Source organism: Terrimonas ginsenosidimutans (assembly GCF_022012415.1).
GTDB classification, from domain to species: Bacteria; Bacteroidota; Bacteroidia; order Chitinophagales; family Chitinophagaceae; genus Terrimonas_A; species Terrimonas_A ginsenosidimutans.
Genome location: NZ_JAKLTR010000006.1, coordinates 57672 through 173014, shown reverse-complemented (window position 1 = coordinate 173014; position 115343 = coordinate 57672). Strand labels below are relative to the sequence as shown.

The following is a 115343-nucleotide window of genomic DNA, read 5'->3' as shown; positions in this document are numbered from 1 at the left end:
CAGGCAGTTACTACACATTTGATCGCTGTGCGTGACTGGCATAATTCGCATCCGCACACAATGGTGCCTGCGGGAATTAATCCTGCAACAGGAAATACGCTTTCGGATCTCGACAGGCAAATGATTGTTTGTTCAAGTAAACCAAAGTCGGTTCATGATGACCTGATGGCTGTGTTAAGATCAACCCTTGATCCAGAGCAAACAGAATTATTGCTGGATAAATACACCATCGGAAAAGTTGCTTTCACCTTAAAAGGATATGAAGCAATTGTGCCTGATCTGACAGAGAAGGAAAGAACGGAGATCCTGAAAAACCTGAAACAGGCACGTGAACAGGCGATTGATTATAAGAACATGAAAGAGATCTCTGCTGTTTTTGAAATTTATAAAACGAAATGCGAACAGTATCTGAATAACAATGGGCGTAACTGGCGGCAACTTTACAAAACGTATACAGATAAGATAAAAGCCGAGAAGGCAGCAAAAGATAAACAACAGAAAGGTTAGAATAAATGGATCGATAATTTTTTAAGAAATAATGCAGGAAAGTATTTTAAAGATAATCTTCCCGGGTAAACTGGTTTTTGGAAATGGATGTATTTCCCAGCTGGCAGATGAACTATTGGCCATAAATGCCCGGAAAATATTTATTGTAACGATAGAGCCATTGACGCATGTAGTGGAAGAACTGAAATCGCGTGTAGGATCATCTGTCCAAATACAAGCTAACTATTCTATCAAGCAGGAACCATCATTTGCAGATTTTGGATCATTGATGAGAACAGCGGAGCAGCTTGATCCGGATACGGTGATCGGACTGGGAGGAGGAAGTGTACTGGATGTAGCAAAGTTGGTGGCGGCGCAACTGGGAAATGATCAGCAATTGAATGACTACGTGGGCATCGGTTTGCTTAGAGGACGTTCACGCAGATTGATCTGTGCGCCGGCAACTGCGGGAACAGGTAGCGAAGTGTCTCCCAACGCGATCCTCGTGGACCAGGATAATCAGAAAAAAGGCATCATCAGTCCTTACCTGGTTCCCGATTCTGTTTACGTTGACCCACTGCTTACGGTGAGTGTGCCAGCTTCCATTACGGCAGCAACAGGAATTGATGCACTTACCCATTGCCTGGAAGCCTATACAAATAAATTCGCTCAACCGCTGATCGATGTGTATGCTTTTGAAGGAATGCGGCTGATCGCTGCAAATATTGTGACGGCAGTGAATAATGGAAAAGATACCGAAGCACGCAAGCATGTGGCGATGGGAAGCTTGCTCGGTGGCTTTTGTCTTGGACCTGTGAATACGGCCGGTGTACATGCCTTGTCTTATCCGTTGGGAAGTATGTTTCATTTACCGCACGGGCTTTCCAATGCATTGCTGCTGCCTTACGTCATGGAATATAATATTCCCGCAGCAGCAAAAAGATATGCAGATGTTGCGGTCGCGATCGGGTGTGAACGGCAGCAGGAAGATGAAGCAACGGCTTTGGCTGGCGTGACGCGGATCCGAGAACTGATCAGAGCATGTGGGTTGCCCGCCACATTGAAAGAAGTGAATATTCCTGAAGACGCTATTGCAGTAATGGCTGCTGATGCGATGAAGATACAACGGTTGTTAAAGAATAATCCGCGGCTTATCGAAGAGAAGGATGCCATTACTATTTATAAATCTGCATTTCAATGAAACCAGCTAAAGAATACAGCGGCATTATAGTTCCAATGGTTACTCCGCTTACAGCTGACAATAAGCTGGATGAAGCGGCTGTCGAAAAACTGTTTGAACTGATGTATGCGAATAGCATCGATCCATTTATTCTGGGAACTACCGGGGAGTCAGCATCGTTGCCACTTGCAATAAAGAAAAATTACATCAGGAAGGCAGCTGAGATAAAAAAGAAGGATTCGAAACTGTACACAGGAATTTCTGCAACCGTTTTTTCAGAAAGTGTCGACCTGGCAACGTACAGTTTTGATCAAGGTGCAGATGCGGTGGCCGCAACATTGCCATCGTATTATCAATTATCTGCTTTGCAGATGAAAGATTATTTTCTGCAACTGGCTGATGCCATCAAAGCCCCCTTGATCGTATATAATATTCCGGCAACCACGCACATGAGCATACCAGTTGAGATCATAGACGAATTGAGTCATCATCCGCATATTGTTGCCGTAAAAGATTCGGAACGCAATGACGAACGACTGGAGCATTCACTATCTCTTTGGAAGAACAGATCCGATTTCAGTTACCTGCTTGGCTGGGCGGCTCGTTCAGACAAAGCATTACTGAATGGTGGAGATGGTCTTATCCCAAGCACAGGAAACTTTGCTCCGGAAATTTATAGTCGAATGCTTAAAGCGGCGAAAAAAGGGGAAGAGTCTGTCGTAAAACAAATGCAGCAACTAAGCGATGACTATGGCGCGTTATATCAAAAAGATAAAACGCTGGGTGAAAGTATTTGGGCGTTGAAAGTTTTATTACAGGAAAAAGGAATCGGTGAGCCTGTCGTAATGCCTCCGCTCACAAGTCTGGATAAGCAGGAAGCCAACAGGATTATCGGAAATCTGAAAGCCCTTCAATCAGTCTCGGTAACATAAAAACCAGATCCTGCGGGAATCCTACGCGAGACCGGAAGAAGGTTTTTCATGTATCGATTGCCTTTGCAGTAGGATAACAAAGAACCAGATAAGTTGAATCAAATGAATAAAAAACCGATCGTTGCAATTACTATGGGAGACCCGGCGAGTATCGGCCCCGAAATTGCCGCAAAAGCGATCCTGAAAAAAGAAGTACTCGATATTTGTAGACCAATTATAACCGGTGATGCAGTCGTTTTTCAGCAGATCATAGAGTTACTGAAATTTCCACTCAAAGTAAATGCAATCAGTAAAGTGGGTGAAGCTGATTTTAGTCCGGGTATTATAAATGTATTTGATCTTGGTATCACGGATATCAGCAAAGTCTCCTTTGGTAAAATCGACGCCATGGCGGGAGAAGCATCTTACCAGGCTGTTGCAAAAGCGATCGAACTGGCGATAGCGAAGGAAGTTGATGCAACCGTGACTGGCCCGATCAATAAGAAATCGATCAACGAAGCCGGTCATCATTTCGCCGGACACACTGAGATCTATGCACATTTTACCAATACAAAGAAATACGCAATGTTACTGGTGGAGGACAACATCAATGTTATCCATGTAAGTACACACGTATCACTGCGCCAGGCCTGCGATCTGGTAAAAAAGGACAGGATCATTCAGGTGATTGAATTGCTAACGGATGGTTTGAAACGCCTCGGAAAAACAAACCTAAAGATCGGTGTTGCTGGCCTGAACCCGCATGCAGGGGATAGTGGTTTATTTGGTACGGAGGACGATGAGGAAATACTTCCGGCTGTTGAAGAGGCGAAGCGAATGGGATATGATGTTGAAGGCCCCATTCCGCCAGATACGATGTTTGCTAAAGCGGCAATGGGGGCTTATGGTGGAGTAGTGGCCATGTATCACGACCAGGGGCATATTCCTTTCAAACTTGCCGGTTTCAAATGGAACGCAGAAAAACAGCAAATGGATAGTGTGAAAGGAGTGAACATTACGCTGGGGCTGCCAATCATCCGGACGTCTGTAGATCATGGTACGGCTTTCGAGATCGCAGGGAAAGGTATTGCAAGTCCTGATGCAATGGTGCTAGCAATAGAAAGCGCTGTGCAGCTTAGTCATAACCGTGGCTGAACTCTTGCCAATAATAGCTGACCGCTATTCAAGAAAATAAAAATGATTGCCGTTATTGCCGATGATTTTACGGGTGCTGCCGAGCTCGCAGGTATCAGCTTGCGCTATGGTCTGCAGGTAAAGCTTTATACTGGTATTGCTTCCTACGAAGCGTGTGATGTTTGCATTGTGTCAAGTGACAGCCGATCGATGAGCAGGGCTGACGCGCTGGAAGTTACCCGTAACATCGTTGTTGCCTTACAGGAACTGAATCCCTCATTTATTTATAAAAAGATAGATTCTGTATTAAGAGGCTATGTGTTTGATGAGATCAGTGTACAGATGCAGCTTACGGGTAAGCAGCGGGCAATCATCCTTCCGGCTAATCCTTCTTTGGGCCGGAAGATCATTTCCGGACAATATTACATTAACGAACAATTAATCACGGATACAGCTTTTGCAGATGACCCGGAGTTTCCGGTGAAGTCGGCATTGGTCAAAGAAATGATCAGTAAGGACGGTAAAGGTGTAGATGTTTTATCGAGAGGTCAGGATAAATGGAAGCAAATTATTTCAATCGCTGAAGCATCTACGATTGAAGATATGGATCATTGGGTAGGCCTTATTGAGTCAGCATGGCTTCTTGCCGGCGCCGGTGATTTTTTTGAGAGATTGCTGGCAGCCAGCTTCGCGGAACGTTTCAGTGATGATCCGGCAATCTTGTTACCGCATTTGTATGTATGTGGAACGACTGCTCAAACGAGCCAGAGGTTAGTTGAACAAATTGATCAGGGATCCGGCAATGTTATCTATCTGCACCATACGGATCTTGCGAGGGATCCTTTCTCTTTTACAGATGCTCAATTTGCCAAAATACAGGATATTGTTTATTCGGGCGGCAAACTTCTTCTCGCAGTTGGCCATACTGCCGATCTTACCCCGCAATATATACGCGAATCAATGGCAGGTGTTGTTCAGCATTTGCAGCAGCAGTTGCATTTCCGTGAGATTTTTATTGAAGGCGGCAGCACGGCTGCTGCGATCTTGAAGCGGTTACAACTTTCATCATTTGATATAGCCAATGAATCGCAGCGAGGTGTTGTAAGAATGAAAGCAGGTGATCTGTACATTACCGTAAAACCGGGCAGCTATGCGGTCCCTCAGAGCATCAAAGATCTTTATTTAACGAAGCCATATAACCAGCAATCATGAAGCAACTACATTTTATTGATTACACGATCATTTCATTGGTGTTGGGGATTACGCTGTTTTTGGGCTTTCGATTTGCAAAACGGCAGAAAAGCACGGAGAGCTTTTTTCTTTCAAAAGGTCATTTTCCTTCCTGGGCACTTGGACTGTCTTTGCTCGCGACATTGATCAGCAGCGTAACATTTCTCGGATATCCTGCGCAGGGATTTACGAGCAACTGGATCCTGCTGGTGCAGGGGCTAATGGTGCCTGTTGTGCTGGTGTTTGTTGTCTGGTTTATTGTACCGCTTTATCGCCGGGTCATCGGTCTTAGCACATACGAATATTTTGAGAAGCGCTTCGGCCTTTTTGCCCGGTACTACAGTTCGTCTTCATTTGTACTGCGCCAGTTTGCGGGCATGGGAACAGTCTTGTTTCTATTGTCTGCTGCGATAGGCAGCATCACATCGTTGAATCCGTTTGTAGTATTAGCGGTCGTTAGCCTGATCTTGATAATAGTGAATCTGAAGGGTGGCATACAGGCCGTGATCTGGCTCGATGTTTTCCAGGGATTCATGCTGTTTGCCAGCGGAATAATTTGCGTTGTGATCCTGTTGTCTACAATTGATGGAGGCTGGACTGAAACAATCAAAATTGCCTCAGCAAATGATCGGGCAGGCTTCGGCCCGTATAGTTTCGAACTTACACAATTGACTTTATTTGTCATGGTGATCAACGGGGCTTTTTATGCTGTGCAGAAATATGCAACAGATCAAACAGTAGTCCAACGATATCTGACTGCGAAAACGGATAAGTCTGCGATCAAAGCATCCTTAATGGGAATATTTCTGGCGGTACCTGTCTGGGCAATGTTTATGTTCATTGGAACTGCATTGTTTGTGTTGTATAAGCAAAAAGGGCTGCCGGAGGGAATGCGCCCTGAGGAGGTGTTCCCGCATTTTATGGTAACGCAGTTACCGGTTGGGATCATCGGATTCATACTGGCGGCATTGATCTCTGCGGCGATCTGCAGTTTGAGTGCGGACATTAATTCGCTTGCCGCGGTTGGGGTGGAGGATTATTATAAGAAGATCAGGAAGAACCGGGCGGACAAGGAATATCTTTTTGCCGGTAAGGCGATGGTCGTATTCGCCGGAATTCTTTCGGCCTGTATCGGAGCGATCTACCTGAGTGTGGGGAATGAAGGCGTGTTAGGTGTGATCTTCACGATCTATGCGATCTTCTCTGGTGGTATCGTTGGTATTTTCATGCTGGGTTTTTTGAGTAAACGCGCCAACAGGCAGGGAGTGAATATCGGCATTGTTGTCTGCATTCTTTTTACTGCATATGCATTTCTGACGTCTACGCCGGTCGGGGTAAATGATAAAAAACTGATCCTGGATCTTGGGAGGTTTAATTTCACGCATCATAAGCTGATGCTGGGAGTTTACAGTCATTTGATCGTACTGGTGATTGGATATCTTGCGAGTTTGTTTTTTCCGCCGCCGGCGATAGCGGAGAACCTGGTGTATAGCAGGTGGAAAAAGGCATCGCATTCGAATGGGAATATTACTGGCTGACTCTGGCAGGTATTGTTATATAACAATGCGGTTTGTTTTGCTCCTCCTCAAAGTAACGGATTGGATAATCATACTTTTAATATTGCGTTCATCATTCCTTAATCGACCGTTTATGATTACTTAACAATCACCTTTGACATTTGCGCCTTAATAACAACTTAAACTAACGAGGTTATGAGGATAGCAAATACCGTAACAATCTTTCTCCTGCTGCTCGTCGCCAGTCAGGCATTCGCGCAGCAAAAACTACAGGGAACTGTTACTGACCAGGTCCGGCAAAAAGGCCTTTCCGGTGTTTCAGTACAAATCAGCGGGACACAAGCCGGAACCGTTACAGATATCAACGGCCGATTTTCTTTTAATGTACCAACTGCTGCTGCATCGAAAACACTGACTATTGTTTTCACAGCCGTCGGATATCAGCCACAGGAAAGAAAGATAGAGCCATCACAACAGTCAGCCTCACTCGATATTATATTGGAAGAAGACCTGGTGAAACTGGATGAGGTAGTAGTTACCGGGCAGGGGATGAGTGTAAGCAAAAGACGCCTTTCTACCAATGTAACGTCTATTTCTGAAGCCCAACTAAGAGATCTTCCGGCAAACAGGATCGATCAGCTATTGCAATCACAGATCCCGAATGCACAATTCAAAATGTCAGCAGGGCAGGCAGGAGCAACGTCTATCGTACAAACAAGAGGGTTTAACTCTGCTTTTTCCAATTCGACTCCGATCGTATACGTTGATGGGGTTCGGGTGGATAACCTGAACACTGCGCCGGCATTGGGCATGACGCTTTCAGGCGGCATTTCACAGGGAGCTTCTACCAGCGCCCTTTCTGATATACCTGTTGAGAATATTGAAAAGATCGAATTTATCAATGGTGGTGCCGCTACCACATTATATGGATCAGATGCGGCAAACGGCGTATTGCAGATCTTCACAAAGAAAAGAGGTTCGGGTAAAGCTAACTTCCGCGCTGGCGTTGATCTCGGTCTTGAAACGCCGACCAATGATTTCCTTTATTTCAACAGAACAAAAGATCTTTTATTTGAGAACGGAGGATATCGCAAATACAGCATCGGTGCCGATGGCGGAAACAATGATTTCGGTTTCAGCATGGCGGCTGCTTATAGCAAGTCTGACGGCGTACTGATCCATAATCAAAACCAGGTGGAGAAGATCGATTTCCGGACCGGCTTTCATGCAAAACTGCTGGATCAACTCACTTACGAATCTTCCTTTACCTATAACAACCAAAATCTTCGCAGAACAAGAAATGGCAACTCCGGCGGTTATTCCGGTCTGTGGTTTGCCGAAGACGGTGCTTCAAAGATCACAGGGCCCGGCTTTAATCCTAAGCTCGACTCATTATCTGACGCCGATTTCGCGAAAGTAAAAGCATTCGTTGATTCTGCGGAAATGCTGATGAATAACACTTCAAAGGTCAATCGTTTTCAGACTTCACAGGTGCTGAAGCTGCAGCCATTGAAGAACCTCGTATTCAAAGGAACGTTTGGTGTGGACTATCGTACGCAAACGGAAGTATCTGTTGTATCGAATGCTTTCAACCGTCACATCCGCTCCAATACTACCGGTTCTTTAAGCAAGTACGACCGTAACTATCTCGGCCTGACGCTTGAACTTACCGGTCAGTATGATGCGACCGTGGGTGACTTCTCTTTCCTCACCACCGGTGGGGCGCAGCTGTTCCGCAACCAGGACCATCAGATCGCTTATATCGGGCAGGATATCCGCGATGGAGCCCTCACCGTAAACCAGGCGGCTACCCGTACAAGCAATGAGTATCTCGCAGAAGTAGTGAATTCAGGTTTGTTCCTGCAGGAGAATGTTGGTTATAAGAACCGTTATTATCTTGATCTGGGTGTGAGAGGTGATAATAACTCGGCCTTTGGTAAACTGATCGGCACACAATACTACCCAAAATTTGGGGTGTCTTACATTCTTAGCGCTGAACCATTCTTTCAGAAATGGCAGCAGAACTTTATCAAAACGGTGAAGGTTCGTGCTAACTATGGTGTGGCAGGGATCTTCCCGACCCCGTTCGCCAATGAAAGAACGATTGCCTTCACGGGTTTCAATGGCGGACAATCTGCGACGTTTGGTCAGCCGGGTAATGAAGAGCTAAAACCGGAAAAGTCTTACTCAAAAGAGATCGGTCTTGATCTTGGCCTCTGGAACAGCCGTGTATCCCTTACTGTGAACTATTTCGATAATGAAACACGCGACGCTTTGTTTGTTGTTCCTCCTGCGGCATCGACTGGTCAGACGAACACACTAAAGAATATCGGTTTGATCACCAATAAAGGATGGGAATTTTCTGCAGTAGTATCTGTGCTGGAGAACAAAGATTGGGATGTGCGTGTACGTGCTTCTGCAAATACAGTAGATAACCTCGTCGTAAGTACAGGAGGCGCTCCTTCATTCAACCTGAACGGCATGACTTCCCGTACGGTACAAACTGTAGTGAAAGAAGGGTTCCCTGTAGGTTATATCAGCGGCAACTATGGTGTATTTAAAGATGGTGTACTGGAAAGTTATACTCCGCAGCAGTTTCTCGGTTCAACCATTCCTACACTTACAGGTAGCGCCGGTCTGAATGTTCGTTATAAGAATCTGTCCATGTTTGCAAATGCAGATTACCAGCAAGGTGGCTACCTGCATAACTGGGATAAACAATTCCGGATCAACTACGGTGCTTCAACAGATGGAGTGCCGGCAGCAGAGATCGCAAAGAATGGCGCCACAAACTGGCTGAACTATTCACAGCTTTTTGTGGAGAAAAGTGATTTCATCAAGATCAGAACGGTTGGCCTGGTGTATAATTTCGACAAGAAGATCATCGGAAAACATATCAAGCAAATGTCTGTTGGTATCACTGCGGTAAATCCGCTGAACTTTACCGCTTCTTCATCTGATCCGGAAGCAGTGATGGCGGGTGGTGCACAGGGGCAGGGTTCTGCTACAACCGGCGGTCTGAATTATGCGGCTTTCTCTATGCCACGTCAATTTATCGGCACACTTAAAATTAACTTCTAACCACTCCAAATAACAGGTATGAAAAATATTTCAAAGATTCTTTGCGCTGCAGGCCTGGCCGTATTAGCCTCCTGCCAGTTGAAAGATGTTGACAATCCGAATATCACGGACGAATCATTTGTTGGAACAACGCAATCATCGTCCATCTGGCTGAACGGTATGTATCGCCAGTTAGCGCTAACGTTGAACGAGGTTGTTTCTTTTACAGAGATCACTTCGGATAATTATTACAACAACAGTTCTCTTTCCAATAAGGTATTTGACTTTCCGACTATCCTGTATTCTGATCTGGATGTTGATAACATGCAGCGTGCGATCGGCCGTCTTACGCAAATGGCGGATTATGGTTTGACCAGGATCGTACCTGCTGATGTAACCACAACAAAAGATATAAATGCTGAGATCAATTTTCTCGGTGGATATGCATGCCTGCTGAGCGGAGAGCTTTATAATGCATTGCCATTAACGGCTGCCGGACAGGTGGCATCCGCCAATGAATGTTTTCAAAAAGCGGTAGCTTATTTCAACGCGGCGATCGCACTGCAAACTGATGCGGCGAAAAAGAATGGTTATACACTGGCATTGGCGCGCGCCTATTATGGTATGGCAAATCGTACAAACGCTTTGCAGGCGGCTCAGACGATCATCGCCAATGCGCCGATGCTTTTAGTTGAAGCAAAGTTTGACGGCATTAATGGCGTTTCGAATACCATGCAGACCTATACCTTCAGCAGCTCCACCAATACTTACGCACCGCTGCCACGTCTTGATTTTCTTGACCCGAAGTATTATCACGTAGGAACAGCGAATGCAGACCAGAAATCCATCGCTATCCTTAAGGGTGAAGAAGCTTACCTGATCGCTGCCGAGGCAATGATCGGCAGCGGGCAACTCGACAATGCACGTACAACATTAAAGCAATTGATCAGCACGGTCGTGAATAATCGTCCTACCGCTTCGATAAACGGAAGCCAGGCTCAGCGAAAAGGTAACAGGAGCGATTATCCGCTGCTGGCATCTGTACAGGTAAAGTTTGATGCGAATTCTCCCGCCCGGCCTGGTTTTATTCTTGGCCGGCAGGCTGGAAATATAACCGTGCGAAGAGTTTCCGGAACATCAGTCATGGCTGCTGACCTGGATGCTGCCACTACAGAAGATGCATTATTATATCAGCTCTGCCTGATGCGCCAGGAGATCTTCATGTCCGAAGGGCGTCGCATGACAGATCTTGGGATCCGTTTCCCCATCTCCCAGGTGGAAATGCAGAATAACCCGAACGTGAAAGCAGAGCAAACGCAAGCGGTTATTCCTTCCTATATCCCGGGAAATCTCGGCATGGATAATTTTGGCTACGACCGCACCGCGGGCATCGTGACGATGAATTTCGATATGAATAGAGTTCTTGTACAGAATAAGAAAGCGGCAGGCGTATTGCCAATGCTGAAATAACTTCAACCAGAATAAAAGGCCATTGACCATTGTATGCCGGATATATAAGACCTCCGGCAGCAGTGGTCAATGGTGTTAATAAAAATAAATTGATCTGACATGAAAAATCGTTTTGTTCGTTTTGTTTATATTTTTCTGCTACTGGGCGTTTCCTCTACTATACTGGCAAATGGGAAACCATTGGATAGTCTTGCTGTTGCGGCGGGCAAGGAATTCAAAAGAATTGTTGTATTGGAGATAAAAGATAAAAAGGTTGCAGATTCATTGTGGGCTGAAGCGCAACGTTTATATACGGGGCCGACAAGATTTTATCATAACCTGGAACATATCTCCAATTTTTACGATCAGCTTACTAAATGTAAAGATCAGGTCAGCGACTGGAATGCATTGGTGATCGCCGCTGTTTATCATGATATCATTTACGGTTCAGAAGACCGTCGTGATGAAGAGCGAAGCGCTGAGCTGGCAGTTCAACGACTGACTGCTGCTGGATTTCCGGTCGCGTTTATAAAAAAGGTAGAAGCGCTTGTTCTCGCTACAAAAGCACATGCCTTGTCGGAAGATAATGACACCAATCTTTTTAATGATGCGGACATGTCTATCGTCGGACTCGACAGGGAATATTACAAAAGATATGTTGGGAATGTCCGGAAGGAATTTTCCAATTCGCCCAACTTTGATGCGGGGCGAAAACGCGTGATGCAATATTTTCTGAATATGCCGAGAATTTTCCAAACAGATTTCTTTAATAAACTCTACGAATCATCCGCGAGAGAGAATATCAAGTGGGAGATAAGTACATTGCAGTAGATGTAAATTTTCAATAGTAATTCATGAAGTATCTTTTTATAGCGATAGGATTATTGACAGGTTCAGTACAGCTTTCTGCGCAGAAAACAAAGCACGTAATATTGATCAGTGTCGACGGGTTCCGTCCTGATTTCTATCTTGATTCAACCTGGCCAGCCCCAAACATGCAATACCTGGCAAAGCTGGGTGTATCGGCCAGGGGTGTAGACGGCATATTCCCTTCTGTTACCTATCCCTCACACACAAGTATTCTTACAGGAGCTTACCCCGCAGAACATGGTATCTACTACAACACCCCGTTTCAGCCATTGGGTGCAACCGGGATCTGGAACAGTGAAACGGAATTGATCAAAACGAAAACATTGTGGACTGCTTTTAAAGAAGCAGGATTGAAAACGGCATCAGTATCCTGGCCGGTATCTGTTGGGGCTGACGTGGATTATAATATCCCTGAAGCATTCACTATCAAAAATCCGCTCGACCGAAGAGGGCCAACCAGCTTGCATGCAACGCCAAAAGGTCTTTTCGAAGAAATACAGCTGAAAGCTACCGGACAGATGGAAGCGGTTGATCTCAATATCAATCACTCAAAGATCGATGAGAATATTGGAAGGATCGGAGCTTATCTCTTCAGAACATATAAGCCCTCTTTGCTGACCATTCATCTGCCGGGTGTTGATCATGCCGAACATACTCAGGGAAGGAGTGGTCAGTTGGTTAAAGCCGCGATCGCCAATGCTGACCGTGTGATCGGTAGTATCTGGGAGACGGTTACACTTTCCGGTATGGCCGACAGCACAGCGATCATCATCACCGGTGATCATGGATTTGTGAATGTCAGCAGATCATTCTCACCGAATATCCTTCTGGTGCAGGCAGGTTTGCTGGACGCAAAAGATGGTCCCGACAGGAACTGGAAAGCGCAGTTCAATTCCGGTGGCGGTTCTGTTTTTCTTCAATTAAAAGATCCTTCAGATAAACAGACGCTTGATAAGATCGTCAACATGCTGAAAACGCAGCCGGATTCGATCAAAAGATTATTTCGTATCGTAGACCAGCAGGCATTGCGCAAAGCCGGTGCAGACCCCAATGCCGCACTGGCATTGGCTGCAATCCAGGGCGTGTCTATCAACACAAAAACAGAAGGCGCGCTTGTTTCGCCAGGAAAAGGCGGTGCGCATGGATACTTCCCTGATTTCCGGGAGATACAAACCGGCTTTATTGGATTTGGCGCAGGATTCACGAACAATAAAGTTGTTGATCACATGAAGCTTATTGATATCGCACCTGCGGTGGCGAAAATGTTGGGTGTTTCGTTTAAGCAGGGAAATCAGGAATTGAATCAGGACATTTTGATCAGATAACTCCATTCTTTCTTCTCTGTCTATTTTCTTCCCGTTATTTCATCCTGCCGGTATTTTTCCGCCGGTAAGATGCGATGACGGGAAGAGTGCTTTATAGGTAACAGGGATAATAAAGGAATTCTGCCGGCTGGACCATCTTGTTTTCATATTTCTGGATGATGTCACTAAGCCAGGCAAATTCTACCTTGCAGGTGTTTATGAATATGCAAGTTAAAAATATTTCCTCTCCTACATCAAATGGTCATTTTGTCCGGGCTAATCTGGCGGCGGTCAAAAACCGGATCGCGGCGGCAGCTCTTAGTGCCGGGCGGAATGTAAATGAGATCCGGCTTCTCCTTGCAACAAAAACTGTGTCTGCCGAATTGATCGCGGAAGCAGTTGCTTCAAGAGAAACACTGATAGGGGAGAATAAGGTGCAGGAGCTAAAACAGAAGGACTCTTTGCTATCTCCACTTGCGGTTGAAAGACATTTCATCGGCCACCTTCAAAGTAACAAGATCAAAGATATTCTGAAATATGTAAACTGTATTCAGTCAGTAGACAGACCTGATCTTATCGAAAAGCTGGATAGCCGTTTACAATTTGAAGGGCGGCAAATGGACATATTTATCCAGGTCAATACCTCTTTCGAGGAAAGTAAATTCGGTATTTCTCCCGACCATGCAATTGACCTGCTACGTATGGCAAACAGGTATGAGACCCTTAATATAAAAGGGTTGATGACCATCGGCCTTTTTGATGCCGACCCAGAAAAAGTCCGCCCGTCATTTCGCCTGCTGCAACAGATCAGTAATAACGCAGTCGATCTCGGATTGCTGAATGATCATTCGGCACTCAGCATGGGTATGAGCGGTGACCTGGAAACGGCTATCGAAGAAGGCGCTACCATCGTACGGGTTGGAACGGCTATATTTGGAAAACGGATTCACCCGGATAGTTATTACTGGAACGAACAAAAGTCAGCATGAGAGTTCATTATATACAACACGTACCCTTCGAGGGATTAGGTTTTATCGAAACCTGGCTGAAGGAGCATCAGCATACTATTACTGTTACCCGCACATGGGCACAGGAAGCTTTTCCTTCAATGACCGATTTTGATGTGCTTATAGTCCTGGGTGGTCCAATGGGAGTTTATGACGATCATCTTTATAAATGGCTGGGTGATGAAAAGAATTTCATCTTTGACTCAATCAAAGATGAGAAGCCGGTGATCGGGATTTGCCTGGGTGCCCAATTGCTGGCATGTGTACTTGGTGCAACCGTTTATACAAATAAAGTAAAGGAGATCGGTTGGTTTCCTGTTGATTTTGATGCAACATTCGCTGAATGGCTTGGAGCGCCAGTGCCAGGTAAGCTGACTGTTTTTCACTGGCACGGCGATAAGTTCGACAACCCGTATGGCGGTGTGATGCAAGCTTCTTCCGCTGCATGTAATCATCAATTATTCACGTTTGGTGACAAAATGATCGGGTTGCAGTTTCATCTGGAGGCAAATTCCAGCTCTGTTGCAGAGATGCTGAAGTATGGTGCAGCAGAATTGATCAGGGATCAGTTCATACAGGATGAGAACGAGATAGCGGAGTATCAATCTTTCGATGAGCCTAATGAGTTAATGGCGAATATTCTTCGAAAGCTTTGTACGTCTTCAAAATAAAGTAACGGTTCGTCAGTTCTGCCGGAATTATACAACACGTTGCAGTGATTGCGCATTGATTGACCGTCTGATGTTGCAGAATTTTGCCGGGAATTCTTTTTTATAGCAAACAGCTGCACACTGAATGCTATAACTATCTCTGTTCCCTTAAGCCCGGTTAGTCATCAAATCAAAAGAGTTATGTCACTATTGTCAACCTCAACAGGAGAGTTGGTGCAGGATACTGCTGCAATCAACTCAAGAACTCGATTCGCCCATATAAAAGGAAGGGATATTGCCTATCGCTCAATTGGTAAAGGCGACGCGATTATCCGTGTCAGCGATTTCGCGGAAATCTTGACGACTGGTATTCCGCATTTCTTGCTCAGTTGGGACAAAATTTCCAGGTCATCATTTTATTGCTGATCACAAATAGCCTCTTACTCTCACGAAAATATTGATCGTCATAAATTTTATTTTATGGCTCAGGATTTTTATTTCTATTTCAAAATAACACCAAAAACAAATTTGTATGAAAAAAGTATGTATGCTGGCAGGCCTGTTTGCTGCAATGGCCCTAACAGCGTTCGCAGGAGAGTATTGTGATTCCTGTCAGAAAGCTAAAGTGAAATCAAACATCAATGAAGCAGATTATAAGATTGTATCTGCCAGTGTAACCCACAACAAAAAATGGGGACAACTGGAGTTTGAGATCATTGTACAGGGAGTAGCAGGAAGAAGCGTTTCCAAACCAGCGGGTCAGATGAATGGTGCACCTGTTGACGGTTATGTATTCCCCACCAGTTTATCTTCGGAAGATATTGGTTTCAGTAAAACCGAAGGCATTGTTGCTCTCGCGTTGACAGCGCATCCTGATTTCGATGACACGCCCTTATGGGATGAAGACGGAGATGGGGACTATGGCAATGATAAGATCATCTGGCATCCGCATTGGGTAGTGCTTGTGCAGGATAAGCGTGTGCCCGGCGGTCTTTCTGTTAAAGAGTTTGATCCGAAAGATAAAACGATTGTGCTTCCGAGAACCAATCCCGGGATGCCGATGTATATGGATTCCCCGGGATTCCAGGTAGTGCAGGAGGGGAAGGCGATCAGGGTAGTAGTTCCTGATTATCGTGTTCGCTTTAAGACATCTTTCAAGTATGATGCAGTGGGTGCGTATATGCAGATCTCTACCGGCAGCGGCGGTGAACACACCGGGGATGGCAAGATGCCGATGCTGGGTGTTTATAAGGTATACAGTGTTTTATCAAAGGACCTTTCATTGCCATACCAGGTGAAGTGATCTTCATCCGTAAATTGTTTTACATACTGGAAAGCAGGCGTAGAAGGAACGCGGCGGCCGCAGCGATACGCAGCGGTCGCCGCGAACAGCCATGAGAACATGTTGTATTTCGTCGCGCTTGCCGCGTTTCGTCGCGGTCGCCGCGAACAGCCATGGGAACATGTTGTATTTCGTCGCGCTTGCCGCGTTTCGTCGCGGCCGCCGCGAACAGCCATGGGAACATGTTGTATTTCGCCTCGCCGCGTATCGTCGCGGCCGCCGCGTTCCCTCTTCGCAAATCGAACATAAGATTGAACCCAAACGCCCCGCACACCGCACCTCCCCTAAATAGTAAAATCGTACAGGAATGACCGCCGCCCCTGTACGATTTTATTATTCCTTATCACCTCCGGTAATCAATAAAAGCGCCCCATTCGCCTCTTTTCCCCGTTTTTCCTCCTTCTCCTCCTGTTAATAGGAAAATCTTCCATCAATTCAGTAAAACCTGACATTGAATCCCGATCGCCTTCATTCTAATTTAATGCTTTGATTACAAGTGCTTTTTAAGCGCTGTTTCCCCGGTGGGAAATCATTGTAACGATTGATTTTATGCAGAAGATTTGTCATGTGAAATGCCCGCTCCACGTTGGCTACCCAGCCATTCCGTATTCGTGTGTTTCTCCGACATTCAAAAGCAGTTCAGTCAGCCTAACCGGTCAATAATCCATTATTAACTGCCCATGTTTATCAAACAATATTTCGAAGAATTTGAACTGAACAGTTCGCGTACCACCAAGGGAAGAACTGTGACGGAAACTGATATCGTATTGCATGCCGGTCAGTCCGGTGATTTTTTTCCCCATCATATGGATGAAGAATGGTGCAAAACGCAACCATTCAAACATCGCATTGCTCATGGCACGCTGATCTTTACGATCGGCGTTGGCCTGACAGCTGAAGTGGTCAATGAAGTGGCGATGACTTATGGTTATGAAAAACTCCGCTTCACCCGTCCCGTTTATATTGGTGATACCATTAAAGCAACGGTTACTATTGCAGCGAAAGCTGATCATAAGAAACCGGAGTTCGGTTTGGTGACAGAGAAAGTGGAAGTGTTTAATCAGAGGCAGGAGCTGGTAATGGTTTGTGAACATTTATTGCTGGTAAGCAGGAAAGAAAAATAGTATGTCGAAAATTATTTTGAAAGGTATTACCTGGGGACATAGCAGGGGCATCACGCCACTGCTCGCCGTTTCGCAACGTTATATGGAACTGCATCCTGAAGTGGAAATTCAATGGAAGAAAAGAACGCTCCAGGAATTTGCTGATTTTCCTATAGAGAAACTTACACTCGACTATGATCTGCTGATCATAGATCACCCCTGGGTGGGTTGTGCTGCAGCAACCAATTGCGTACTGCCTCTTGATAAATATCTTGATGCGCAGTACCTGAAGGATCAGGCGGACAACTCAGTGGGGGACTCTCACTTCAGCTATAACTATGAAGGCGGGCAATGGGCACTCGCAATTGATGCTGCAACACCCGTCGCAAGCTATCGCCGCGACCTGCTGACAGACCACAACAAAAGCATTCCGCAGACCTGGGAGGAAGTGTTGGTACTAGCAAAAATGGGAAAGGTAGCTGTTCCGGCAATTCCCATTGATCTACTGATGAATTTCTATACCTTCTGTATCGCTCATGGCAAAGAGCCATTTCAAACACAGGAAGAAGTGATCGGCGAAGTAACCGGTTTGGCTGCGCTGGAGTCTATGAAAGAGTTTTATTCCCTTGTGGATAAACGTTTCTTCAAATGCAACCCTATCGCAGTGGCGGAGTTGATGAGCAACACCAATGATTACTGGTATTGTCCGTTCGCGTATTGTTATTCCAATTATTCAAGGATCGGCTATTCAAAGTATCTATTGAAATATACAGACGTGGTAAGATTTGGTAATGCACGTTTGCGTACAACGATCGGAGGAACAGGTTTGTCTGTTTCTGCTTCGGGCAAACATCCGGAAATAGCGGTGGATTTTGCAGCGAAAGCGGTTTCGAATGAATGGCAGCAAACGTTGTATGTACAGAATGGTGGTCAGCCGGGCCATAAAGCTGCCTGGCTTAATACTGATTCAAATCGCATTTCCAACGATTTCTTCAGGCAGTGTTTGCCGGTAATGGAAAATGGTTACCTGCGTCCGAGATACAATGGATATCTGCATTTTCAGGATCATGGCGGTGACCCGGTTCAGCAGTTTCTTTTAGGCGAACTGACCGCAAAGAAAACCTTGCAGCAATTAAATGAAATATACAGAAAGAGCTTTGTAACCAACGATTCAAAAATTATTGCATGATGATGGGATTACCTTTACAGGGTTTATTAGTGCTGGAGTTCAGCCAGTATCTCTCGGCTCCATCAGCAGGGTTGAGGCTGGCGGATCTTGGCGCGCGGGTTATAAAGATCGAACGCCCGGGTACCGGTGATGCAGGAAGAAAACTGGCCATCAAGAATCTTTGGGTGGATGATAGCTCTCTGCTTTTTCATACCATCAATCGAAATAAAGAAAGTATTACGGCGGATCTCAATAATGAAGAAGACCGGGCGCTGTTGCTGAAACTCATTGCAAAGTCGGATGTGGTTTTACACAACTACAGGCCCGGCGTGATGGAAAAGAAAGGGTTTGGGTATGAAGCCTTGCAGACCGTTAATCCGCGTCTCATTTATGCAGAGATCTCAGGTTATGGAAAGAAGGGGCCATGGAAGAATAAGCCCGGGCAGGATCTCTTATTGCAGTCCATCACCGGATTAACGCATACCACAGGCAACGGACAACAGGCGCCTGTTCCCTTCGGTATCGCCATCGCAGATATACTTTGCGGAGCTCAATTAGTGCAGGGAGTACTGGCTGCATTGATCCGCCGCCAGAAGACAGGCAAAGGCGCATTGATCGAGCTAAGCCTGATGGAATCGTTGCTCGATTTCCAATTTGAATTACTGACAACCTATTATACCAATGGGCAACAGCCATCACGAAGTGACCGAAATAATGGTCATCCCTTACTTGGCGCGCCGTATGGATTGTATGCAACAGCTGATGGGCACATCGCACTTGCAATGATGGACATTAGTGCACTGGCAAAAGCGATCAATTGTGAACCATTGGAGCAATACGCAAAGGATCTTGTCTTCTCCTCGCGTGATGAGATCAAAGCCACCCTGGCCAAACATCTCGTTACTCAGCCTTCTGCATATTGGTTGCAGCGTCTGCATACTGCCGGTCTTTGGGCAATGGAAGTACTGGATTGGAAACAAATGCGTGATCATGCAGGCTATAAAAGCCTTCGGATGGAACAGCAGATCAAAACGGCGAATGGAAACATTACGACTACCCGTTGCCCTATCCGGATCAACGGACAGCGTTTGTTTGCATCGGCCGCTGCACCTCAGTTGGGGGAACACAATGAGAAAGTGAAGAATGAATTATTAAATCACTAAGCACGTATGAACTTATTGCAGGATATAGTAGTAGTGGATTTCAGCCAGTTTTTATCTGGCCCGTCTGCGGCGTTACGGCTTGCCGATCTTGGTGCGCAGGTGATTAAAATCGAAAAACCTGGTACTGGAGATATCTGTCGCCAACTATATGTATCAGACGTTTTGCTGGAAGGTGAATCAACCATCTTTCATGCCATCAACCGCAACAAACAAAGCTATGCGGCGGATCTGAAAAACCCGGATGACCTCGAAAGAGTGAAACATTTACTGGCGCAGGCCGATGTGATGATCCATAATTTCAGACCCGGCGTAATGGAACGGATCGGTTTGAGCTATGAAGTAGTTAAACAGATCAACCCCGGTATTATTTATGCTGAAGTAAGCGGCTATGGCAACGAAGGTCCCTGGAAGGATCTTCCCGGACAAGACCTGTTATTGCAGGCTGTTTCAGGTCTGAGCTGGTTGAGTAATAACGACAATGAAGGCCCGACTCCAATGGGAGTGGCTGTTGTAGATATTATGGCGGGTACGCATATCGCGCAGGGAATTCTTGCAACGCTTTATCAGCGCGGAATTACCGGTGAAGGCGCACTGGTGCAGGTGAGCATGATGGAAAGTATTCTTGATTTTCAGTTTGAAGTGCTGACCTGTTATTACAACGATGGTAACGAACTACCGGTCAGGAGTGCCGTAAATAGCGCCCATGCCTATATTGCGGCGCCATACGGTATTTACCGTACAAAAGATGGGTATATTGCATTGGCAATGGGCAATATCCTGCTGCTGGGTAACCTGCTTGGATGCGAACCATTATTGCAGTTTACCGAAAGCCAGGACTGGTTCAATAAACGCGATACGATCAAAGCCATTCTTGCTGATCATCTGGTTCATCACACAACTGCACACTGGCTCGGGATACTGGAAAAAGCCGATATCTGGTGCGCAGCCGTACTGAACTATGATGAGTTGCTCCAGCAAGAGGGATATAAGGTCCTGGATATGGAAATAACAGTAAAAACCGGCAACGGCATTTCTGTTACAACTACCCGCTGCCCGATCCGTGTTGATGGTGACATACTATTATCAGGAACCGGAGCGCCTTTGCTCGGGGAACATAACGAACAGATTGAAGAACAATTCGGATTGCTCAAGGAGATGTCGCCGCGGGGATAGGCGGGGGGTAGAAGTTTAAAAGTTTAAAAGTTTAATAGTTTAATGTTGAACTACTACGATGCTGTAAACTTTTAAACATTAAAACATAAAACCTTTTTCTGCTCTCAGGCTATCAAAAAAGGTAGACACGTCGGGCATAGGTAGGGAGTTTAATAGTTCAATAGTTTAATGTTGAACTACTACGAGTCTGTAAACTCTTGAACTATTAAACTTTTAAACTATTAAACTTTTAAACTTTCTTCTCCTCTCATGCCATTGAAAACGATAGACACTCACGTTCACGTTTGGGATCTCTCTAAAGCAGATTATCCGTGGTTGAAAGGCGATACTTCATTGCTGAATCAAACCTGGGAGATCGGAGCATTGGAGACGGAACGTGTTGCTGCGGGTGTAACGGAAGGGATATTGGTTCAGGCGGCAGGTAATGAAGAAGATACTGATCATATGCTGCACGTTGCGGCAAATACTTCCTGGATCAGTGGGGTGGTGGCCTGGTTGCCATTACTTGATCCTGATGCGGTGCAACGTCAGCTGGAGGAAAAGCATCTATCCAATCCGTACTTCTGCGGAGTCCGGCATCAGATACATGATGAACCAAATAGTGAATGGCTATTGCAGGATAAGGTGATCGAAAGTTTGAAGATACTGGCGGGTTATTCCATTCCGTTTGATATCGTAGCCGTAAAAACAGCACATATCAAAACGGCGTTGGAAGTGGTTAACAGAATACCCGCCCTGAATATGGTGTTTGATCATTTAAGTCAGCCACCCATATCTTCTCAGCAACGGTTTGGGGAATGGGGTGAACTGATGAGAACAGCTGCAAAACACAAAGCATTTTCAGCAAAGATCTCCGGGTTGGGAACGGCTTCCGGCCATTTTGAAGGACGAACCAGGAAGGAGATTCAGCCATATATAGAATTTGCGATAAAGCATTTTGGGGTGGAACGATGTTTTTGTGGCGGAGATTGGCCCGTGTCTTTACTGGCAGGCGAATACAGTTCTATCTGGAAAATATATCGTGAAGTACTGGAAGAAATACTTTCAACGGAAGAACAGGAGCAGGTGCTTTATCATTCAGCGAAAAAATTTTATACAATAAAAACTCCGGTTAAAGCAGGCAATACATGGAAGTGATCAATGGCGTTTTATTGCATGCTGTCGGTGCGTCCAGTGCAGCTCTTTGTTATACTCCACAGAAAAAAGTGAGGGGATGGGCCTGGCAAACATATTGGCTGGCGCAGGCATTTGTGTGCTGGTTGTTGTTGCCTGTGATCGTCGCATTCATTACCATTCCTGAATTGATGGATGTATTGCGCGAAGCGCCTTCTGCCTCCATGCGCAGCTCTTTTTTTCTTGGAATGGCTTACGGAATAGGCGGCACAGCGTTCGGCATCGCGATCAGATATGTCGGTTTTTCACTGACCTATGCGATCTCCGTTGGTATCAGCTGCGTCTTGGGAACCTTGCTTCCTCCGATGATGAACGGAACACTGGGTGAAGTATTTCAACGTCCTGGTGCATTTCTGATGGGAACCGGCATCTTTCTCGGTGCATTCGGCATTGCCTTATGCGGCGTTGCCGGAAGAAAGAAAGAAAAAGATCTGGAAGCGCTCACCGAAACAAAAACACAGTTCTCCCTGGCGAAAGGTCTGCCGCTTTGTTTGCTGGCAGGTGTGCTTTCTGCGCTATATGGGTTTTCTATCGATCAGGGACAACCAATTGCTGAAGTCGCCGCTGCTCATGGTGCAGGACATTTCCAGGGAAACGTGATCTATCTTTTCTCAAACACCGGTGCGTTCGTTACAACAGCTTTGTATTGTTTGTACCTGCATATAAAGAACAAAACGTTTGGTGAGTATAGTAATATAAAAGAAGGGAACAGTTTTCTGCCGGCTAACTATCTCATGGCATCATTAACCGGATTACTGTGGTATGGACAATTCTTCTTTTATGGTTTGGGACATGTGCGGATGGGAAATTTCAAATTCACCAGTTGGACCATCCATATGATCATGCTTGTACTGTTCAGTTCACTGGCAGGTCTGTGGATGAAAGAATGGAAACAATGTAAAAGACCAACAATGGTAATGCTTGGGCTTGCGCTTGCCGTATTGATACTGGCGGTAATGGCATTGACCATTGCAAATTATATCGGATCAGCAGAATAATGATGACGAATCAAACGATATCATATAAACCACTACCGATACTTGTGATCGGCGCGGGCGGGATCGTAACAACCTCGCACCTGCCGGCGTATGGTTTAGCAGGTTATGCAGTGAATGGGATCTACGACCTCGATCCGAAAAAAACAGAAAGTGTAGCAAAGGAGTTTGCAATCCCTTCGGTGTATGCCAGCATCAGTGAAATGGTAGTTGCGGTACGGGAACCGGTGGTGTTTGATGTCGCAGTTCCGGCAGGCGCAATTCCTGCCATACTGGAACAACTACCGGATAATGCCAGTGTGCTGATCCAAAAACCTATGGGTGACGATCTTGCAATGGCCAAACAGATCCTTGAGATCACTCGACGCAAAAAAATGAATGCCGCGGTCAACTTCCAGCTTCGTTATGCACCCTATATACTGGAAGCAAAAAAGATGATCGCTGAAGGAGCGATCGGGGAACTGGTAGATATCGAAGTGAACGTGAACGTATACACGCCCTGGCATTTATGGGATTTCCTCTTCCAATCACCACGCGTGGAGATCTTGTATCACAGCATTCACTACATAGACCTTGTAAGAAATCTGTTGGGTAATCCCAAAACTGTTTATGCAAAAACAGTTGGCCATCCGGCGATGAAAGAACTGGCTTCTGTGCGTTCCGCGATCATCCTGGACTATGGACAGTACGAACGGGCAACGATCCTTACCAACCATTGTCATCAGTTTGGAAATAACAAACAACACTCTTATATAAAACTGGAAGGAACTGCCGGTGCGATCAGAATTGGGATGGGTGTATTACAAAATTATCCAACCGGCATACCAGATAGTTTCGAATATATTTCGCTTAAGGATAAAGATCCTGAATGGAAGAACAAAACCATTAATGGCAGTTGGTTCCCGCACGCATTTGCAGGAAGTATGGAACAGGTGATGCTGGCCGCTAATGGTAAGATCAATCAACCCGACAACTCTGTAGAAGACGCTATTCATACCATGGCCTGCGTGGAAGCCGCGTACCGGTCGAGCGATAAAGGAGGGGAGTGGCCGGTAATAAAGTAAAAAGTAAAAAGTAAAAATTCAAAAGTAAAAAGTCAAAATAGGCTTTACTATAGTTTCAAATGTTCCTGTTTTGACGAGAGATTTTTTTACTTTTTACTTTTTACTTAAAATTTTCATTCATATAGCAGTTTGACAGGCAAGTCAAATTCACAAGCAATCCCGGGGGAACGGCTCTCCGATCCCCCCTTTTATTTTTAAACGATTAGCATGTTGTTTTCTATGAAAAAGGTTTGGGCGTTTTTATTTCTGGTTATTTGCGGAGCAGAACTGCGTGCTTCAGGAGGTGAACCTGTTTTACTTGTGTATAGCAGCGAGATTTCTGCACGGGCGAAATTCGGGATAGAAAAGCTTGAATCATCTTTGAAAACTGCGGGCTTCACCGTAACATCTTCACATCAGCTGAAGAAAGTTAAAAATGGCTGGACGATAACGATCGCCGGTCTTCAGTCTCCATTATACAAAGAAGCCTTGTCCGGTAAAATAGTTACTTCACTTCAGGATCCCGGGAAAGAAGGTTTCTCGATCCAATCTTCAGGGAAATCGATCTTTATTGGCGCGTCTGACGCATCAGGTTTGTTGTACGGCTGTCTTGAGCTGACAGATCGTATAAACGATAAAAGGAACATCCCTGCTGAACTTTCCATTCAGGACAAGCCCGAAATGGTTCTCCGTGGCGCATGCATCGGTGTGCAGAAGCCTTACTACCTTCCTGGAAGAACCGTGTATGAATATCCTTACACGCCTGAAACATTTCCCTGGTTTTATGATAAGCAACATTGGATCCAGTACCTGGATTCGATGGTAACAAACCGGATGAATTCCCTCTATCTCTGGAACGGTCACCCGTTCGCATCGCTCGTTCGGGTGAAAGATTATCCGTATGCCGTGGAAGTGGATGACGCAACATTTAAAAAGAACGAAGAGATCTATCGATTCCTCACTACTGAAGCTGATAAGCGAGGCATCTGGGTGATCCAGATGTTCTACAATATTATTGTATCAAAGCCTTTTGCGGAAAAGCATAATATCAAAACACAGGAGCGTGAAAGACCTATCGTCCCGTTGATCGCTGATTACACCCGCAAATCCATTGCCGCATTCGTTGAGAAATATCCAAATGTTGGCCTGATGGTTTGCCTCGGTGAAGCAATGGAAGGGACGGGTCCTGACGATATCGAGTGGTTTACCAAAACGATCATCCCCGGCGTACAGGATGGGTTAAAAGCATTGGGTAAAAAAGAAGAACCGCCGATCGTTTTACGTGCGCATGATACGGATGCCCCTTCTGTTATGAAGGCGGCATTACCTTTATATAAGAACCTCTATACGGAAGCGAAGTTCAATGGCGAAGCACTAACAACACCGGAACCACGTGGTCAGTGGGCGGAACTTCATCAAACCCTCAGCCGTCTCGGGTCTGTGCAGATCGAAAATGTACACATCCTTGCGAACCTTGAACCATTCCGTTATGGATCGGCCGATTTCATTCAGCGGTCTGTACAGGGAATGCATCGGATCATGGGCGGGAACGGCCTGCATTTATATCCACAGGCTTCTTATTGGGATTGGCCCTATAGCGCCGACAGCGTAAAAGGACAACGTCTCCTGCAGATCGAAAGAGACTGGATCTGGTATGCAGCCTGGAGCCGGTATGCGTGGAAAGCTGATCGTTCACGTGAAAAGGAGATCATCTTCTGGAGTGATCGTCTTGCGCTGCATTTTGGTTGCAGTCCTGAGCAGGGACGACTGATCCTTCAGGCCTATGAAGAATCCGGGGAAATTGCTCCAAAGCTTCTTCGCCGTTTCGGGATCACTGACGGAAACAGGCAAACACTGACCTTGGGCATGCTGATGACACAATTGATCAATCCATTCCGCTATGGATTGTTTACGTTGCTTTACGAAGGAGAAAGCCCCGAAGGAGAAATGCTGATCCAGTATGCCGAGAAAGAATGGAAGAAACAACCACATATCGGCGAAACACCTGTGCAGATCATTCGCGAAGTGCAGGAACATGGGCAGAAATCAGTATCTGCAATTGATCTTGCAGCCATTGGTGTTACAAAGAACAAAGAAGAGTTTCAGCGTCTCAAAAATGATATGTACTGCTATCGTGCATTGGCCAAACATTTTGCACAAAAAGCCGATGCGGCATTACATGCATTAAGGTATAAGTATTCGAATGATATTGCAGACCTGGATAGATCACTGCCGCTATTGCAGCAAAGTGTCAACAGTTATAAAGAACTCGTTGAACTTACAAAAGGAACTTACCTGTATGCAAACAGCATGCAGACGCAACAAAGAAAGATCCCGATCCGTGGCGTCAATGGTACGTTTAAAACATGGGCAGAGGTATTGGTTCCATTTGAGCAGGAGCTGGCTCATTTCACCAGGTCAATTGATTCATTAAAGAAAAGTGCAGCGCTCACACCTGTTAAAGTGCAGCCGCTGCGGAATGAAGAAGTAAAGATCGCTGGCTCGCCACGCTTTTACGTGATCGACAGCCTGTCACAGGTTTTTCCGGATACCGCTTCTTCCCTCATTGATATAGCACCCGCATTAAAAGGGCTGAAAGCGATCCGGCTTTCTTCTGCTATTCAATTTGAAAACGGAACATCTGTTCAGTTTACCAATAACAAGCCGGTCAAAGTTCTTGTGGGTTATTTCAAATTCAAACAGGCTGCTTATTCCGGGCGTTCGAAATTTTTGAAGGCACCGGAACTTGAAACAAATGCAACCGCAAATGAATACGGCCAGTCGGAAGCGAAGATCACCAATGCACTTGTGGTAAAGGGCTTTCCACCGGTCAATGTTCATAGTTACAGTTTTAAACCCGGAACCAATACATTAAAACTCGAAAAAGGAGCTTGCCTGATACTCGGCTTCATCAGCGATGATCAGTTGATCAAACCTTATGATGCGGGTATCACACCGGATGGAGTGAAGACGGAGATTGACTGGTTATTCGAATAACGCGAATGAGCGCGAATGGCCGCGAATGAGCGCGAATGGTCGGGAAGAAATATGATATTCCGAATTAAAAAGGATATTGAACGCATATGAATATGAAGAAATTATTTTTTTTAGGATTGGTATTTTCTACTTTACTGGTAAATGGGCAGTCGTGGTATGATGTGACGAAATTTGGGGCGAAGAAAGACAGTAGCAAGAAAGCAACGACTGCTATTTCGAATGCGATTGCAGCTGCGGTAAAAGCTGGTGGAGGTACGGTTTATTTTCCTGCGGGAAAGTATCTGACTGGTCCTATTCATTTGAAAAGTAACATTACGGTTTATATTGATGCCGGTGCTGAGTTGCATTTCAGTGACGACTTTGATGATTACCTGCCGATGGTGGAAAGCCGGTATGAAGGGGTAGATGTAACAAGTTTTTCTCCGATGTTCTATGCATATAAAGCGGAGAACATTGCCATCAAAGGCCGCGGATTGATCAATGGACATGGTAAGAAGTGGTGGGATTTTGTGGAAGGATACAAAGCGAACCAGCCAAGATCCAAATGGCAGATCATGTTTGATAGTTTGAATAAGAACATTCTTCTGCCTGATGATCCAAAACAAATGAAACGGGGTTTTCTCCGCCCGCCATTTATTCAGCCTATGTATTGCAAAAACGTTCTGGTAGAAGGGATCACTATCATCAATTCTCCTTTCTGGACCGTTAACCCGGAGTTTTGTGAGAATGTAACGGTGAAGGGAGTTACGATCAATAATCCTCCTTCACCAAATACGGATGGCATCAATCCGGAATCTTGCAAATATGTTCATATCTCCGACTGTCATATCAGCGTAGGTGATGATTGCATCACGATCAAATCGGGAAAGGATGGACCCGGTCGCGCGAAAGCAGCGCCTGCACAGAATTATACGATCACGAACTGCACCATGCTTTCCGGTCATGGCGGTGTGGTGATCGGCAGCGAAATGAGCGGCGGTGTAAAGAATATAGTGATCTCGAATTGCGTGTTTGATGGAACAGACCGCGGTATCCGGATCAAAACAACAAGAGGTCGTGGTGGCGCTGTTGAAGATATCCGGGTGGACAATATCATCATGAAGAATATCCGTGAACAGGCATTTGTACTGGATATGGCTTATTCGAAAACAGAGCAGGAACCCGTTTCTGAACGAACGCCACAGATCAAAAATATCAGCTACAGTAATATCACAGCCTACACTAATGAAGCGTGCTTTATAAATGGTCTGGAAGAAATGGCGGTTGAGAATATCCGCTTTTCAGATGTGGTGATTTATGCGCAAAGTGGATTCGTGATACAAAAAGCAAAAGATATCTTCCTGGATAACGTAAGCATACAGGTGCAGCGCGGGCCAGCTGTTTCTGCAAAACAGACAACTGGTCTTGAATTGAATGCTTTACGAAATCCCCGGCCGGTAAATGGAACACCGGTTATTTCTTTACAGAATGTGCAGAATGCCTGGATCAGGAATACGCGTCCGGCTACCGGCACATCAACTTTCCTTCAATTACAGGGATCAGATTCGAAAGGAATCATTTTGCAGGGAAATCAATTGACGGGAATCACTGAAATTGTTAAAAAGACGGCGGATGTAAACGAACAGGCTGTACAGATCATCAATCAATGACATGTTACGAAAGATAAAACTTTTCCTTTCCCTGATTTTTGTTGCCAGCGTCTTAACCGTAAACGCGCAGGACAAGCCATTGTCTTTATGGTATACAAAGCCGGCAGAGAAATGGACAGACGCACTCCCATTAGGAAACGGACGCCTGGGTGCGATGGTTTTTGGAGGAGTGGAGAAAGAAAGGATCCAGTTCAATGAAGAAACATTGTGGACGGGCGAGCCCCGCGACTATACACGTCCGGGCGCTGCAAAGTATCTTGACACCATTCGGCAACTGATTTTCGCGGGTAAACAAAAGGAAGCGGAACAATTGGCCGGCGAAAAATTCATGGGCATGCGTTCCGATGAAGGCAATCGTGATGCGTGGATCAAAACGGTAACGTCAACCAAATTACCGGCAGGTGATCCAGCCGCACCTGGATTTAACGATGCATCATGGAAGACAATGCCGGTACCCTCCTATGAAGGTTGGGAAGCTGCTGGCTTCGAAGGTCTCGATGGCGCCATCTGGATGAGAAGAACCATCAACCTTCCTGCTGATTGGCAAAATAAAGAAGCGGTACTTGATCTGAACAGGGTCCGCGATCTGGATTATACCTATGTAAATGGAAAACTGATCGGAACAACGAACAGTACCGATCCAAGAAAGTATAACATTCCCGCCGATGTCCTGAGAGCAGGCAGGAATACAATAGCTGTGCTCGTATTGAATTTCTTTGATAAAGGCGGCATTGCCGGCTATAAGGATACTACACGACATATAGGGATCTACACAAAAGAGACAGGAGAGAAGGCAAAGCTTTCTCTCAATGGAAACTGGAAATATTACGTGGTGAATGATGATCCGCCCCCGGTGCCCCGTTATCAGGCCGACTACCAGCCATTCGGTGATCTCTGGCTCGAGTTTTCGCATAAGCCTGATGAAGGAACTTACCGGCGAAGTCTTAACATAAGCAATGCAGAAGCCGTAACGAGCTATACATCCAATGGCGTTGCCTACACAAGAAAGTATTTGGTGAGCCAGCCTGATCAGGCAATGTTTATTCAACTGGAAACAAATTCTCCTGGTCAGTTGAATTTTACCGCATCATTGTCAAGTCCGCATAAATTGTCTTCTGTAAAAACGAAAGACGGCCACACTTTATCGCTTTCGCTGAAAGTAAAGAATGGCGCTTTAAAGGGAGAGGCATTGCTTTATGTAGAATTGAAAGGCGGAACAGTACAGATAAAAGACAATAAGATAGAGGTGAAGAATGCAGATGAGGCGGTACTTTCATTGGTTGCCGCAACTAATTATAAGAACTTTAAGGATGTTTCCGGAAATCCTGTTGCCAGTACAAACGCACAACTCAATGCGATCAAAGCAAAGAAGTTTGAACAGGTACGCGAAGCGCATGTAAAAGAATATCAGAAGTATTTCGATACATTCAGCATCCTTTTTCAAGGTTCCTCACGTGAAGATCTTCCGACGGACGAACGGTTGGCGAAGTTTTCGTCAGGCGGCGATCCATCTTTCGCTGCGCTTTATCTGCAATACGGAAGATACCTGCTGATCTCCAGTTCGCGCCCCGGCACCCGTCCCGCAAATCTGCAGGGTATCTGGAATGATCTTCTTGCGCCACCATGGGGGAGCAAATACACAACGAATATCAATGCGGAAATGAACTACTGGCCGGCTGAGCTGCTGAATCTTTCACCCATGCATCAGCCTCTGTTTGATATGATCGGTGAGCTGTCGCAAACCGGCAAGCAAACTGCAAAAGCGCATTACAATTCACCCGGCTGGGTATTGCATCACAATACGGATCTGTGGAGAGGCACTGCACCGATCAATGCGTCCAATCACGGGATTTGGGTAACCGGTGCGGCGTGGCTTTGCCAGCATCTTTGGGAACATTACCAGTTCAGCCAGGATGTATTTTTCCTTCGGAACAAAGCCTACCCGATCATGAAGGAAGCAGCATTGTTCTTCAATAGTTTTCTTATTAAAGATCCTGTTTCCGGCTATCTTATCAGTACGCCATCGAATTCTCCTGAGCAGGGAGGTTTGGTTGCCGGGCCAACAATGGATCACCAGTTGATCCGTGATCTGTTCAGCAATGTTATTTCCGCCAGCGAGATTCTCAATGTTGATAAAGCATTTCATGATACATTAAAGATCAAATACACACAGATCGCTCCGAATAAGATCGGCAAATATGGTCAGTTGCAGGAGTGGTTGCAGGATAAGGATGATACATCCAACAAGCATCGTCACGTTTCTCATCTTTGGGGCGTTCATCCCGGATCGGAGATCAATTGGGTGCAAACCCCCGAGCTGATGAATGCGGCACGTCAGTCGCTCATTTATCGCGGTGATGAAGCCACCGGCTGGAGCCTTGGCTGGAAGATCAACCTGTGGGCAAGATTCAAAGATGGCGATCATTCATTTAAATTATTGCAAATGCTGCTCAGTCCTGTGAAAGGCGGTGCGGGAAGTTACCTTAACCTGTTTGATGCTCATCCTCCTTTCCAGATCGACGGGAACTTTGGTGGCGCAGCGGGAATAGGCGAGATGCTGCTTCAAAGTCATACAGGTTTTATCGATCTTCTGCCCGCATTACCACTCGCTTTATTCAATGGTGAAGTAAATGGGATCCGTGCGCGTGGGGGATTTGAATTGAAAATGAAGTGGAAAAATGGAAAGCTTCAGCAGGTCGAACTGAGATCAACTGCAGGTAAGACCTGCAAGCTTCGCTATGGAGGTAAAGAAATATCCTTCCCTACTGAAGCCGGAGGTATCTATCGTTTTGACGGAAATCTTGAAAAGAAATAATGTTGTTCTACAAAAGAAGATCATACGGAATAGTGAGCGCCTGCATGCGTGCATTGGCATTGCTGCTAATGTTGTGTTTGTTTTTGGATCATAACCTTTATGCTCAGTCTTCAGTCAGGCAGGACATATCATTGAATGAGGACTGGCTTACCACCGCCACTTCAAACGATGAAGTTCTTCCTGTTGATCATTTCAAAAAGGAACTTGATACAAAGAACTGGAAAAGGATAGACGTTCCGCACAACTGGGATGGATATGAAGGGTACAGGAGAATGCTGCACGGTAATCGGCATGGTGATGCATGGTATCGTAAAACCATAAAGATCCGGAAGTCAAAAACAGGGAAACGTTTCTTCCTGTATTTCGAAGGTGTCGGGTCTTATGCTACTGTTTATCTGAATGATCAGAGAGTAGGAGAACATGCTGGCGGCCGTACAACATTTACCATTGATGTTACAGATTTTATACGGACAGATGGCTCTGCCAATTTACTTGCCGTTCGTTCCTGGCATCCATCGAATATCAAAGATCTTCCCTGGGTCTGTGGCGGATGCAGTGATGAACGTGGATTTTCCGAAGGCTCGCAACCGATGGGGATCTTCCGCCCCGTTCATTTGCTGATCACTAATGAAACGCGCGTTGTTCCCTTTGGGGTTCATGCCTGGGCCAAGGTAGAGAAGAATGCGGCGATGTTGAATCTGTCTGCAACCCTGAAGAATTACAGTACCGCATTAAAAAATTATCAGCTTGTCTTTGCTGTGAAGGATGCGAAAGGGAAAGTTGTTTATAATGATCAGAAAGCGATCACACTCAAGGCGGGTGATTCACTTGTTTTCAAAAATGATCCCGCAAAGATCAGCCAGCCTGTTCTGTGGTCAGTAGAAAATCCATACCTGTATAATATCGTTACAACGGTAAAAGAAGGAAATTCCATCATCGATGAATTAGTAACGCCATTCGGATTCCGCACTGTCAACTGGAGAAATCCGACCAATCAGTTTATCCTGAATGGTAAACCGGTATTTATCAATGGCGTCGCGGAATATGAACACCTGATCGGGCAAAGCCATGCATTCAGCAAAGAGCAGATTATTGCAAGAATGAAGTGGCTGCAATACGCAGGCTTCAATGCGTTCCGCGACGGACACCAGCCGCATAATCTTTTATATGGACAATTATGTGATGAGAAAGGAATTCTCTGGTGGACGCAACTGTCTGCCCACGTATGGTATGACTCCCCGGAGTTTCGCTCAAATTTTAAAAAGCTGCTGACGGAATGGGTGATCGAACGAAGGAACAATCCTTCCGTTATTCTCTGGGGTTTACAGAATGAAAGTAAATTGCCGGAAGACTTTGCCCGCGAGTGTACGGAACTGATCCGTCAACTCGATCCGACTGCTTCAACAGAAAGACTGGTCACCACCTGTAATGGAGGCGCCGGCACGGATTGGGATGTGCCACAGAACTGGACAGGCACTTATGGCGGCGATCCAAATACATACGGAGAAGATGTGAAGAAGCAGGTGTTGATCGGGGAATATGGAGCCTGGAGAACACTGGGTTTGCATACGGAAGGTCCATTTGTACAGAATGGCGTTTTAAGCGAAGACAGGATGACTTTGCTGATGGAACAGAAGATCCGGCTGGCTGAATCGGTAAAAGATAGTAGTGCAGGACAGTTCTTCTGGCTGCTTACATCGCACGATAATCCCGGCCGTGTGCAGGGTGGGGAAGGATATCGGGAACTGGATAGGATCGGTCCGGTTAATTATAAAGGGTTATTGACCCCATGGGAAGAGCCGACGGATGCGTTCTATATGTTCCGTTCTAATTATGCACCGAAGGAAACGCAGCCGATGGTGTATATCGTTTCACATACATGGCCCGGCCGGTGGACTAAGCCTGGCGTGAAAGACAGCCTGATCGTTTATTCCAATTGTGATGAAGTGGAGTTGTTCAATGACCTGGGAAAATATTCATTGGGAAAGCGAACGCGCAAAGGAATAGGAACACATTTTGAATGGCGGAACGTAGATATTAAATACAATGTTCTGTATGCAATTGGTTATGTAAACGGGAGAGCTGTAGCGCGGGACACTATTACCCTGCATCATTTACCGTACGCTGAACGAATAGAAGATCGCATGTATAACAGCGATATTTTTAAACCCGCCCCGAAGTATCATTACTTATACAGGATCAACTGTGGCGGGCCCGCCTATCCGGAGCGTCACGGCAGTTACTGGTCTGCTGATACCTACTTACCTGATACTGTCAAGGATTCAATGTTTGGTTCCCGTTCATGGTCCAACGAATTTGAAAATATCCCGCCATTCTTTGCAAGCCAGCGCACAACAACAGCTGCTGTTACCGGTGATTGGATCTTAATGCAAAGTTTTCGTTATGGGCGCGACAAGCTTTCTTATCATTTCCCTGTTCCCGATGGGGAGTATCTTGTTGAACTATATTTCATAGAACCCTGGCTTGGGATCGGTGGAGGAATGGATGCAACAGGTATGCGTCTGTTCGACGTTGCGATCAATGGAAAAACAGTCCTGAAAGATCTTGATATCTGGAAAGAAGCTGGTACGAATAAGCCGTTGAAGAAAATAATAAAGGCAAAGATACAGGGAGGAAAACTCATTGTGTCTTTTCCAAATTGCAAAGTTGGACAGGCGATCATCTCAGGGATTGCCATCGCATCATTAAAACCCGACCTTGAGATAGCCCCATCTTACAATCTTACAAGTAATACCGTAGGTGCTGCGGGCTGGCGGGATTGGGTAGATGAAGGTTACGAAACTGCGTTCGGCAGCAAACCCGGCATTGCTGAACTCCCATCAGGACTTTTTGGAAGTTCGCAACTGATCTATAAAAAAGACAAACCGGGACCTGTTTCATTTGACCTTGCAGATACAGCCGACGTATTTGCAGCAATCAGCGATTCGGTAAAGTATGACTGGATGAATGGCTATGAAAATACGGGTAAGTATCTTCGTCTGTCTGATGGGAAAAATTATCCCGTTTGGAGAAAGCGCTTTCCTGCAGGCAGGGCACAGGTGAACACCGAAAAATATCCATTGATTTTTGTCAAACCCGCTGTTGATATGCAACCGGCTTACGATCTGAAGCCTGTCACTGCTTATAAAACAAACCTGGCAAAGCTGACCGGTAACGTGGCGAAAGAACAATTCGAGAAGCGCGAAGTGGCAATGGTGAAAGCTGAAGATAATGCCATTGTAGAATGGCCGGTATTGACCGGCGTGGCCGATATCTATTCCATCACCCTGAAATATTACTGGCCCGGCGAAAAACCGGTGAATGCTACACTCGAACTCATCGGACCGGGTAACAGCAGGATGATGACACAATCCGTAACCCTTACATTTACCCGGCAGGGGAAATGGAACCAGGTCACTGTTAATACCGGAAGTCAGATCAATGCCGGGAATTATATTGTAAGACTGATCACAGAAAAAGCCAAAGGACTCGCTATCTCGGGGATAGACGTCCAATAAATGATTATGAAACGATTGCTGTTTTTTTTATTCTTCTTATCTGCTGCAGCCTGTTCCACTGCCCAGGAATTACATGTGAACAATCCCCGGTGTAATTATCGGACCAATCCATTAGGTGTTGACCTCATTCCATCGCTTAGCTGGGAATTGCGTTCTGGCGGAACAAATATTTCCCAGAAAGCGTATCGCCTTATTGTAGCAGATGATTCTGCTCTGCTGAAAAATGATAAAGGAAATGTATGGGATTCAAAAAAGATCTCTTCCAGTAATACGCTGCAGGTAATCTATCAAGGAAAGCAACTTGTTCCCGGTAAGCTTTATTACTGGAAAGTAATGGTTTGGGATAACAAAGGGAAAGCTGCGTGGAGTGCTATTTCCCATTGGCAAATGGGGTTATTGAAACAGGATGACTGGGCAAATGCAAAATGGATCGGGTATGAGGAATTGCCTGATACTTCCATCTTTCTCCCTTTGGCACATGGTCGCGGCAAGAAAGAGTGGGGCGCCAGAAAGAACATTCTTCCTTTATTACGTAAGGAATTCAACGTCAGCAAAACAGTCAAACGCGCCACCGCTTTTATCTCAGGACTTGGTCATTTCGAACTGACCATCAACGGAAAGAAAACTGGGGATCATTTTCTTGATCCCGGATGGACGCAGTATTCAAAACATGCATTGTATGTAACTTTTGATATAACAAAAGATCTTCAGAAAGGTGCCAACGCATTAGGTGTGATGCTTGGCAATGGATTTTACTATATTCCCGGGGAACGTTATCGTAAACTCACAGGTGCGTACGGTTATCCAAAGATGATCGCGCGTGTGATCATCGAGTACACTGATGGTTCAACTGATAGTATCATCAGCGATAAGACCTGGAAAACTTCAGCTTCTCCCATTACGTTCTCCAGTATATACGGTGGGGAGGATTATGATGCAACAAAAGAGCAGCCGGGATGGGATAAAGCCGGTTTTAATGATCAGACGTGGAAGAATGTCGTCATGACAAGCGGCCCTTCTTTACTGCAATCGCAAATGGCAGAACCTGTAAAAGTAATGCAGGATTTTTCACCAATGAAGTCAACCCAATTAAGCAACGGTCAATGGATCTTTGATCTTGGGCAGAACTTTTCTGGTATTATAGCTATTGAGCTTTCCGGAAAGAAAGGTGATACTGTCAGGATCACCCCGGCGGAATTACTGAATGATGACGGCTCAGCAAATCAAAAAGGAACCGGCGGGCCATTCACTTTTACTTATATATTGAAAGGAAATGGCGTGGAAAAATGGCAGCCAAGATTCACTTATTATGGCTTCCGTTATTTACAGGTGCAGGGTGCTGCTCCTGAAAAAGCTACAGGGTCTATAGCAAAGATCAATCGAATTAACGGTCTTCATATCCGTAATGCCGCCGCTACTGCCGGAGATTTCAACACCTCGGACACATTGTTCGGGAAGATCTATAAATTGATCGACTGGGCAATCCGCAGTAACACGGTCAGCCTGTTCACCGATTGTCCGCATCGCGAGAAGTTGGGCTGGCTTGAACAAACTCATCTGATGGGAAGTTCTGTTCAATACAATTATGATGTTGCAGCACTGAACCGCAAAGTTATCCGGGATATGATCCAGTCGCAGACTGATGATGGCCTGATCCCGGAGATCGCTCCCGAATACGTACACTTCGAAGATCCCTTCCGCGATTCACCTGAATGGGGAAGCGCTTCTATCATATTGCCCTGGTATACGTATAAATGGTATGGCGATAAGCAGGCGCTGGAAGAAGCTTACCCCATGATGAGAAGATACATCACGTATCTCGAAAAGAAATCGGATGATTATATACTGATGCAGGGATTGGGTGATTGGTATGATATCGGACCCAATAAACCTGGCTTTGCCCAAATGACACCAAAAGGTGTAACTGCAACAGCGACGTTCTATCACGACCTGTTTCTTATGAAGGAAATTGCAACTCTTCTCGGCAAAAAGGATGACGTGAATATGTATGCTGATCTAGGTCTGAAAGTGAAGAAGGCATTCAATGACAAATTTTTTAATTCTTCCACTAAACAATATGCCACCGGAAGCCAGGCTGCCAATGCCATGGCATTGCATATGGGATTGGTTGAACCTGCAGATAGGGAAGCGGTTGTTGCTAATCTGGTGAAAGATATACGCGACCGGAATAACGCATTGACTGCTGGTGATATTGGTTATCGTTATGTATTGCGCGCCCTTGAAGACGCTGGCCGTTCAGACGTGATCTTTGATATGAATAACCGCAGCGATGTTCCAGGTTATGGATATCAACTGGCACATGGAGCTACTGCATTAACAGAATCCTGGCAGGCTTTACCTGCTGTTTCCAATAACCATTTTATGCTCGGGCATTTAATGGAATGGCTTTACGCCGGATTGGTTGGGATCAAAATGGCTGATGATGCGGTTGCTTTTGATAAGATCGAATTGCATCCGCAACCTGTCGGTAAGATGAAATCTGCCGGAGCGAGCTATCATTCCGTCCGCGGGCTGATCAAAGCAGGATGGAAACGCGATGGCAATACGTTCGAATTGAAAGCCAGTATACCGGCCAATACAACCGCAAAGATCTTTTTCCCAGCGAATACAACTTATACAACACCTTTGAGTGTCGGATCGGGTGAACATACTTTTACTGTACAATTGAAATAGATGATGCGTTCTTTTTTAACGATACTTTTCCCAGGAAGATCAATTCTTTTAGCTGCGGCATTAATGCTGTCGCCACTATTATTTGCACAAAAGCCAAGGACTGTTGTTGATTTCAACGGCGGATGGAAGTTTGCTTTGCAAAAAGATACATCCTCTGCTAAGCCATCGCTTCCTGAAGCATCGTGGCGTGTGCTTGATCTTCCGCATGACTGGAGTATTGAAGGCGAATTCCGGAAAGACAATCCCGCAACAACGCAGGGAGGCGCCTTACCTGGTGGAATAGGGTGGTATAAAAAAACATTTGTTGTTCCGGCTGATCTTAAGGACAAGAATCTGTCAATAGAGTTTGATGGTGTTTACCGTAACAGTGAGGTTTGGATCAATGGGAGGTCTTTAGGAAAACGACCTTACGGTTATATCTCTTTTCAATATGATCTTACGCCCTATATCAAACCCGCTCCCGCAAGTAATTTGATAGAGGTGAGAGTGGATAATGGTCAGCAACCCAATTCACGCTGGTACACTGGTTCGGGTATTTACAGAAATGTAAGATTAGTGTCTACCAGCAAACTCGCTGTAAAGCACTGGGGCAGCTTCGTTACCGCAGCTCCCCTCAATGCAAAACAGGCGACCGTGAATGTTGAAACAAATGTGAAGAATACAGGAGCGATCACCGGAAAGGCACAGATCTCTTATCAGGTGCTTGATCAGTCTGGCAAACTCATTTCATCTTCTAAAATAAAAGCATTGGATCTGACCGGAGAAGAGATCAGCAGTAAAGAACAATTGCTTGTTAATAATCCTGTTTTATGGTCAACAGATAAGCCGTTTCTTTATAAACTGGTAACGACGATCACACAAAATGGAAAACTGAGTGATCAGTTCGAAACAACCTTCGGTATCCGTTCTTTTTATTTTGATGCGGATAAAGGATTTTTCCTGAATGGAAGGTCAATGAAGATCAAAGGTGTTTGCATGCACCATGATCTTGGTGCATTAGGTGCGGCGGTTAACACGCGTGCTATTGAGCGCCAGTTGGAGATCCTCAAAGCGATGGGGTGTAATGCCATCCGCACTGCCCATAATCCATCTGCACCGGAGTTATTGGAACTTTGCGATAAAATGGGTTTCCTGGTAATGGTGGAAGCATTTGACATGTGGAAGAAAAAGAAGAACAAGTTTGATTATTTCACAGATTTTGAAGACTGGCATGTACGTGATCTGCAGGATATGGTTTTGCGTGACCGAAATCATCCTTCCGTATTTATGTGGAGTGTCGGCAATGAGATCCGTGAGCAGTTTGACAGCACGGGAATTACTATTACGAAAGAGCTTGTTGATATCGTCAAAGCGATCGATACAACAAGACCCGTGATCGCTGCATTGAGCGAATGGAACCCGGAGAAGAATTTCATGTATAAATCTAAGGCATTGGACCTTGTAGCATTGAACTATCATCACGAAGTATATGATGATTTCCAAAAGCATTATCCGGGACAAAAATTCCTGGGAGCAGAGAACATGTCGGCACTTGCCACACGTGGCCATTATGAAGAATGGCCATCGGATAGTACTTATTTATGGCCCGCCAAGTCGCCGTTAAAATACGTGGAAAATGGAAATGCGGATTATACTGTTTCTGCCTATGACCAGGTAGCTGCTTATTGGGGAAGCACCCATGAGCAAACATGGAAGCTGATCAAAAAGCATAAATTCCTGTCGGGTTTGTTTGTATGGACAGGATTTGATTATCTGGGTGAACCAACACCATATCCGTGGCCGGCCAGGAGTTCTTATTTCGGAATTGTTGATCTCGCCGGTTTTCCGAAAGACGTTTATTATATGTATCAATCCGAATGGTCGGACAAGAATGTATTGCATATTTTGCCACACTGGAATCATGAAGCAAGAAAATCAGACAAGCCTGTTGACGTATGGGTGTATTACAATAATGCGGATGAAGTAGAGCTATTCCTGAACGGCCAGTCTTTAGGTGCGAAGCGCAAAGGGGGAGAGGATTTGCATTTAATGTGGCGCGTTCCTTTTCAACCGGGAGAATTGAAAGCCGTATCACGGAAAAATGGCCGTTTGGTGAAAGAAGCAAAAGTGGAGACGGCGGGTGAGCCGGCAAAGATCGAGCTGACCGCCGACCGTTCCATTTTAAATGCCGATGGAAAAGATCTGGCATTTGTAACGGCTCGTATCCTGGATAAAAACGGTCGTTTTGTAGCACTGGCATCTACGCAACTGGAATTCGAAATAACCGGGGAAGGTCAATTGGCCGCAACGGATAACGGTTACCAGGCAGATACTACCTCCTTTCAAAGTAAAACGCGCCAGTGCTGGAAGGGCATGGCACTCGGGATCATCCGCGCAGGCAAAAAACAGGGAAATATTACATTAACTGTTAAAGCTCCCGGAATGACGCCTGCCGTATTGCGCCTCCGTACGTCTGACCATTCAAAAATGGTATTACGTAAATTTTAAATAAGAGAATACTGAAAATAGTAAAATCTTCCATCTTTTTAGTCAAACCTTACATTGTTGTCCGTAGCTTGCACAAGTACCTTTAATTGTGTGAATGACATTAATTGCCTGTAACCTTTCATTTCACTGCTAACGATTAAAATGCATTTCTCGATGAAAAGAGCAACGCTTGCCATGTTTATGCTGCAATCTTCTTCAGCTACTAAACGATCTTTCCCTATTACTTTATATGTAACTACCATTATCATAGCCTGCTTGTTCAGTAGTGTCCTTTGTGCGCAAACAAGCAGCGCGTCCCCAACTGCCGAATACCAGAAAGTGATCAGGGAGCGCGTGAAGAAGATCGTTGATGTTCTCGATATCACAGATAGCAGAAAATATAATAACACACTGGAAACGATCTCCTCTCAGTATTTCGCCCTCAATGATATTCATGAGAAAAGCAAAGAGAAAGCAGGCCAGATCAAAAAAGACGTTCAGGGTGATAAGCAGGCTGAAGAAATAAAAAAGGAAGAAGAAATAAAAAGTGGGATCCTGAAGCAGCAACATGATGAGTTTATTGCTCAATTAAAGAAAGACCTTAACGATGCGCAGGTGGAGAAGGTTAAGAACGGCATGACCTATAATGTGCTGAACGTGACCTACACCGCATACCAGGATATGATCCCTTCCCTGACCACTGATCAGAAGGAAAAGATCTATACATGGCTACTCGAAGCAAGGGAGCTTGCAATGGACGCTGAATCTTCAGATAAAAAGCACGCTGTGTTTGGAAAATACAAAGGAAGGATCAATAATTATCTCTCTCAGGCTGGCTATGATATGAAGAAGGAAGAGAAAGCGTGGCAGGCACGTATCCGCGAAAAGCGCGAAAAACAAGCGGAAGCCAATAACTAATCATTGCTTAACTAAGTACACATAAAACAAAGCCATATGAACTTGCGACTGCCAAAACTGCTGCTGTTGTTATTTATGCTGTGTAGCACTTTCATTTCCTGGGCACAGGAAAGAACGCTTACCGGCAAGGTAACAGACAAATCGAACAACAATGCACCTCTTCCCGGTGTTTCCATCAAGGTGAAGAATGGTACTAAAAGTGCCACCACTGATGCTGATGGTAATTTCTCCATCACCGTTCCATCTAACGAATCTATTATCACTTTTACTCACGTAGGATTTGGCGTGGTTGAAACCAAAGCCGGTCCGGGTACGCTCTCCATTCAAATGGAAAGCCTTACCTCCGATCTGAATGAAGTGATCGTCGTAGGATATGGCAATCAAAAGAAGGCACACCTTACCGGTTCTGTCGAAACCATCAAAGCAAAAGAAATTGAAGATCTGCCAGTCGGTAACCTCGGCGTTGCCCTCGCAGGTCGCGTTTTGGGTGTGAATGTGAGTGGTGGCGCAAGCCGTCCGGGAAGTACAGCAACGCTGACCATCCGTAATCCATTATCTCTTGCAAAAGATGGAGGAAACAATTCTCCATTGATCGTGATCGATGGTGTCATCCAGGTTACGTCCCAGGGTGGTAATGATATGACCCTCTTTAACAGCCTTGACCCTTCAGAAGTGGAGAGCATTTCTTTTCTGAAAGACGGTGCTGCCGCGATTTATGGCTCACGCGCTTCTAACGGTGCGATCATCGTAACTACTAAAAGAGGTTCTTCCGGCAAACCCCGGATCAGCTATAGCGGTTCTGTTGCCACAAACAACGAAGCATACAGAACTAAAATGATGAGCCCATCCGAACTTGCTAAATATATTAATATCATCAACGGACCGAATGGCGCGAATGTGCTTGATCCTAATGACAGGACAAGATTTTTTAGTCCTGATGAGATCGCTCATTTCAGCTCAAACGGATATGATTGGTTGAATGAAGCATGGCAGTCTTCTTACAACACGCGCCATGCAGTGAATGTAAGTGGAGGCTCAGATAAAGCTACCTATTTCGCTAACGTGTCATATTATGCGCAGAATGGTAACCTGGGTAAACTTGATTATTCAAAATGGACCTACCGCGCAGGATCGGATGTTTCCGTAGCAACTGGTTTGAAAGTAGGTCTCCAGGTAGCGGGCGTCTATACATCATCCCTTGAAATGAACAGCAAGATTGGTGGAGAGAATGCGGAGAACGACTATCGTAACCTGCTGAGAACGCCTGGTTATGTACCTCCTTATATCAATGGCCGACCTGTAAGACCTCCCGGTGGAAGCGGCGCAAGCAATCTTTCTGCCTACCATTTCTTTGAGTTAGACAGGCTGGAGAACTACATGGATAAGGATGATAATGTTTCAACAGTAAATCTTTATGCGGAATATGAAGCTCCATTCCTGAAAGGACTTAAAGCAAGAGTAACCTATGCACGTAATACAGGCTCAGGTCATGACGCACGGATCGGTTCCCGTTATATGCTCTATCGTTTTAATCAAACCGGACAAAATCAGCATATCTACGACGGCGCGACCGTACGTGACTCTGCTTTTTATACCAACGATAATGCTGTTCGTTTCTTTAATAAATCGAGCAAGCTGACGCAAACCAACTTCACACTGTCTTATAATAAAACCTGGGGAAAGCACACCGTTGGTGGATTGTTCAGTGTTGAACGTTCTGAAACAGAATCAACGCAGGAAGATATCTCCAAGGAAAACCCTTCTGTATTTACCAACGGTCAGTTCAATACGGCTTTCGGTGCAATCGATGGCCGCACGTTTGCTTACGAAAGCGGTAACCTCGGTTATATCGGCCGCGTAAACTACGCCTACAGTGGTAAGTACCTGGCTGAATTCTTGTTCCGCTCAGATGCCTCAAACAAGTTTGCACCAGAGAACTACTGGGGCAAATTTTATTCCCTCAGCGCAGGCTGGGTGATCTCTGCGGAAGACTGGTTCAAATCATCTACTGTCAATTTCCTGAAAATACGTTACTCAGTAGGTATGTTGGGTAAGGACGATACAAGACCATGGCAGTGGAGACAGCGCTTTACTTTCCAGAATGGTAAAGGCGGACAGTTCGGCGCCGACAATGCTCCTGCTGAGATCGGCATGAAGATGGAGGTTTCTCCAAATCCTGATGTTACCTGGAGTGATGACCTTAAACAGAACATTGGTATTGATGCCCGTTTCCTCAGAAACAGACTTTCTACTACTGTTGAATTGTTTTATAACAAAGGCACAAACCTGCTGATCGAACGTACTGGTATTGTTCCGATCACGGTTGGTGGATCGATCGCTTCTCAGAACTATGGTGCTGTTAACTTCTTCGGTACGGAATTTTCTGTAGGCTGGGAAGATAATGTTGGAAAAGATTTCACTTATGGCATCAGCGCCCGTCTTTCCTGGAATGATAATAAAGTGCTGCAGGGAAACTTCAATGCATTTGATACACGGTTCCCATGGAATGCACAGCCAAATCAATCGACAGATATCGGCAAATGGGGCTTCGACTACATCGGGATGTTCCGTAACCAGGGAGATATTGATGCATATGTAGCCAAATACAATATTACTTCTGTTTTTGGAACACCAACAGCACAACTCAGACCAGGCATGCTGTACTATCGCGATGTTCGTGGGGCCATTCAGCCTGACGGTTCATTTGCAGCACCAGATGGGATCATTGATGTCAATGACCAGGTAAAGCTTGCAAACAGGGCTTCCGCTCATTGGGGACTTGGAACAACGCTCAGAGCTGGCTACAAAGGACTCTCATTTGAAGCAGTGATCGTAGGATCATGGGGTGGTTGGAGCGAAATTGATGCACGTAATGCGCTCGAAAGAAATATAGACAACCTGTATCAGAATGGACCTAAGTACTGGAATAACATCTATGACCCAACGCTTAATCCGGAGGGTACAATGCCTAATCCATTCTTTGGTGATATCAGTCTCGCACCGACTTCAACATTCTGGAGAAACAGCTCTTTCCGCCTCAGGGTCAGGAACGCAAACCTGAATTATTCTATTCCTAAAACGATCACTGAAAGGTTGAAGATCTCAAGTGCCCGTGTGATTCTTACCGCCCTGAACCCTCTTAACCTTTACAATCCATTTAACTATAAGGATTCTGAAGGTGCATGGGATATCTACCCTGTATTGAGGACATTCTCAGTTGGTGTAAATGTTACGCTTTAACAGAAATAATTAAATTTTATCCCGGACTATGTCCGGGGCTTAAATAAAGCCAGATGAAAAAAACATTAGCAATATCTCTTTTAGCACTCGCAGCTCTCGGAAGCTGTAAAAAGGATTTCCTCGAGGAGAAGCGGGATCTGACGGGCATGAATGAAGAAGTATACAAAGATCCTTTGATGGCAAAGGCATACACCGGTTACATTTACGGTTTGTTCCAGCCCGCTGATAATGCTGCGGCAATGACCGTTTATCAGACCAATAACAACGGCGCTTTCTCTGATCTGTATACAAAAACGACAGATGAGATGGCCGGACAAACAGATCTCAATCGTGAGTGGCCTTTGATCGCCATAAACCAAACACATGCGCTGCAGTATTTTGGTCAACCAATGTCCAGCTCTATTGCCAATAATGTATGGACACGTATGAGGCAGATCAATCTCTTTCTTGATGAGATCGATAAACATGGTCTTGCGGCAGAAGTTACTGCACCGCTGAAAGGTGAAATGTATTTCTGGAGAGCTTATCAGTATTTCGAGCTGTTGAAATTGTATGGCGGCGTTCCGCTTATCCTCACAGCTCAGAACCCAAGCCCTCCCGATGGCGATAATTCCAACCAGGTTCAGCGTTCAAGCTCCGCAGCAACTGTTGCGCAGATAGAAGCTGATCTCGACCTCGCAGCTTCATTACTTCCCGGCCGCCGCCCTGACGTTGACTGGGGTAGATTGACAAGCGGTGCAGCCTTAGCATTGAAAGGCCGTGTGTTGTTAACATGGGCAAGCCCACTTTTTAACCGCAATGATGAACGCGCCCGCTGGCAGAAAGCGTACGATGCAAACCTTGCTGCAAAAACAAGGCTTGAAGCAAATGGCTTTGGGCTTTATACCAACGGTGGTACTGCAAATGCTCAGGCATGGGAAAATATGTGGACGCATGCTGTTAACAATCCCGAAGGAGTTTTTATTGTCGGTTTCAACAGCATCCAGACAGAGAACGTTAAAAGAAATAATGGCCATGAGCAAGCAGCCCGTTCCAAACAAATACTTGGTGCTGGTTCTATCTCTCCAACCAAACAAGTGGTAGATGCATTTCCAATGAAAGACGGAAAGCTGCCTGGTGATCCAACTTCTGCGTATACTTATGACGCAAAGAAATTTTATAAGAACAGAGATCCCCGCTTTTATAAAACATTTGCATACAATGGTTCATTATGGCCTTATTCCGGCGCAGCAAATTTCCGCCAGTGGACATACTACTGGAGTACTACTGCTACAGCCGCTACTCCAAATAAAAGCACCGAAGTTGCAGGGGCAAATGGTACAGGTATCTATTTGAGAAAAGCAACCAACCCAAATGCCAGCAATGCTCCAGGTACTTTCGCTTTCAGCGGCACTGATTATATGGACCTTCGCTTTGCAGAAGTGATTCTTAACCTCGCAGAGTCTGCTATTGGCGCTGATAAATTGGGAGAAGGGTTGACCAATATCGGACTCGTAAGACAAAGAGCGGGAATTGAAAACCTTGATGGAGCATATGGCCTGAATGCAGCGGCTGGTAATCGCGACCGGCTCTTTGAAGCTGTGATCAATGAAAGGAAAGTGGAATTCGCTTACGAAAATAAACGCTTCTGGGATCTGAGACGCTGGCTGTTATTTAATAACGACTTTGGCACTTGCACAAGATTGAATCAAAAACCTATCCAGGGCACCCGCAGAACCGGTTACTGGGTATACGTTAAAAATACCAATGGTACAAAATACGTAGGTAATGATGATCCATTGATGCGCAGAACAAATGGTACTATCCCAATCGTAGAGCGCGAGCCGGGAACTTTCCCTCCGGGAGTATCAAACATGGAGCAATATGTAGACTATCTCTATGATAACCATTTTGAAATACTCGAGAGAGATAATGTTGATCCGACAAACCCTGTGAACTGGAAGTTTACCTGGTATAATCAATATTATTTCTTCGGGCTTCACCAGGCTATTCTTGGAGCATCACCGTATCTGCAGCAAACAAAGCTGTGGCCTGACCTGAACGGTGCGCAGGGGACATTTGATCCTTTACAATAAGAGATAAATGATCTATAAATAATAAAGAGAAGATCTATTCTTCTCTTTATTATTTATGGAAAGTGAAGGATATTAATTTGAAAATTTCTTTATCGGGACATGCAATTTTTTAGAGTAACCTATCGTCAAAGAATTATACAATTATGATCATGAATTTAAACTATAAGAAAATCTCTGCGGCGATTGCGGGCTCTTTCTTAATGATGAATGTGCATGCACAATATCCTAAGATCCCGTCTGATGTCCAGAAGTCAGCAGACTCACTAATGAAAGCGGCCGAAGCGCATTCAGAAGCTGCATGGGCGGTCGCCCATCCGATCATTAAACAGGAAGCAAAGAACGGAAGGCCGTTTATTCCCTGGGCTGCAAAGCCGGATGATCTTCCACAAGCTGATATCCCGGCATTTCCCGGTGCAGAAGGCGGAGGTAAATTTGCTTTCGGTGGAAGGGGCGGTCGCGTGATCGTTGTTACAAACCTGAACGACGATGGACCGGGGAGTTTCCGCTGGGCTTGTGAACAGGGTGGCGCTCGTACGATCGTGTTCAATGTTGCGGGTATCATCCGTATAAAAACGCCTGTTATCATCCGGGCTCCTTATATTACAATCGCTGGACAAACCGCTCCTGGTGATGGCGTTTGCATCGCCGGTGAATCTGTTTGGATCAATACGCACGATGTGATCGTTCGCTTTATGCGGTTCCGCCGCGGCGAAACCTGGGTCGGCCGTCGTGATGATGCGATCGGTGGTAATCCCATCGGCAATATCATGATCGATCACGTTTCCGCAAGCTGGGGACTTGATGAGAACATGAGCATGTACAGGCATATGTATAACGACAGTACTGGCAAAGCTGCAGAAGATAAATTGCCTACTGTAAACATAACCATCCAGAATTCAATTTTTGCTGAAGCGCTCGATACCTGGAATCACGCTTTCGGCAGTACGCTCGGTGGGGAGAACTGTACCTTCATGCGGAATCTTTGGGCAAACAATGCCGGGCGTAACCCATCTATCGGATGGTATGGCATTTTCAATTTTGTTAATAACGTTGTATATAACTGGGTACACCGTTCTATTGATGGAGGTGATTATCGTGCGCAATACAACATCATCAATAACTATTTCAAACCGGGCCCTGCAACACCGAAAAATAACAACGTTGGTCACAGGATCCTGAAACCTGAATCTGGCCGCAGTAAATTAAAATACCATGTTTATGGCCGCGCGTATGTAAATGGCAATATCATGGAAGGTTTCCCGGAGATCACGAAAGACAACTGGAAAGGTGGCGTGCAGGTTGAAGAGCTGCCCGATACTGGGCCGCATACAGCCGACATGAAATGGAACACGCCATTGCCAATGGCGCCGCTCACGATCCTTACTGCGGAGCAGGCAAGAACATATGTGTTGGCAAATGCGGGCGCAACACTGCCGAAGCGTGACGCTGTAGATATCCGCGTTACCGAAGAGGCAAGAACAGGAAAGGTCAATCCGCTACCGAATGTAAAATTGCCCGAAACGCAATTCGAACATCGCCGCGCTCCGATCGATTCTTATAAACAAGGTGTGATCACGGAGATTTCCCAGGTGGGTGGATATCCTGAATACAAAGGAACGCCTTACAAGGATAGCGACAATGATGGCATTCCGGATGATTGGGAAAAGAAAAATGGTCTCAATCCGAATGATGCAAGCGATGCAGCGGCCTATGCAAAGAATAAAAGCGGCTATACTAATATAGAAGTATACCTGAACAGCGTGGTGCCGGTGCAGAACGTGAAGCCTGCTGGAGGTAAATGATGAATGACCTTCGTTGGTTTTTTAAATCGTCCGGCGTGGGTTCCCGCAGATTGCGCAGATTCATTGTTTCCTCTGTTGAAATCGCCTTTTGGAAAAATGAATATTTCCAAAAGGCGATGCGCAGATCGCGCAGATAATATGCTGTTATCAGAGATGATCTGCGTCATCTGCGTACTAAACAGAAACCTGTCACTGCGTGGAAAAACTTTTCGACAGTAGTAAAGGTAAAATCTGCGAAATCTGCGGGACGCACGCCCTACGATCTTCCTGACCGGCTACAAATAGTTTTTTAACTTGTGCCAAACAATTTCAACTGGCGTGAACAGATCAATCAGAAATAGAAGGCTCAACAGAAAAAGTATTCTCATCTCGACAGCATTTCTTGCCGTTCAGGGCAGCTTGCTGGCACAAAAACCTGTCAAACCCAAACCTCCCTTATACGTCGAGTCAGGAAAGCTCGCCTATACACCAGATTCCCTCGGAAATCGTATTCCGGATTTTTCTTACTGTGGGTATAAAGCAGGTGAACAGGCAATCCCTACTGTTGCCGTGAAGATCGTTGTTCCTGCAAAACCTGGTGATGCCACAGCCCGTATACAACTCGCCATTGATCATGTAAGTAAACTGCCCGTTGGAGCCGATGGCTTCAGAGGAGCTGTACTACTCGCCAAAGGAATACACCATATAGAAGGTTCCCTGCGGATAAAAACAGACGGTGTTGTGATCCGTGGCACCGGTATGGGAGATGACGGTACAATTCTTTTAGCAGCAGGCAAAGACAGGTCAACCCTTATCATTGTCGAAGGAAAGAACGATCTCGCCGCATCAACTGATACTGCAAGAATTTCAGATAAATATGTTCCGGTTAACTCGAATAGCTTTACAGTTAATTCCGCAAAAGGAGTTGTAAAAGGCGACCGGATCATAGTTAGCCGCCCTTCTACCCGCGAATGGATCGCAACACTCGGTACAGAACATTTTGGCGGCGGCATCACCTCACTTGGATGGAAACCCGGACAACGTATGGTCAACTGGAAAAGAACAGTAACAAACGTTTCAGGAAACACTATCACCGTTGATGCGCCATTGACCACTGCGCTTGATGCAACATATGGCGGTGGAAATGTGGTGAAGTTTCAATGGAACGGCCAATTGCAAAACACAGGCGTCGAGAATCTTCAACTCGCATCAACCTATGACGCAACAAACCCCAAAGACGAAGCGCATCGCTGGATAGCCATCTCTATTGATAATGCAAGGGATGCCTGGGTGCGCCGCGTCAGCTTCAAATATTTTGCAGGTTCCGCCGTGGCGTTATTCGATAATACAGAGCGTATCACGGTGGAAGATTGCATCTCCACTAACCCTGTTTCAGAGATTGGTGGCGAGCGAAGAAATACATTCTTTACATCCGGGCAGCAAACCTTGTTTCAACGGTGTTATGCCGCCAATGGCATGCATGATTTCGCAATAGGTTTCTGTGCTCCCGGTCCAAACGCATTTGTTCAATGCGAATCAAACCGGCCTTTTGGATTCAGTGGCGGTATAGATAGCTGGGCTTCCGGTGTTCTGTTTGATATCGTGAATGTGGATGGACATGCGATCAGTTTGCTTAACCGCGGACAGGATGGACAGGGCGCCGGTTGGAATATCGCAAACGGCGTTTTATGGAACTGCACCGCCGCACGTATCGATTGCTATCAACCACCCACAGCGCAGAACTGGGCATTTGGTTCCTGGAGCCAGTTTGCCGGAGACGGCTATTGGGGTGAATCGAATAACAGCGTTCAACCGCGCAGCCTTTATTATGCACAGTTGAAAGAACGGATCGGCAAATCAGTTGACAACCGGGCCGTAATCATGGATATCGGAGGGGAAGCCAGCAGCAGTCCGACAGTTGCACAGGCAACACTGATGACCACTGCTGCAAAAGATCCGATGATCACGTTGCCGCAGTTTATTGAAGCATATGTAAAACAAACACCGCTGGATCTTGACCCCCGCGGCAGTAAGAATATAGATGATGTAGCGAAAGTGAACTTGCTCACATCTCCGAAAGCGCCGGCATTGCAGGTGAAGAATGGATGGTTGCTTCGGGGGGAGCAGGTCATGACCGGTAAAAGATTAAGCGTTCCCTGGTGGAATGGATCTGCGAAGCCCTACGCATTGAATAAGGCCAGCAATGCCATTACCCGTTTTGTACCCGGAAGGACCGGCAAAGGGCTGACAGACGATCTGGACTCCGTGGTGAATGAAATGACACAAACGAATACAGTTGCTGTTGAACAGAACTATGCACTCTGGTATGAACGCCGCCGTGATGATCATGAGCGCATCCGCCGGATGGATGGCGAAGTGTGGGCTCCTTTCTACGAACTTCCTTTCGCACGCAGTGGTAAAGACACCGCCTGGGATGGATTAAGTAAATACGATCTTACCAAATACAATCACTGGTACTGGAATCGTCTGAAAAAGTTTGCTGATCTCGCAGATCAGAATGGATTATTGCTTGTTCATCAGAATTATTTCCAGCATAATATTATTGAAGCTGGCGCGCACTACGCCGATTTTCCCTGGCGCCCTGCCAACAATATTAATAATACCGGTTTTCCCGAACCAGTACCATATGCAGGTGATAAACGCATCTTCATGGCTGAACAGTTTTATGATACAACACATGCTGTAAGACGGGATCTGCATAAGAGATACATTCGTCAATGCCTTGATAATTTTGTTGATAACAATGGTGTGATCCAATTTATCGGTGAAGAGTTCACAGGCCCATTGCCATTTGTTCAGTTCTGGATCAATACGATCAAAGAGTGGGAGCGGGAAACTGGCCGTAAAGCGCTTATTGGGTTGAGCGTGACCAAAGATGTGCAGGATGCCATTCTCCAGGATCCTGTCTATGCTTCGGTGATCAACATCATTGATATCCGCTACTGGCATTACCAGGCAGATGGTTCGGCATATGCTCCGAAAGGTGGCGAGAATCTTGCACCCCGCCAACACGCCCGCCTACTGAAACCAAAAAGCACTTCACCCGCGCAGGTTTATCGAGCCGTAAAAGAATACAGAACAAAGTATCCGGAACAAGCGGTCATCTACTCGGGCGATAGCTATGATCGTAATGGCTGGGCCGCTTTGATGGCCGGCGGATCACTACCCAATCTACTTGTTGAGGATAAGCAATTCCTAGATGCCGCGGCTGCAATGCAACCTGCCGGAAATGATGGGACAGACCAATGGATACTGCAGGATAAGTATGCAGGTCTGATCGTATACAATAAAACGCCAACTGTAACAGTAGATCTCGCTGGCTCTCCCGGAAATTTCGAAGTGATCTGGGTCAATACAACAACAGGCAAATTGCAAAAAGAAAAGAAGATAGTAAAAGGAGGCGAAAGCACTACCGTTCAGAAACCAGGTTCCGCAGATTGGGTATTGTGGCTGAAAAAGAAATAAACACCGATTGAAATAAACGCATGATAAAAAGAGCATTTTATACACTCGTTGGATTGTTGATAGCTGTTGTAATGAATGCGCAATCCAATATTTCCCCGCTGAAGATCTCCTCTTCCAAACGCGGTTTTACAGTGGATGGTAAGCCGTTCTTCTGGCTGGGAGATACAGGTTGGCTTTTGTTTGTAAAGTTGAACCGGGCAGAAACAATTCAATATCTGGATATACGAAAACAGCAGGGATATAATGTTATTCAGGTGATGGTGGTGCATGATGTGAAGAAAGCAGCGAATCAATATGGCGATTCTGCATTGATTAATAATGATGTTTCCAAACCATTGGTTACGCCAGGCAATAACCCAGATAACGCAGCCGAATACGATTTCTGGGACCATGTCGATTTTGTTGTAGATGAAGCTGCAAAGCGTGGCATCTATATGGCCATGGTTCCTGTCTGGGGCGCAAACGTAAAAGCGAAATGGGTGAATGAAACGCAGGCCAAAGCTTACGCCACTTTTCTTGCAGAAAGATATAAGAACAGGGGCAATATAGTCTGGTTGAACGGTGGCGATATTCACGGTACGGTTTTCCCTGCCGTCTGGAATACGATCGGTACGGTGTTGAAGGAAAAGGATCCCGGTCACCTTGTTACATTCCATCCTTTCGGAAGACACACTTCTTCAAGATGGTTCCATAATGCACCATGGCTTGATTTCAATATGTTCCAGTCGGGGCATCGCACGTATGCGCAGGATACCAGCAAGGGAGAATCGCATTATGCAGAAGACAGTTGGAAATATGTTGTGGAAGATCTTGCGAAGAAACCCCTGAAACCAACTATGGATGGTGAGCCCTCTTATGAAGGAATTCCTTACGGTCTTCATGATACCACGCAGCCTTACTGGAATGCAAACGAAGTCCGCCGGTTTGCTTACTGGGGTGTATTGGCCGGTGGTGCCGGATTTACTTACGGGCATAATGCCGTCATGCAATTCTACCGTCCGGGAGATAAAGACCGGGCATACGGTGCACGAAAATACTGGACAGAAGCGATGAATGATACAGCTGCTCTTCAAATGCAATACCTCCGTTCTTTAATGGAAACCGTCGCTGTCGCTGATTGGAAAGAAGCGCAGGCAATGGTGGTGAATAACGGGATCCGTTATGACCGCGTTGCCGCTGCAGCAGGGACGAACTATTTGTTGTTTTATACTTACACCGGTAAAGACTTCAAATTACAATTAGGTAAATTGAAAGCTGCGTTTCTTTTAGCTTCCTGGTTTGATCCCAAAAACGGGAAGTATTTGGAATGGCGGAAAATTCCAAACAAGGGGATTCACACCTTTGATCCCCCGGGTGAACCGGGTGATGGCAACGATTGGGTACTTGTGTTAAAAACAACTGATGCAAAAAAGTAAAAATATTTTACTGGGTATTTCTTTCAGCGGATTAGTGGCCGTGCTTTTCCTGGCTGGTTGTACTTCGCCTAAAAAGGCCTATCTCTTCACATCTTTCCATGAGCCCGCAAATGAAGGTCTGCGGATGTTGTACAGCGAAGATGGGTATAAATGGAATGATCTTGATACGGTTCTGCTTCATCCAACGATAGGTCACCAGAAAGTAATGCGTGATCCCTCAGTGGTGCAGGGGCCTGACGGCGTTTTTCATTTGGTATGGACAAGCAGCTGGCAGGGTGATAAAGGCTTTGGATACAGCTCTTCCAAAGATCTGATCAATTGGACTCCGCAACAATTCATTCCCGTAATGGAAAAAGAACCATCCACGGTGAATGTTTGGGCGCCTGAATTGTTCTATGACGCCGATACAAAGAAATTCCTGATCATCTGGGCATCCTGTATTCCCGGTCGCTTCGAAAAAGGAATTGAAGCGGATAGCAATAATCACCGGATGTATATTACCACAACTACAGATTTCAAAACATTTTCACCAACACGTTTATTCCTTGATCCTGGATTCAGTGTAATAGATGCGGTGATCGTAAAAAGCGGAGTGAATGATTTTGTATTGGTCTTGAAAGACAATACCCGGCCAAACAGGAATATGAAAGTGGCCTTTGCTGATAAAGCAGAAGGACCCTATACAAATGTATCCGCCGCTTTTACTCCGAATTTTACCGAAGGACCTTCCGTTGTAAAAGTGAAAGATAACTGGATTATCTACTATGATGCCTATCAAAAGAAAACCTATGATGCGGTTACCACAAAAGATTTCACGCATTTTACTGATGCAAGCAGTTTGATAAGTGTTCCGGCGGGACATAAACACGGAACGATCGTTCCTGTTAGGAAAAAAGTGTTACAACAATTACTGAAGAATTTAAAGAAGCAATGAAAGCAGCAAGACAGATATTGATCGTCGCAGGAATTTGTGCAATGAATGTATCATTCGCGCAGGACACGATCCGTTATACCGGTGATGTATTGTCTAACGTAGATTATCACCATGGCCAGTTGCCGCTTGCAATGGGTGTTCACAATGTTCAGGTGATGCGGGCGAACCGTGACCTGAAAACAGCGGAGTATGGATTCGGATGGACCTATAATCACGCTCCGGATATGGCTTACTGGAATAACACGTTCTATCTTGAATATCTCAGTAATCCTGTCGGCGAACACATTCCGCCCGGACAAACCTTGCTGGTCACCTCAAAAGACGGCTACAAATGGACGGCTCCTGTTGTGATCTTCCCGCCGTATAAAGTGCCGGACGGGTTTAAGAAAGAAGGTGTAGCAACGGTTGCGAAAAATCTGGAGGCTGTCATGCACCAGCGTATGGGCTTTTATACTGCGTCGAATAAGAAATTGCTTGCCCTGGCTTATTACGGAATCGCACTTGATGCGAAGGACGATCCGAATGATGGAAATGGTATCGGTCGTGTTGTGAGGGAGATCAATGCAGATGGAACATTCGGACCAATCTATTTTATCCGGTACAATCATTCTTTTACGGAAAAGAACAGTGACTATCCTTTCTATAAAAAAAGTAAAGACAAAGCCTTTGTTGCTGCTTGCGATGAACTGCTCAGTAAACCGCTGATGATGCAACACTGGAACGAAGAAGCTGATCGGAATGATCCGCTGATCCCGCTGAAAAAAGATTTTAAGGCATTTAACTACTACCGCCTACCCGACAACAGGGTTGTAGGTTTGTGGAAACATGCTGTCACCTCTATCAGCGCAGACGAAGGCAAGACCTGGCAGTATAATCCAACACGCGCTATCAAATTCGTGAACAGTAATGCAAAGATCTGGGGGCAGCGCACCAGTGATGGGAAATTCGTAACGGTGTACAATCCCTCGGAATACAGGTGGCCGCTTGGGTTATCTGTGAGTGATGACGGACTGAACTTTAAAAACCTCTTGCTCGTTACCGGTGAGATCCCTCCAATGAGATATGGTGGCAACTATAAATCATACGGGCCACAATACGTTCGGGGCATGCTGGAGAACAATGGCACGCCTCCGGACGGAAAGGTATGGGTTGGGTATAGTATCAATAAGGAAGATATCTGGGTGGCCAGTATTCCCGTTCCCGTTCGTTCTGCAGAAACAAACCATGTGAATGAGACGTTCAGCATAATGCGGGATGGCGCTGAACTGAATTCATGGAATACGCATAGTGCTGTTTGGGCTCCGGTTTCAATCGGAAAAATGACTGATGGCAAAAAAGCATTGGTCCTGAAAGATAGCGACCCATTCGATTATGCAAAAGCGCAGAGATTGCTCCCTTCATCCAAACAGATCACGATCGAGTTCGGCGTTATTGCTGCACAAAATAACCAAGGTGTTTTACACGTCGAAGTACAGGATGCAAAAGGTCAGCCCGGCATGAGACTGGTGCTTGGTGCAGATAGCCTGATCATGGCGAAAACCGGCGCTCGTTTTAAAAAGATCACCGCCTATGCACCCGGACAGTTGTACAACGTACGCCTGGAACTGAACACTGAAACCCGTATGTACAAAGTGTATGTAAATGGCAAACCCGAAAACGGAAGCCTCACGCTCTTTTTCGCACCACTTGGTTCTATCGACAGGATCATGTTCCGTACAGGCGAAGCGAGAAACTTTCCTACACCTGAAACCCCGGCCGACAATTTTACCGACCTTCCTAACGCGGGAAAACGGGATCAGGAATCTACTTTCTATATCACCTATTTAAAAACAAGCAATAAGTGAATCCTATCCGTACCATATCTGTTTGTGTTATTTTGGGGATCTTTGTGTTAAGCAAAGCTATCGCCCAATCTCCCGCCATCCTCAAGCCCGAATCATTCAAACATTATGTTGATTACTTCAACAAAATGGAAGATGAGAACATCAAACAAGCCATCCCCAATGATAGCTCCTGGTGGTGGATGAAAAAGAATATTCCCTTGTTCGAATGCCCCCAGCAGAACTTTGAAGAAATGTTCTATTTCCGCTGGTGGACATTAAGAAAGCATATTAAGAAAACGGAGAAAGGCTACGCAATGACGGAGTTCCTGGTGCAACGCAGCTACGCCGACAAATACAATCTCATCAGCAGCGGTCTTGGTCATCATATTTATGAATCCCGCTGGTTGCACGATAAAAAATACCAGGACGAGAATCTCCTGATCTGGTATCGTGGCAACGATGGCAAACCTTTAAAACGTCTTCGCTTTTATAGTAGCTGGAATATTGATGCGATCTATAACCGATACCTGATCAATAAAGACACGAAATTCATCCTCGATCTTCTCCCTGATCTCGAGGCAGATTATGCAGCATGGGAAGCTGAGAAACGTTTGCCCGGCGGGCTTTACTGGCAATATGATGTCCGCGATGCAATGGAAGAAACCATCAGTGGTGGCCGCAAAGAAAAGAATGCAAGACCCTCTATCAATAGTTATATGTTCGGTAACGCAAAAGCGCTGGCTGCCATTGAAGCCTTAGCCGGAAATACCGACAAACAAAAACTGTATACTGCAAAAGCTGATTCCATCAGGCAATTGCTTCAATCAAAACTATGGAGCAGTAAGGATACATTTTTTGAAGTGTTGAAAGAAGCAGATACGCTCGCAAACGTAAAAGAGGCGATCGGTTTTATTCCCTGGTATTTCAACTTACCCGATGCCAGATTTGATAATGCCTGGAAAGTGGCCAATGATACGACCGACTTCTCTGCACCGTTCGGATTAACGACAGCAGACAGAAGTCATCCGCAATTCCGCACACATGGCTGTTGCAATTGCGAATGGGACGGTGCTGTATGGCCATTTGCAACCGCGCAAACGCTTACCGCAATGGCAAACCTGTTGAATACCCGCCAGTCTGCCCCGGTTAACAGAGCCAACTATTTCGATCATTTGGAAACCTATGTAGAGTCTCAATATTATCGTGGCCGTCCATACATTGGAGAATATCTCGATGAGAAAACCGGTTACTGGTTGAAAGGTGACCAGGAGAGAAGCCGGTATTATAATCACTCTACATTCAATGATCTGATCATCACTGGCCTTGTCGGCTTACGCCCACGCGAAGACAACAAGATCGAAGTAAATCCATTATTGCCTGCGGATAAATGGGACTGGTTCTGCCTGGATAATGTGTCATATCATGGAAAGATCATCACGATTGTATGGGATAAGACAGGTGGCAAATACAAAAAAGGAAAGGGATTCAGTGTATGGGCGAACGGAAAAAAACTTACCTCAAGCGAATCATTGCAAAAGCTTGAAGCAAACCTTTAATGAAAAGGATGAAATATATATCATTGATTGTTTTTTCATTGTTGATCTGCCATACCGCCTTTCTGCAGCAAACAGAAAAGTTGTATCTCTCCGGCAAAGGAAAGGACGATGGTATCAAATGGGACTTCTTTTGTACAGCCGGGATGAACGCCGGTAAATGGAGCACTATTTCGGTCCCTTCCTGCTGGGAATTGCAGGGCTTTGGAAAATATGATTACGGCTTTGCAAAAGACAGCATTCGCGGAAAGGAGAGTGGTTTATACAAGTATAAGTTCAGCGTTCCTTCTGGCTGGCGCGGCAAAAAGATCAACATCGTATTCGAAGGTTCGATGACGGATACTGAGGTAAAGATCAATGGAAAGTTAGCAGGTGAAAAGCACCAGGGAGCTTTCTATGCGTTTAAATATGACATAACAGATTTGCTCAATCAATCGGGGGAAAATCTGCTGGAAGTGAAAGTCGACAAGCATTCCGCCAATGCCTCGGTTAATGAAGCGGAGCGTAAGGCAGACTTTTGGATCTTTGGCGGCATCTTCCGGCCTGTTTTCCTGGAAGCACTGCCTGTTCAATTTCTTGACGAACTCGCGATCGATGCAAAAGCAAATGGCTTGCTTCAGGCAAACCTGAAAGTGAACGGAGCAAAAGACGGGCAGTTGAATGCGAGAGTGTACGCCGGCAATGGAAAGCAATTACTTTCTTCGTTTACACAAAGTTTCGCTTCATCTCAATCGACAATATCAATTGGTAAAAAGATCGCTGGAGTAAAGAACTGGTCGCCGGAATTCCCTGAATTGTATTTCCTGGAAATTGATCTTATTGCCGGAGGAAAAAAAGTACATACAATCCGTCAACGTTTTGGTTTCCGAACCGTTGAACTCAAACAAAGGGACGGTATCTATGTAAATGGTGTGAAAGTAAAAATGAAAGGCGTCAACCGCCATTCCTTCTGGCCAACAAGTGGACGCACCACCAGCAAAGAGATCAGCATTAAAGATGTGTTGTTGATGAAGGAAATGAACATGAACGCAGTAAGGATGGCGCACTATCCGCCAGACGACCATTTTCTTGATGTTTGTGATTCACTCGGTCTATTCGTAATGGATGAACTCGCTGGCTGGCATGGTAACTATGATACGCCCACCGGAACGAAATTATTGAGAGAAATGATCAGTCATGATCAGAACCATCCTTCGATCATCTTTTGGGCAAATGGAAATGAAGGTGGTCACAATTTTGACCTCGACAAATTCTTCACTGAATTCGACCTCCAGAAAAGACCGGTGGTTCATCCATGGCAATTGTTCAATGGTGTCGAAACCCAACACTACCGCGAATATAACTATGGTATTGGAAGCTATGATAACGGCCGTGAGATCGTCATGCCCACTGAATTTCTGCATGGGCAGTTTGATGGAGGTCACGGCGCCGGTCTCGAAGATTACTGGGAATCCATGTGGCATCGTCCACGCGCTGCCGGCGGGTTCCTGTGGGATTTCGCAGACCAGGGCATTGTTCGCCGTGATCTGAAAGACTCGATCGATACTGATAAGCATCGCGGCGCAGATGGCATCGTAGGACCCTATCATGAGAAAGAAGGAAGCTTTTTTGCCATTAAAGAGATTTGGAGCCCGGTCTATATTTTTCCAAAAGAGATCACTTCCGGATTCGATGGAAAAATTGAGTTGGAGAACAGGTTCCATTTCACCAATATCAATCAATGCAAATTCAGTTTTGTACTGAAGAAGTTACTATCCGGACAGTCCGGAACCGGGACGGTCATTGTTTCTTCGATAAAACCATTGGAGAAGGGAGCTTTGCAAATAAAGCTTCCGGCCGATTGGAAAGATTTTGATGTGTTATATTTAACGGCCAAAGGTGCTGATGGCAGGGAGATCTTCACCTGGAGTTTTCCAATCATTCAGCCGCAGATGGTGATCAACAGGATGATCCCGAAAACAGGATCGGAAAAGTTAAGTGTTGAGCTGAGAGATTCTGTCTACCATGTGTCGTCAGGTGAAATGCAGGTCGCGATTCACGAACGAACAGGGCTGCTGACAAAAGTGACCGTCAAGGGCAAAGACCTTCCTTTTAACAATGGACCGGTGATCCAGCAGGGTATTAATAACTTTGGGAAATTCAGTTTCAGACAACAGGGTGACACTTTGGTGATAGAATCGGCATTCGACAGGAAACTTCATTATAATACACTGCAATGGACATTCTATCCCTCAGGATGGATCAAAATGAAGGTTAACTATTTTCCGGCGGAATACTTCACGGATTTAGTTGGGGTGAATTTTTCGTTTCCGGAAAGCCAAATGAGGAGTGTTGACTATATGGGCAAAGGGCCATATCGTGTGTGGAAGAACAGGATGAAGGGAAATCAGTTCGGCATCTGGAATAAAACTTATAACGGCACGGAAACGGGCGAAACCTGGATCTATCCAGAGTTTAAAGGGTATCATGCAAATATGTACTGGTGCCGTTTTAATACATCCGGACAATCGTTTACTGTCGCAACTGAGGATGAAGATCTCTTCTTCCGTTTGTTTACGCCGGCATTTAAAGACGATGCCTGGCATAACTATATGCTGGTATTCCCGGAAGGAGATATTTCCTTTATGCAGGGTATTGCTGGTATTGGAACAAAGACACAACGAAGAGAAACAACAGGCCCGATGGGGATGAAGAATATTTTTTACGATTACGAGAAAGATCCGACGAGATATAAAACTATTACGCTTTACTTTAATTTTTCAGGGAATGAAACCCGTTATTAGAACATTCATTGCTTTGCTGCTTCTCTGCTCTGTTGCGCAGGCGCAGGTGGAAATAAGAAATCTCCAATGCGAATTGCAGGTTGATCCGGTTGCGATCGATCAGAAGCAACCGCGTTTCAGTTGGCAATTGCAAAGCAGCTCACGTGGCGTTCAGCAAACGGCGTATCAGATCTGGGTGGCCAGCAGCGAAAAAGCATTGAATGAACAAAAAGCGGATATCTGGAATTCCGGAAAGGTTTCCTCCGCTGATGCAATACTGGTCCCATTCAAAGGCGCAACCCTGCAATCAAATAAAACCTATTACTGGAAAGTGAAAGTGTTCACTAGTAAAGGCGAAACGGAGCTGAGCAAAACGGCGCGCTTCGGGACTGCCTTTCTTTCGGGAAAAGAATGGAAAGCCCAGTGGATCGGTATAGACAGCGCTTTCGCATGGGATAGCGTAACGCAATGGTCGCGACTCTCCGCAAGATATCTTCGTAAAGATTTTAATGCTGTATCTAAAGTCAAAAATGCACGTGTTTATATTTCGGGTGTTGGTAACTATGAGTTGTATATAAACGGAAAGAAAATAGGAGACCAGGTGCTTGCTCCTAACCCGACTGATTACAGGAAGAAAGTTTTGTACAACGCATTCGATGTTTCCGCTGATATAAAGAACGGCAATAACCTTGTGAAGGTGGTTTTAGGGAACGGTCGCTACTTTACCATGCGACAGAATTTCAAACCGCAAAAGATCAACACCTTTGGCTTCCCAAAACTTTTGTTTCAACTGGAGCTTGAATACGAGAACGGAAAGAAACAAACTATCATCAGCGACAAGTCATGGAAACTTACAACTGACGGACCCATCAGAACGAACAATGAGTACGATGGCGAAGAATATGATGCACGAAAGGAATCGGTTCTCGCGGAAATGTATAAAAACGCCAGTCACAAGAACTGGTTTAATGCTCGTGTTGTTGCCGCGCCTGCCGGAATACTTTCCTTGCAGCCGAACGAGCCAATGAAAGTAAAACAAACCATCAAACCTGTCGCGATCAGGAAAATTAATTCGGATCGCTATATCCTTGATATGGGACAGAATTTTTCCGGTTGGCTTCAGATCAAAGTGAAGGGAAATGCAGGCAATAAAGTAACGCTTCGTTTTGCGGAGAGCCTGCAGTCAAACGGCGATCTTTATACAGCGAACCTCCGCGATGCGAAAGTAACGGATATTTACACGTTAAAAGGCGGGTCTGAAGAAACCTGGAGACCATCATTCGTGTATCACGGTTTTCGATATGTAGAAGTAACGGGTTTCCCTGGCGAGCCGACAGCAAATAATTTCGAAGGTCAGCTTGTATTTGATGATCTTTCCACGATCGGGACATTTACATCTTCTAATGCCACCATCAACACCATCGTGAAGAATGCGTGGTGGGGAATTGCATCCAATTATAAAGGAATGCCGGTTGACTGTCCGCAACGGAATGAGCGCCAACCCTGGTTGGGTGATCGCGCAACCGGATCAAAAGGGGAGAGCTTTCTCTTCAATAACGCCAGGCTGTATGCCAAATGGCTGGATGATATCGAAGAATCACAAACAGCAGAAGGCGCGATCCCCGACGTTGCGCCCGCGTTCTGGAATTACTACAGCGATAATATGACCTGGCCCGGAACTTATCTGCTCGTTGCTGATATGCTCTATCGCCAGTTCGGTGATAAAGGATCAATTGTGAAGCATTATCCATCCATGAAGAAATGGATGAACTATATGCAGACGAAGTATATGAAGAACTATATCGTTGGGAAAGATAAATACGGTGACTGGTGTGTGCCCCCTGAATCGCTGGAGATGATCAAGTCGCAGGATAGCACGCGTACAACAAGAGGTGATCTTATTGCAACGGCTTACTTCTATAAGTTTTTGGAAATGATGCAGGAGTTTGCAATGCTATCCGGACAATCGGCTGATGTAAAATCATACCAGGATCTTGCCTTGCAGGTCAAGCAGGCATTCAATACGCGTTTTTATAACAGGCAGAAGAAGTGCTACGATAATAATACGGTAACAGCGAATTTACTGCCGCTTCATTTTGGGATCACTCCGGACAGCCTGCAGGATGGCGTGTTCAATAATATCTACGCCAAGATCCGGATTGAAAATAAAATGCATATCAGCACCGGCGTGATCGGAACGCAGTGGCTGATGCGTGGTCTTTCTGAATTCCAGCGTTCGGACATCGCTTATACACTTGCCTCGAATAAAACCTATCCGAGCTGGGGTTATATGGCGGAGAATGGCGCGACTACCATTTGGGAGCTCTGGAATGGCAATACAGCTAACCCGCAAATGAATTCGCAGAATCACGTGATGCTGCTTGGAGACTACCTGATCTGGTTGTATGAAAACGTAGCAGGTATCAAATCTGATGATAAAGAAATTGGGTTCAGGAAGATCATCATGAAACCGGAGATCATTGATGGACTTGATCATGCTTCCGCTTCTTATGAATCGCCATATGGCACGATCCGGAGCGAATGGAAGAAAGAGAATGAACAGAATAAATTCAGCTGGAAGATCAGTGTTCCTGCGGGCGCTACTGCTGAGATCTACATTCCTGCTAACGCTGCTGAAGCGGTCACAGAGTCAAACCGTACTTTGGATAAAGCGGAGGGCGTGAAGCTGATACGTATGCAGGTTGGCTATGCAGTATTGGAAATTGGATCTGGCAATTATTCTTTTGAAGTAAATAACCTGTTTCGCAAAGGCATTGTAAAAGATGAATTCATATTCGAAAGAGCATCCTTTCCAGAAAGTCATGCTTCAACGATTGCTGAAACGCCCGAAGGCCTGATAGCTTCATGGTTCGGCGGAACAAAAGAAGGTACAAAAGATGTTTGCATCTGGGTAAGCCACCTGAAAGGTGGTCAATGGTCTGAACCGGTAAAAGTCGCCGATGGCGTGCTGAATGACAGCACGCGTTACGCTTGCTATAATCCGGTATTGTACCAGGTACCTAACGGAGAACTGCTGTTGTTCTATAAAATTGGACCGAATGTAGCAGGCTGGACTGGCTGGATGATCCGTTCTAAAGATAACGGTCATACATGGTCGCCACGGGAAGCCCTGCCTGCGGGTTATCTCGGGCCGATCAAGAACAAACCTGTACTGGTAGGCAATCGCCTGATCTGTCCTTCCAGTACAGAGAAGAATGGATGGAAAGTTCATTTTGAAGTGACGACAGATTGGGGAAAGACCTGGACAAAAACAGATTCGATCAATGATGGGAAAACTTTCAGCGCGATCCAGCCAAGCATCCTTACTTATCCCGATGGAAGCCTGCAGGTTCTTTGCCGCAGTCGCAACATGACCGTGAACGAATCATGGAGCCGGGATGGTGGGAAAACCTGGAGCCCGATGCGCGCTTCTTCGTTGCCGAATAATAATTCAGGTACAGATGCAGTGACATTGAAAGACGGTCGTCAACTGATCGTCTATAATCACGCTGTTCCCAATTCAACCTGGGTAAACAATAAAGGGCCGCGCACTCCTTTGAATGTAGCAGTATCAAAAGATGGTAAGAACTGGGAAGCAGCACTGATCCTGGAAGATTCTCCGGTAAGCCAGTATTCTTATCCTTCGGTAATTCAAACATCAGACGGATTGGTTCATTTTGTATACACATGGAGACGTGAACGCATTAAGCATGTTGTGTTGGATCCTTCCAAACTTGAGTTGAAACCGATCGTGGATATCAACTGGCCGATGAAAACGGTTTCGGGTGGGAAAACGTATGATGATTAGACTGGCGTAGGTTTCCCGCAGATTACGCAGATTATATCCTTCTATTTGAGACTGATCTGCGAAATCTGCGGGAACCTTTCCGCGAATTAATAACACTATCAGACATTGGATCAACATGGCTATAACCCCGATCATAAAAAAATCTCTTCTGTTTTTTTGCGGCATGGCCTGGTACACGGGCAATGCACAAAACTCCGATGATCGCTATGCAAAGCCCCTTAAGCAGGTCATCAAAGAAGTAGAGCAACGATTTCATATCCGCATAAAATATGCTGATACGATGATCGCCGACAAACAGGTGACGTATGCTGATTGGCGTTACCGGCAGGATGCAGAAACAACGCTGGAGAAGATTCTTTCTCCCTTTGACCTGATCGCCAAGAAAGAATCTGATTCTGTATACAAACTTGGCACATTCGAATATCACCGCTGGAAAGTAGAAGACGGTTGGGCCGAACTGGATCGGATAGCTGGGCAATATAATAACAAGACCGAATGGGAAACGAGGAAGGCAGATTTAAGATCCTGTATGATCAAAGCACTTCAATTGGATCTTGCGCCGATTGCTTTGTCGAAACCAATTACAACGGAAGTAAGAAAGTATGATGGATATACCGTTCAGAATATCGCGATTGAAATTTTACCCGGCATTTATGTAAATGGTTCTTTATACAAGCCTGCAAAATATAAAGGCCGCATTCCTGTGATCCTTAGCCCGGATGGGCATTGGGCGAAGCAACGTTATCGGGCAGATTGCCAGCTGCGTTGTGCTTCTTTGGCTAAGATGGGCGCGATGGCATTCAGTTTTGATCTTTTTGCGTGGGGAGAATCGTTGCTGCAATTCAAATCAGAAGATCATCGCCGTAGTTTATCGATGAGTTTCCAGGTGCTGGGTGGTATCCGGATCCTCGATTATCTTCTTGCCTTGAAAGATGCTGACACTACTCGCGTAGGGATAAGTGGTGGCTCCGGAGGAGGAACCCATACGGCTTTACTTACTGCACTGGATGATCGTATCAAATGCAGCGCACCGGTTGCTTCCGTTTCATCCTACTTCTATGGTGGTTGTCCTTGCGAAAGTGGTATGCCCATTCATGCATGCGGTGGTGGAACGGATAATGTGGAGATCGCGGCGATGGCTGCACCGAGACCTCAGCTGGTAGTCAGTGATGGAAAGGACTGGACGGATCGTATGCCGGAGCACGATCTTTCTTATTTAAAAAAGATCTATAGTTGGTATGATAAGTCTGAGTCGATATCAAATGTGCATCTGAAAGAAGAAGGACATGATTTCGGGATCAACAAGCGGACTGCGGTGTATGAATTCATGGCAAAGCAGTTATCACTTGATTTAAATTTAATTAAGAATACAACCGGAAAAATAGATGAGTCTTTTGTTACGATTGAAAAAGAGCCGATGATGTATGTATTCGGTGCAAACGCAGAACGTTTACCGGCAAATGCAGTAAAAGGTTTTGAAAATGCGGAACGCTTATTTTACCAGTTAAAAAGAAACTGATCATGTCTGCGAAGCGATTGTTATTTGGGTTAATGCTGTTCGTTATGTTTGTTCCGGCGATTTCGATGGCGCAATCAAAGCATCGTTATAAGATAGGATTGATCGACCTGATGTTATTGAAGCGGCAAAAGTTAGGAGCGATCACCCTCACTAAAGAACTTGGCGCTGATGGCGTAGAAGTAGATATGGGTGGATTGGGAAACCGTCCCACTTTCGACAATCAGTTGCTGGTAGATTCCGTACGCGCACAATTTTTGGCGAAAGCAAAAGAGCTTAACGTTGAGATCTTTTCCCTGGGGATGACGGGTTACTATGCACAGTCATTCTGCAGTCGTGATGAATATAAACAGTCGATCGAAGACTGTATTAAAACGATGAAACTAATGAAAGTGAGAACGGCCTTTCTGCCACTTGGAGTGCAGTGCGACCTGGTGAAGAATCCGGAACGAAGGGATTCAGTGATAGCGCGGTTGAAAGTGGCAGGTAAGATGGCGCAAAAAGCAGGGGTGGTGATCGGAATAGAAACATCATTAAGCGCAACCGAAGAGGTAAAGTTGCTAAAAGATATCGGATCAAAGGCGATCAAAATATATTTCAATTTCTCCAATCCATTAAAAGAAGGCCGTGATCTTATTGCCGAATTGAAAATTCTTGGGCGGAAGAACATTTGCATGATCCATGCTACAAATAAGGATAGCGTTTGGCTGCAGAACGATCCGCAGATCGATATGCAGCTCGTGAAGAAAACCCTCGATGAGATGAAATGGAAAGGTTGGCTGGTGATTGAGCGGAGTAGGGATGCGACAAAGCCGAGGGAGGTGAAGTACAATTTTGGAGCGAATACGGCGTATTTGAAGGGAATTTTTCAAGAGTGAAAATTGTTATTCCGGACCTAAAGGAACTATACTCAAAGATGTTTCGTAATATCCATGCTTTGATGCAGGATTCGAATAATTTCTATATGTGTAGCATTATCTATCGTTCTATAAAAGATGGTATGAGATTTTATTCGAGAACTACGGTAGTTTTTTCTAATATGGCCGAAATCTCTTCCTGACCCAGGACGATTCCCAAGCAATTCCATTTCTTTGAGGATTAGACTTACATAAAGGTCAGCCTGGTCAATCGACCAATTTTCAAATGTGTACTGCCATATATTTTCTAAGTCATTTTTTGCCGCATTACTTATCTCGTACGGCATTTTTTTTATGTTTTGTATGAAGTGATTTCAGGAATTTTCCTGCATTGAAATCCTTAACCATTCCGGATTTTTCACCTTTCTCCAGCTCCTGAATTAGATTCTTTTTTTTATTCTGCTCGTCCTCAAACAACCTTAAAGCGGCCCGTACTACTTCACTTGCAGAAGCATACCGTCCACTTTTGACTTCAAGAGAGATAAAATTTTCAAAATAGTCGCCGAGAAGTATGGAAGTATTTTTCGCCATAAATTAAGTTTGCATAAATATACCAATTATTGGTATTTCTGGTCGAAGGACAGAAATAATTTTCGTTCAAATCAAGGGAAGCTCAAAACCTTCACATGGTGTAGGGGAACGCGGCGGAACGATACGCGGCGAGCGCCGCGAAAACAGCCGTTGAGAAATTGTATTTCGCCGCGCCCGCTGCGTATCGCCGTGTCCGCCGCGTTCCACTTACGCCCGTCATACATCCCACTCTTACTTTACCTGAAAAGTCGCCGGGCTCTCAAATAGTAAAATCTTCCATCTTTTTAACGATTCCTCACATTTCCCAGCGTCCCGCATAGGGCTACATTTATTTGCTAAATGCCTGTCTCTTAAGCATGAAACGATTGCCTGTTTGCCTGTCTGCTCTATTTATTCTCCTGCTTGTATTTTCCAGCCAGGCAGCAACAATATACCTGTCCACCACCGGCAACGATAAAAACCCTGGCACCAAAGATCAACCACTCGCAACACTCAACGCTGCTTTAAGAAAAGCGAGAGAACTCCGCCGTTTAAAAGATCCATCTATTGAAAACGGCATCCATATTATTATTTCAGGTGGCATCTATAATTTGTATGAACCTGTCTTTATTCGGCCAGAGGATGCCGGTACAAAAGCCAGCCCCACATATATCGAAGCTGCTCCTAATGAACAACCCATACTATCTGGCGGTGTTACCATCAACAATTGGAAAAAGCTTTCACAAAAAGTAAACGGCCTTTCCGCAACCGCACAGAAAAATGTTTGGATTGCTGATGTTCCCAGATGGGCCGGTCGACCCGCTGAATTCCGCCAGTTCTGGGTCAATGATCGCAAAGCTATCCGCGCGCGCGATTGCAATGGCGATACGATGAACCGCATTCTTTCATGGGATCATGCGAATCAGCAATGCTGGATAAAAAATCCTTCCTTTCAATTGTCCAATGATCCCGGCGCTGCTGAAATGTTCATCCATCAATGGTGGGCGGTTGCATCATTGCGGATAAGCAAATGGGAGAGAAGGGCCGATAGCATGCTGCTCAGTTTCCATCAACCTGAAAGCCGCGTCCAGAGCGAACATCCCTGGCCTGCTCCGTGGATCTCTGCTGAAACAGGCAACTCTGCTTTCTATCTGACCAATTCATTACCCTTCCTTGATTCCCCTGGAGAGTGGTATCTCGATATCGCTGCAGGCAAATTGTATTACTGGCCACGCCCGGGCGAAGATCTGAAAACGGCGAAAGCGATCGTTCCGCAATTGGAAACACTTTGCCGTATTGAAGGTACGATCGACCATCCTGTAGAACATATTTACTTCAACGGGATCTCCTTTCAACACAGCACCTGGCTTCGCCCTTCACGCGAGGGGCATGTGCCGCATCAGGCAGGTATGTATATGCTCGATGCATACAAATTAAAAACACCGGGTACACCCGACAAAGCTTCTTTGGAAAACCAGGCCTGGGTCGGGAGACCGGCAGCTGCTGTGAATGTTCAATTTGCACAGCAGATAAAATTTGAACATTGTTCTTTCCGTCATCTCGCTTCTACTGGTCTGGACTACGGAAAAGCGACAGCCAATAGTGAGATCACCGGCAATCTCTTCCAGGATATCGGTGGCACTGGTATGCTGGCTGGTGTTTTCTCGGATGAATCTACGGAAGTTCATCTTCCATATTTACCAAAAGATGAAAGGGAGAAATGCAGCAACCTTCGTATTACAAACAATCTGATCAATGATGTCACCAATGAAGATTGGGGGGCTGTTGGCATTGGTGCCGGCTATGTAAATGATATCGCTATTGAACATAACGAGATCTATGATGTATCCTATTCCGGGATCAGCATAGGATGGGGCTGGACAAAAACAACCAATGCGATGAAGAATAATCGCATCGTCGCCAACAAGATCCATCATTATGGAAAACATATGTATGATGTGGCCGCGATCTACACTTTATCCGCACAACCCGGTTCATCGATCAGCGAAAATTATATTGATAGTATTTACAAAGCCCCTTACGCACATATTCCCGCTCACTGGTTCTATATCTATACAGATGAAGGTTCTTCCTATATCACTATAAAGAATAACTGGACGCCTTCGCAAAAATATTTGCAGAATGCAAATGGTCCGGGTAATGAATGGACGAATAATGGTCCGCAGGTATTTCCATCTGTAAAGAATAATGCAGGCATCCAGGATAATTTTAATTCTCTTCTTGCAATGAAGGGACCTGTCGATCAAAACCGGCTGATCAATAAAGAACATCCCGCGCTTATTGAATTGGTAACCCAACCCGGTAAGTCGTTGGATACATCAAAGCTGAACGCGGTACTCCGAAAGAATAAGATCAGCACTTCATCTGTATACAAATGGAATGATCACTACGTAATATTTGATCGGGTTGCCGACCAGTTTGTTTTGTTGAATGCATTAAAGAAAGAACTGACCGGCGTAACTGTCAGGAATTACCAGGATCCGTTTTATGATTACAACCGCAGTTACTGTCCAGATACAACAACCATTGCGGAATGGGATCATGTTTTATTGACAGCAAATTTAGTCGGAGATAAAAAGCGTCAGCAAGAATACCTCGACATGCATGCCAGTCAATTAGAGAAATGGCCTGAAGTATCCCGGGGATTCTGCAATGCATCCTTCCAGCGGTTATTGATCTACCGCAATGGACGGCAGCTGATGCTCGTGATCAGCATTCCCAAAGGAAAGACGCTTGCTGAGCTTGATCCGCTGACAACAAAGAATAATCCACGTGTTGATGAGTGGAACAAAATCATGAAGAAATACCAGGAAGGAATCCCCGGAACAAAGCAGGGTGAGACCTGGGTATTCCTGACACCTTTATCAAAACCGTAAAACCTGTTTATGTTGAATATTGGCATTCTTGGATTGGGCGAAGGCCGCAGCACTATTTCCGCTGCATTGCAAAGTCCGAAGTTGCAACTGAAAATGATCTGCGATCAGAATATTGCTTTATGTCGCCAACGGGCCGATGAATTTAAAGTGTATGATCACACCACTGATTACAATGAGATGCTGAAAGATGACAGCATCGATATCATTGCGATCTACACGCCGGATCACCTGCATGCCGAACATGTAAAGCAGGCGCTTTTGCATAACAAGCATGTTGTTTGTACCAAACCGTTCATTGATGATCTGTCAGCCGCAAAAGAGCTGATCGAATTACAGAAGTCAACCGGGAAGAAGGTCTTTGTCGGACAAAGTTCCCGCTTTTTTGAACCAATGAAAAAGCAGCGCCAGGATTATGATCAGGGGTTGATCGGTGAATTGATCACTGTTGAGGCGTATTATCATGCAGACCATCGCTGGTTTCTCGCAAAGCCATGGTCACTGCAGCAATCCTTCAAATGGCTCTATGGTGGGTTAAGTCATCCTGTTGATTTTATCCGCTGGTATCTACCCAATATAGAGGAAGTGATGGGTTACGGAATGTTGAGCAGCAATGGTAGGAATGGCGGCTTGAAAAATTTCGATACGATGCACTTTATTTTTAAAGCAACAGATGGCCGGATCGCGCGCGTAAGCGGTGCGTACACAGGCCCCGTTCAACCTGTAACGCGCGATAGTGAGATGAGCTGTATTCTCCGTGGTGATCTTGGTTGCTCGCAGGGAGACTATATGGATCTCCGTTATGCGATCACTGATAAGACCGGCGAAGAGCGTATACTGACATGGGAACATAAACTGAAACATTATTTCCGGTTTGAAGGCAAAAGCCATCATGCCGGAGAATACCAGAATTACCTGGAGTATTTCGTTGATTCTATCGAACAGGATTTCACGGCCTATCCTGATCTGAAAGAAGGAATAGGAACTATTGCATTGCTGCAGGCAATGGATAGGAGCCTTCATACGGGAAAACCGGTGAAGGTGGCGGATGTGATGGCAGAACATGGGCTTTAGATTGGTAGACCGTAAGTTCCCGCGGATTTACGCTGATGGATACGCAGATGCGCAGATTAGTTCCCGATAACAGATGGATATCTGCGCATCTGCGCTTGATCAGCGTAATCTGCGGGAACCTACGCCAGACGAATAAACAATTAAACTTTTAAACTTTCGTGAACAACATCCTTTCCAAACTCCAAACGATCGATTACGCCATTGTCGGCGTATACCTGCTGATATTGCTATACATCGGTTACAGGGCAAGTTTTGGAAAGAAGAAGAAAGACGACGAAACACTGTTCCTCGCCGGCAAATCTCTCAGCTGGTATAGCATCGGTTTTAACATGTGGGGCACGAATGTTGGCCCGTCCATGTTGCTCGCATTTGCCAGCATTGGTTATACCACAGGCATTGTTGCGGGCAACTTTGAATGGTATGCCTTTGTATTCCTTTTATTACTGGCAATGGTTTTCGCTCCGCGATATCTCGCCAGCAAAGTGACAACGATGCCGGAATTCATGGGCCAGCGTTATGGTGATGGTACAAGAAATATTCTTGCATGGTATGCATTGATCAAGATCCTGATCTCCTGGCTATCGCTTGGATTGTTTGCAGGAGGTTTCCTGGTAAGACAGATCCTGAATATCCCGATGACGCAGTCGGTGATCGTGCTGGTGTCGTTCGCTGGCTTATTCGCTTTTGCCGGTGGATTAAAAGCCATTGCCAGGGTAAATGTTTTCCAGATGATCTTATTGATCATCGTCTCACTCATGTTGACGATCATTGGTATTCACAAGATCGGTGGCATATCGGAGCTGTTCAATCGGGCACCTTCTGAATACTGGAACCTGATCCGCCCTGCAAATGACCCGGGTTATCCATGGCCTGCGATATTGTTAGGTTATCCTGTGGCCGCCATTGCATTCTTCTGCACAGATCAGGCAATGGTTCAATCTGTTCTTGGAGCGCGTAATCTGGAACAGGGGCAGCTGGGCGTAAGTTTTATCGGTTGGTTGAAGATCCTGTCGCTGCCGTTATTTATCATCCCGGGAGTTATCTGCTATGAATTATACCCGGGCTTAGCTGATCCGAATGAAGCGTATATGACACTCGTCACAAATCTTTTTCCTCCGGGATTAAATGGATTGGTGATAGTAGTACTAATAGCAGTATTGGTTGGAACGATCGGTTCATCGTTAAATGCATTAAGTACCGTCTTTACAACAGACATCTATGTAAAACGCATCAATCCATCGGCCTCTAACAAACAGATCATTAAGGTCGGACGTGTTGCAGTAATAGCAGGCTGTTTATTTGCGATCCTGATGGTAATTGCAATTGATAGCATCAAAGGATTGAACCTGTTCGACGTCTTCCAGGCTGTACTTGGCTTTATCGCGCCGCCGTTGTCTGTTGTATTCCTGCTGGCTGTATTCTGGAAACGGACCACGCGCAAAGCGATCAACTTTACCTTGTCTGCGGGATCAGCCATCAGTCTCGGTATCGGCGTTCTTTATCTCTGGGTATTTCCGGCAAGCGAATACAAATTCTGGCCGCACTACCTGCTGTTGTCATTTTTCATTTTTGCATTTCTAATGGTATTGGCGATGATCATTTCCCTGAGGGATAAAGAGCCACCGCCTGCAGTTGTTATTAAAAAACAAGATCTTCCACGTCCTACCAAATTAGTTTGGCGCGTATGGGTCGCCCTGATCATTGTCATGATCAGCTTGTATATATTCTTTAACGGTTTTTAATGCTTGCTATGATGTATAACAATATTTACCAGAAAGGAATGAAACGCAGAATTGTATTTCCTGCGTTGTTGGTTTTATTCAGTTTGTGCCTGTCTGCGCAGAAAGCTACCTGGATCTGGTATCCGGGGGATTTCGAGATTTCTCTGGCCAATAAGATGCAGAACCGACGCACCGAACGTGGTACATTTTTCCCGGTATTCTGGAAAATGGATAATCATTATGTACTGATGGATTTTCATAAGGTGTTTCAGCTTGATCAGCCGGAGAAAGTGAGCCTTTTCGTAGAAGGCGAATACAATGTAAAGCTGGATGGAAAAGCATTTGAAGGAAGTCCATCTGAGATCACTGTTCCCGCAGGTAAACATAAGATCAATATCAAAGTCTTCAACCAGGCACAAGTACCTGCCATATTCGTAAAAGGAAATAAAGTGGTTTCCGATTCGACCTGGCTGGTAACTTTTGAAGATAAAGAATGGATCGATGAAACGGGTAAGACCTCCGATATCTCCGCAACTGAATGGTTGAAAGCAGGAAGCTGGAACTTTAATTCGCCGCAACAAAAACCTTCTGCATTTGCCCTACCTGTGAGAAGGCAATCCGCTGTTTCAAATCAGAAAGCGAAAGGAGCTATGCTGGTAGACTTTGGAAAAGAAACGCTTGGCTTTATTGAGCTGCACGGCTTAAGCGGTAAGGGGAATCTGTCCGTTTACTACGGCGAATCAAAAGAAGAAGCTTTGTCTACCGAACATTGTGAGGCGCTTGATAGAAAGGCGGTAGATTTTTCTTCCAAAACGAATTATCGGTTTCCTTTATCAAAAGCTTTCCGGTTTGTGAATATTCAATACGATAACGGCGTGAACCTCGATTCTGTTTCCATGTTGTATGAATATGCTGATCTGAAGGAACGCGGTGGATTCAAATGCAACGATGCAGAAGTGAACCGTATCTATGATATTTCGAAGTATACATTCGAACTGAATACACGCGAATTCTTTATCGATGGTATCAAACGTGATCGCTGGATCTGGAGCGGTGATGCCTATCAGAGCTACCTGATGAATTATTACCTGTATTTTGACCGGCCGACTGTTGAACGGACCATGCTCGCTCTTCGTGGCAAAGATCCTGTAACTGGTCATATCAATACGATCATGGATTATACCTTCTACTGGTTCATTGGAATCTATGATTATTATCTCTATACGGGTGATCTCACATTTATTCAACAGTTCTACCCACGCATGCAATCCCTGATGGACTATTGTCTGTCACGCAGGAATAAGTATGGATTGCTGGAAGGATTACCCGGCGACTGGCTGTTTATTGATTGGGCTGCAGGTTTAAGTAAAAAAGGCGAACTTAGTTTTGAGCAATTGCTTTTCTGCCGGAGTCTCGAAACCATGGCACTTTGCGCCGGCATCACTGGTGATGAAAAAGGAAAGGACGAATACGCAAAGCTGGCTGCCGATCTGAAAGAGAAGATCTTTTCCCTTTACTGGAATCCGGCAAAGAATGCGCTTGTCCATAGCCGGATAGATGGTAAGCAGACTGATAATGTGACGCGCTACAGCAATATGTTCTCCATCTTCTTCAATTATTTCAATGAATCACAAAAGCAATCAGTAAAGAACTCTGTGCTGCTGAATGATTCTATTCAAAAGATCACAACGCCATATATGCGTTTCTATGAACTGGAGGCTTTATGCGCCATGGGTGAACAGGACTACGTAATGAAAGAAATGAAAAGTTACTGGGGTGGGATGCTGAAGCTTGGCGCTACCAGTTTCTGGGAAGAATACAATCCTGATAAGAAAGGGGAAGAACATTATGCGATGTATGGCCGCCAGTTTGGTAAAAGTCTTTGCCATGCATGGGGCGCCAGTCCGATCTATCTTCTTGGTCGCTACTATCTCGGCGTTCAGCCAACTTCACCCGGATATGCCACTTACAGTATCCAGCCGGTATTAGGTGGTTTGCAGTGGATGGAAGGAAAAGTTCCCACCGCTTCCGGTGATATATCTGTGTATTGTGATAAGAAAAAGATCCGGATCAGCACAGTCAAAGGCGTTGGTACCTTGAAGCTAAAAAGCAAAATAAAACCTGCGGGAAAGAATATCCAGGTGAAAGCTGTTTCTAAAGAGACGTATGAGATCAGCCTTAACCCCGATTCAACTTATGAGATCAGCTACCAGGCTCTTTAACTTTTAAAATCATTTATGATGGAAAATATTTGTGTGGGATTGATAAAGAATGCAGGAAGATCGATTGCGGTACTGTTATTAACGGCAACAACAGATTTGGCATTGGCACAGGATGGTCTGACAAACACTACAAAAAGTCAGCACGCTGTTCTGTCTTCCACCAACCTGGGTGATGTGAAATGGACAAGCGGATTTTGGGCTGATCGGTTCAAAGTAACGCGCGAAGTTACCGTTCCCCAATTGTGGAATACTTATCTGGATCCAAAGCAGAGCCATTCCTTCCGGAATTTCGAAATTGCTGCCGGGCTGGATACCGGCAATTTCAAAGGGCCGTCTTTTCATGATGGCGATTTTTATAAGACCCTGGAAGCCGTTGCTGCATTGTATGCCACCACCAAAGATCCTGAACTGGATAAAAAGATGGATGCGGCAATTGCGGTGATTGCGAAAGCGCAGAAAGATGACGGTTATATCTATACAAAATCTATCATCGAACAACGCAAAACTGGCAAGACAAAAATGTTTGATGACAAGCTGAGTTTTGAAGCGTATAATTTTGGTCACCTGATGACGGCCGCCTGCGTGCATTATCGTGCCACAGGCAAAACGAGTCTACTGAATGTGGCAAAGAAAGCTACCGACTTCCTGATCGTGTTCTATACGCAGGCATCACCTGAGCAGGCGCGCAATGCGATCTGCCCCTCACACTACATGGGCATTGTGGAGATGTACCGGACGACCGGTGAGCAGAAGTACCTGCAACTGGTAAAGAAACTGATCGATATCCGCGGAACGGTAGAGGGAACAGACGATAACTCAGATCGGGCGCCGGTAAGAGAAATGAATAAAGTAGTTGGCCATGCTGTTCGAGCTAACTACCTGTTTGCTGGCATCGCTGATCTCTATGCGGAAACAGGTGATACAAGCCTTATGTCCATGCTCAACCGCATGTGGGATAATGTGGTCAATCGGAAAATGTATATCACCGGTGGTTGCGGCGCGTTGTATGACGGCGTATCTGTAGACGGAACTTCTTACAAACCGGATACCGTCCAGAAAGTGCATCAGTCTTATGGCCGCGATTATCAATTGCCAAGCCTTAGTGCGCATAATGAAACCTGCGCCAATATCGGGAATGTGCTCTGGAACTGGCGGATGTTTCAACTGACGGCCGATGCGAAGTATGCAGATATAGTTGAGCTTGCTCTTTACAACAGCGTTTTAAGTGGCATTAACCTGGAAGGGACTAAATTCTTTTATACGAATCCGCTCGCTTCCCGCGCTGATTATCCTTATCATCTTCGCTGGGAGGGAGAGAGGCAGGAGTATATCGGTCTCTCGAACTGTTGTCCGCCCAATACGGTAAGAACGCTTGCAGAGATCAACAATTACATGTACAGTATTGCAGATGATGGTTTATATGTAAACCTGTATGGTGGTAATGAACTTAATACAAAACTGAAAGATGGTTCCGCGTTACAGATCCAGCAAGTAACGAACTATCCCTGGGAGGGAAATGTTACGTTCAATTTCAAACAGGTTCCAACAGCCGAAACAGGGATCTATCTGAGGTTGCCGGGTTGGTGCAAGAATTCTTCCATAAAGATCAATGGTAAACCTGAACCGGCAGTAATGACCACAAATGGCAATTATATCCTGCTGAAACGCAAATGGAAAGCAGGCGATGTATTGCAATTTGATATGGAAATGCCTGCTGTATTGGTGGAATCAAACCCGTTGGTAGAGGAGAGCCGTAACCAGGTTGCTGTTAAGCGCGGACCATTGGTTTATTGCCTGGAGTCTGCTGATCTCCCCAAAGCTGAAAAACTGCAATCGGTGCTGATCCCTTCCTCAATTGTTTTGAAGCCTGTTCCATCTTCTATCGCAGGGCAGAAATTTATGGGTCTGAAAGGAACAGCTGTTGTTAAAAAGAAAGACGATTGGAATAATAAACTTTACCGCGAATTGAATAGTAACACACAAAATGTCACTATTCAATTGATCCCATATTATGCATGGGCAAATCGCGGACGTGCAGATATGAGCGTATGGCTTCCATTAACGAGATAGGTTCATCAATCAAAGGCAAGTAGCAAACAAATGATCACACAGCTTAAACATATCATTACCGGGGCATGCATCATTACATCACTGATCAGTCATGGCCAGTTGGTCGATAAAACACCTGCTGCGGTTCCCAGTTCTCCTTCAGTCTTCAATCGTGAACCGTTCGAAGATCCTGGAGTCAGCGGTATTAATAGGGACGCATCAAGGGCGACAGCCTATTCGTTTAGAAATATTAATGATGCACTGAACGGAAACAGGGAGAACAGTGGTCGTTATGTTTCCCTGAACGGTGATTGGGATTTTTCCTTTGCATTAAAGCCTTCGGATGCTCCCAAAGATTTTTACAAAAGCAAAGTAAATGGCTGGAAGAAACTACCCGTTCCATCCAGTTGGGAAATGCATGGTTATGATAAACCGATCTATAAAAGTGCGGTCTATCCATTCCGTCCTGTGAATCCCCCACAAGTGCCGCAGGATTATAACGGTGTCGGATGTTATCAGCGGAGCTTTACCGTTCCTGCTGATTGGAAAGGGATGAACATCACGCTTCATTTTGGTGGTGTCAGTTCAGCCTATAAGGTTTGGCTGAATGGAAAATTTCTTGGTTATGCGGAAGATAGCTTTCTCCCATCTGAATTCAATATCACGCCTTACTTACAGTCGGGCGAAAACATCGTATCTGTTTGGGTGATCCGTTGGAGTGATGGTTCTTTCCTGGAAGACCAGGACCAATGGCGTTTGAGTGGAATCCATAGGGAAGTGTATTTATCTGCAGAGCCACCGTTGCGTATTGCTGATTTCTTTTACCAGGCTAAATTGGATAAAGAATACAAAGATGCGAAACTCAGCATTCGTCCGCGGATCGAAAACCTGACAGGAAAAGAAGTCTCCGGTTATAAGCTGAAGGCACAGGTGTATGATAAAAACAAGCAATCGATCCTGGATAAACCGCTTGAAAGATCTGTTGAATCGATCATCAATGAGATCTATCCCCGTTTGGATAATGCAAAGTTCGGGTTGTTGGAAACAGTGGTTCGCAATCCAGAGAAGTGGAGCACGGAGGCTCCAAACCTTTATACGCTCACGTTATCTTTGGAAGATTCGCTTGGCAATATCCTGGAAGTAAAATCCTGTAAGCTTGGTTTCCGGTCTATTGGTTTTGACCAGCAAACAAGCAAGTTGCTGATCAATGGCAAGACGACCTACCTGTATGGAGTGAATCGTCCCGATCACCATCCAATAAAAGGAAAAGCTCTTTCGAGAGAGGATATTTTACAGGATGTAAAAACGATCAAGCAATTTAATTTTAACTGTATCCGGCTTAGCCACTATCCCTCTGATCCGTATCTGCTTGATCTCTGTGATGAATACGGCATCATGGTAATAGACGAAGCAAACCTCGAAACGCATGGTCTCGGTGGGAAATTAAGCAATGATGCCGCCTGGACGAGCGCTTATCTCGATCGTATCAGCCGCATGGCCTTGCGTGATAAAAATCACCCTTCGATAGTTTTCTGGAGTTTGGGAAATGAAGCCGGCAGCGGTCCGAATCATGCAGCCATGGCAGCATGGATACACGACTTTGATATCACCCGCCCGCTGCATTACGAGCCTGCCATGGGCAGTCCTAAGATGGAAGGATATATCGATCCGTCTGACCCGCGTTATCTCAAGTCAAATGATCATTCCCACCGCATACAGAACCCGCTTGATCAGTACTATGTTGATGTTGTCAGCCGGATGTATCCTGCATTGTACACCGCACCCTTATTAGTGAATCAGCCTAACGGCGATAAACGCCCGATCTTCTTTTGTGAATATGCACACGCCATGGGAAACAGTGCCGGAAATATTAAAGATCTCTGGGATCAATGGCGTTCACTGCCGCGCGTGATCGGTGGCGGCATCTGGGAATTCAAAGATCAGGGCCTATTGAAGAAAGATCCCGATGGTTCTGTGTACTACGCCTATGGCGGCGATTATGGGGAGAGATATTTCGACAACTTTACCATCAAAGGAATTGTTGCTGCCGATGGTCGACCCAAAGCTGCCATGTATGAATGCAAACGCGTGTTCCAGTTACTCGAAGCGACGTGGAAGGATTCTTCTAAAGGATTGATCCGCTTATTGAATCGCGGTGCCGTGATCAATGCGGCTGATTATAACTGTTCACTCGCGATCAAAGAAGATGGAATGACTATCCTGAAAAAAGAGCTTGCGCTCAGTTTATCTGCCGGAAGGGATACTGTCATTGATATCAGCAGTTATCTTTCTTCACGAAAACAGGGCAAAGAGTATTTTGCAGAACTGCATTTTACATTGAAAGAAGCAACAAGCTGGGCTCCTGCGGGATTTGAAATTGCTTCCAACCAGTTACGGGTTCAGCAAGCAGAAAGAACTATCAGCAACAAAACCTCGCTTGCATTCAAAGAGAATGCGACAGGCTATACTGCTGCAGGAAAGAACTTCTCCGTTACCATTGACAAACAAAATGGAGCATTGATCTCTTATGTGTACAAGGGAACAGAACAGATCAAAGCGCCGCTGTTACCGCACTTCACCAGGCCACAAACAGATAATGACAGGAAGGGATGGAAAACGCATCGCGTGTTAAAGGCCTGGTATGATAATACAGCTAAACTCAAATCGATCTCCTTATCGGACGTCAATGGTCAACCCGCCGTTTCAAGTAACTATACATTGATAAATGACAGTGCCAAAGTATTGGTCACTTATAGCGTCAGCAATGATGGTATTTTGAAAGTTGACTTTAGCATGACTGCGGATCCTGCATTGCCTAATCTGCCGAAAGTTGGTATGCAGGGTGGTATTGCACGTGAATACGAACAGGTTTCCTGGTATGGTTTAGGTTCAATGGAGAACTATGTGGATCGTCGTTACGGTTTTGATGCCGGGGTTTACGAACAGAATATCCAGGATTTCATGGAGCCTTATGTTGTGCCGCAGGAAAACGGAAACCGGACAGATGTAAGATGGATGCATCTATCCAATAAAAGGTCAGGCAACGGATTACTCGTTGTAGCGGATAGCTTACTCAGCATGAGCGCATGGCCATATACGGAGAAGAATATCAGCGAGGCGAAACACACACATAAGCTGGTTGATGCAGGCTACATCACATTGAATATCGACCTTGAGCAAATGGGTGTTGGCGGCAATGACAGCTGGAGCGAAGTGGCTGCTCCCCTCGAACAATACCAGATAAAAGCACAACCGTACCGTTATACATTCTATCTTACACCCTTTAATGCGAAAGATAAAACTGCCGGCGGAGCATTAAAGAAAATCCGTTTCTGATATGATGAACAAACGACTTGTGATCTCCTTTCTTTTTGGAACAATTCTTTCTGTGGCTTCCTATGCTCAGTCCAGAACGGTGAGCCAGGAAACCATGCAGCAGATCTATGAAGAAGTAAAGACTCCCTATAAATATGGTCTTGTTGTTGTTCCGCAGGATAACAATAAAAAGATCGACTGCCCGACTGTTTTCCGCAAAGGGAAGGATTGGTTCATGAGCTGGATCGTTTTTGACGGCCGTGGTTATGAAACCTGGCTGGCAAAAAGCAAAGACCTGTTGCACTGGGAAAACCTGGGACGGATCATGTCGTTTTCTGACACTGCCCACTGGGACAATAACCAGAAGGCGGGTTATATGGCGCTGCAGGACACAAAATGGGGCGGAAATTATCAGCTGAATAAATTCCAGGGGAAGTACTGGATGTCTTATTTCGGAGGGAAAGACCGTGGCTACGAGGCTGGTGAGCTCGCCATTGGCATGGCTTTTACAGGTAAGAACCCGGCCGCTGCCCACGAATGGCAAAGAATTGATCATCCTGTTTTAACTTCGACCGATCCTTCTGTAAGATGGTGGGAGAACAAAAAGATCTTTAAAAGCACAGTAATTGAAGATAAGAAGAAGCTGACCGGTTATCCGTTTGTGATGTACTACAATGCCAATGGCGATAGCAGCGGCAATAAACCGAAATGGCGCTGGTTTGAACGGATCGGAATGGCAGTATCAAACGATATGGTCAACTGGAAAAGATTAGGTGAAGATCCTGTAATGCATCACCCGATCGGGATCACCGGTGATGCGGTATTGCAAAAGAAAGGCGATCTCTGGATCATGTTCTATTTCGGGGCATTCTGGGAAGGAAGAAAAGATGCCTTCAACCGGTTCGCGTGTTCTTATGACCTGGTGAACTGGACCGACTGGAATGGTGATGATCTGATCAGATCTTCTGAACCTTATGATGAAAAATTTGCGCATAAATCTTTCGTGGTAAAACATAAAGGAGTGGTGTATCATTTTTACTGTGCAGTAAATAATAAGGATCAGCGGGGAATTGCAGTGGCGACTTCTGTTGATAAGGGAAAGTCTTCTGTCAATTTCGTGGCTCAATAATCTTATCCGGAATGGGGTGGGAGTATCGCAGAGAACGCTAAGAAAACGCAAAGATCACAAAGGTACCTTCGCGTTCTTTGCGTTTTCCTGGCGTCCTCTGCGATACTCCCACGCTGATCAAACAAAGAAAAGTAACAACACTTGCCTGATGCAATGAAAAATAAATGGCTCTTCATATTATTAATCGCATTTTCTGTTCATAACTCACACGCTCAAACGGGCGCTGACCTGGAAACCCTTTTCCGCAAGCCACCCGAATCTGCAAAACCCTGGGTGCTCTGGTACTGGATGCAGGCTGCTTCTTCCAAACCCGGCATTACCGCTGATCTCGAAGCCATGAAACAAATGGGCATCGGTGGTGCCTATATGGTGATGATCAAAGACACCACCTCACCTCCGTTGATGCAACCTGCCGTTCGGCAGCTTAGCCCCGAATGGTGGGAGAATATCCACTTCGCACAACAGGAGGCAAAGCGCCTGGGTCTTAAACTCGGTATGCACGTGAGCGATGGCTTTGCACTGGCCGGCGGCCCATGGATCACGCCCGAACTATCTATGCAAAAACTGGTCTGGACAAAAACGTATATAAAGAACGGCAATGCAAATGCAATCAAACTTGATCAGCCCGAAGCTGTACAAGACTACTATGAAGATGTTGCCGTGTTTGCTTATCCTGCCATCGGCAAACAGGCTTTTGCAGACACGGTATTGATCCCGACAGTAAGCACCAGCAATGGGACTAAGCCGTCCTTCCTCTGTTTTGAAAGCGAAGGAAAAGAAAGCCTGCGTATGGACTCTGCCGGCTGGATCGAATATAAATATCCACGTCCATTTACCTGCCGTTCCATCAGAATTCATACAGGTGGGAATAATTACCAGGCTCAAAGGCTGATCGTTCAGCAAAGCAATGATGGTATGAATTTCACAACTGTCACCCGCCTTGAAGCTCCGCGACATGGATGGCAGGATACCGATGAAGATTTTACTTACGCATTGCCGCCAACCACGGCTCGATATTTCCGTTTCGTATATGATAAAGAAGGGACAGAACCCGGTTCAGAAGATCTTGACGCGGCAAAATGGAAAGCCACTTTCAAGATCATGCACCTGCTGCTTTCGGATGAACCTGTGATCAGTCAGTATGAAGGCAAGAACGCCTCTATCTGGCGATTAAGCAAAAGAACTACAACAGCACAGCTACCCCAAAACACATACACTCCATTGGCTTCAGTGATCGATCTTACCGGAAAAATGGATAAGGAAGGTAATCTGAACTGGAAAGCGCCAGCAGGCGATTGGATCATCGTTCGCATCGGGCATACATCAACCGGTCATACCAATGCAACAGGCGGCGCGGCAAGAGGATTAGAGTGTGATAAGTTCAATCCTGCCGCCATCAAACTTCAATTTGATAACTGGTTTGGCAAAGCATTCAACAATGATCCTGCACTGGCAAAAGAAGTATTGAAGATCTTTTATATCGACAGCTGGGAATGCGGTAGCCAGAACTGGAGCAGGAACTTTGCCGCTGAATTCAAAAAACGCCGTGGGTATGATCTGAAGCCTTATCTGCTCACCATGACCGGCGTTCCTTTACAGGATTCAGCTACTTCTGAAAACTTTTTACATGATTTAAGGCAGACCGTTGCCGACCTGGTGACAGATGTTTTTTACCCAACGTTAAAAGATCTTGCGAAAGAGAAAGGTTGTTCGTTCACCGCCGAGTCTGTTGCTCCAACCATGATGAGCGACGGCTTGCTGCATTATCAGCATACTGATCTTCCCATGGGAGAATTCTGGTTGAATAGCCCAACGCATGACAAGCCTAATGATATGCTTGATGCCATCAATGGCGGCCGGATCTATGGGAAGAATATCATTTCTGCAGAAGCATTCACCTCTGTACGGATGAACTGGGGTGAACATCCCGGCAATCTCAAAGCTGTTGGCGACCGCAATTTTGCCCTGGGCATTAACCGGTTTGTATTTCACGTATGGTCACACAATCCCTGGCTCGATCGTAAACCGGGCATGACACTGGATGGAGTGGGCCTGTACTTTCAACGTGATCAAACCTGGTTCAAACCAGCGAAAGCATGGGTTGATTATATCACAAGAAGCCAGGCCTTATTGCAGCAAGGAAAACCGGTGGTTGATATTGCCGTGTTTATCGGTGAAGAAATGCCGCGCCGTTCATTGTTGCCCGATCGATTGGTCAGCACATTGCCGGGCATCTTTGGTAAGCAAAGGGTAGAAGAGGAGAAACGGAGACTGGAGAACAAAGGACAACCTACACGTAGTATTCCGGACGGTGTAACGCATTCAGCAAATATGGCGGATCCGGAAGACTGGATCGATCCGTTGAATGGCTATGCGTATGATTCATTCAATCCCGATGTTCTGTTACAGGCGAAAGTGGTAAATGGCCGTGTGGCATTTCCCGGTGGAGCTAGTTATGCATTGCTGGTATTTCCGGTAACGCATAAAATGCAACCCGATGCTGGGTTGATGTCACTGGCCGTTGCAAAAAAGATCCTGGAACTGCTGAATGCCGGCGCAACGATCATGATCAATCAGCAGGCTTATCATTCACCTGTAATGAATGAAAAGAATGCAGAGCTGAATGCCGTGGTGAAACAGATCTTCAATAAAACAAGAAAAAAAGGAAAGATCATTTCTTCTCCTTATACGCTTGTCGATTTTTCTTCAGCAGGAATAAAGAAAGATGTTGAAGTGCCCGCGATGCAGAATGTAATTGCCTGGACCCATAGAAAGACTTCAGGTGCTGATGTATATTTCATAGCAAACCAGAAGGACAGTGCATTCCGGACTTCAATCTTTTTCAATATTAAGGGATACCTGCCTGAGGTTTGGGATGCGGTTACCGGAAAGATCAACACGCGTGCTTTATACAAGGACCTCCAGGGACGTATCCAGGTAACGCTTGACTTTGCGCCTTCGCAATCTTACTTTATCGTATTCAGAACGAAAAACCGTGTTCAGCAGCATTTGCAGCAGCGGCAACCAGCTGCCACTTCGCTGGCTCTTCAGAAAAAATGGACAGTAAGTTTTGATACAGCATTTGGCGGCCCGGCAAAGCCTGTCGCTTTTGCTGATCTTGTAAGTTGGACAACGCATGCGGATTCAACCATAAAATATTACTCAGGTACAGCCATATATCGCACTACTTTTACGCTTGAAAAGATAATGGAAGGGGCATCGATCGATCTGAATTTATCAGAGATCAACAATATTGCTTCGGTAAAAGTGAATGGAGTGGATTGCGGTGTATTGTGGACGAAACCATATCGTCTATCTATAGGTCAGGCAGTAAAAACCGGGGAGAATGTATTAGAGATCGAAGTGTCCAACACATGGGCCAACCGCCTGATCAGAGACCAGCAGCTGCCAAAGGAAAAACGGATCACATGGACGACTGCCCCGTTCCGACTTGCAGGCAAGCCATTGCTTCCCGCCGGTATTACCGGGGAAGTATTATTGTTATTTTATCAGCCGTAATGAAGAAACAACCTATAATAAGTAAAATTCTTTCATCAGTCTTACTCAGCAGCATGATGCTGATAGCATCTTCCACGATGTCTCAGCAAAAGATCGCTGATTATAATGTTGTTTGGAATACGACCAGTAAAAATTCATCCGAGTCCATGCCATGTGGAGCGGGTGACATCGGTCTCAATGTTTGGGTGGAGAATGGTGACCTGTTGATCTATATCGCACGTTCCGGGAATTTTGATGAGAACAATGCATTGCTGAAATCGGGAAGACTTCGCTTAAAGTTGTCTCCGGCCGTCTTTGATGGAAATAATTTCAAACAGGAACTGCATCTTCAAAGTGGATATATAACTGTTAGTGGTGAAAAAAATGGCGTTAAAGCCACGGCTAAGATCTGGGTGGATGTATTTCATCCGATCGCGCATGTGGAAGTAAACAGCAATAAAAAAGTAAGTGCTGAAGTACTGTATGAAAGCTGGCGTTACCAGGATCGTGTATTGCAAGCCCGGGAGAATTTCGGTAATTCCTATAAATGGGCGGCGCCGAAAAAAAATATCGGTAAAAAAGACAGTATTGCTTTTGAAGGAAATAAGGTTGTTTTCTATCACAACAATCAATCACCCAATATTTTTGATGCTTCCGTTGCACAACAAGCGATGGATAGCGTCAAGGCAGATCTTTACAATCCAATAAAAGATCTTTGCTTTGGTGGAATGCTGATAGCAGACAATTTCATTGCTGCAGGAAATGCCGATGGGAAGTATACTGACACGGATTTCCGTGGATGGAAGCTGAAGAACAATAAACCTGCTTCTTCTTTCGCCATCAGCGTTTACCTGAATAATAGTCAGGGAACAACAGAGAATTGGAGAAGATCGCTTGACTCGCTTGTTGCAACGCAACATAAGCGCCGCGCTGTTAATTTTACTGCTTCGCAGAAATGGTGGAATGAATTCTGGAACAGAAGTTTTATTCATATCGGTAAACCTGCTGGCAAAACGGAGGCTGAAGATGTCTCAAGAAACTATCAGCTGTTCCGGTACATGCTCGCCGCCAACGCAAAAGGAGAGTGGCCTACAAAATTTAATGGAGGATTATTTACCGTCGATCCCGTATTCACTGATTCTGCGCATCATCTGACACCTGATTACCGCAACTGGGGCGGCGGCATTCACACATCGCAGAATCAACGCCTGGTTTATTTTCCGTCCATAAAAAATGGTGACTGGGATATCCTGCAAGCTCAATTGAATTTCTATTTGCGCTTACAGAAAAATGCCGAATTGCGTAGTAAGGTTTACTGGGGCCATGGCGGTGCATCATTTACTGAACAACTGGAGAATTACGGGTTACCCAACTATGCCGAATACGGACAGGGACGGCCTGCCTGGTTCGATAAAGGCGTTGAATACAATGCCTGGCTTGAACATCAGTGGGATACTGTCCTTGAGTTCTGCCTGATGATGCTCGAAGAAGAAGCATACACAGGACGCGATATCACTGATCGCATCACCTTTATCGAAAGCTGTCTTCGCTTCTTTGATGAGCACTATCAGTATCTCGCGAAACTCCGGGGGCGAAAGGCATTGACTGATGAAGGAAAACTGATCCTGTTTCCGGGTTCAGGCGCGGAAACATTCAAGATGGCTTATAACGCCAGCTCCACCATTGCCGGACTACAGGTATTAAGCCAGCGGCTGCTTGCGCTGCCTGCGAAATATGCGACAGAAGAAAAGCGCAAACTATGGCTGGCATTCTCAAAAAAGATCCCCGTGGTCCCGTACACAAACGTATTTGGAAAAACAACGATCGCTCCGGCGATCACCTGGGAGCGGATCAACAATACGGAGTCGCCGCAACTATACCCCGTCTATCCCTGGAACATTTATGGTGTAGGAAAGCCGGGCCTGGATACTGCGCTCAATACCTGGAAGTATGACACGAACGTAATAAAATTCCGCAGTCATATCGGTTGGAAACAGGATAATATCTGGGCTGCACGTCTCGGTCTCGCAGCTGACGCATGGAAATTGACTTCGGCCAAACTGAAGAACAGCGGACGTCGTTTTCCGGCATTCTGGGGTCCGGGCTTCGACTGGGTTCCCGATCATAACTGGGGTGGCAGCGGCATGATCGGCCTGCAGGAAATGCTGTTGCAGACAGATGGACAACGCATCCTCCTGCTTCCATCCTGGCCAACCGAACTGGATGTGCATTTCAAATTGCACGCGCCCGGCAATACAACCGTTGAAGCAGTTTGGAAGAATGGAAAGATGGAGCGGTTGACGGTGGTACCTGAGGCGAGAAGGGGCGATGTGGAGATAATGTGATAGGGTTGAGAGGTTTGATAGGTTGCCGTAGGTTTAAGAGGTTCCAAAGGTTCCAGTAGCGCTATAGACCCAGTATCCATCCAGAGACTAAAATTAGAATGCGTTATCCATTAACTAAAAATGACAAACCTCTGGAACCTGTGAAACCTCCCAAACCTCTCAAACTTTTTACCTAACTTACCCCCGGTTTCACCGGTTGCAGCTATGAAAGAGAATAAAGAAGGCTCACATAAAAATATCTGGTATGGCGTTGGCCGACAACGTATCGAAATACCCAGGACCATTCTTAAATCGAGAGTGCAGAGCAATCCCCTGCTAAAGCACCTGCATATCTGCTCCATTGGCTATTATCCCAAAGCAAAAGATCATTATACGTACAGGAAGAAAGGACTCGCGGAGAACTTTCTTTTCTATTGCGTGGATGGGCATGGCTGGTATAAGATCGGTGATCAGCGGCATGAAGTGGGGCCTAATGAATTCTTTATTCTTCCGCAGAATACAGAGCATGCATATGGCAGCAGCCAGGAGCATCCCTGGAGCATTTACTGGATACATTTTGGTGGTGATTCACTCAAAGAGCTGAATGGCATCCAGGCAGTGCAAAAACATTTCAAACCATTTTATATCCGGAACAACGGAGATCTGCTGCCACTTTTCTCCCGCATCTATAAAACGCTGGAACTTGGTTACAGTATCGATAACCTGCTTTTCGCCAACATGTGCCTTTCTCATTTCCTGACGCTGTTCATCTATAACACGCGGCATTATGAGCCTGCGCCTTCTGATAAGATCGATTGTGTGGACAGCGCCATCCTGTTCATGCAGGAACATATCAACGATAATATTTCATTGAATGAACTGAGCAGCCAGTATAACTATTCTGTCTCACGTTTTTCCAATCTGTTCAAACAGAAAACCGGTTATGCTCCGATCGATTATTTTGTGCAAATGAAAATGCAGAAAGCCTGTCAGCAACTGGATTTCACTACGCGCTCCGTAAAAGACATCGCCTTTAGTATGGGATTTGATGATCCGTACTATTTTTCTAAACGCTTCCGGACGATCATTGGCATGTCTCCAAAAAAATACCGATCCGTGAATAACGACCAGCATCAGCAGGAGGAATAGGAGCATCCTGTTTCCGGTCTGCGTGGCTGGAACGCGGCGATCGCCACGATACGCAGCGATCGCAGCGAAAACAGCTATAAAAAAGCCTCGTATTTCGCCGCGTTCGCTGCGTATCGTGACCGCCGCGCTCCTTATACGCCAGCCGACATTCATTAAAATTTGTGTCAATCGAAATAACCAATTGTTCTCCTACCTTTGCAACTTCCGCCTCTCAACACGGGCGCAGCGAAAACAGCCATGAAAAAGCATTGTATTTCGCCGCGTTCGCTGCGTATCGTGGCGACCGCCGCGCTCCTTATACGCCAGCCGACATTCATTAAAATTTGTGTCAATCGAAATAACCAATTGTTCTCCTACCTTTGCAACTTCCGCCTCTCAACACGGGCGTACTAATGCTGATCAACCATGAAAAATACCGCCCTGCTGGTACATACCTGCGATCGCTACGAACTTTTATACAAAGGCTTTTCCTTTTTCTTTTCCTCAAATTGGGATTTTAATGCAAACTGCCACTGCTATTTCGCCACCGAAGACAAACAGGTGAACATAGACGGCTTTCAAAATATCCAATCAGGAAAAGGCGAATGGGCCGACAGGTTGCGTTATCTCTTGCAGGAAAAGATCAAAGAAAAATATGTGATCTATTTCCAGGAAGATATGTGGCTGACAGCAAAAACCGATGCTGCATTTTTCAACCAACTATTCGAACTTGCAGAAAAATACAACTGGCAGCAGGTAAAATTGCATAGTGCTGATATCTACAAAACAAAATCCACAGAAACGTATATCGGCGATTTTAATGTATCGACGCTGGATAATGAACAATCAGATTATCTGATGTCACACCAGGTTACTTTATGGAACCGTGAATTCCTCATCAATCAATTGCACAAGGGCGAACATCCCTGGAGAAATGAACGGAAAGGCACCAAACGCCTGCGAAAACTATCTCCCCAGATCTTCCACGTCGATTATTTTGATGAGAACGATAACCCGCCGATCAATCAAAACAGACCTGGCATTCAGCGAAGCGGTTACTTTACCGTATCATTGAACGGCACATTCAACGATAATATCAAACACTATCTGCCGGCGCTGAAACAAGGCGGGGAAACGGAATATGCCGCAAAGATCGAACACAACTTCACCCATCAGCTTGTTCATGACGGAAAAGCGAGACCTAAAAAAACAGATATCTTCAAACGCATCAAAAACTGGATCAAAGGAAAGAAATAGTATGCTGATGTGCATGCAATTTTGAAATCCGCAAAAGAAAGGTCGGCTGTTCAATTATTCAACTATTAAACCGTTAAACTTTTAAACTTGTAAACATCCCACACAGGTCAGTACAGGATGCCACTCCATCCGGGCATTTTTAAATTACGATACATTAACTTGCCTGTAATACTGCCGTATGAACAATATTTTCATTCCGGAAGCATTCCGTCCGGACACATATGTTTCTGCAATCAATCAAAGGAATTCTCCTCATTCTTTTTATTCTTCCATTATGAGATCAATCACTAAATGTCTGCGTGTAGCGCCTGTTGCGTTATTGTTGTGCAGTGCCAGTCTTCACGCACAGTATGTCACCGGAAAAGGAAATGACGCTACCATGCCGCTTCACCTTATGAAGCCAGATTATGTAACGCCATATGGAGAAACAACCAAAGAAAAAGTAAAACAGGTACTTGATCGCGTGTACAATTACCTCGGGTCTGTCACACCCATGGAGATGATCGATAAAACCACCCAGCAGCCGGTCAGCAATCTTGCAGAACTGAACAGCAACAGCGTTTTCAAACAGGGCGATTTTCGCCTGATCAGTTATGAATGGGGCGTTGCATATACCGGAATGCTGGAAGCGGGCGAAGCTACTGGCGATAAAAGGTATACTGATTATACGATCAAACGGATCCAGTTCCTGGCCGATGTGGTGAAACAATACAGATCCTATCTTGGAAAAAATGCCGGTGCAACAACTCCGGTAAGATCTGTTCTTGAGCCGCATGCGCTTGATGACGCCGGTTCAATGGCTGCTGCCATGATCAAGTCGATCAAAGCCGGCGCAAAAAAAGAAGATGTTTCTCCCATGATAGAGAACTACGTCTCTTATATCATGAATAAAGAGTTCAGGTTGAAAGACGGCACACTGGCACGTAACAGGCCTTTGCCCAATACGCTTTGGCTGGATGATCTCTATATGAGCCTTCCTGCGCTGGTACAAATGGGTGTATATAAAAACGATAAGAAGTATTTTGATGAGGCGATAAAGCAGTACCGGCTTTTTTCTTCGCGTATGTTTAACAAAGAAAAAGGTCTGTACATGCACGGTTGGGTACAGGATATGGATCCTCACCCGCAATTTCATTGGGCTCGGGCCAATGGTTGGGCGATCCTGACAAAGATCGAGTTGCTTGATGCACTTCCCGCCAGTTATCCGGGAAGAAAAGAAGTGCTGGATATATTGAAGCAACACGCTGCCGGATTGGCGTCACGGCAGGACAAGACCGGTTTCTGGCATCAATTGCTTGATCGAAATGATTCCTATCTCGAAACATCCGCCACGGCGATCTATGCGTATTGCATCGCCCGTGCGATCAATCATGGTTGGCTCGATGCAAAAGCATATGGTCCGATGGCCCTGCTCGCCTGGAATGCGGTGAGTACGAAAGTTTCAGAAAACGGACAGGTAGAAGGCACCTGCGTTGGTACCGGGATGGGCTTCGATCCTGCGTTCTATTATTACAGGCCGGTGAACAATTTCGCAGCACATGGCTATGGTCCGGTGCTGCTGGCAGGCGCAGAAATGTACCGGCTGCTGGAAAAACATCCGTTTGAGATCAATGACAGCGCCGTTCAAATGAAATAGTGTCTGATACTTGACTGGCGCAGTGGAACGCAGCGGGTGCGGCTGGCGCGGACCGCGAGGAACGCAGCGAACGCATCGAAATACAATATACTTCAAGGCTGTTTGCGCCGCGTCCGCCGCGGTTCGCCGCGTCCGCTGCGTTCCACTACGCCAGTTAAAATAAAACGATAACGATGAAAAATCTTCCCAGGGTCATCTCCGCTTTCGTCTGCATTACGATTGCCTGCACCATCAACGCACAGATCGGAAAACGCTTCCCTTCTGAAAAGAAGATCGTAAAAGACCCGGTCACAGGTGTAATGCTGACCTTTCTTACCAGCACACCCGCGGGTGACTCTAAAATCTACCAAACCCATAACCAATGGACATCTGACGGTCGCTGGCTGATCTTCCGCTCCAATCGCGTAAAAGGAGAAGCAATGGCGGTAAATGAAGAAACAGGAGAGATGGTACAGGTTACCGAAGGCGGCTACACCGGAATGCTGAATATCGCCCGCCATTCAATGAAGCTGTATTTCATGCGAAACATCATGGACACCGCAACAAAAAAAATACTGGCTCCGGTTCAACTGGTAGAGGTCGATCTTGAAAAACTTTTTGCAGACAGTAAAGCCAATCGCCTTAAACCCGCCGATGCATATCAGCGTATATGCGGCACGACGCCGGCAGAAATAGGCGCTGGGGGAGATATGGCGCTGGATGCGGACGAACGTCGTGCATACTTCCGCGTCAGTAAGGATGAAGCCGCGCGTCATTTGCCCTCGGAAGCTACCATAGAAAAAAGCTTTGGACCAAGGAATATGGGAGCCGGACCATCGGGCATCGCCATGATGGATCTGAAAACCGGGGAAACCCGTCACGTGATCTCTGTAGGCTTTCAGGTGGGGCATATCCAGGCGAACCCATGGCAGCCGGGGGAAATTGTCTTTTGCTGGGAAACCGGCGGAAAATCGCCCCAACGCACCTGGACGGTGATGGCCAATGGAAGCGGATTAAGACCGCTCTATCCCGAAGCTCCTTATGAATGGGTCACACACGAAGCCATCATTGCGAAAGACGAGGTCGCCATTGCGATCATGGGCCATAGAAAAATTCCGGGAACAACTACCCAGACGGAACCAGGCACAGCGGTAAGTGGCGCCAATCCCGGACAGGAAACGGACTGGGGACCATCCGGCACGAGAGAAAAGCCAACTGGTCTGGCCATTGTCAATCTCCGCACGCGCGAAATGACCATCGCCGGCCAGACAGACAGCGGCAGCGGTCTCTGGCATGTCAGCGGCTCACCAGACGGCAAATGGGCAGTCGGCGACGACTTTGCACGGAATATATACCTGATCGACCGCCACACCCGCGAAATGACCCTGCTCTCCACCGGCCATAAAACCACAGCTGCTGATCACCCGCATCCCACTGTAAGTCCTGACGGAACAAAGATCCAGATCCAGTCGGCCATGCTGTCTGCCGACAACCGCTCCATGAACATCTGTATCATTCCCATCCCCCAAAAAACTAAAAAGTAAAAACCGGCTACTGTATTTGAATTCTCCCCCGAAAGAAATTGGGTAACGCCAAACCGTGAGTGTGCTTAGATCCTGCGAGGCGCAGGCAGCTCCCGAAGATTATAGATCCACGCCGGATGAAATATAGAAAGACCGTGATACTCCGGACAAGTCATGTATAAGTCATGGACGAATCATGAATAAAAGTGGAATAGACATCCCGTAAACTTCAGGCAAAACTTCACTCTTCCCAAACCGTCCCACCCACTTAGCCTGACTTCCTTTTTCCCCTCTTAATCAAAAAAAAAGGGCCAGCATGAAAATGCAGCCCCGTTTTTAAAATCCAATATCCTATGAAAAACCGAGACAAAAATAGCAACCCTTTTGATATTCGCAATACCACAAACAGGTAATTCTTGTATTTATTTTATTGTATCGGTTGCATAATTTTTTATTCACTGACGTTGATGAGCTGTAACGGGCATGGGGGAGCGGGAGATGCCATAGGTTTGATAGGTTTATTATCAGTTTCGATTTTAGCCAAACCTATGGAGCCTCCCAAACCTCCCCCTTCCCACATTCTCCGTAAATTGCATCATAAACCCACATAATGAACGACGTACAACTTGTAAAGAATTCTAACGGAGAAGGTGTATTTCTGATAATGGATGGCAGAGAGAAGGTCGGGGAGATGGTTGTTTCTGTGGACGATAAAAATATAACCGTCTACCATACTGAAGTGGCCACTTCCCATGAAGGAAAAGGCCTGGCCAAAAAACTCCTTGACGAAATGGTGGCCTATGCCCGTTCTCAAAAACTTTCCGTGATCCCGCTCTGCCCTTATGTTCACCTGCAATTCAAACGCCACCCGGATCAGTACGCAGACATCTGGAACAGATCGCAAGAACAGGAGGACCCTTCTTAAAATTATCTTATGGCACAATTGATCACAGGCATTCATCACGTTACTGCCATCGCGGCAGGCGCACAGGAGAATATAGATTTTTACGCAGGCATTCTTGGTTTACGGCTCGTAAAGAAGACGGTCAACTTCGATGCATCCGGCGTATATCACTTCTATTATGGAGATCAGCTTGGAAACCCCGGAAGCATCCTGACGTTTTTCCCTTACGCCGGACTCACCGGCGGCCGGCATGGAAAAGGAATGTTGAACACCACCACCTTTTCCGTAGCCAGCTCATCAATGAATTACTGGCTGGCAAGGCTTAAACAATTCAGTGTAGAATATAAACAACCTGTCGAACGCTTCGAAGGCGAACTGGTCGTTTATTTTGAAGACCCTGATGGCCTCGGACTGGAACTGGTGTTTAATGACAGGGACGACCGTCCCGGTTTCAGTTATGGCCATATTCCCGGAGAACATGCGCTCAAAGGCCTGTACAACGCAGAGATCTGGGAAGAAGGGTATGAGCGGACTGCCGGACTGCTTTCAGAACAACTGGATCACCAGCTCATCGCTGAAAAGGGCAACCGCTTCCGTTTTGCTGCAAAAAACTCCCCGGGCAATTATGTAGATATACTTTGCACTCCTGACAGCCTGAAAGGACTCGCCGGCAGCGGAACTGTACATCATATCGCCTTTGCCACTCCCGACGCAAAAGCCCAGCTGGAAGTACGCGAACGCGTACTGAAACGTATGCTCAACCCGACACCCGTTCTCGACAGGAACTATTTCACATCGATCTACTTCCGTGAACCCGGTGGTGTCTTGTTCGAAGTGGCCACTTCCGGACCCGGCTTCTCGGTCGACGAAGACCCGGGACACCTGGGTGAAGAATTGAAACTGCCCCTGCAGTTTGAACCCGACAGGCCCGGCATCGAAGCACAACTCATACCGGTGAAGCTGGATTTTGAACAGTTCCGGTAGAATAATTGAAAAGTCAAAATTTAAAAGTAAAAAGGGGGCAGAAAGGCCTGTTTTTTAATTTTTAATTTTGACTTTTTACTTTTCTTACCTTGCGCTCCCATGAAGCATCTGAAAGCCATTCAAAAATATTTCTGGAAGTACCGTGTCAGGTTGGGAGTCGGCCTCATCTTCATCTTTCTCTCCAATTATTTTAACGTACTTACGCCACAGGTAACGGGTTATGTGATCGACTTTGTTCCGAGAAAACTCGGGCTTCCCGGTTATCAGCCACCTAAGCGCGCACCTCAATATGACTATCTCGTTACGAAGTTTATTAACTGGATGGAAGGAATGTCCGGGCTTACGCAGGTAGTTGCATGGTGCGGTATTATCGTCCTGCTACTGGCATTATTGCGCGGATTCTTTCTGTTCCTCATGCGCCAGACGATCATTGTCATGAGCCGGCATATCGAGTTCGATCAGAAAAATGAGATCTACAAACACTATCAGCAGTTGGATTCCGGTTTTTACAAACGCAACAGTACGGGTGACCTGATGAACCGTATTGCGGAAGATGTAAGCCGCGTGCGGATGTTCTCCGGTCCGGCGATCATGTACCTCGTCAACCTGATCTCCCTTATCTCCCTCGCCGTCTTCTTTATGTATAAACGTGATCCGCTGTTGACCTGGTACGTACTGGCCCCATTACCCGTTCTGGCGATCACGATCTATTTTGTAAATAATACGATCCATAAAAAAAGCGAAAAGATCCAGGCTTCCCTTTCCGATCTAACTACCAATGCACAGGAATCTTATTCCGGCATCCGCGTGATCAAATCGTTTGTCCAGGAAAAAGCCATGCTTGGCTTCTTTATGAAGAACAGCGAAGAATACAGGAAGAATGCCATTGGTCTTGCAAAAGTGGAAGCAGTATACTTTCCATCGATTACCTTGCTCATCGGTATCAGCACTTTGTTGACGATCATGATCGGCGGATTGTACTATATCCGCGGTACACATAATATCGGACTTGATACGATCGTGGAATTTGTGATGTACATCAACATGATGATGTTCCCTGTGAGTGCGATCGGCCTTACTGCCAGCATGATCCAGCGCGCTGCAGCTTCTCAAAAAAGGATCAATCAGTTTCTTGATACAAAACCTGCTATTGCCGAACCGCAGAAAGCGACAAAAGTGGATCTGCAGGGAAATATCGTTTTTGAAAACGTAGACTTTGTTTATACTGACACGGGCATCCGGGCAATGAATAATTTTAACCTGTCTGTCAAAAAAGGACAGAAGGTGGCGATCGTCGGCCGTACCGGGAGCGGCAAAACAACAATGGCACAGCTGCTGCTTAGAATGTATGACGTGAACAATGGACGTATCCTGCTGGATGGGATCGATATCCGTGAACTCAGCCTGCGACAGTTGCGCGAACAGGTGAGCTACGTTCCGCAGGACGTATTCCTGTTCAGTGAAACGGTCGAAAACAATATCCGCTTCGGACTTGCCCATGCCGATGCCGCCGACGTTGAAAAAGCCGCCCTCCAGGCGAGTGTACATAAAGAGATCACCGGCTTCTCTCAAGGCTACCAGACAATGATCGGAGAACGTGGCGTAACGCTGAGCGGCGGTCAGAAACAACGGATCTCCATCGCACGCGCACTGATCAAAGATCCTTCCATGGTGATCTTTGATGATTGCCTCAGCGCCGTCGACGCCAAAACAGAAAAAGAGATCATCGGGAATCTGAATGACTACCTGCAGGACAAAACCGCGATCATCATCACCCATCGTATATTTACCCTCTTTGCCTTCGACAAGATCGTCGTTCTCGAAGACGGCAGGATCGTGGAGGAAGGAACCCACCAGGACCTCCTGGCTATTCCCGACGGCTATTACGCAAATCTATATGCACGGCAACAGGAAACGGATAGAGAGAAATAGGTGGAAATACTGAGGGGGGAAATCTCTAAGATCGTTGTCGGTTGACCGTTTACCGTTGACCGCTAGGCCGTTCGGTCGGAAAACTAACGCCAGGTCGTTGTTGATGAAATACGGGACAAATTCTTCCACAGAAAGTTTTGGAATCAAATGCGGACAACGGTCAACGGACAACGGCCAACGATTCCCCCGGGACCCTTACTCCACCTCAATTCCAGCTCATTTGTCATAAATTATACTCTCTTTTGGCTGTTTCAAAAACATCTATATATTTGTGACTTCATAAACCAAAGCAATTTCTTAATCTGCAAAAACATTAACTGTGGCGTACGAGAACAACGACAAAAAATTGGAAAGCATTTACAGCAAAAGAATTCGCGCTGGAAAAAGAAGGACTTATTTTTTTGATGTAAGAGCTACTCGTGGTAATGACTACTATCTGACCATTACTGAAAGCCGCAAGCGGTTTGATGATAACGGTTATGACAGGCACAAGGTCTTCTTGTATAAAGAAGATTTCAACAAGTTCATTAAAGCGTTGAATGAGGCGGTTGATTATGTTAAAACAGAATTGATGCCCGACTTTGATTTCGATGCATTCAATCATGACGAATTACCGGAAGATGGAGAAGTACTGGCAGGTGGTGCTTCAGAAACGGTAGAAGCAGTAATTGAAGAAGTAAGAGAAATTCCTACGGTTACAGCTTCAGCGCCGAGCGCAAGCACGTCCAACGAAGAAGTAGATAAATGGTAAGACCATTTTGAACTGAATAAAAAAGCCCCCTGATCTTTATCAGGGGGCTTTCTTTTTTAAGCGGAATCAACACTTTCGTTTGAGTTTCGGCCTGGGCTTTATCTCTAATGCTCCCTTGCCAGGACCAGGAATCGCTCTCGCTATTTAATTGATGTAAAGAAACGCGGCGGACCGCAACGATACGCAATGGACGCAGCGCAAACAGCCTTGGAAATGGTTGTATTTCGTTGCGCTCGCCGTGTATCGTTGCGTCCGCCGCGTTCCTTTTATGCCAGTCAATATCAGGTCTGCACTGGAAAATCCAGCCTTATCTCATCTTCTTGAACGCATTGATCAATCCATTCGTAGATGAATCATGCGAGGTTACAGCCTGATCATTCTCCAGTTCAGGAAGGATCTTATTCGCCAGCTGTTTACCCAATTCAACACCCCACTGGTCAAAGCTGAAGATATTCCAGATCACACCCTGCACGAAGATCTTATGCTCGTACAATGCGATCAGCTGACCCAGTGTATACGGCGTGATTTTCTTAATAAGGAATGAGTTCGTCGGTCTGTTGCCCGTGAATACTTTGAAGGGTAGGAGCTTGCTGATCTTGTCGGCATCAAGGCCCTGTTTCTCCAGCTCAGCTTTTGCTTCCTGTTCCGATTTTCCATTCATCAATGCCTCTGTTTGCGCAAAGAAGTTGGACAGCAATTTAACATGATGATCACCGAGTGGATTATGTGATTGCGCCGGCGCGATAAAGTCACAGGGGATCTTGATACTTCCCTGGTGGATCAGCTGATAGAACGCGTGCTGTCCATTTGTGCCGGGTTCGCCCCAGATCACCGGACCTGTTGCATGATCAACCGGCTTGCCGCTGCGGTCTACACTCTTGCCATTACTCTCCATATTTCCCTGCTGGAAATACGCGGCAAAACGATGCATATACTGGTCATATGGAAGAATGGCCTCTGTTTGCGTACCAAAGAAATTCGTATACCATAGACCGATCAACGCCATCAATACGGGGATATTCTTTTCAAACGGTGCTTCCCGGAAATGCTGATCAGTACTGTAAGCGCCTTTCAGCAATTGCTCGAAGTTTTTGTAACCGATGCTTAATGAAATAGATAAGCCGATCGCACTCCATAATGAGTAACGGCCGCCGACCCAATCCCAGAATTCAAACATGTTCTTTTTATCGATACCAAACTTCACTACCTCTGCCTCATTGGTTGAAAGCGCCACGAAGTGTTTGGCAATATGCGCTTCATCTTTTGCTTTTTTCAGGAACCATTGTCTTGCGGTGTGCGCGTTGGTCATTGTTTCCTGTGTCGTAAATGTTTTTGAAGCGATCAGGAACAGGGTTCTTTCCGGTTTAACTTTCTTTAACGTTTCGGCAATATGTGTGCCGTCAACGTTTGACACAAAGAATGTTTCGATCTCCTCTTCGAAATAGGGTTTCAGGGCTTCAGTGACCATCAATGGCCCGAGATCACTTCCTCCGATCCCGATGTTCACGATATATTTGATGCGTTTGTCAGTATAGCCTCTGTGTTCTCCGCTATGTACTTTGTCAGAGAATGTTTTCATTTTCCGCAATACCTTTTTGATCTGTGGCATCACGTCTTCGCCGTCAGCCAGTACCGGATCTTTGGAGAAATTGCGCAGTGCAGTATGCAACACAGCACGGTGTTCCGTTTGGTTGATCACATCACCGGAGAACATTGCTTTGATACTTTCCTTTACTTTGGATTCTTCAGCAAGTTTCAGTAGTAACGAGATCGTTTTTTCTGAGATGATATTCTTTGAATAATCAAAAAGTATGTCGTCCAGTTGCAGGTGAAAACGTTCAAATCTTTCTTTGTCTGATGTAAACAGGTCTTTCATTTTTACAGCCTGCATTACGGTGTGTTCTTCTTTCAGTAATTGCCATGTCGGCGTTGCCGTAGGATTGATCTTTGGAAGCATTGGATGTTGTTTATATTGATGATATAATGCTGATTGTGTGTTCTGTCATTTGTGCGGTGATATCGAGATGCACCACCAGCCTGACACGATTTGGTGCGATTGCGTACGCTAAAATTCCTTTTTCTTTAAGTTGTGCAACAAACTGCGGAGCAGTATCATCATTCAATTCAAAGATGATGATATTGGTTTCTACCGGCAATAGCTCTTTCAGCCATTTTCTTGTACTTATCGCATGAGCGATCTGTTGTGCATGCGCATGATCGATCGCCAGGCGGTCTATATGATGCTCCAGCGCATAAATGCCGGCCGCTGCCAGGAAACCTGCCTGCCGCATACCGCCGCCAAAAGCTTTTCTGACCCTTCTCGCTTTTTTGATCAGGGTATGGGTGCCAAGGAGCAGACTGCCGACAGGGCAGCCAAGGCTTTTGCTCAGGCAGATTGAAATGCTGTCAAATGCTTCGCCGTATTGTCTGGCGGTCTGTTTTTTGGCAACCATCGCGTTCCATAGCCGCGCACCATCGAGGTGAAAGGCAAGCCCGTTCGCTTTACAAACCTCACGGATGGCGAGGATCTCCTGCCATTCATAACAGCTTCCTCCTCCACGGTTGGAGGTGTTTTCCAGCGAAACCAGCGTGGAGGCAGCCCGGTGAATATCATCCGGATTGATGGCGGCTTTCACCTGGCCTGCTGTAATGCGGCCACGGTCGCCATATAGCAGCTTTACAGATGCTCCGGAATTAGAGGCAATGCCGCCACCTTCGTACTGGTAAATATGGGAGGTTTCGTCACAGATCACTTCATCGCCCGGCTGCGTATGGCACTTGATCGCTATCTGGTTGGTCATGGTACCCGAAGGGCAGTAAATTGCGGCTTCCATCCCAAACATGGACGCAGCTATCGTTTCGAGCTTGTTTATTGAAGGATCTTCAGAGAAAACATCATCACCTACCGGCGCGGACATCATCGCCTCCAACATAGCAGGAGTGGGCTTCGTAACTGTATCTGATCTGAAATCGACGATCATGAAGGAAATTTACTTGCAATATACTCCGTTCGCTCCTCAAAATAAACAGTTCGCGAACGTGTTTGGTTCTGCTTAACTTGATTTCATAATTTGGCAACATCATGAACACTCCAACCATTTGGGAATATGCCCTGCTTGTAGGGTCCTGCATACTGCTTGCCCTGATCGGATTTTACCTCCTGGCCAATTTCAGGAAGATCTTCCGGCAGACCATCAGGATCGAATGGCTTCGCAGAAATATAGTGGTCTGGATCGTTGCCGCCTGTATCATCCTGGCCGCAACGCCAATGAATGGGGAACTGGTGTATGCCGTTAAAAAACATGGATGGAGATATGCGTTAATGGGTGAACTGATCGTGATCACGACCAACACGCTGATCGTTTTTAATCTTGCCTGGTTTGTGGCGGAACACCGGCTTTTCAGACGGCTTTCTTTCGCCAGAAGGCAAACACTTGTATTGTTTACATTGATCCTGGCTTTTGTTGGTGTCAATCTGCTGGTGAGGTACTTATTCACTGATGAGCCATATGAATACGCGGGATTTTCCGTCGTGATGAGCGTATACTTCGCCTGCGGAACAGGGTTTGTATACATCATGGTCAGCTATCTCAACCTGGAAAGGCAACGGAAGTTCGATGAAAAAGAACTTGAGCTGAGCCGCCTTCGCGAACTAAAAACAAAGGCGGAACTGGATGCGCTGCATTCAAAAGTGAACCCTCATTTCTTATACAACGCTCTTAATTCGATCGCTGATCTCTCCATCACCGATGGTAAGAAAGCAAGAAAGATGACAGTGGCGCTGGCTGATCTGTTCCGTTACAGCATAAACTACAGTAACAACAATTACTCATCCATCCGGGAAGAGGTGGAAATGGCTGAAGTTTATCTTCAGATAGAAAAGATCAGGTTTGAAGATCAGCTTAGTTATCATATCAACGTGGATGATGCAGTGATGCATTACCTGGTTCCCCGGTTTGTACTACAGCCACTGATGGAAAATGCGGTGAAGCACGGGTTGAAAGCAACCGGGAAAATGACGGAGATCAGGCTGGACATTAAACTTGAACAAGGAATACTGGTGATACGCATCAATGATAACGGACCACTCTTTACCAGTGAGCTAAGCCCGGGCTATGGTGTGAGAAGCGTGTATGATAAATTGGACCTTTTATTTCCCGGGGGGTATGAGATCCATTTTGGCAACCAGCCAAGAAAAGAAGTGGTAATCTATATAAAAAAACTAATGAAAAATGAACCAGCTATATAAAGCGATCCTGGTGGATGATGAGCCGGCAGCACGCCGCCTGATGAAGAATCTTTTACTCGAATATCATGAACTGGTCCAGGTAGTCGGCGAAGCCGGGACAGGGGAGGAGGCTATTCAGAAAATCCAATCCCTGCAACCCGATCTGATCTTTCTCGATATTCAAATGCCCGATCTTACCGGTTTTGAAGTGATCGAACGGTTGTCAAATAAGCCGAACATCATTTTCACCACAGCGTATGAGCAATACGCCATGAAAGCGTTTGAAACGTTCTCGATCGATTACCTGCTAAAGCCGATCAAGGAAGAACGGCTGACGCAAAGCATGGAAAAACTGAAGCGGTTCGGAAAACTGAATGCGACAATAGATGTATTGGGGTTACAGGAAATGATCCGCCAGATACAAACACCTAAACAGGCGACGGCTCTATCTATCCGAACCGGCGACCGGATAATCCTGCTCAGGTTTGATCAGATCGTTTTTCTTGAATCGCAGGATAAATATGTTTATATCTATACAGCGGAAGGACAGAAACATCTAACTGATCAGACCTTATCAGCACTCGAAGAAAAATTGCCGGAACAATTTTTCCGCATTCAGAAATCATTCCTTATTAATAAGGACAGGATAAAGGAAATGCACAGGCATTTCAACGGCCGGTACCTTTTTGTGATGGATGATAAAGCCGGTTCGAGGATCACTTCAGGTCGGACGTACTACGAAATGATAAAAACGGAATTTGGCCTGTAGTCATTTTAGCTCTCTGCCATTCTCGCGCCATCATCATAGATACTCTGCTCAACGCCATAAACCCCGGTTCAACCAACATAATACCCCACCTCACCGGAATTAGATTCTCTGCAGCATGGCTTCGTTGTTACTTTGTTACAGCGAGCTTCGAAAACAGCCCGGTAAGCTCCAACGATTATTTCCTTTCCGCCCATCCTTTACAAAATCCCTTCATCCTAAACGACCCTAAAGCTGTAACCTGGATCACGCAGCTGCGTCACATTGAGACAATTTACATGACGGCCGCTTATCCCTGATAAAGGCCGCTTAATTTAAAGCAATGATCTTGGTATTGCAAAGTACCTACCTTTAAACTGTAATAAACAAGAACAAGTACTTATTATATAAAACCATTGAAATGAGAAAAGTCTTATCCTTGCTGGCGTTATCCTTAACCTTCTTATCCTTAGCCAGTTATGCTCAAACTAAAACCGGTCGTATCAGTGGTACTGTTATTGACGGCAGCACAAAAACAATTGAATCTGCTACGATAACGCTTCTGAAAGCCAAAGATTCGTCTGTGGCGAAAATGGCGGTGGCCGATAAAACGGGTAAATATGAGTTTGAAAATGTTCCCGAAGGGCGCTATATCGTGGCGATTTCCGCGGTCGGACATGAGAAAGGCTTTTCTGCTCCACTGGAGATCTCGGCCACTTCAACAGCTGTTGAAGTAAAAACCATCGAACTCGTACCACAGGCACAGGCAATTGCCGGCGTAACCGTCACCGCAAAAAAACCTGCCATCGAGCAAAAGCCTGGTAAAATGGTGGTGAATGTGGATGCATCACCAACAAATGCCGGTTTAACAGCCATGGAATTGCTGGAAAAATCTCCCGGTGTAACGGTAGATAACGACGGAAATATCAGTGTGAAAGGTAAACAGGGCGTCATGATCCTCGTTGACGGCAAGCCTACTTATATGAGTGGCGCTGATCTTGCCGCTTTGCTGAAAAACATGCAGAGCACTAGTATTGATCAGATCGAGATCATGACCAATCCGCCTGCAAAATATGATGCGTCAGGTAATTCCGGCATTATCAATATCAAAACAAAAAAGGGTATTGTAAAAGGAATGAATGGTAACGCCAATGTTGGATATACCCAGGGATTGTATGCCCGTTTCAACGGTGGTGCCAATCTGAACTACCGGAATAACAAACTCAACGTATTCGGCGGCTATAACGCTGGTACATACGAAGGATACAACAGGCTGCTGATCGACCGTAAACTCTATGCGGCGGATAAAGTGACTTTGCTCCGTACCATCGACCAGGTATCAAGACCGCATTTCGAAGGTGTATATCATAATGCCAAAGTGGGAATGGATTATTACTTCTCAAAGAAAGATGTGGCAGGTGTGGTGATCAACGGTAACTTCAATACAAATGATGAAGATCCATACAGCAATACCAATATCAGGGATAACAGCGGGAAGCTGTTGAGCAAACTCGAATCATTTGCTGATAACAGCAGGAAATCATCCAACATTACTACCAACTTCAACTATAAACACACGTTTGACTCAACCGGCCGTGAGATCAGCACGGACTTTGACTGGGCCTATTACGATAATGACAATAGAACAAGTTTACTGACCAGGAGCTTCAATGAGAACAACCAGCATATGCCCGGCCAGGATGTACTGATGCCAGGTATTATCCCATCTGTTGTCAAGATCTATAGTGGTAAAGTGGACTATGTTCACCCGTTCAAAAGCGGTCTTCGCCTGGAAGCCGGTGCTAAAACCAGTTTTGTGAATACGGATAATAAAGTGAATTACCAGCGTAACGGAGTAGATGCGAAAGACCGTAATAACCACTTTATTTATGATGAGAATATCAATGCTGCATATGCGATCCTTTCCCGTTCTATCAAAAAATGGGAACTGACAGCCGGCCTGCGTTTGGAGAACACGATCGCAAAAGGACATCAGCTGAGCAACGACTCTTCATTCAAACGTAATTACACCAACCTCTTCCCCAATATTGGAGCAGGTTACAATATGAATGAAAAGAACCAGTTCAACCTGAGCTACAGCCGCCGGATCATGCGCCCGGATTATGATGACCTGAACCCTTTCATCTTCTTCCTGGATTCGCTGACTTACGGACAGGGTAACCCTTACCTGACTCCTCAGTTCACAAACAATTTTGAATTCAGTCATACTTATAACCGTTTCCTTACAACAACAGTCAACTATACACAAACAACTGATATCATTACTGAATTGCTGAAACAGGACACAGAAAAGAACATCACATTCCAGACAAAAGATAATTTCAGCACGATGAAACAGTGGGGTGTTTCTGTAATGGCAAATATCCCGGTACGCAAATGGTGGAATGCGAATATCTATACCAACGTCTTCCGCAATAGCTACAAAGGTTTATACAATAACGATCCGGTTGAGATTGCTTTTACCAGCTTTCTCGGTAATATCACCAACTCATTTACGTTGGGCAAAGGATGGAATGCAGAGATCAGCGGATGGTATCGCAGCAAAGCGGCAGAAGGTATCCTTGTTGCTAATGCGATGGGTGCAGTGAACAGCGCGATCACCAAACAAATGCTCAAAGGAAAAGGAACATTGAAATTTGGCGTACGCGATATCCTGTGGACACAAAAATTCAATGGCTACGCAAAATACAGCGATGTAGACGTAATGATCAGCAGCCGCCGCGATAGCCGCCAGTTCAATATGAGCTTTACTTACCGCTTCGGTAAAAAGAATATTGCCCCTGCACGCAGAAAAACAGGTGGCGCGGATGATGAGCAGAACAGGGTGAAAAGCGGAGGAGGAAATTAAACCTGCAGACAACAGAGCGTGGATCCTGAACATTGACATGTGTTTTATATGGCCGCATCAGATTGATGCGGCCTTTTTTTGTCTGCCCGGTGCCATCAGTATCAATTCCGGCAGCCAATTCAAGGAGTTCAATTAGCTTAATATCTAAAGATTTCCCTGCGTTCTTCGCTATTGCTTTGCATTCTTTGCGATACCCCTACGCCGGACAAGCATTCCAAAGCGGTGACAACCATCAAAAGCCCGGGTAAACTTGTACCGGTCTGAGATCTTATAAACCGGGGCAGGCGGCAGGCCTGGATGTCCGATCTGTTCTCCCCAAAATGATAGACCCTTACGGTGATCTTTGTCACAGTAAAAGGATGTTTCTTTCGTGTAATTGTCTTTAAGTTTTACTTTCGCATCTTCCGTGAGGTTAATCAAATCATTCAACTAAACCTTTTTTGCTATGCCCTCATTTGATTTTGTAAGTAAAGTGGACGCGCAGGCATTGGATAATGCTGTGAACGTTGTCACGAAAGAAATAGGAAACCGTTTTGATTTCAAAGGAAGCCATGTGGTGATCGATCTTGATAAAAAGGAGTTCAAGCTGAAGCTTGAGACCGACGACGATATGAAGATGCGTCAATTGCTTGATGTACTGATCAGCCGTGCAAATAAGCAGGGGATCGCCCCTGAAGCATTCGATCTTTCGAAAGAAGGCGCACAGAGCGGTAAGGTCTGGAAGAAAGAAGTACAGGTGCGTAACGGCCTCAAACAGGAAGATGCCAAAAAGATCGTTAAGATGATCAAAGACGCCGGCCTGAAAGTGCAGGCGTCCATCAATGACGACCTGGTTCGCGTAACCGGCAAAAAGATCGATGATCTCCAAACTGTCATACAGGCATCAAAAACCTGGGAACTGGGTGTGCCCCTTCAGTATGAAAATATGCGCTCCTGATCCGTTTTGGGTATTCTGGGGTATGCAGCCTGCACATGTTAACTGAAAAAAGTTCATAACCTGTGCAGAACCCGCCACCACAGCCGTTTTCCGGTGGATAACCAGGTGCAGAACGGGTGCATACTGAAACCCTCAGAAATTTGGAAACAGCTGGTTGAAAGAACTATCTTCAATGTACAAAGGTTGCAGATCTGGCAACAGAAATGCGACGGGAATTGCGAAATCGATCAAAAGAGGCAGCAATTTCAAAAAGCATCGGGTTTAGTCAAATAAACTTGATGCTTTTCTTTTTTAGTTAACCGGGAACGCTTGATCATTGATCGTTGTCCGTTCACCGTTATCGGTTATCCGGGATCATGTTGAAAAGTTGGGGGATGTTCTACAAAATGGCTTGGGTTGAAATGTTCCGGATGAGCATCGCTCGCATAAACTTCTTGCGGCTCTTCCACCGTAGCGAAGCGGAGGAGGGAACCTGGGCCAGTCGCTCAAAAGATTTATCGCCCTCAGCGTGTCAGCTTGTCACCATTTTTCACTGCTTAAAATCCCGACAAACTTTGGAAGGCCAAAGGACGACCAAGAGACGAACTAACGACGACTAACAAGCATTTCAAAAACACGCGAAGTCTGACCTTTAATGATTATCATCAGTCAACACATCAGCTGGCTTCTCGTGCCAGAATGTCGTATCTGAGGAGTATATATCGCTTCAGGGCGTGCTCCCGTTTTTTGTGCCCGATCAGACAGCTATCGCTTAAAAAACCTGTAAGTGGATAAGTGATAATAACCCGTTTGCAGGATACCGGCAAGCCTGATTACATCAGGCGAGGGACCTAAGCGCAAAACTTCAAACTTTTAAACCATTAAACATTTAGACAACCATCCCACAACCTTTACGCTTGATCCGTTGTCCGGCCTTCGGCGAAATCCTTGCATAATCAACTCATAGCTAAAGAAATGGTTACTATTTTTTGCGTATTCCGGTCAACGGTCAGCGGATAACGGTCAACGGACTATCGCGGACGCTTTGGGGGCAACGATTGCCATTCCCACCACAAGATATATTTTGCATTTCCCCCTTTCCTCTCTACCTTTGCCAACCTAAAAAATTTATATCATCGTCACGGCAAAATCCGTGCGGCCTTAAAAATCATTTAGTTATGAAAAAAGGTATCCATCCCGGCAGTTACAGACTGGTTGTTTTCAAAGACATGAGCAATGGTCAATCATTCCTCAGCCGCTCAACTGCAGGTTCAAAAGAAACGATCAAATGGGAAGATGGCAATGACTATCCCCTGATCAAACTCGAGATCTCCAGCACTTCTCACCCTTTCTTCACCGGTAAGAACGTATTGGTTGACACTGCGGGTCGTATCGATAAATTCAAGAAGAAATACGAAAAGAAAAAATAATTCTTTAGCTTTAGTTCAGACAATTCTGCACTAAGCATAAAAGTTTTGTTTTTCATGGCTATACTTTAAGCCCTGCTGATTCCTCAGCGGGGCTTTTTGTTTTTAGATTGAATCTGTTTCAAATCTGACCGTTGACCGTTGACCGTTGTCCGTTGACCGTTGACCGGAATTCAAGCGAGTTGGAATAGAATTGGGTCTTCGTGTGCAAATTAAAAGAGTGGGGCTATCACTTAACACGATAGCCCCACTCTTTTAATTTGCACGGACAACGGACAACGGACAACGGACAACGGTCAACGGTCAACGGACAACGGTCAACGGACAACGGTCAACCGCCATCTCCTTCATTTGTACTATCTTTCCCGTGTGAACAAACTCATCTTCACAGAGGAATTCTGTCAGCCGGAAAACCTCTATCCCTTTACATTGACCCGCAAATGCCAGGATATACGCGTGGGCATTCTCACCATCCGCGAGAAATGGGAGAAAATGACCGGCTTCGTATCGGTTGATAAGAACGAAGACGATTATAAGGGGTTGGACAGAGCAATCAATCTGGATACGATCGGCAAGGCCGATACCTGCTTCATGGTGCATGGCAATCTTTTGCCAACCGTTGCGCTAGTAAAAAAGATGAAACGCCTTAAGCCGGGTGAATTCATCATTGCCGATGGAAGTTCGGGGATCGTTTTTTGTTTTACCCATCAACAGATCAAAGAGAAACATCAGGTCCGGGTAACGAAATCCGTTGAGTTTGAGGGTGAGGTCAAAGAGATCAAATATCCCTGGCAGATCTTCCAGCTGAATGACTGGGCGATCCGCGAGGATTTTGCCCTCCTGACCCGCAAGCGTCGCTCTCAGGCCATACCCAAATCAAATAAGGTCACCAATCCTAAAAATATCTTTCTCGAAAAAGGAGCCAGGGTGGAACATTGCATTCTTAATGCGACCACAGGCCCGATATACATAGGCAAAAATGCGGAGATCATGGAAGGATCGGTGATCCGTGGTCCCTTCTCCATCGGAGAGAATTCTGTACTGAAACTGGGTTCCAAAGTATATGGCGCTACTACGCTGGGGCCATATTGTGTCGGCGGTGGTGAGATCAAGAATGCGGTGATGTTCGGCTATTCCAACAAAGCACACGATGGATACCTGGGAGATTCGGTGATCGGCGAATGGTGTAACCTCGGCGCCGGCACCACCAACTCCAACCTCAAAAATAACGCGGGCGATGTTCGTGTTTGGACGCCCGGCGGCCAGCTCAATGCCGGAATGAAATGCGGCGTACTGATGGGCGACTACTCAAGAACCGCGATCAATACGAGTATCAACACGGGAACCGTCATCAGCGTTTCCTGTAACGTATTCGGTAACGGACTCACCCCGAAATACATCCCCGCATTTTCATGGGGAAGCGAAGGCGTGAACCGCTACGCATTCGAAAAGGCCCTCATCGATATAGAAGGATGGAAGAAATTAAAAGGACATGCCATTTCTGATAATGAAAAAAGCATGCTGAAGTATATCTTTGAGAAACTTTAAAAGTAATTTCTTTTACACATAGCGTTTACTCCGTTCAACAACTAAACGAATTACCTGGCTACAAACAGATATTTTTACTTTTTAATTTTGACTTTTTACTTTAAAACAGAACATACTTATGAGAAAGCAGATCGCAGCAGCTAACTGGAAAATGAATCTAACATTTCAACAGGGAGAGAAATTGCTGGATGATATCCTCGGTGCGAATATTGACCTCGCTGATCATCAGTTGGTGATCTTTGCCGTCCCTTCTCCTTACCTGCTCATGACCAGAAGTGAAGTAGAAGAAGAAAAGAATTACTACACTTCGGCGCAGAACTGTTATAATAAAAAATCAGGTGCTTATACCGGCGAGATCTCTGCGGAAATGCTGCATTCCATCAACGTTCCTTATTGCGTGATCGGTCACAGCGAACGCCGTGAGTACTTCAATGAGTCAAATGCGGTGCTTGCGGAAAAGCTCAACCTTTGCCTGGAAAATTATATCACACCGATCTTTTGCTGTGGTGAACCCCTTTCCATCCGCGAAGCAAATACGCAAAATGAATTTGTGGCACAACAACTGAAAGAGTCGCTCTTTCATCTTTCACCGGAAAAGATCAAAGATATTGTGATCGCTTATGAACCTATCTGGGCGATCGGCACAGGTAAAACAGCTACAACGGAGCAGGCGCAGGAAATGCATGCATACCTCCGTTCAGTATTGGCTGCTCAGTATGGCCAGTCAATTTCTGACCAGATCTCTATCCTGTATGGCGGAAGCGTGAAAGCAAACAACGCAAAGGAAATATTCGGATCTCCGGATGTTGACGGAGGTCTTGTAGGTGGCGCTTCACTTGTTGCTGCTGATTTTATCGAGATCATCAAGGCATTGAAAGCCTGATAAGCATATAGTAGTTTTAAAAAAGGCTGCTGTGGTGTTTCCTTACGGCACTTAGCGTATAAGGAAGCACCGCAGCTTCACTTTTTTGACGGAGTTCTTCATATAAAGCGGGCTGTTGCTGCACCTGTTGAAGGTAGGTGGCCAATTCCAGTACATCTCTGTACCTGATGCATGCATTCTCCAGCATCGGATCAACAGCGAGTTCAGCCGGGATGATCAATGGCTTTGCATGCCTGATCGCGTCAGACATGTTTCCCGAGACAATTGTTTTTCCATACTCTTCCGCAACATCATCCGCAATCACGGTTTTGAGCACCGAGGGACTGAACACATAATGTGACTCATGCAGTACGCGGTCAAATTCAGGCTGATCTACATGTTCTTCCTCATAGAATTTCAACTGTGAGAACCGGCCATTCCATTCGATGGCCTTTTTCCTGATCTCTTCTCCGTACGCGTCATAGAAACTTCCCAGCAGCGTAATCCTGGTGCGAACAGCAAGTTGCTCCAGCTGCCGCAGGAGGTCAAAAACAAGCCCGTAATCACGTCTTCTGCCATCAACGCTTCCCGGTATGGCGAGGTTTATGATCTCTGAGGAAATTGGTTGGAGCTGAAGGGCATTTTCCGGCTCATAGATACCTCCGGGAACAACATGGATCTTTTTGTTTCGGCCAACCCGCATTTTCAGCGCAGGCACCAGGGTGGGAGAGATCACATTGAATTCATTCACCACCCGGCAAAGGAGCTTTTTACCAATGGCCCTGATCAATCTTTTAGGATGCCAGATCTTTTGCGTAGCAGTCATATTGTTCACCATGTGAACCGTCATAATGATCCTGGTCTTACCCAGGAACATCGCCAGTATCGCATAGAGAATGAAATTGTCTGCAACGGTATTCAGATAAAGCAGGTCTGTCCGATGTTTCCGGCATTCTTTGTACAGCGTAAGAATGAACTGTCTTTTGGACTCATTCTCCTTTCTGACCACCCACCTGTACCTGTCCTTTGGAAGTTTGTGCTGAAGTTGCCCGAACGTGACCGGGTAGCAGCAGATCTGGATCTGATTGCTGCCGTTATCAAAAAGCCTGATCACCGGGTAAGCGGCTTCAAAATGTTCTGTTTCGAAAATGGTAACGTTCATGAGTTTCACCAAAGACAGATACGAATATAAGCCATCTGCCAGGCATCGGTGAGATTTGATAGAACAGCTTCTGCTATGGCCTGCTGGCAGAAATCGCCTTTATATGTTAAGTTTGTAACAATCCCGGTAAAATGCCGGAACCTGCTTTGGCAAATATCAAACGAAACTTCTTTTTCAATTTCCTCTTGTCCTGTGCGCAGGTGCTCTTTCCTTTATTTTCCATCCCCTATATTTCAAGGGTACTGGATCCGGAAGGAGTGGGCCGGGTAGGGTTTATTGACTCGTTCACCTATTATTTCATCGTTCTTGCCGAGCTCGGCATTACGGTATATGGGATCCGCGAAGTTGCCAGCAGGAAAAATGATGTGGTGCAGCTACGAAAGCTTGTATCTGAATTGTTGTTTCTTCACCTCGTTTCCTCGCTTGTTGCTTTGATCTTTTATGCTGTTGGGATCGCTGTTCTGTGGGAAAAGATCGGGGATACCCGCCTGATCCTGTTTTCAGCTTTATTCTTCGTGGTGAATTTCTTTTCCTGCGACTGGTATTTTATCGGCCGGGAGAAGTTTGGCTTTATTACCCTCCGGACTGTAGTGGTGCGTTTGCTGGCACTGCTTTCAATTTTTTTGCTGATACACAAACCAGATGACTATTACATCTACTATGGTATTATCGCGGCAGCGGGGATTGCCAGTATTGTTTGGAACCTGATGATATTACTGAAAGAAACACCGGTTTCGTTTCGTTCGGTAAACTGGAAACAACATCTGCCCAAAGTACTGATCACCTATCTGATCGCGATCCTGTACAGCATCCCCATCTGGCTGGACAACGTATTGCTGGGCCTGGTAAGCACGGTCGCGGCCGTCGGGTATTACGCATTTGCGGTAAAACTGATCCGTACAGGCACTACTTTATTAACTGATTCATTTCTTGTCTTCTTTCCCCGGATCGTATCACTTGCGGATGGGAACGATGAAAAGCAATTGCAAGAGAAATTACGGATGAATATACAGTTCATCATCCTGCTTGCAGTGCCGATGGGAGCCGGGCTTTATTTGCTTGCCGGAGATTTCACTCATGTTTTTTATGGAAATAATTTCACGCAGGTACAGCAAGACCTGAAAATACTGGCCTTGTTTCCATTGTTAAAAGGAGTAAGTCTTTTTTTGAGCAATCCGGTATTGATCGCTCACAGGTTTGAAAGAATATTTCTCAATAATCTGCTGGTCGGTTCTGTCTTCTTTGTGGTTACTGCGATACTGCTAGGTTACTGGAAAGAAGATAGTGGCATTTGCGTGGCTTTAATAATGACGGAGGTCCTGCTGATCATCCTGAATTACCTGAGCGTGCGGCGCGTCCTGCCGTTGCTTGTGGTGTTCGACTGGAAGAGTGTTGTGCATGCAATGGCGGGGGCTTCGTTGTTCATTCCGGTAATATACCTGACAGGCGAACTGATCGCAGATCCCGCACTCCGGTTGATCATATCTGCATTGGTCTGTATGCTGGCCTACTTTACATTTATTACATTTATAGCGCGGAATGAATTCGCGCTGAGGTTGAAAACTGTATTGCTGAACAGCATGGCCCGGCCATGATAGTCTATTAATATTTTGTCGTCCTGAAGAACAAGTATTTTATATCGCAATTCTCTCATGAAGTATATCAACACGGAGGTGTTGGTTATACCGATGCGGAAAAGATCCTGGCCTCTGAAGGATACGTGCCATTGATATTGCCGGGGATAGATCAATTTTCTTTTTGGAACAAACTGAAACGGTTGCTTCGCGTGATGTACTGGTTTTTGTTTCTCCCACGAAACGCCGTGGTCGTTTTTTTAAGTCCTGTATATCCCCGCATGTACCGTGTGCTGATCAAACTGCTTTCCTTCCGGAAAAGTCTTCGCCTGATATGTTATATCTGCGATATTGATGGGGTAAGAGATGGTGATCTGAATGTACAGGCAGCGGAGACTCGTTTTTACCGGTTATCGGATCAGTTTATTGTTCACAACGCATCAATGGAGAAATGGCTGAAGGCGACACTTCACGATGCCGATACTGCAGTGATCGATTTTTTCGACTTCCTTGCCCAGCCATCTTCGGAAAGGAAGGAACTTTCATTCGACATAGCCTTCGCAGGTAATCTTTCAAAAAGCCCATTTCTTGAACATATGGAAACAGTGCTGCGGCAATCGCCGAAGTTGAGGTTTCATCTTTTCGGAGAAGCCACCGTTAGGATGAAAGATCAAAAGAATATAGAATGGCATGGTGTTTTTGAACCGGGGTCATTACCGGGTAAATTGCCCGCTTCATTCGGATTGGTGTGGGATGGAGATAGCACAGAAGGACTGAAAGGACTGGCAGGGCAATACCTGGTCTATAACAGTCCGCATAAATTATCTCTGTATATATTAAGCGGTCTTCCGTTGATCGTGCCTGCCGGATCTGCTTCTGCGGAACTGGTCCGTAAATACAAAATCGGAGTTGTGGTAAATGATTTGTCTTCTATACAAAACGAAATTGAAAGGATCAGCATAGACGAATATCATCAAATGCAAAAGAATATGTCTCCTCTCGCAAAACAGATCAGCAGGGGACAAAGGTTGATCGCAGCGCTGGCGGAGCTGGATGAAAAAGCTTCATAAAAAAAGAACGGTGCCCGATCTGCACCGTTCCTTTTTTATAGAAGACTATCGTTTAAGAATGTCTATAGGTTTGCCTGATGCCTTCTCTGTGCTGCGGCGATAACTTCAATCGCCCTACGCGATCCGGTCATCGGCGATCGCGCACTACAGCCGCCTCAAACAAAATTACCCTAGAACTTCAGTTTCTTCATGTACTCAGCATTTTCCTTTGTTGCTTCCAGAGGAGTCGTGCCGGTATATTTTTCCTGTTCTACAATGTAGTATTCCATGCCTGTAGCCCTGGCAGTTTTCAGGATCTTCGCAAAGTCGATACTTCCCTTGCCAAGCGTGCAGCTATCAGCGGCTTCTGTCGCATTTTTAGTTCTGTCTTTAACGTGGCAGGAGCGGAAACGGTTTTTGTAATTCTTCAGCCATTGCTCAGCATCCTCACCAGCGGTAACTACCCAATAGATATCCATTTCGAAATCAACCAGTGCAGGGTCTGTACCCTTCATCAGTACATCCTGTGGAAACTGGCCTTCCAGTTGTTTGAACGTATAATCATGGTTGTGATACGCGAAGCGGATCCCGGCTTTTTTACAGATCTCTCCTTTTACGTTAAAGTCGTCTGCGATCTTCTTGTAATCGTCGAGGGTCTTTTGCGCGCCTTTCCAGGGACAGATCAGGTATTTCATACCGATCTCTGCAGCCTGTGCAGCCTTTTTTTCAAAGTCTTTATTGATATCACAATGGCTGGCGATGTATTCCGTACCGAGATCATCCATGTACTTTTTGAAATCGGTATGTGTCATATTCCAGAAAAGGCCTTGGGGACCTTCATAGCCTTCGATCTGTTTGTAACCGAATGAGGCCACTTGCTTCAGCACACCTTTGGGGTCTTTAGGAAGATCATCACGGAGTGTGTACAGCTGCAGACCAAATTTGGTAAGGGCTGCCACATCGTCTTCCAGTGTCCCCGGGGTTGACCCTTCTTCTACTTTCTTTTCATCTGACCCAAAGTTACAGGCAGCGGGAAAAATGGCTAAGGCGAGTGCTGCATTGCCTCCCATTCTCAGAAATTTTCTGCGGTTATAGTTCATTGGTATTATTTTTTTAAATGTTAACCAGTGGCGGCCCACGCTTTATCTCCTTTTTTATAAGGAAATGCTCCATCGTATTTGCCGGGTACAGGCATATAGCGGAGAGCTTCTGTTGCGCCGATCTTGGAAGTGAAGAAGCCGGTAATGGTCAGCTGTTTGAACATGGTAAAGTAATGCGACTGCATTCTTTCCTTTTTAAAGTCCTTATTACCTTTCTCTTTTTCTTCTTTTTCTTTCTTCTTTTGCTCTCCGTCGAAATCGTTCTTTTTCTTCTGGTATTCTTTAGCTTCTTTATCGAGGCTGATCAGCAATGACTGTCTTTGTTCAGGGCTTGCTTCCATAAAGCCGGTCTTGTGCATTTTTTCACAAGCTTCGTTCAGCGCTTTAATGCCTTCGTGGAAGGTTTTCTGATCTTCAGCATCATAGCAGTCATTCACCATTACCTTCATGAATTCACCAACCTGCGCGTCTTTAGCGCCCGGTGTTTTCGTTTTGGGTAAAATAGTTTCGCCTACTTCGTCAAGAAAAGAAATGTCTTCTGCTGAGAAATCAACACCACCCAGTTTGGGATCATTCTTACAACCAGACAGGAACATTTGTCCGCCGATCAGTACACCGCCGGTAGCAAGCGTTACAAGTTTTAGCAATTCTCTACGATCCATACAGTAATTTTTCTTTGAGGTTAAATAATATTAATCTGTTGATCAG

Annotated in this window: 73 protein-coding genes (2 of these 73 cut by a window edge); 65 read left to right on the top strand and 8 right to left on the bottom strand. The window is 45.6% G+C overall.

Annotated features, from left to right (window positions below):
* From LZZ85_RS11130 to LZZ85_RS10940, 39 genes are all read left to right on the top strand, one after another.
* Nucleotides 1-507, top strand: partial view of a DUF3826 domain-containing protein gene (locus LZZ85_RS11130; protein ID WP_237871643.1) — the 3' portion only. It extends 162 nt beyond the left edge of the window; only the last 507 of its 669 coding nucleotides appear in the window; the start codon falls outside the window, past its left edge; the stop codon is at nt 505-507.
* 31 nt (nt 508-538) lie between these two features.
* Nucleotides 539-1687, top strand: a complete 1149-nt coding sequence (locus LZZ85_RS11125; protein ID WP_237871640.1) for an iron-containing alcohol dehydrogenase — start codon at nt 539-541, stop codon at nt 1685-1687.
* Complete coding sequence (locus tag LZZ85_RS11120) at nt 1684-2598, top strand: dihydrodipicolinate synthase family protein (protein WP_237871638.1); 915 nt, start codon at nt 1684-1686, stop codon at nt 2596-2598. The genes LZZ85_RS11125 and LZZ85_RS11120 overlap by 4 nt, the downstream gene beginning before the upstream one ends.
* 102 nt (nt 2599-2700) lie before the next feature.
* Entirely contained in the window at nt 2701-3732 is a 1032-nt protein-coding gene (gene pdxA / locus LZZ85_RS11115; protein ID WP_237871636.1) for a 4-hydroxythreonine-4-phosphate dehydrogenase PdxA, read from the top strand.
* Nucleotides 3733-3774: 42 nt separating this feature from the next.
* Complete coding sequence (locus LZZ85_RS11110; RefSeq protein ID WP_237871634.1) at nt 3775-4923, top strand: four-carbon acid sugar kinase family protein; 1149 nt, start codon at nt 3775-3777, stop codon at nt 4921-4923.
* Complete coding sequence (locus tag LZZ85_RS11105; RefSeq protein WP_237871632.1) at nt 4920-6479, top strand: sodium:solute symporter family protein; 1560 nt, start codon at nt 4920-4922, stop codon at nt 6477-6479. Before LZZ85_RS11110 ends, LZZ85_RS11105 begins: the two co-directional genes overlap by 4 nt.
* Before the next feature lie 174 nt (nt 6480-6653).
* Nucleotides 6654-9539, top strand: a complete 2886-nt coding sequence (locus LZZ85_RS11100; protein WP_237871630.1) for a TonB-dependent receptor domain-containing protein — start codon at nt 6654-6656, stop codon at nt 9537-9539.
* Nucleotides 9540-9557: 18 nt separating this feature from the next.
* Nucleotides 9558-10988, top strand: a complete 1431-nt coding sequence (locus tag LZZ85_RS11095) for a RagB/SusD family nutrient uptake outer membrane protein (RefSeq protein WP_237871628.1) — start codon at nt 9558-9560, stop codon at nt 10986-10988.
* 99 nt (nt 10989-11087) lie between these two features.
* The gene (locus LZZ85_RS11090) at nt 11088-11798 is read left to right on the top strand and encodes an HD domain-containing protein (protein WP_237871626.1); all 711 of its coding nucleotides are present in this window, start codon (nt 11088-11090) and stop codon (nt 11796-11798) included.
* 23 nt (nt 11799-11821) lie between these two features.
* Nucleotides 11822-13162, top strand: a complete 1341-nt coding sequence (locus LZZ85_RS11085; RefSeq protein ID WP_237871625.1) for an alkaline phosphatase family protein — start codon at nt 11822-11824, stop codon at nt 13160-13162.
* Between the two features lie 197 nt (nt 13163-13359).
* Nucleotides 13360-14130 (top strand): YggS family pyridoxal phosphate-dependent enzyme, encoded by a 771-nt coding sequence (locus LZZ85_RS11080; RefSeq protein ID WP_237871623.1) that lies wholly within the window; start codon nt 13360-13362, stop codon nt 14128-14130.
* The gene (locus tag LZZ85_RS11075) at nt 14127-14819 is read left to right on the top strand and encodes a type 1 glutamine amidotransferase (RefSeq protein ID WP_237871621.1); all 693 of its coding nucleotides are present in this window, start codon (nt 14127-14129) and stop codon (nt 14817-14819) included. Before LZZ85_RS11080 ends, LZZ85_RS11075 begins: the two co-directional genes overlap by 4 nt.
* A gap of 511 nt (nt 14820-15330) precedes the next feature.
* On the top strand, nt 15331-16101 hold the full coding sequence (locus LZZ85_RS11070) for a hypothetical protein (protein WP_237871620.1): 771 nt from the start codon (nt 15331-15333) through the stop codon (nt 16099-16101).
* A 719-nt stretch (nt 16102-16820) separates the two neighbouring features.
* A complete protein-coding gene (locus LZZ85_RS11065) occupies nt 16821-17264 on the top strand; it encodes a MaoC family dehydratase (protein WP_237871618.1) in 444 nt (147 codons plus the stop codon).
* Between the two features lies 1 nt (nt 17265).
* Nucleotides 17266-18432 (top strand): ABC transporter substrate-binding protein, encoded by a 1167-nt coding sequence (locus LZZ85_RS11060; RefSeq protein ID WP_237871616.1) that lies wholly within the window; start codon nt 17266-17268, stop codon nt 18430-18432.
* Nucleotides 18429-19574 (top strand): CaiB/BaiF CoA transferase family protein, encoded by a 1146-nt coding sequence (locus LZZ85_RS11055; protein ID WP_237871614.1) that lies wholly within the window; start codon nt 18429-18431, stop codon nt 19572-19574. Before LZZ85_RS11060 ends, LZZ85_RS11055 begins: the two co-directional genes overlap by 4 nt.
* Before the next feature lie 6 nt (nt 19575-19580).
* Entirely contained in the window at nt 19581-20747 is a 1167-nt protein-coding gene (locus tag LZZ85_RS11050) for a CaiB/BaiF CoA transferase family protein (RefSeq protein WP_237871612.1), read from the top strand.
* A gap of 249 nt (nt 20748-20996) precedes the next feature.
* On the top strand, nt 20997-21884 hold the full coding sequence (locus tag LZZ85_RS11045) for an amidohydrolase family protein (protein ID WP_237871610.1): 888 nt from the start codon (nt 20997-20999) through the stop codon (nt 21882-21884).
* Nucleotides 21875-22918 carry an L-rhamnose/proton symporter RhaT gene (locus LZZ85_RS11040; protein WP_237871608.1) on the top strand — a complete coding sequence of 348 codons (1044 nt, stop codon included), beginning with the start codon at nt 21875-21877 and terminating at the stop codon, nt 22916-22918. The genes LZZ85_RS11045 and LZZ85_RS11040 overlap by 10 nt, the downstream gene beginning before the upstream one ends.
* Nucleotides 22918-23979: a Gfo/Idh/MocA family protein gene (locus tag LZZ85_RS11035; RefSeq protein WP_237871606.1), complete on the top strand. Its 1062-nt coding sequence runs from the start codon at nt 22918-22920 to the stop codon at nt 23977-23979. Before LZZ85_RS11040 ends, LZZ85_RS11035 begins: the two co-directional genes overlap by 1 nt.
* A gap of 207 nt (nt 23980-24186) precedes the next feature.
* Entirely contained in the window at nt 24187-26955 is a 2769-nt protein-coding gene (locus LZZ85_RS11030; protein ID WP_237871604.1) for an alpha-d-galacturonidase, read from the top strand.
* 92 nt (nt 26956-27047) lie between these two features.
* Complete coding sequence (locus LZZ85_RS11025; protein ID WP_237871602.1) at nt 27048-28604, top strand: glycoside hydrolase family 28 protein; 1557 nt, start codon at nt 27048-27050, stop codon at nt 28602-28604.
* Between the two features lies 1 nt (nt 28605).
* A complete protein-coding gene (locus LZZ85_RS11020) occupies nt 28606-31419 on the top strand; it encodes a glycoside hydrolase family 95 protein (RefSeq protein ID WP_237871600.1) in 2814 nt (937 codons plus the stop codon).
* Nucleotides 31419-34937 (top strand): malectin domain-containing carbohydrate-binding protein, encoded by a 3519-nt coding sequence (locus tag LZZ85_RS11015; RefSeq protein ID WP_237871598.1) that lies wholly within the window; start codon nt 31419-31421, stop codon nt 34935-34937. Before LZZ85_RS11020 ends, LZZ85_RS11015 begins: the two co-directional genes overlap by 1 nt.
* Nucleotides 34938-34943: 6 nt before the next feature.
* A complete protein-coding gene (locus tag LZZ85_RS11010) occupies nt 34944-37631 on the top strand; it encodes a family 78 glycoside hydrolase catalytic domain (protein ID WP_237871596.1) in 2688 nt (895 codons plus the stop codon).
* Nucleotides 37632-40118 (top strand): beta-galactosidase GalB, encoded by a 2487-nt coding sequence (gene galB, locus LZZ85_RS11005; protein ID WP_237871594.1) that lies wholly within the window; start codon nt 37632-37634, stop codon nt 40116-40118. It abuts the gene before it with no gap.
* A gap of 153 nt (nt 40119-40271) precedes the next feature.
* Nucleotides 40272-41015, top strand: coding sequence for a DUF3826 domain-containing protein (locus LZZ85_RS11000; protein WP_237871592.1), 744 nt, complete (start codon nt 40272-40274; stop codon nt 41013-41015).
* A gap of 36 nt (nt 41016-41051) precedes the next feature.
* A complete protein-coding gene (locus LZZ85_RS10995) occupies nt 41052-44255 on the top strand; it encodes a SusC/RagA family TonB-linked outer membrane protein (protein ID WP_237871590.1) in 3204 nt (1067 codons plus the stop codon).
* Between the two features lie 53 nt (nt 44256-44308).
* Nucleotides 44309-46330, top strand: coding sequence for a RagB/SusD family nutrient uptake outer membrane protein (locus LZZ85_RS10990; RefSeq protein ID WP_237871588.1), 2022 nt, complete (start codon nt 44309-44311; stop codon nt 46328-46330).
* A 149-nt stretch (nt 46331-46479) separates the two neighbouring features.
* Nucleotides 46480-48132: a polysaccharide lyase gene (locus tag LZZ85_RS10985; RefSeq protein ID WP_432422761.1), complete on the top strand. Its 1653-nt coding sequence runs from the start codon at nt 46480-46482 to the stop codon at nt 48130-48132.
* A gap of 318 nt (nt 48133-48450) precedes the next feature.
* Nucleotides 48451-51597 carry a DUF6298 domain-containing protein gene (locus LZZ85_RS10980; protein ID WP_237871586.1) on the top strand — a complete coding sequence of 1049 codons (3147 nt, stop codon included), beginning with the start codon at nt 48451-48453 and terminating at the stop codon, nt 51595-51597.
* 20 nt (nt 51598-51617) lie between these two features.
* Nucleotides 51618-53012 (top strand): glycoside hydrolase family 140 protein, encoded by a 1395-nt coding sequence (locus LZZ85_RS10975; RefSeq protein ID WP_237871584.1) that lies wholly within the window; start codon nt 51618-51620, stop codon nt 53010-53012.
* Nucleotides 52999-53946 (top strand): glycoside hydrolase family 43 protein, encoded by a 948-nt coding sequence (locus LZZ85_RS10970; protein WP_237871582.1) that lies wholly within the window; start codon nt 52999-53001, stop codon nt 53944-53946. The genes LZZ85_RS10975 and LZZ85_RS10970 overlap by 14 nt, the downstream gene beginning before the upstream one ends.
* Complete coding sequence (locus tag LZZ85_RS10965) at nt 53943-55790, top strand: exo-alpha-sialidase (protein WP_237871580.1); 1848 nt, start codon at nt 53943-53945, stop codon at nt 55788-55790. The genes LZZ85_RS10970 and LZZ85_RS10965 overlap by 4 nt, the downstream gene beginning before the upstream one ends.
* Complete coding sequence (locus tag LZZ85_RS10960; protein ID WP_237871578.1) at nt 55787-57325, top strand: MGH1-like glycoside hydrolase domain-containing protein; 1539 nt, start codon at nt 55787-55789, stop codon at nt 57323-57325. The genes LZZ85_RS10965 and LZZ85_RS10960 overlap by 4 nt, the downstream gene beginning before the upstream one ends.
* A gap of 8 nt (nt 57326-57333) precedes the next feature.
* Nucleotides 57334-60105 (top strand): glycoside hydrolase family 2 protein, encoded by a 2772-nt coding sequence (locus LZZ85_RS10955; protein WP_237871576.1) that lies wholly within the window; start codon nt 57334-57336, stop codon nt 60103-60105.
* A complete protein-coding gene (locus LZZ85_RS10950) occupies nt 60089-63892 on the top strand; it encodes a family 78 glycoside hydrolase catalytic domain (RefSeq protein WP_237871574.1) in 3804 nt (1267 codons plus the stop codon). The genes LZZ85_RS10955 and LZZ85_RS10950 overlap by 17 nt, the downstream gene beginning before the upstream one ends.
* Before the next feature lie 115 nt (nt 63893-64007).
* On the top strand, nt 64008-65411 hold the full coding sequence (locus tag LZZ85_RS10945) for an alpha/beta hydrolase (RefSeq protein WP_237871572.1): 1404 nt from the start codon (nt 64008-64010) through the stop codon (nt 65409-65411).
* Nucleotides 65412-65413: 2 nt separating this feature from the next.
* Nucleotides 65414-66286: a sugar phosphate isomerase/epimerase family protein gene (locus tag LZZ85_RS10940; RefSeq protein WP_237871570.1), complete on the top strand. Its 873-nt coding sequence runs from the start codon at nt 65414-65416 to the stop codon at nt 66284-66286.
* 32 nt (nt 66287-66318) lie between these two features.
* On the opposite strand, the gene LZZ85_RS28775 is transcribed toward LZZ85_RS10940, so the two are convergent.
* Entirely contained in the window at nt 66319-66612 is a 294-nt protein-coding gene (locus LZZ85_RS28775) for a type II toxin-antitoxin system RelE/ParE family toxin (protein WP_432422760.1), read from the bottom strand.
* Complete coding sequence (locus LZZ85_RS10935) at nt 66593-66856, bottom strand: type II toxin-antitoxin system ParD family antitoxin (protein WP_237871568.1); 264 nt, start codon at nt 66854-66856, stop codon at nt 66593-66595. Before LZZ85_RS10935 ends, LZZ85_RS28775 begins: the two co-directional genes overlap by 20 nt.
* A gap of 356 nt (nt 66857-67212) precedes the next feature.
* On the opposite strand from LZZ85_RS10935, the gene LZZ85_RS10930 reads away from it, so the two are divergent.
* The 17 genes from LZZ85_RS10930 to LZZ85_RS10850 all read left to right on the top strand — a co-directional run bounded on the left by LZZ85_RS10930 (nt 67213) and on the right by LZZ85_RS10850 (nt 97155).
* Nucleotides 67213-69732 (top strand): L-rhamnose mutarotase, encoded by a 2520-nt coding sequence (locus LZZ85_RS10930; protein ID WP_237871566.1) that lies wholly within the window; start codon nt 67213-67215, stop codon nt 69730-69732.
* Nucleotides 69733-69741: 9 nt separating this feature from the next.
* Nucleotides 69742-70803 carry a Gfo/Idh/MocA family protein gene (locus LZZ85_RS10925; RefSeq protein ID WP_237871564.1) on the top strand — a complete coding sequence of 354 codons (1062 nt, stop codon included), beginning with the start codon at nt 69742-69744 and terminating at the stop codon, nt 70801-70803.
* 158 nt (nt 70804-70961) lie between these two features.
* Nucleotides 70962-72545 carry a sodium:solute symporter family transporter gene (locus LZZ85_RS10920; RefSeq protein ID WP_237871562.1) on the top strand — a complete coding sequence of 528 codons (1584 nt, stop codon included), beginning with the start codon at nt 70962-70964 and terminating at the stop codon, nt 72543-72545.
* 38 nt (nt 72546-72583) lie between these two features.
* Complete coding sequence (locus tag LZZ85_RS10915; protein ID WP_237871559.1) at nt 72584-74746, top strand: alpha-L-rhamnosidase-related protein; 2163 nt, start codon at nt 72584-72586, stop codon at nt 74744-74746.
* A 15-nt stretch (nt 74747-74761) separates the two neighbouring features.
* Nucleotides 74762-76816 carry an aceric acid hydrolase gene (locus tag LZZ85_RS10910; RefSeq protein WP_237871558.1) on the top strand — a complete coding sequence of 685 codons (2055 nt, stop codon included), beginning with the start codon at nt 74762-74764 and terminating at the stop codon, nt 76814-76816.
* Between the two features lie 30 nt (nt 76817-76846).
* A complete protein-coding gene (locus tag LZZ85_RS10905; RefSeq protein ID WP_237871556.1) occupies nt 76847-80131 on the top strand; it encodes a glycoside hydrolase family 2 TIM barrel-domain containing protein in 3285 nt (1094 codons plus the stop codon).
* Nucleotide 80132: 1 nt separating this feature from the next.
* Nucleotides 80133-81239 (top strand): glycoside hydrolase family protein, encoded by a 1107-nt coding sequence (locus tag LZZ85_RS10900; protein WP_237871554.1) that lies wholly within the window; start codon nt 80133-80135, stop codon nt 81237-81239.
* A 153-nt stretch (nt 81240-81392) separates the two neighbouring features.
* The gene (locus LZZ85_RS10895) at nt 81393-84758 is read left to right on the top strand and encodes a glycosyl hydrolase (RefSeq protein ID WP_237871552.1); all 3366 of its coding nucleotides are present in this window, start codon (nt 81393-81395) and stop codon (nt 84756-84758) included.
* Nucleotides 84758-87082 (top strand): DUF5703 domain-containing protein, encoded by a 2325-nt coding sequence (locus tag LZZ85_RS10890; RefSeq protein WP_237871550.1) that lies wholly within the window; start codon nt 84758-84760, stop codon nt 87080-87082. Before LZZ85_RS10895 ends, LZZ85_RS10890 begins: the two co-directional genes overlap by 1 nt.
* A 204-nt stretch (nt 87083-87286) precedes the next feature.
* Entirely contained in the window at nt 87287-88210 is a 924-nt protein-coding gene (locus tag LZZ85_RS10885) for an AraC family transcriptional regulator (protein WP_237871548.1), read from the top strand.
* A gap of 405 nt (nt 88211-88615) precedes the next feature.
* Nucleotides 88616-89446, top strand: a complete 831-nt coding sequence (locus LZZ85_RS10880; protein WP_237871546.1) for a hypothetical protein — start codon at nt 88616-88618, stop codon at nt 89444-89446.
* Nucleotides 89447-89624: 178 nt separating this feature from the next.
* Nucleotides 89625-91082: a glycoside hydrolase family 88/105 protein gene (locus LZZ85_RS10875; RefSeq protein ID WP_237871543.1), complete on the top strand. Its 1458-nt coding sequence runs from the start codon at nt 89625-89627 to the stop codon at nt 91080-91082.
* A gap of 173 nt (nt 91083-91255) precedes the next feature.
* Nucleotides 91256-92605, top strand: a complete 1350-nt coding sequence (locus LZZ85_RS10870) for a hypothetical protein (protein WP_237871541.1) — start codon at nt 91256-91258, stop codon at nt 92603-92605.
* Between the two features lie 589 nt (nt 92606-93194).
* Nucleotides 93195-93509, top strand: coding sequence for a GNAT family N-acetyltransferase (locus LZZ85_RS10865; RefSeq protein ID WP_237871539.1), 315 nt, complete (start codon nt 93195-93197; stop codon nt 93507-93509).
* A 9-nt stretch (nt 93510-93518) separates the two neighbouring features.
* Complete coding sequence (locus tag LZZ85_RS10860; protein ID WP_237871537.1) at nt 93519-94472, top strand: VOC family protein; 954 nt, start codon at nt 93519-93521, stop codon at nt 94470-94472.
* 99 nt (nt 94473-94571) lie between these two features.
* Nucleotides 94572-96404 (top strand): ABC transporter ATP-binding protein, encoded by a 1833-nt coding sequence (locus LZZ85_RS10855; RefSeq protein WP_237871535.1) that lies wholly within the window; start codon nt 94572-94574, stop codon nt 96402-96404.
* 319 nt (nt 96405-96723) lie between these two features.
* Nucleotides 96724-97155 carry a DUF3276 family protein gene (locus tag LZZ85_RS10850; protein WP_237871533.1) on the top strand — a complete coding sequence of 144 codons (432 nt, stop codon included), beginning with the start codon at nt 96724-96726 and terminating at the stop codon, nt 97153-97155.
* 307 nt (nt 97156-97462) lie between these two features.
* Here the strand turns inward: LZZ85_RS10850 and pgi are convergent, their stop codons facing one another.
* Together pgi and LZZ85_RS10840 are read right to left on the bottom strand one after the other, a co-directional pair.
* The gene (gene pgi, locus LZZ85_RS10845; RefSeq protein ID WP_237871531.1) at nt 97463-99112 is read right to left on the bottom strand and encodes a glucose-6-phosphate isomerase; all 1650 of its coding nucleotides are present in this window, start codon (nt 99110-99112) and stop codon (nt 97463-97465) included.
* A gap of 10 nt (nt 99113-99122) precedes the next feature.
* Nucleotides 99123-100136, bottom strand: a complete 1014-nt coding sequence (locus tag LZZ85_RS10840; protein WP_237871529.1) for a threonine aldolase family protein — start codon at nt 100134-100136, stop codon at nt 99123-99125.
* A 101-nt stretch (nt 100137-100237) separates the two neighbouring features.
* Here LZZ85_RS10840 and LZZ85_RS10835 point away from each other — a divergent pair, with 101 nt between their 5' ends.
* From LZZ85_RS10835 to tpiA, 7 genes are all read left to right on the top strand, one after another.
* Nucleotides 100238-101404 (top strand): sensor histidine kinase, encoded by a 1167-nt coding sequence (locus LZZ85_RS10835; RefSeq protein ID WP_237871527.1) that lies wholly within the window; start codon nt 100238-100240, stop codon nt 101402-101404.
* Nucleotides 101388-102152, top strand: a complete 765-nt coding sequence (locus LZZ85_RS10830; RefSeq protein ID WP_237871525.1) for a LytR/AlgR family response regulator transcription factor — start codon at nt 101388-101390, stop codon at nt 102150-102152. Before LZZ85_RS10835 ends, LZZ85_RS10830 begins: the two co-directional genes overlap by 17 nt.
* Nucleotides 102153-102549: 397 nt before the next feature.
* Nucleotides 102550-104997 carry a TonB-dependent receptor domain-containing protein gene (locus LZZ85_RS10825; protein WP_237871523.1) on the top strand — a complete coding sequence of 816 codons (2448 nt, stop codon included), beginning with the start codon at nt 102550-102552 and terminating at the stop codon, nt 104995-104997.
* Nucleotides 104998-105442: 445 nt separating this feature from the next.
* Nucleotides 105443-105934 (top strand): YajQ family cyclic di-GMP-binding protein, encoded by a 492-nt coding sequence (locus LZZ85_RS10820; RefSeq protein WP_237871521.1) that lies wholly within the window; start codon nt 105443-105445, stop codon nt 105932-105934.
* Between the two features lie 1157 nt (nt 105935-107091).
* Complete coding sequence (locus LZZ85_RS10815; RefSeq protein ID WP_237871519.1) at nt 107092-107343, top strand: type B 50S ribosomal protein L31; 252 nt, start codon at nt 107092-107094, stop codon at nt 107341-107343.
* 366 nt (nt 107344-107709) lie between these two features.
* A complete protein-coding gene (locus LZZ85_RS10810) occupies nt 107710-108888 on the top strand; it encodes a putative sugar nucleotidyl transferase (RefSeq protein ID WP_237871517.1) in 1179 nt (392 codons plus the stop codon).
* Between the two features lie 118 nt (nt 108889-109006).
* Nucleotides 109007-109771, top strand: coding sequence for a triose-phosphate isomerase (gene tpiA, locus LZZ85_RS10805; RefSeq protein ID WP_237871515.1), 765 nt, complete (start codon nt 109007-109009; stop codon nt 109769-109771).
* A gap of 16 nt (nt 109772-109787) precedes the next feature.
* Here the strand turns inward: tpiA and LZZ85_RS10800 are convergent, their stop codons facing one another.
* On the bottom strand, nt 109788-110912 hold the full coding sequence (locus tag LZZ85_RS10800) for a glycosyltransferase family protein (RefSeq protein WP_237871513.1): 1125 nt from the start codon (nt 110910-110912) through the stop codon (nt 109788-109790).
* A 131-nt stretch (nt 110913-111043) separates the two neighbouring features.
* Between LZZ85_RS10800 and LZZ85_RS10795 the strand changes: the two genes are divergently transcribed.
* The gene (locus LZZ85_RS10795) at nt 111044-112507 is read left to right on the top strand and encodes an oligosaccharide flippase family protein (RefSeq protein WP_237871511.1); all 1464 of its coding nucleotides are present in this window, start codon (nt 111044-111046) and stop codon (nt 112505-112507) included.
* Between the two features lie 23 nt (nt 112508-112530).
* A complete protein-coding gene (locus LZZ85_RS10790; RefSeq protein ID WP_489884419.1) occupies nt 112531-113556 on the top strand; it encodes a glycosyltransferase in 1026 nt (341 codons plus the stop codon).
* A 170-nt stretch (nt 113557-113726) separates the two neighbouring features.
* Here LZZ85_RS10790 and LZZ85_RS10785 read toward each other — a convergent pair whose 3' ends face one another.
* The 3 genes in view from LZZ85_RS10785 to LZZ85_RS10775 are tightly spaced (at most 42 nt apart) and all read right to left on the bottom strand, a layout consistent with a single transcriptional unit that may run on beyond the window.
* Entirely contained in the window at nt 113727-114635 is a 909-nt protein-coding gene (locus LZZ85_RS10785; RefSeq protein ID WP_237871507.1) for a sugar phosphate isomerase/epimerase family protein, read from the bottom strand.
* A 20-nt stretch (nt 114636-114655) separates the two neighbouring features.
* On the bottom strand, nt 114656-115297 hold the full coding sequence (locus LZZ85_RS10780; protein WP_237871505.1) for a gluconate 2-dehydrogenase subunit 3 family protein: 642 nt from the start codon (nt 115295-115297) through the stop codon (nt 114656-114658).
* A gap of 42 nt (nt 115298-115339) precedes the next feature.
* Nucleotides 115340-115343, bottom strand: the end of a protein-coding gene (locus tag LZZ85_RS10775) for a GMC oxidoreductase (RefSeq protein ID WP_237871503.1). The gene runs 1685 nt beyond the window's last position; 4 of the gene's 1689 nt are visible here — the last part of the coding sequence; the start codon falls outside the window, past its right edge — the gene reads right to left on this strand; the stop codon is at nt 115340-115342.

Bases quoted from the DNA above. Each gene is read 5' to 3' on its own strand.
- LZZ85_RS11125 (WP_237871640.1), top strand. From the start codon at position 539: ATGCAGGAAAGTATTTTAAAGATAATCTTCCCGGGTAAACTGGTTTTT.
- LZZ85_RS11120 (WP_237871638.1), top strand. From the start codon at position 1,684: ATGAAACCAGCTAAAGAATACAGCGGCATTATAGTTCCAATGGTTACT.
- pdxA (WP_237871636.1), top strand. From the start codon at position 2,701: ATGAATAAAAAACCGATCGTTGCAATTACTATGGGAGACCCGGCGAGT.
- LZZ85_RS11110 (WP_237871634.1), top strand. From the start codon at position 3,775: ATGATTGCCGTTATTGCCGATGATTTTACGGGTGCTGCCGAGCTCGCA.
- LZZ85_RS11105 (WP_237871632.1), top strand. From the start codon at position 4,920: ATGAAGCAACTACATTTTATTGATTACACGATCATTTCATTGGTGTTG.
- LZZ85_RS11100 (WP_237871630.1), top strand. From the start codon at position 6,654: ATGAGGATAGCAAATACCGTAACAATCTTTCTCCTGCTGCTCGTCGCC.
- LZZ85_RS11095 (WP_237871628.1), top strand. From the start codon at position 9,558: ATGAAAAATATTTCAAAGATTCTTTGCGCTGCAGGCCTGGCCGTATTA.
- LZZ85_RS11090 (WP_237871626.1), top strand. From the start codon at position 11,088: ATGAAAAATCGTTTTGTTCGTTTTGTTTATATTTTTCTGCTACTGGGC.
- LZZ85_RS11085 (WP_237871625.1), top strand. From the start codon at position 11,822: ATGAAGTATCTTTTTATAGCGATAGGATTATTGACAGGTTCAGTACAG.
- LZZ85_RS11080 (WP_237871623.1), top strand. From the start codon at position 13,360: ATGAATATGCAAGTTAAAAATATTTCCTCTCCTACATCAAATGGTCAT.
- LZZ85_RS11075 (WP_237871621.1), top strand. From the start codon at position 14,127: ATGAGAGTTCATTATATACAACACGTACCCTTCGAGGGATTAGGTTTT.
- LZZ85_RS11070 (WP_237871620.1), top strand. From the start codon at position 15,331: ATGAAAAAAGTATGTATGCTGGCAGGCCTGTTTGCTGCAATGGCCCTA.
- LZZ85_RS11065 (WP_237871618.1), top strand. From the start codon at position 16,821: ATGTTTATCAAACAATATTTCGAAGAATTTGAACTGAACAGTTCGCGT.
- LZZ85_RS11060 (WP_237871616.1), top strand. From the start codon at position 17,266: ATGTCGAAAATTATTTTGAAAGGTATTACCTGGGGACATAGCAGGGGC.
- LZZ85_RS11055 (WP_237871614.1), top strand. From the start codon at position 18,429: ATGATGATGGGATTACCTTTACAGGGTTTATTAGTGCTGGAGTTCAGC.
- LZZ85_RS11050 (WP_237871612.1), top strand. From the start codon at position 19,581: ATGAACTTATTGCAGGATATAGTAGTAGTGGATTTCAGCCAGTTTTTA.
- LZZ85_RS11045 (WP_237871610.1), top strand. From the start codon at position 20,997: ATGCCATTGAAAACGATAGACACTCACGTTCACGTTTGGGATCTCTCT.
- LZZ85_RS11040 (WP_237871608.1), top strand. From the start codon at position 21,875: ATGGAAGTGATCAATGGCGTTTTATTGCATGCTGTCGGTGCGTCCAGT.
- LZZ85_RS11035 (WP_237871606.1), top strand. From the start codon at position 22,918: ATGATGACGAATCAAACGATATCATATAAACCACTACCGATACTTGTG.
- LZZ85_RS11030 (WP_237871604.1), top strand. From the start codon at position 24,187: ATGTTGTTTTCTATGAAAAAGGTTTGGGCGTTTTTATTTCTGGTTATT.
- LZZ85_RS11025 (WP_237871602.1), top strand. From the start codon at position 27,048: ATGAAGAAATTATTTTTTTTAGGATTGGTATTTTCTACTTTACTGGTA.
- LZZ85_RS11020 (WP_237871600.1), top strand. From the start codon at position 28,606: ATGTTACGAAAGATAAAACTTTTCCTTTCCCTGATTTTTGTTGCCAGC.
- LZZ85_RS11015 (WP_237871598.1), top strand. From the start codon at position 31,419: ATGTTGTTCTACAAAAGAAGATCATACGGAATAGTGAGCGCCTGCATG.
- LZZ85_RS11010 (WP_237871596.1), top strand. From the start codon at position 34,944: ATGAAACGATTGCTGTTTTTTTTATTCTTCTTATCTGCTGCAGCCTGT.
- galB (WP_237871594.1), top strand. From the start codon at position 37,632: ATGATGCGTTCTTTTTTAACGATACTTTTCCCAGGAAGATCAATTCTT.
- LZZ85_RS11000 (WP_237871592.1), top strand. From the start codon at position 40,272: ATGAAAAGAGCAACGCTTGCCATGTTTATGCTGCAATCTTCTTCAGCT.
- LZZ85_RS10995 (WP_237871590.1), top strand. From the start codon at position 41,052: ATGAACTTGCGACTGCCAAAACTGCTGCTGTTGTTATTTATGCTGTGT.
- LZZ85_RS10990 (WP_237871588.1), top strand. From the start codon at position 44,309: ATGAAAAAAACATTAGCAATATCTCTTTTAGCACTCGCAGCTCTCGGA.
- LZZ85_RS10985 (WP_432422761.1), top strand. From the start codon at position 46,480: ATGAATTTAAACTATAAGAAAATCTCTGCGGCGATTGCGGGCTCTTTC.
- LZZ85_RS10975 (WP_237871584.1), top strand. From the start codon at position 51,618: ATGATAAAAAGAGCATTTTATACACTCGTTGGATTGTTGATAGCTGTT.
- LZZ85_RS10970 (WP_237871582.1), top strand. From the start codon at position 52,999: ATGCAAAAAAGTAAAAATATTTTACTGGGTATTTCTTTCAGCGGATTA.
- LZZ85_RS10965 (WP_237871580.1), top strand. From the start codon at position 53,943: ATGAAAGCAGCAAGACAGATATTGATCGTCGCAGGAATTTGTGCAATG.
- LZZ85_RS10955 (WP_237871576.1), top strand. From the start codon at position 57,334: ATGAAATATATATCATTGATTGTTTTTTCATTGTTGATCTGCCATACC.
- LZZ85_RS10950 (WP_237871574.1), top strand. From the start codon at position 60,089: ATGAAACCCGTTATTAGAACATTCATTGCTTTGCTGCTTCTCTGCTCT.
- LZZ85_RS10945 (WP_237871572.1), top strand. From the start codon at position 64,008: ATGGCTATAACCCCGATCATAAAAAAATCTCTTCTGTTTTTTTGCGGC.
- LZZ85_RS10940 (WP_237871570.1), top strand. From the start codon at position 65,414: ATGTCTGCGAAGCGATTGTTATTTGGGTTAATGCTGTTCGTTATGTTT.
- LZZ85_RS28775 (WP_432422760.1), bottom strand. From the start codon at position 66,612: ATGCCGTACGAGATAAGTAATGCGGCAAAAAATGACTTAGAAAATATA.
- LZZ85_RS10935 (WP_237871568.1), bottom strand. From the start codon at position 66,856: ATGGCGAAAAATACTTCCATACTTCTCGGCGACTATTTTGAAAATTTT.
- LZZ85_RS10930 (WP_237871566.1), top strand. From the start codon at position 67,213: ATGAAACGATTGCCTGTTTGCCTGTCTGCTCTATTTATTCTCCTGCTT.
- LZZ85_RS10925 (WP_237871564.1), top strand. From the start codon at position 69,742: ATGTTGAATATTGGCATTCTTGGATTGGGCGAAGGCCGCAGCACTATT.
- LZZ85_RS10915 (WP_237871559.1), top strand. From the start codon at position 72,584: ATGAAACGCAGAATTGTATTTCCTGCGTTGTTGGTTTTATTCAGTTTG.
- LZZ85_RS10910 (WP_237871558.1), top strand. From the start codon at position 74,762: ATGATGGAAAATATTTGTGTGGGATTGATAAAGAATGCAGGAAGATCG.
- LZZ85_RS10905 (WP_237871556.1), top strand. From the start codon at position 76,847: ATGATCACACAGCTTAAACATATCATTACCGGGGCATGCATCATTACA.
- LZZ85_RS10900 (WP_237871554.1), top strand. From the start codon at position 80,133: ATGATGAACAAACGACTTGTGATCTCCTTTCTTTTTGGAACAATTCTT.
- LZZ85_RS10895 (WP_237871552.1), top strand. From the start codon at position 81,393: ATGAAAAATAAATGGCTCTTCATATTATTAATCGCATTTTCTGTTCAT.
- LZZ85_RS10890 (WP_237871550.1), top strand. From the start codon at position 84,758: ATGAAGAAACAACCTATAATAAGTAAAATTCTTTCATCAGTCTTACTC.
- LZZ85_RS10885 (WP_237871548.1), top strand. From the start codon at position 87,287: ATGAAAGAGAATAAAGAAGGCTCACATAAAAATATCTGGTATGGCGTT.
- LZZ85_RS10880 (WP_237871546.1), top strand. From the start codon at position 88,616: ATGAAAAATACCGCCCTGCTGGTACATACCTGCGATCGCTACGAACTT.
- LZZ85_RS10875 (WP_237871543.1), top strand. From the start codon at position 89,625: ATGAACAATATTTTCATTCCGGAAGCATTCCGTCCGGACACATATGTT.
- LZZ85_RS10870 (WP_237871541.1), top strand. From the start codon at position 91,256: ATGAAAAATCTTCCCAGGGTCATCTCCGCTTTCGTCTGCATTACGATT.
- LZZ85_RS10865 (WP_237871539.1), top strand. From the start codon at position 93,195: ATGAACGACGTACAACTTGTAAAGAATTCTAACGGAGAAGGTGTATTT.
- LZZ85_RS10860 (WP_237871537.1), top strand. From the start codon at position 93,519: ATGGCACAATTGATCACAGGCATTCATCACGTTACTGCCATCGCGGCA.
- LZZ85_RS10855 (WP_237871535.1), top strand. From the start codon at position 94,572: ATGAAGCATCTGAAAGCCATTCAAAAATATTTCTGGAAGTACCGTGTC.
- pgi (WP_237871531.1), bottom strand. From the start codon at position 99,112: ATGCTTCCAAAGATCAATCCTACGGCAACGCCGACATGGCAATTACTG.
- LZZ85_RS10840 (WP_237871529.1), bottom strand. From the start codon at position 100,136: ATGATCGTCGATTTCAGATCAGATACAGTTACGAAGCCCACTCCTGCT.
- LZZ85_RS10835 (WP_237871527.1), top strand. From the start codon at position 100,238: ATGAACACTCCAACCATTTGGGAATATGCCCTGCTTGTAGGGTCCTGC.
- LZZ85_RS10830 (WP_237871525.1), top strand. From the start codon at position 101,388: ATGAACCAGCTATATAAAGCGATCCTGGTGGATGATGAGCCGGCAGCA.
- LZZ85_RS10825 (WP_237871523.1), top strand. From the start codon at position 102,550: ATGAGAAAAGTCTTATCCTTGCTGGCGTTATCCTTAACCTTCTTATCC.
- LZZ85_RS10820 (WP_237871521.1), top strand. From the start codon at position 105,443: ATGCCCTCATTTGATTTTGTAAGTAAAGTGGACGCGCAGGCATTGGAT.
- LZZ85_RS10815 (WP_237871519.1), top strand. From the start codon at position 107,092: ATGAAAAAAGGTATCCATCCCGGCAGTTACAGACTGGTTGTTTTCAAA.
- tpiA (WP_237871515.1), top strand. From the start codon at position 109,007: ATGAGAAAGCAGATCGCAGCAGCTAACTGGAAAATGAATCTAACATTT.
- LZZ85_RS10800 (WP_237871513.1), bottom strand. From the start codon at position 110,912: ATGAACGTTACCATTTTCGAAACAGAACATTTTGAAGCCGCTTACCCG.
- LZZ85_RS10795 (WP_237871511.1), top strand. From the start codon at position 111,044: ATGCCGGAACCTGCTTTGGCAAATATCAAACGAAACTTCTTTTTCAAT.
- LZZ85_RS10785 (WP_237871507.1), bottom strand. From the start codon at position 114,635: ATGAACTATAACCGCAGAAAATTTCTGAGAATGGGAGGCAATGCAGCA.
- LZZ85_RS10780 (WP_237871505.1), bottom strand. From the start codon at position 115,297: ATGGATCGTAGAGAATTGCTAAAACTTGTAACGCTTGCTACCGGCGGT.